The organism is Ilumatobacter sp., from assembly GCF_046290335.1.
Classification (GTDB): domain Bacteria; phylum Actinomycetota; class Acidimicrobiia; order Acidimicrobiales; family Ilumatobacteraceae; genus Ilumatobacter_A.
Genome location: NZ_JBKAGH010000001.1, coordinates 57,672 through 173,014 on the forward strand (window position 1 = coordinate 57,672; position 115,343 = coordinate 173,014).

Genomic DNA, 115,343 nt, shown 5'->3' on the forward strand with positions numbered 1-115,343 from the left:
TGAGGACCACGTCACGGTCGATGTCGCTCGGTCCACGGGCTTGTCCGGAGTCGGGATCGGCCAACGCGCCGTGCGCGGCGTCGCCAGAGTGGTCGCCGACGCGAACGAAGCATTCGATCGCGTCGAACCGGGTGACATCATCGTCACCCGCTTGACCGTGCCGACGTTCAACTCCGTCCTGGCGATGGCGGGCGGAGTCGTCACGCTCGGTGGAGGCCTGCTCAGCCACACCGCCGTGATCGCTCGGGAACTGGGGATACCCGCGATCGTGGGCGTCCCCGGCGCACTGACCGAGATCCCCGACGGTTCCGAGATCGAGATCGATCCGGTCGCGGGAACGGTGACCGTCGTCGGCGACGGCTGAGCGACGAGCCGGTCGTCGGCGTCAGTCTCGGGCGCTGGTTCGCCCGGCGAAGGCGATGAAGCGGTCGACGGCACTCGCTGCGTCGGTCGGACGTGCCGAGGCGAAACGACCCGGCGCGCGCAGCATTGCCTCCATCGGCTGCATCGACACGAGTGCGGCGGAGGCCGATGCTTCGTCGATGCCGTGGTCGATCCCGGTCGCGTCCGCGATGTCCCATGCGTGCGTGACGGCGTCGTTGGCCATGATCCCGACGGACGCGTCGAGTGACCTCCCCGAATGCGACGGTGTCGAGACCCCACACGATGTGGCCGACGACATGCTTGGTGGCCGGCGACATGCTTGGCCGTCCGCCCCCGCAACACGACTCCTGGTCCCACCCACCGGCGGGCACTCGCACGGCGTCGCTGCGCAACATGGACGCGCCCTTGACGAAGTTCTGCAGGTTCTCGCTCATCTCCGAAACGCAGACGTTCGTGTGTCGACGGTCGTCATGTCGTGTCGACCGGCGACCGTCACATGATCCGATTCCCTGGTTCCGCGTACCGAGCGGTAAGTTCGCAGCCATATGACGACGACTCCTGACGCACCGATCTCGCCCTGGGATGCCGAGCCGCGCTTCGAGAGTGTGCAGCAGGTTCGTGACGCTCTGCGTGACGTGCAGTACCTCGCCGACGACGGCATCGCTGGCATCGCGTATCTCGCCGACCGGTTGCAGAAGCCGATTCTCGTCGAAGGGCCCGCCGGGACGGGCAAGACGCAGCTCGCCAAGTCGATCGCCGAGATCACCGGAGCCAAGTTGATCCGCCTGCAGTGCTACGAGGGACTCGACGAGAGCAAAGCGCTCTACGAGTGGAACTACAAGAAGCAGCTGCTGCGCATCCAGACCGAGAAGGGAGCCGACGAGAGCTCCGAGGACTGGACCGACATCAAGAACGACATCTTCTCCGACGAGTTCTTGCTGACCCGACCATTGCTCGAGGCGATCACCTCTGACGAGCCGGTCGTACTGCTGATCGACGAGGTCGACCGAGTCGAAGTCGAGACCGAAGCGCTGTTGCTCGAGATCCTGTCGGATTACCAGGTGTCGATCCCCGAACTCGGCACGATCTCGGCCAAGCAGATCCCGCTGGTCTTCCTCACGTCGAACAACACGCGTGAACTGTCGGAGGCGCTCAAGCGTCGCTGTCTGTACCTGCACGTCGACTACCCGCAGCTCGAGCGCGAAAAGCAGATCGTGCTGGCCAAGACGCCCGGCATCTCCGAGAGCCTCGCCGACCAGGTGACGCGCATCGTGCGGTCGATCCGCCAACTCGATCTCAAGAAGTCGCCGAGCGTGTCCGAGACGCTCGACTGGGCTCGGACGCTGATGCTGCTCAACATCGACACGATCGACGAGCAGACGGCGAAGGACACGTTGAACATCCTGCTCAAGTACCAGACCGACATCGCCAAGGCCGCGAAGGAACTGTCGGTCGACGAGTGATCGTCGCAGCGCGGCGTCACCCTGCGCCGAGCCACCTCGAATCGAAAGGCCGATGACATGACCGACACTGCAGCACCACGCTCGTCAGGTGGCATGCTCGACCTGCTCAACGGGTTCGTCGTCGAACTCCGCAACGCCGGGCTTCCCGTGTCGTTGACGGAGAACCTCGACGCGATGCAGGCCGTGCAGCACATCCCACTCGAAGACCGAGAGGCGTTCAAGTACGCGCTCGGCGCGACGCTCATCAAGAACCACGCGCACTGGCGCAGTTTCGAGACGGTCTTCGAGGTCTACTTCTCACTCCGCGGACCCGAGTACCGCATCGCCGAAGGTGGCGACGACACCGACATCGACGAACTCTGGCGGGAGATGCAAGAGCTCCAGCAGCAGGGGGAAGGCAAGGGGCAAGGGGGCATGGACTCCCTGACGCCCGAAGAGATCGCCCAGATGCTGATGCAGGCATTGATGAACGGTGATCAGGGAATGATGCGCGCCATGGCGAAGCAGTCGGTACAACGCTTCGCCGGGATGGAGCCGGGCCGGCCGGTCGGCGGCACGTACTACCTGTACCGGACGCTGCGGAATCTCGATCTCGACAACATGCTCGAGAAGATGATGGAGGCGTCGCGCGAGCAGATGGACTCCGAGATGACGCCGCTCGAAGAGCGTCTCGAGAAAGAGGAGTACAGCGACCGCATCGAGAAGTTCAAGGGCGAGATCGAAGCCGAGATACGTCGGCGCCTGGTTGCCGATCGCGGCGCCGAGGCCATGGCGAAGACCCTCCGCAAGCCGTTGCCCGAGGACGTCGAGTTCATGCACGCGTCACGCGAGGAGATGGTGGCGCTCAAGAAGTCGCTCTATCCGCTCACCCGCAAGCTCGCTGCCCGGCTCGCCCGCAAGCGCCGCCACGGCCGCAAGGGCCCGCTCGACTTCCGCAGCACGGTGCGTCACTCGCTCAGCTATGGCGGCGTCCCGGCCGAGCCGAAGTTCAAGTACCCGCGTCCGTCGAAGCCCGAGTTGATCGTCGTTGCCGACATCTCCGGTTCGGTCGCTGCATTCGCTCGCTTCACGCTGATGTTGGTCTACGCGATCCAGAACCAGTTCAGCAAGGTCCGTTCGTTCGTCTTCATCGACGGCATCGACGAGGTGACGGACTACTTCCGGTCGACCGAGGACATCGCGGAGGCGATTCATCGCGTCAACACCGAAGCCGATGTGGTCTGGGTCGATGGTCACTCCGACTACGGCCATGCGTTCGAGGTGTTCTGGCAGCGCTACGGCAAGGACATCAACCCGAAGTCGACGGTGCTGCTGCTCGGTGACGCTCGCAACAACTATCACGCGAGCCAGAGCTGGGTCGTCAAGGAGATCCAGCAGAAAGCGCGTCACGTCTACTGGCTGAACCCAGAGCCGAAGAGCTACTGGAACACCGGCGATTCGATCGTGGGGGAGTACGGCACCTTCACCGACGGTGTCTACGAGTGTCGCAACCTCCGTCAACTCGAAGCGTTCGTCGACCTGCTCGCCTGAGCTCGGCTCAGGTGACGGGCGGGTGCATGCGCACCGCGTCGAGTGGCGCAACGCCGGACAGCACGGCGTCGACGGCAGCGAGTGCCGCGTCGATCGCCATCACGTTGGGCTCGATCAGCCCGTCGAGCAGGCTCGTGTCGAGTGCGACGCCCCCAAGGCTCAGTGAGGTGCGAACCCTGAATCCGCCGGTGTCGAGATCGACCTCGAACGCGCCCGTGAACATCTTCGCGTTGAGGCGCGTGGCGAGTTCGGCGACGTCCCCCAAACGGTCGTCGGCGATGTCGACTGGTGGGATCGAATAGGCGACGATCTGGCGGCTGCGCTCACGGGTGTGCAGCCACAGCGACCACTCGCCGTTGTCGCCACCGACCTCGGCTGACACCATGTCGGCGCCGGCGTGACGCGTGTATGGCACGTCGCGCTCCTCGAGATACGTCCGGATGGCGCCGAGCAGCGGCGGCCACGGTTCGAGCTGCGGATCGATGGGGGCGGTGCTCGTCTCGGTGATCTCCGGCTTCGGCAAGGTGACGGTTTCGGCATCGTTCCAGGTGGTCGAGAAGCCTTCGCGAAGTTCCCCCTGGCCGGCGAGATCAGCTGGGAGCGCGACCGGCTCCGTCACCGTCGTCGCGAACCAACTCTCGGTGGAGAACACCGGCGACGTCGGATCGAGCGCAGCGACTTCGGCGACCGAGTCGGCCGGGTCCATGCCGGCGATCGCAGTGATGACGTCGCGGACGAGTTCGTCGGCGAGACGCAGTTCGACCTCGACACCGTCGGTGCCCCCGACGTGTCCGGGGTGGCGAGTCTCGGGCATCAGGTTGAACAACTCGAGACCGTCGACGGTCGCCCACTGCTCGGAGGAGAGGCGCACCCGGATCGTGTAGCGGGACAACGCCGGCTCGGCGTCGATGACGCTGACCGGGAACGGTGCACCGATCGGTAGGTGCAGCGGAAGCTCGATCGGTTCGAACACGGCGTCGGCCTACTTGCCCAGGTACCAGGTCGTGATGGCACCGCCCTTGGAGGTGATGCTGAAGAACGTCTGCGTCCGCTTGAGTTCGACCTTGAGGATGTCGGGAAGCTTGATCTCGTTGGTCTTTTCGGTACCGACGGTGACTTCCCAATCGGAGCCGGAGATCTTGAAACCGATCGTGAGATTGGTCGAGGCCGGGATGTCGGTCTTCGGCGTGAACAGCTTCGGTGACATCTTGGCCAACCCGGTCAGCAACGCTTGTGTACCGGCCGTGTCGCTGTCGCCTTGCTTGGCGGCGGCCTCCTCGGCCTTGCGAACGATCTTCTCGGCAAGTTTCCAGACCGTCGCACCCAGGTCGAGTGCCGGTGGCATCGGCCCGGCGCCGTTCACGCTGACCTCGATGTCCTCCCACTCCGTGGTCTTGGTGATGCCGCTCGCCCCGCCGCCGATGGTGCGACCCGTGCGCGACACGCCGAGTTCGAGTGAAAAACCGAAGGCTGCGACCTTCCCACCGACGTTCCAGCCCATGACTTCGGAGCCCACGCGCTTCTGACGTTCGCCGGCGTTGAAGATCGAGTCGCTGCGCACGTTCTGTGCCCCGGCGCCACCCTTGCGTTCCATGAGCGACTGTTTGTCGACTCGCCGACCGGTGAATGCGCCGCCCGACAACTCACCGCTGACAGCGTCTTCGTCACCGAAGCTCGCACCGACGGCACCGGTCGCTCCGCTCTCGACGTAGGCATCGTCGGCGCCGTCTGCGCCTTCACCCCAGACCTGTTCTTCGAGCTGGCGAGACCAGGCTTCGGACCGAGCGAGGCCTGCCTTGCCGGTCGTGCCGCCCCACAGCATGCTGATCACTTCGGTCGGGGCAGAACCCTCGCGGCCGCGCCGGTAGAGCGCGTAGCTCATCAACGTGGCCGCCAGCGTTCCCGACTTGCCCTGCGCCTCGATGTAGCCGCCGAGACTCGCCGACAGCTCCGCGGCACCGGCGATCGAGCCTTTGACGCCGACCTTCACGTCCCCCCGCAACTTGACCGTGCCGCCGGTGTCCTTCTCGGCCGACCCGCCGATGCCGATGGTCACGTACACACCCGGCTGTACCGGGATCGATCCTTCGATCTCGAGCGACGCGGAGGATCCGGGCGCGCCCACGGTCATCTCGGCCAGCTCGCCGATCTTGCCGAACAGGCTCGTCGCGTCGTTGCAGTCGGGGTAGCGCTTGACGGCCTTCCGGTACTTCTTGTTGGTGGTGTCGATCGCGGCCCCGTCGAGTGCGTCGTCGCTCAGCGACGACGACAGCAGCGCGATCTCGGAATCGCAGAGTTGGATGAACGCTTGCAGCCCGCGCATGCGCTCGGCCTTCGGGTTCTGGGCGGTCGGCTGACGTTCGGATGCCGCTGGACCACCCTGAGCTTCGGCGTATGTCTCCTTGGCCTGATCGAGCGTCGCCAGCGTGAAGTTCGTCGAGTCCTCGTAGATCTCGCCACGATTCTTGATCCAGCGTTGTGCGACGTCCTGCATCGCCCGGATCTGGCTGACCGCGTTCGCGGCCTGCGCGGGATCCGACGAACTGAAGCCCTTGGCGATGAACTTCTCGTAGTCGGCGAGCAGGGACAAGATGACGTCTTGGGCCGTCGAGGCATTGGAGAACCCGAGGGTCGACGAGATGGCCGTGCGTTCCTTGAACGTCTTGGCGTCCCAGAGCTTCGCCTGCACGCGCTGCGCGGTGCCGGTCTGCTGCACGACGTGGGTGAGCTCGTGGGCGAGCAGGTGTTGGCCCGCCGTCGATCCGGGATCGTATGCGCCGGGCGCGAAGTGGACGTCGCTGCCGTGGGTGAACGCGTGGGCGCCGATCTCGGGAGCGAGTTGGCTGTTGGCGTGTACCTTCACCCCGCCGAAGTCGGCGCCCATCGCCGACTCGAATCGTCCGCGGGTCGACTCGTCGAGCGGCTGCCCGCCCCCGGACGCTCGCTGGATGCGCCCCTCGATCGACGGCTCGAGTTCGCCACCGGCGGCACCCGCCGCCGACGACGTACTGCTCGACCGCATCACGCGTGAGATCGACGTGGGAGCGGAGCCCGACGCGACGGTCGCGGCCTCGGCGTCACCAGCGTCCACTGGCGCCGCCCCGGCGAAGCGGCGCACGACCGCGTCGGCCACCAGGTCGGCTTCGCGTTCGTACGGGTCGTCGACCGGTCCGACGGCGAGTTTCGCCTGGGTGATGGCCCGTCCGATCGACGGCCGCGGCGGCGGGGTGAGTTCGTCCCGCGCTCGCTCGCCGAAGCCGGCGGCTTCTTCGTCCTCGTGATCCTGCGTCTTCCTGGCGACGCCGGCAACGTGTGCAACCATGACGACCCTCCCGTCTCGGTGCGTCGATCCTAGACGCAGTGACCGCGGGCCCGGGCGGATCGGCCAAGGATTCAAGAACACGTCCAGATCTGCCGACAACTGTTCGTACTCGAGAACCGAGTCGTCCCGAGCACCGCTGACGTCGCCGCCGAGCCAGCTTCGACGCAGCGCATCGAACACGCGAGGAGGTGGCCATGGATTGCTCAGAACCCCCGAACGGGGCCGGTCTCACCGACCGACCCGACGCGTTCGCTTTCATGCCGGCCGATGAGTGGCTGTCGTTCAACTGCGAGGTGTACGGCGTGATGACCGAACTCGACGAGCCCGGCACCACCTGTGGGCCCGGCTACGTGCGCTTCTCGAACGGTTCGAAGGTCGACCTGTTGTCGATCGCGCAGCAGTGTCACCTCGAAGCTCGCGAGGAATGGCGAGACATCATCATCGATCGCGTGCTGGACCAGTTCATTCGTCTGAGTGCGCTCGACGAGATCGAGCACGAGTCGTTCTCCATGTTCGATCTGCGCGTGCGTCTCGTCGCCGACGACCCGGTGGACCACGCCGTGTTCGGCGCGCTCGGCGCGAGGCCGTTCGCCAGTGGAATCACCCAACTGCTCACGGTCGATCAGACCGGGGGCATCCGGTCGGTTGCCGAGAAGGAGATCGACGACCTCGGCTGGGACGTCGAGGAAGCCTGGCAGAGCGCCTGGGCCCAGACCACGTCGCTCGAGCAGCCCGACGAGATCAACCTCATCGATGTCGGTGGCGCGGACGTCATCCACGTCTTCGGTGAACGTGTGTTCACGTCGAGCCTGATCGGCGTGTTGGAGGATCTGATCGGGCCGATCCTGCGCAACGGCGCGCTGGTGGCAGTACCGCACGGGCACAGCCTGATCGTCCACCCGATCGTCGACGACGCCGTGTTCGTCGCGCTCGAGGCGATGATTCCGATCACCCGGCGGATGTATCGGCTCGGGCCGGCGCCGGTGAGTCCGCATCTGTACTGGTTGTCGGACGGCGAACTCCACTGTGTACCGACCTACTTCGGACGCGACGGGATCGAGGCGTATCCGCCTCCCTCGTTGGACGCGGTGTTGTCGCGCCTGGCGTGATCAGCGGTCGTCGCGGTCCACGCCGGCGAGGAACGCTCGCACCTGCCCAGGTGTCCGGAGCCGATGAACGTCGGCGCGCGCCCAGAACGATCCGCCCGCGAACGTCTCGAACCGCTCGCAGAGTTTCGGCTGGCTCTGCCACGACCAGACGATCGGATTGCGTTCGGGATCTCTGCTCAGCAGGTCACGCCATCGTTCGCGGTTGCCGTTCCAGAGTTCTCGGCGCGTGAGCGCTCGAACGATGCTGCGGCGCGGAAGCGTCCGCCAGCGGGCAAGGTCGAGCCAGACGATCGTGTCGGCGCGTCCCTGGACCAGATCGGACACCGTCGGATAGTTCCCGGACACGACCCACGACGAGCACTGCGTAGCTGCGAGCACACGCTGGCGGAACTCGGCCGTGGGGGCCGGTGTCCAGCCCGGACCGTGGTACAGCGCGTCGAGGTCGATCGACTCGGCGTCGAGACGATCGGCGAGACGGCGAGCCAGGGTCGTCTTGCCGGTGCCGGACTGCCCGACGACGGCGATCCGTCTCACGAACGAACTCGAGAAATCGTCACGCTCACGCGTTGCGCTGGTAGTTCGGCGCCTCTTTGGTAACGGTGACGTCGTGCGGATGCGACTCGTCGCGTCCGGCGGTCGTGACGCGCATGAATCGGGCGCGGCGCAGCGCATCGAGTGTCGGCGCTCCCGCGTAGCCCATTCCGGAGCGGAGGCCTCCGACGAGTTGGTACAGCACGTCGCCGAGCGGTCCGGCGTAGGGCACACGCCCTTCGATGCCTTCCGGCACGAGTTTCTTGCTCGCGGCTCCGACGTCGGTGCGACCGCTGCTCGACTGCCCCGTGGCGTAGCGGTCGGCGCTGTCACCGGTCATCGCTCCCATCGAACCCATCCCGCGGTAGCTCTTGTACCGGCGGCCGTCCATCAACTCCATCTCCCCGGGCGATTCCTCGGTGCCGGCGAGCAGCGAGCCGATCATCACGGTCTGGGCACCGGCGGCGATCGCCTTGACGATGTCGCCGGAAAACGTGATGCCCCCGTCGGCCACGACGGGCACGCCGATCCGCTGGGCTCGCCGCGTGGTGTGCCAGATCGCCGAGAGTTGCGGCATGCCGGCGCCGGACACGACGCGGGTCGTGCAGATCGATCCGGCGCCGACGCCGACCTTGACGGCATCCGCTCCGGCGTGGGCCAAGGCCTCGACACCTTCCTCGGTGACGACGTTGCCGGCGGTGACGGCGAGTTCGGGCCACGACCCCTTGATCCGCTCGATCGCCTTGACGACGTTGGCCGAATGGCCGTGCGCGGTGTCGATCGAGACGGCGTCGACCGCCATCTCGACGAGCGCAGCGACGCGCGCTTCGAGGTCGTCACCGACGCCCACGGCCGCCGCACACACCAGTCGGCCCTTGCCGTCGCGCGTCGCGTTGGGGAAGTCGAGTCGCTTCTGGATGTCCTTCACCGTGATCAACCCGGCGAGGCGCCCGGCCGTGTCGACGAGCGGCAGCTTCTCGATCCGATGCCGCTGCAGGATGGTCTTGGCCTCGTCGAGCGAGGTGCCGACCTCGGCGGTGACGAGTGGGTCGGCAGTCATGAACTCGGTGACGGGCCGGTCGAAGTCGGCGCCCTCGCAGAACCGGATGTCACGGTTGGTGAGAATGCCGACGAGGCGACCGTCGACGTCGGTGATCGGCACCCCGGAGAACTTGAAGCGGTGCATCAGGGCTTCCGCTTCGTGGAGCAGCGCGGTCGGCGGCAGCGTGACCGGATCGGTGATCATGCCCGACTGCGATCGCTTCACCTTCTGGACCTCGGCCGCCTGATCAGCGATCGACATGTTGCGGTGGATGACCCCGATGCCGCCGTGGCGCGCCATCGCGATGGCCATGCGCGCTTCGGTGACCTTGTCCATCGCTGCCGACACCAGCGGGACCGCCAGTTCGATGTCTCGGGCAAACGTCGCGGAGGTGTCGACCGCGTCGGGCAGGGTCTCGGACCAACCGGGCACCACGACGACATCGTCGAAGGTCAAGGCCTCGAAGCGATCGAAGAGACCATCGTTCGGGTTCGGGTTCGGGTTCGGGTTCGGGTTCGGGCTGGAGCCGATGGTGTCGGGGCTGGTCATGGCATGTCCTTCGAGTGCAGACGGTCCGGCTGCGTGGGAGTCGGCTGGCGGGTACAGATCTGGGTGAGCGTGTCGACGAGGAGACGGTGTTCGGTGGCGTGCATCCGTGCCTCGAATGCCTCCAGTGTGCCAGAGGTGTCGATGGGGACGCGCGACGTGGCGAGCACCGGTCCGTCGTCGACGCCTTCGTCCGGCACGAGGTGGACCATCACGCCGCTCTCGGTGCGGTGGCCGGCGCAGGCTTCCTCCCACGCTCGTTCGATCGCGTGGGTTCCGGGGAGGTCGCCGGGCAGTGCCGGATGCAGGTTGACGACGCGGTCGGGGAACCGAGCGAGGAACGTCATCGTGAGCAGGCGCATCCATCCTGCGAGGATCACCCAGTCGGGGTCGTAGCCGGCGACCGCGTGAGCGAGTCGTTCGTCGTAGTCGTGGCGGGCTTCCCCGTCGCTCCGCTCGATCTCGACAGTGTCGACACCCGCTCGACGAGCCCGATCGAGCCCGTATGCGTCGGTGCGGTTGGACACGACCGCGACGACGTCACCGTGCAGCGCACCGGTAGCGGTGGCGTCGAGGATCGCTTGCAGATTCGATCCCGATCCCGAGACCAGCACGACGAGTCGCGACCGCTCCATGCGGAAATGCTACCGATGTGATTTGAGTCGGTCGCTGCGGTGAACAAACTGTCAGAGCAGCGTGACCCCACGGGTGCCGTCGACGAGCCGGCCGATCACCCAGGTGGTCTCGGGGATCGTGGTCCGGACCTCGTCGACGTCGTCGGGAGCACACACCACGACCATGCCGATGCCCATGTTGAGCGTGCGGTACAACTCGTCGGTCGACATCTGCGGTGTGAGCTCGCGCACGAGCCGGAACAGGGGAGGGACGGGCCACGAACCCAGTTCGATCTCTGCCCCGACGCCATCGGGCAGCACCCGTGGCAAGTTGTCCGGTAGCCCGCCGCCGGTGATCTGTGCGAGCGCCTTCACAGCGCCGCCGTCGAGCGCTGCGCGCAGCGGGTCGAGGTAGTTGCGATGTGGTTCGAGGAGCGCGTCGCCGAGCGGGCGGTCCATGCCGTCGGGTACGACGTCCATCGGAATCCAGTCGAACACCTTGCGCAACAGTGAGTACCCGTTGGTGTGGGGGCCCGATGATGCGACGCCGATGAGGACGTCACCGGCGGCGACGTCGTCGCGGGGGAGCAGCGTCGACTTCTCGGCGACACCGATCAGCGTGCCCGCGATGTCGAACGCTCCCGGCTGGTAGACCCCGGGCATCTCGGCCGTTTCGCCGCCGAGCACAGCGCAATTCGCTGCTCGACAGGCCTCGGCCATGCCGGTGACGATCTCGGCGACCATGTCGGCGTCGAGCACGCTGGCGGCGATGTAGTCGAGAAAGAAGAGCGGCCGGGCGTTCTGGACGAGAACGTCGCCGATGCAATGGTTGACGATGTCAGCACCGACGCCTCTGACGCGACCCAGTCGAGCCGCCAGCTCCACCTTCGTCCCGACGCCGTCGGTCGACGCGACGAGCACGGGATCGTCGAGCTCGGTGATCGCTTTCGCCGAGAACACGCCGCCGAAGCTTCCAACGCCGTGCAGTACGCCGCGTCCCGATCCGACGTCGTGAGTCGATTCGACGGCGGCCTTCATCTCGGCGACGGCACGGGCTCCTTCGTCGATGTCGACACCTGCCTGTGCGTACGAGCGGAACGAAGCGCCAGGTGCGCGCCAGGCGATGTCGCGCCGTACCTGCATGCCGGGGAACGAGATCGCGGCCATCCGCTCGTAGGCGACGCGTCGCGCGTCCGCGAGGTCGTGTCCGATGCCGGTGACGGCGAGGACACGGCCGCCTGCCGTGCGCCCATCACGGACTCCTGCGTCGAATCGGATGGCCGTGTCGTCGAGCGCGCCGGGATCCGCGATGGCGTCGCGGATCTCCACGCCGGTCTCGGGAGCCGTCGGGTAACCGGGAGCGGCGGCGACCACCGTCACCGCCGAGCGGGCGCGAATGGCCAGCGGGACGTCACCGATCGAGCCGCGGCATGCGGCGGCCGCGAGTTGCGCCAGATCGGTTTCGAGCAGCGGCAGGACGGTCTGTGCTTCCGGGTCGCCGAAACGGACGTTGTACTCGATCAGCCGCGGGCCATCGACCGTCGACATCAGCCCGGCGAAGATCACCCCGACGTACGGGGTGCCGGACGCTCGGAAGTGATCGAGCACGGGTTGCACGAACGTGGCCAACAGCGCCTCGGGGTCGTGCGGAACCGGGGCCGGAGCGTAGGCACCCATGCCGCCGGTGTTGGGGCCGGTGTCGCCCTCGCCGATGCGCTTGTGATCCTGCGCCAGCGGCAGGGCGATCGCCGTGGTGCCGTCGCACAGGGCGAGCAGCGAGTACTCCGGTCCGCTGATGCGTTCCTCGAGCACGAACGGCCCGGTCGACGCGGCGTGCAGGATCGCAGCACGCGTCTCGGCGTCGTCGATCGGCACCGCGACGCCCTTACCGCCGGCCAGCCCGTCGAGCTTGACCACGATCGGCCGATCGAGTTCGCTCCACCAGGCGATCGCGTCGTCGACGACCCGTTCGGCGCGGGCGGGGTCGAAGCGTGCATAGGCGGGCCCGGGGATGCGTAGCTCGGTGGCCAGATCGCGGGCGTAGCCCTTCGACGCTTCGAGACGAGCGAGTGCCGCCGTCGGCCCGAAGCAGGCGATGCCGCGACGAGCGCACTCGTCGGCCGTTCCTGCCACCAGTGCCACCTCCGGACCGGGGATGACGAGGTCGACGTCGCCGGGTCCGACATCGTCCAGTTCGTCGAGGACGCGGACGTCGTGACCGTGGCGGCGACACGCCCAGGCGATCGCCTGTTCACGGCCGCCGCTGCCGATGACGAGCACACGCATCGCTCAGCGCCCCGTCGTGGCGCAGCGATGATCAGGATGATCAGGGGACCGCGGGTTCGCCGTGAGCGCGACGATCACGACAGGACGCCTTCGAAGGCGAGCTTGGCTTGAGCGTCGCCGACCGCGATGGGATAGTCGCCGGTGAAACAGGCGTTGCAGTAGCCGTCGTCGGGCCCGGAGTCGCGGTCGGCGACGGCACGCATCATCCCGTCGAGCGAGAGGAATGCGAGGCTGTCGGCACCGATGTGGTGTTCCATCTCGGCGATCGACAGTCGGGCTGCGATCAGGTCGCCGTCGTGTCCCATGTCGACCCCGAAGTGACACGCGTGGGTGATCGGCGGGCACGTGATCCGCAGATGTACCTCGGCTGCCCCGGCATCGCGGACGAGCTTGACGAGCGGTCCGGCCGTGGTCCCGCGTACGAGGGAGTCGTCGATCATGATCACGCGCTTGCCTTCGAGGTTCTCGCTGAGCGCGTTGAACTTCAGCGCGACGCCGCGCTCGCGGATGTCTTGCGTGGGCTCGATGAAGGTTCGCCCGATGTAGCGATTCTTGATCAGTCCGTCGTTGAAGGGAAGCCCGCTTTGGGCGGCGAAGCCGATCGCCGCTGGAATCGAGGAGTCCGGGACGGGGATCACGACGTCGGCATCGACCAGCGACTCCTTGGCCAGTTCGACGCCGAGCCGCTGACGAACGTGATGCACGCTCTTCGCATCCCAGACCGAGTCGGGGCGCGAGAAGTACACGAACTCGAACGTGCACCGGGCGCCTTGGCGCTGCGGGGCCAGCACTTGTTGGCGGTCGAGTTCGGCACCGCGAAGCGTGACCATCTCGCCGGGCGCCACTTCCTCGATGTCGACACAGCCGAGCGTCGACAGAGCGCACGTCTCACTGGCGACCGCGTGGCCGCCGTGCGGCAGTCGGCCGACCGACAACGGGCGGAATCCCCACGGATCGCGCACAGCGATCACCTGATCGGCGGCCAGGATGACGAGAGAGAACGCCCCTTTCCAGGCCGGGAGGGTGCGCTCGATGCGTTCCTGCCAGGTCTGGCCGCCTGCTGCGGCGAGCATGAGGGTGAACACCTCGGTGTCGCTGGTCGCGGTCAATCCGAACCCTCGACTGAGCAACTCGTCGCGCAACGCGGTGGCATTGACGAGGTTGCCGTTGTGGGCGACCGACAGCGGCCCGTGCATCGTCTCGACCAGGAACGGTTGGATGTTCCGCTCGGCGTTCGAACCGGTCGTCGAGTACCGAGTGTGTCCGATCGCGTGGTAGCCGGTCAGCGGGGCCAACGCATCGGGCGTGAACACGGTGGCGACGAGGCCGGCCTCTTTGTGGACCCGCGCTCGTTTGCCGTCGGACACCGCGATGCCCGCGGCCTCCTGGCCGCGATGCTGCAGGGCGAACAGCCCGAAGAACGCGAGTTGGGCAACGCCTTCCCCATGCGGGGTGGAGAGCCCCAACACGCCGCATTCGTCGTGGGCGACGTCGTCGCCGGTCAGCGACGCAGTCCGAACCGGGATCGATCGGGTCAATCGAGTCATGAGATGGCTCCTGCAGGTTCGAGGTGGGCGAGCGCGCCGCGCACGCGGTCGCCGACGGGATAGGGCGCTGGTTCGAACGTCGTGCCGGTGAGACGTTCGAAGGCATCAACGTAGCGGGCCGTCGTGGCGGTCCAGACCTCGTCGGGCAGCGTCGGGATGTCACCATCGCCTCGGAAGTCGATCGCTGCGAGCGCTCGGCGCACGACCTCCTTGTCGAGGCTTTCGGGCTCCTGGCCGAGCGCATGCCGCTCGCCGTACGACTCGGCGACCCACCAGCGTGACGAGTCGGGCGTGTGCACCTCGTCGATCAGCAGCAACTCCCCGTCGTCGGCCACGCCGAACTCGTACTTCGTGTCGGCGAGGATCAGTCCGGCTCGCTCGCCGAGCTCGACGCCACGTCGAAACACGGCGAGCGCGGTCTCGTGAACACGTTCCCAGAGCGCGGCGTCGACATGACCGTCGTCGACGACCTGCGCGCAGGTGATCGGCACGTCGTGGTCGCCGTGCGAACCCTTGGTGGTCGGGGTGACGATCGGCTCGGCGAGGCGATCGTTCTTGCGGAGACCGTCGGGGAGTCGATGTCCGTACACGACTCGATCGCCGCGTTCGTAGGCCGTCCACAGGGCGGTGTCGGTCACGCCGGTGATGTGGCCGCGGACGACGACCTCGACGGTCAGAGGTGTGGCGGTGCGAGCGATGGTCACGTTCGGGTCGGGAATGGCCACGACGTGATTGGCGACGATGTCGGCGGTCTGCTCGAACCACCACGCCGAGAGCTGGTTCAGCACCTGGCCTTTGTACGGGACCCCGGCGAGGACACGGTCGAAGGCGGACAGCCGATCGGTCGTGATGAACGCCCGACGGCCGAAATGTTCGCCGCCCAGCGAGTAAGAGATCCGAACCTTGCCGTCGCGTCGGTCGCTGAGCGGCAGATCGATGTCGGTGAACGGTGTCGTCATCGCGGTGTCGTTCTCATACGGGTCAGCTCGTGCGGGCGTGTTCGACGCCGTTGCTGAAGACTCGGAGCCCGAGGTGGGCGGGTCCGCCTCCGCCGCGACGATGATGAGGATGTTGACGCGCCACGATGTGGTTCTCGGGGTGTGGCATCAAGCCGAGCACCAGGCCGGACGCGTCGCTCACTCCGGCGATGTCGTCGACCGAACCGTTGGGATTCGTGCTGCGATAGCGAAGAGCTATCTGGCCGGCGGTGTCGAGCGACGCCGGATCGGGATGGACGTAGCGACCCTCGCCATGGGCGATGGGGCAGTGGATCGGAGCATCGAGGCCTGCCGTCCACACGCTGTTCGACCGAGGAGCCGTATCGAGCACGACCCACCGGCAGTCGAAGCGCCCCTGCGCGTTGTGGCCGAGCGCGCCCGGGAGCAGCCCGGTGCGCGTCAGCACCTGGAAGCCGTTGCAGATGCCGATCAGCGGCCGACCGTCGTCGATGAAGGTCCGCAGACGATCGCCGAGCCCGATCGTGAGATCGAGCGCCAGCATGCGACCGGCGCCGAGCGAGTCCGCGTAGCTGAAACCGCCGGCCACGACGGCAAGGCGTGCCTCGTCGAGGTAACGCGGCGTCTCGATCAATTCGCTCGCCAGCACGATGCGGACCTTTGCGCCTGCGAGCTCGAGTGCCTCCGCGACGTCGCGATCGCGGTTGGTGCCCGGACCAGCGATGACGAGAGCAGGAACCGGAGTCACAGCTGACCTCCCGAGTCGAGCGCGGCCGAGTCGAGCGCGGCCGAGTTGAGCGCGGCCGAGTTGAGCGCGGCCGAGTTGAAGGCGTCGGCGAGGTCGCCGACCGAGAGGGGTTCGACGCCGGGCAACGTGAGGAGCCCGCCGAGCGAGACTTCGCCGAGCCGCAGCACGTCGTCGTCCATCGCTCGCATGAAGGCCGGCAGGTGTTTGGGTTGCACTTCGACCAGCAGGCGTCCCATCGACTCGGCGAACAAGGCGGTTGCGAGATCGTCGTGGGGGAGCCGGTCGATGGTCACGCCGAGGCGACCGCCGATGCACATCTCGGCGATGGCGACGGCGAGACCCCCTTCGCTGAGGTCGTGGCACGACTCGACGAGACCGGCGCTGATCGCTGCGTGGAGATGGCGGTAGTGCGTCGGAGCATCAGGATCGGGAGCAGGAGCGACGCCCACTTCGTCGGGCTGGCCGAGAACGAGGTCGAGGTGCGACCCGGCGAACTCGGTCTCGGTCGACCCGATCAGCAGCACAGCGTTGCCGGCCTCCTTGAGATCGGGTGTGACGCAACGATCGGCGTCGGGAACATGCCCGACCGCGGTGATCACCAACGTCGGCGGCACCGCGTGCCGCTCGCCGTCACGGCCGATGTACTCGTTGTTCAGCGAGTCCTTGCCGGACACGAACGGCGCGGCGAACGTGAACGCCGCAGCGCAGCAGCCGTCGACTGCTGCCGCGAGCTCGCCCATCGTCGTCGGCCGTCGCGGGTCGCCCCACGAAAAGTTGTCGAGCAGCGCGACGCGGTCGGGGTCGGCTCCGACGGCGACCACGTTGCGCATCGCCTCGTCGACGGCAGCGAACGCCATCGCTTCGGGGTCGTGCAGGCCGTACCACGGGTTGACGCCGATGCCGATGGCGATGCCGTGCGTATCGGACGGCCGGGCGAGCACCACGCCGTCGGCATGGCCGTCACCCGCTGCGCCGACCAGCGGTCGCACGACCGTCGACCCGAGGATTTCGTGGTCGTAGCGGTGGATCGTCGCCGCCTTCGAGGCGATGTTCGGATGGCGCAGGAGGGCGAGGATCGTCTCGGCGGGGTCCTCGACCTGGCGGCCCACGATCCGTGTGCGGTTGGGGGTCGGCATCGTCGCCGGGAGCGTGCGCTGCGGGCGACCGTCGTGCAAGAACTCGGTGTCGAGCTGGGCGACGACCTGCCCGCCGGAACGAACCGTGAGCACGCCGTCACCGGTGAACGATCCGACGTCGGCCCATCCGACCCCGACGCGCTCGCAACGGTGGGCGATCGCGCTCACGGCCCTCGGTGCGACCGAGATGACCATGCGCTCCTGGGCTTCGGAGAGCCAGACCTCCCACGGCTCGAGGCCGGGATACTTGCGGGGAACCGTGTCGAGGTCGACCTCCGCGCCGACGCCCTCGGCCATCTCGCCGATCGCCGACGACAGGCCACCTGCGCCGCAGTCGGTGATCGCCGAGTACAGGTCTTCGGCGCCGATCAGTGCATCGATCACCAGCTTCTCGACGATCGGGTCGCCGATCTGAACGCTCGCTCCGGCCACCTCTCCCGTCGTCGCGTTCATCGTGGCCGACGAGAAGGTGGCGCCTCGGATCCCGTCGCGCCCCGTTGCTCCGCCGATGACGATGATCCGATCGCCTGGGTTCGGTCCGTCGTGCAGCGGCCGGGTCGGAGCGGTGCCGATGCAGCCAGCGAAGACCAGCGGGTTGGTCGTGTACGCCGGGTCGTAGAGGATCGCGCCGGCGACCGTGGGCAGTCCGATCTTGTTGCCGTAGTCGGCCACGCCGTCGATCACCCCGTCGCGGATCCGGCGTGGATGGAGCGCCCCGGGTGGCAGGTCGGCCATGGACAGATCGGCCGGTCCGAAGCACAAGATGTCGGTGACCGCGATCGGTCGGTGGGCGATGCCCAGCACGTCGCGAATCACGCCGCCGACGCCGGTGTTGGCCCCACCGAACGGTTCGACCGCCGACGGATGATTGTGCGTCTCGGCTTTCAAGGCGATGGTCGTGCCCTTCGAGAACTCGACGACACCGGCGTTGCCGACGAACGCCGAGACGACGAACGGGGCGTCGATCGACTCGGTGCAGTCACGGAGCTGTGCGAGTAGTGGCGTCCGCTCGACGGTCGCTCCGTCCTCATCGGCCAGCAGCAACGCTCGGAACGACTTGTGTGCGCAGTGTTCGCTCCACGTCTGCGCCAGCGTCTCGAGTTCGACGTCGGTGGGATCCCGGCCGATCGCCTCGAAATGGTCGCGGATCACCTCGAGTTCGGCCGGGTCGAGCGAGAGCGCTCGTTCGTCGTTGACTCGCGACAGCCCGTCGCCGTCGAGACCGCGGACGCGGACGACAGCTGCGTGCAGTGTGCTCGCCGTGCCGTCTGGTCGGCTCGGGGTCAGCGGCTCGTTCGACCATCGTTCGATGATCGGGTTGGCGAGCAACCGCTGGACGATCGTCTCGACGGCGTGCGGGTCGGCGTCGTCGTCGAACTCGACTCGTGTGCCGGATGCGGCGTGCTCGACGGGAATCGACAGCTGCTGGGCCGCGTGGCGTACGGCGTCGGCACCGCTGTCGGTGACGCCGGGTTGCAGCAAGATCTCGACGCCTCGGCCGGCGGGGATCTCCCAGGTACCGACCTGGAGCAGTGGATCGACCAGGATGCCATGCAACGCTCGTCGTGCATCGGCATCGAGGTGGCCCTCGACGTGTACGACGTCGGCGATGTGAACGTCGCCGACCGAATCGAGACCGAGCGCCGCAACGCCGTCGACGACGGTTCGGCCGCGTGGGTCTGGGTCGATGGAGCGGATGGTCAGGCGATGCCGTTCGGACACCGCCGCGACCCTACGGAACGCGCGGGCCAACGGCCAGCTTTTGAATGAATTGTCACGACCGATCGTGGTCGTCGCCCGGTCAGAGACCGAGTTCGATCAGCGCAGCTGCCGTCATCGGCCCGATCTGCTCCGACGCCGGGTACTCCGGAATCCACGCATCACCGCTGGTCTCGAGCACGGTGATCGTCTCGGCACCCAACATGGGCAGACCGTGACTGCGCCGGATCAACCCATCGCGATCGATCCACACTTCGACCTCGATCGTGGTCCCCGATGCGGTCGGGCCAGCACCCGGCTCGGTGGCCGTACCAGCGGCTGGAGTGCCGGCTGGAGTGCCGGCGACCGCTCCCGTCGCAGGGTCGGTGCCGCCCTCGTCGAGGGTGATGCCGTCGAGTGGGCCGAGCGTCGGCATGGGCGAGTTGCGTTCGTCGAGGATGGCGGGATCGAGCGTGAGCACGAGGTGGCGCGTGCTGACGCCGTTGATGTCGGCGACGGTTGCCTCGTCGATCGAGACGCGAGTGCGCACCTCTCGCGGGATCACGTCGTCGGCACGTCTGATCCAGTCGCTCAACTCCAACTGGTCATCGAGTGGAAATGCTCCGCGTTGGATCTGGTACCAGATCGCCGAGTCGGTGCGGCGTACGACGGCGTCATCGAGAAACGTCATGATCTCCAGATCCGGTTCATCGTGGCGGTCGATCGTGACCTGGGACACCAGCGTCTCGAAGTCGACGGTCACGGTGTACGAGGCGTCGGGATCGGTGTACAGGCCATCGACGACGAAGGTTGCGGTTCGAATCGGAGCGGGTTCGCCCCGAGTCACGGGAAAGGCGAGCGGCGCCGCGGGCTCCTCGGGAGACTGGTCGGTGACGTACTGGTCGTAGAGCTCCGGACCATGGACCGCGCCGGCGTAGCCCAGGCCGCCCAGCATCGACACCACGATGACCGTTCGCAGAACTCGTCCTCGGCGAGCAGGCCGTCGCTTCGGCTCGGTCGCAGTCGTGGCGTCGAACACGAACAGCGGGTTCGTCTGGGCCGACGTCGCCGGTGGCCGCGTCGCGGGTGCAGCGGTCATGGGCGGAAGGTTCGGACCGGAGAACTCGAGTGGCTGCATCGACGGGTCTGGCGCCAAGATGGCGGCAGGCCCGCGCTGGATCCCGCTCGGTTGCGCAGGCGTCGACGAAGCGGGCTCGGAGTCGGGCACCGGGACCGACGGCGGCGCTGGCACGTCGATGTGGATGGGCGTGAACGAGGAGGACAGGACGTCCGGATCGTTCGATCGGGTGGCCACCGCTTCGGTGGAAGGATTATCGGAGCTGTTCGTCGTCGGCGGTGCCATCGGCACGGTCGCCGACGTCGCCACAGGCGAGGGCCAGGCGGGAGGTGCGAAGGCGCCGCCTGGGGTCGGTGTGCCTGCATCGATCGCGTCGAAATCGACAGCGCCCCGATGCGCAGCGCCCTGATGCGTTGCGCTCTCGTTCATGGTGTCGACCTGGTTCGACATACATGAGGTCTTCGGTCGGGTCAGACGAGATCTTGAGGAATCGGCGGCACGCCGCGGCCCTCGAACCGCCGTCGCCCTACGCTTCGGCCCGATGAGTGAGCGGCGAGCGACCCGATTGATCTTCGTTCGGCACGGAGAGTCGGTGGTGACGGTCAACCGTGTGATCGGCGGCCGTCGGACGTGTTCTGGGCTGAGTGAACTCGGCCGGCTGCAGACCGCGCGGCTGCGTGACCGGCTCGCCGATGCGGATCTCGCGGTCGACGTGCTGCTGTCCAGCGATTTCCCACGCGCGATCGAAACCGCCGAGATCCTGCAGCCCGCGCTCGGCGTCGCAGTCGCGGCCAAGCGGTTCGATCGTCTCGTCGGTTTCGGCGAGCATGACCCCGGCCCCGACATCGACGGGATGACGTTCGACGAGTACGTCGAGCGGTTCGGCACGCCCGACTGGGTCGGTGACCCGCACGCCGAGGTCTTTCCCGGAGGAGAGACCGTCGCCCAGTTCCACGATCGCGTGGGTGGGGCGCTCGACGAACTCCTCGACGTGCACCGCGGGCGGACGGTCGTCGTCGCGTGCCATGGAGGCGTCGTCGACGCGGTGTTCCGGCGTCTCCTCGACCAGCCGATCACCGGAGGGTTCGAGTTGCACACGCTCAACACGTCGCTCACCGAGTTCGAGAGTCTTCCTCGCGGACGCTGGCGCCTTGCCCGCTACAACGACGCTGCTCACCTCGATGGTCTGCCCTCGGCCACGACCCGAGTCTGACGGGCGACGTACGCTGGTCTCATGATCAGCTTGCAGGGCCGGACGGCCGTCGTGATCGGCGGCCACAGCGGATTCGGGGAGGCGATCAGCCGAACGTTCGCAACGCAGGGAGCGCGCGTCGTCATCGGCGGGCGTCGCGCCGACGCCGTCGACGCAGTCGCCTCGGACATCGGTGGGATCGGAGTCGAGTGCGACATCACCGACGACGAGCAGATCCAAGCGATCGTCCGTCGTTCGATCGACGAGACCGGCCGACTCGACGCCTTCGTCAACTGCGCCGGATTCGAACAGTCGACGTTGCTCGCCGACCTCACCCCGGAAAAACTCGACGCGATGCACGACGTGCAGATCCGAGGCGCGCTGTTGTGCATGCGCCACGCGGGTAACGCCATGCGCCGACTCGGCGCAGGCGGGTCGTTCGTCTCGATCAGTTCGCTCACCGCGCAGAACCCGGCCCGCGGTCTGGCGGCCTACGCCAGCGCAAAGGCCGGACTCGAGTACGCCACCAAGATCGCGGCGGTCGAGTACGGCGACGCCGCAATTCGCTTCAACTGCGTGGCTGCATCGCTGATCGAGACACCGATGACCGCTCGCCACTTCTCGTCCGGCCCGGCGATCCAAGCACTGACCGAGATGACGCCGCTCGGTCGGATGGGATCGCCGCAAGACATTGCCAACGCCGCGCTCTTCTTGTGCTCGGAGCTGGGTTCGTACGTGACCGGGCAGACGCTGTGCGTCGACGGTGGGGCCTCGCTCACGATGCTGCCGTCACCGCAGATGTACGCCGACGTCGCCCGGCGGTGGTCCGAAGCGCAACCCGATTCGTGAGCGGTGCGCCGTGACTTGCTTGGAGCGACCGTCAGCTTCGCTGAGCGTCTGGCAACTCCGATGACGTCGCCGGTCGCCGGTCAGCGCTGGGTCGTCGTCGGCGCCGGATCCGGGGGGTGCGTCGTCGCCCGGCGGCTCGTCGATGCCGGGGCCAGCGTGGTCTTGGTCGAGAGTGGCCCGGATCTCGCCCCGGGAGCGGTGCCCGCTGGCATCAGTGGCGACGACTGTTTCGCGGCGATGACACCGGACCGGGTGCACGGAGATCTGCTCGCGACTCGCGTCGCCGGCGGAGCGAGCACCGTGTATCTGCGCGGCCGTGGCGTCGGTGGTTCGAGTGCCGTCAACGCGATGGTCGGTCTGCATTGCGATCGCGAGCTCTACGCGGCTTGGAACTGGCCGGAGCTCGCGGACTTCGAATCGCGGGTGCTCGTTCCGACAGCTGAGGCCGACGACGCCGAACTCGGGCCGGTCGACCGTGCGTTGATGGCCGCTTCATCCGACGCCACCAAGGTCGCGCTCACGCGTCGTGACGGCCGACGGGTCACCTCCGCCGAGGCGTACCTGTGGCCGATACTCGGCTCGGACCGGTTCGAACTTCGCTGCGACACCGTCGTCGATCGGCTCGAACTGCTCGACGACCGAGTGGTCACCGGCGCCCGGCTGGCCGACGGCCAGGTGATCGAGGCGGATCGAGTGGCGCTCTGTGCAGGGGCGATCCACACGCCGACGATCCTGCTGAGGTCCTCGTCGTGCCCGTCGCTCACCGGCTTCGGGCTTGCGGATCACGCTGCTGCAGCGATCTCGCTGCTGCTCGCCGAACCCGGCGCCGAGATGGGCCTGGCGGTGGCGACGGTCGTCGATCGTGATCCGATCCAGATCCTCCCGATGAACCATCTCGGCACGGACCGTCGAGGACTCGGGCTGCTGATGGTGTCGTTGATGCGCCCTCACTCGGCCTCTGGCCGGGTTCGTCTCGCGTCGAACGACCCGCTCGACGCGCCGATCGTCGAGTTCGACCTGCTCAGCGACCAGCGCGACGTCGCCATCCTCCGAGAGGGCGTACGTCAGGCGCTGCGCCTCCTCGCCAGCGCTCCGATGCACGACATCGTCCGAGAGGCGTTCATCGACGACGTTGGGACGACGGTTGCAGCGCTCGACACCGACGCAGACATCGACGATTGGCTCCGCCGCCGCGGCGCTGACTACGTCCATGCGTCGGGGACGTGCGCCGCTGGCAGTGTCGTCGATGCGAACGGCGCGGTGATCGGGCTGTCCGGCGTGACGATCGCGGATGCGTCGGTGTTCCCCTCGATCCCGAACGTCAACACACATCTGCCGACGATGGCCGTGGCCGAGATGCTCGTCGACCGTTGGATCCGGTCGAACGATGGCTGAGTTCGCCGACGTCGTCGTGATGGGGGACGGGCCCGCCGGATCTGCCCTCGCCGCGCGACTGATGTCGTGCGGGGTCGATGTCGTGTTGATCGGTGGCGACGACGACTGGTTCGCAACGTACGGCACCTGGGCGGACGATGTCGAGGCAGTGCCGTGGCTCGACGCCCAGCGACTGTGGCTCCACCGGGCCGAGTCCGTCGAGGTCGACGTCGGCGGACGACGGCGCGTGGAACGTCCCTATGGCGTGATCGACAACGAGCAACTCCGAGTTCAACTGCGCCACGATCTCCGTCCGGGCGTCGAGCACCGAGTGGAACGCGTGGTCGACGTGCGTACCGGGTCGTCGCGGCACGAGGTCGTCACGAGCGCCGGTGTCACGTGGTCGTGCCGTGTGCTGATCGATGCGACCGGCTGGCCTGGTCATGTCAATCGATCCGACCGGCTGCGCTCGATCTCGGACGTTGCGCGGCAGACGGCGTTCGGCGTGGTCGTGGAGGAGCCGCCCGCCGGGCCGCTCGGCAGCGTCACTCTGATGGATTTCAGCACGCCGAGCATGGACCTCGACGACGCTCTCGGCACGATTGCGACGTTCGCGTACGCGTTGCCGGTGCACGACGGCTGGTTGGTCGAAGAGACGGTGCTGGCCGCGCATCCGCCGGTCGACCCCGAACGTCTGGCTGCTCGCCTGGCGGCTCGTCTCGGTCTGAGCGAGGCTGCGTTACGGTCATCGGCCCGTCGCGTCGAGTCCGTCGACATCGCGATGGGCGGACCATTGCCCGACCGGAGCAACTCGATCGTCGGCTACGGCGCCGCGGCGTCGATGATCCATCCGGCGACGGGCTATTCCATCGCCACATCGCTGACTCACGCCGACCGGGTGGCGGCAGCGATCGCGGAGCAGGTCTCGGATTCCGCAGGAGTGGTCGATGTTCCGGCCATCTGGGAGGCGATCTGGCCGAGGTCGTCGCTGCAGACGAGAGTGCTGCACGACTACGGCCTCGACGTGCTGCTCGAACTCGACCCCGACGACGTGCGGTCGTTCTTCGCGGCCTTCTTCGACCTACCCGTCGAGCGTTGGGCGGCCTACCTGCGTATCGACACGCCGCCGTCCGCGACGGCCTCGATCATGCTGTCGATGTTCCGAGCAGCACCTTGGCGGCTCCGCCGACGCCTCGTCAGCCAGAACCCACTGGCGTTTGTCCGGCTGGTGCGTTCGTAGCGCTCGAGTGCGCCTCGTCGCCGGTGCCGGTGCCGGTGCTGGTGTCGGTGCTGGTGTCGGCGGCACGACGACGAGTCGAGATCGACCGGCGAACGGCGAGCAGCCATCCGATAGCGACACACAACGCGAACACGAACCACTGGATCGCGTACGACAGATGAGGTCCGCTGGTGAGTTCGGGTCGGGCGATGGGTTCGGGGTCGCCGGCGCCGACGGCTGGTTCACTGCGAACGAGTTGGACGTAGACGGGTGCGACCTCGCCGGGGAACTGCTGCGCGAGGAGTGGAAGGTCGACTCGTCGGATCTCGGTCAGTGGACCGTCGACCTCGTCGGTCAACTGACCCAACGACCGGTTCTCGGAGGCGCGGACGAGGCCGACGACCGCGACCGGAGTCGTCGGCGGGGGTGACACCTCGAAACCGAGCGGCACGAACCCACGGTTGACGATCACGGTCGTCGCCGAAGTTTCGGTGTCGGGTGCGGACTCGGTGTCGGTCTCGGGTGCCGTCTCGGTGTCGGCAGCGAGCACGAGCCCCGCCAGCACGTTGTCACCGGCGCGGCCGCGCTGCGACTGGTTGAACTCCACGACCTGGTCGGCGAGAAACGTCCCGACCAGCGAGACGGGCAGCCACTCTGCGGTCTCGGGTGTGAGCTCGCCGCGCTCGAGATCGTCGAGCACGTCACCGATCGGCAGTGGTGCGCGTTCGGAGCGTTCGATGACCTCGCTGTTGAATGCCCGGCGTTCGTCGAGGCGATCGAGTTGCCAGATCCCGAGATTGATCATGGCGACGATCGCGCCCACGACGACGAGGTGGAAGAGCAGCCAGATCGGTCGGAGCAGGAACCGGTACATCTCGACCATGACGGTATCGGCCCTCGACGGCTACCGTCCGGCAGGTGGGGCCTGACGACATTACGACCGACTGGATTTCGAGCGTGCTCGGCGAGGACATCGCGACGCTTCGGCACGAGCGAATCGGTGACGGTCTGGTCGGACTGAATCTGCGAGTTCACCTCGACCCGGCGGTGACCGGCAGCTCCGTGCCTTCGTCGGTCGTGATGAAGCTGCCGTCGCTCGATCCGACGAGCCGAGCGACGGGCATCGCACTGCGCAACTACGAGCGCGAGGTCAAGTTCTACGACCACATCGCTGCAACGGTCGATATTCGTGTGCCGCATTGTTGGCACGCCGACTGGGACGCAGAGACGGGCGACTTCGTCCTCGTGCTCGAAGACATGGCGCCAGCCCGGCAGGGCGATCAGATCGCCGGGTGCAGCGTCGACACCGCGTTCGATGCCGTCCGCGAACTGGCGAAGCTGCACGGTCCACGGTGGGACGACCCGACGCTGTTCGACCACGAGTTCCTGCAGCGCCGGTCGGGGCAGGACGACGTCGATCAGATCAGCGGGCTGTGGAACATGTTCTTCCCGGGCTTTCAGGCCGTGTACGCCAAATATCTGAGCCCCGAGGCGGAGGCGTTGGTCGAGGCGTTCGGCCCTCAGCTCGGCACGTGGATGGACGGGCGCACCGGAGCGATGACCGTGACGCACGGCGACTACCGACTCGACAACCTGCTGTTCGCCACACCCGATGGCGGCCCGCCCGTGACGGCAGTCGACTGGCAGACACCGGGCCATGGTCCGCCGATCGCCGACCTCGCCTATTTCTGCGGTGCAGGGCTCTTGCCAGACGAGCGCCGCCTCGCCGAGCGCGACCTCGTCGACGCGTACGTCGACGCACTCGTCGCTCAGGGTGTCGAGGTCGAGCGGTCGTGGGTCTGGGAGCACTACTGCCGCGATGCATTCGCCGGCGTCGTCATGGCCGTCGTTGCGAGCCAGGTCGTCGGCGGCAGCGAGCGGAGCGAAGCGATGTTCGCAGCGATGGCGACACGGCATCTGCAACACGCGCTCGACGTGGGCGCGTTCGATCTGCTCAGCTGAGCACATGGAGCTTCCCGACTTCCACATCCCACACGCCGAGAAGATCGAATGGATGATCGAGACGAATGGGTGGGCACTCGAGCCCGTGCCCGCCGATCCGGAGGCCACACCTCCGACACCGGCGTACGCCTACTCGATCGGACTCCCCGATGCGGTCGACTTCCCCGACGTGGCCGTGTTCGGGTTGACGCCGGTGGCATCGAACGGGTTGGTCGGGCTCGTCGCCGATGCCTGTCGTGGCGGGACCGACATCCCGCTCGGCGTGGAACTCGTCGGCCTGCTCGACAACGACCTTCGCTGCGTGTTCGCGCCGATCGACCTCGATCGTTGGGGCGCCTGGTTCGCTACCGCGACCGCGTGGTACCGGGGTGACCTGAAGCCGATGGTGCAGTTGCTCTATCCGGACCGCAACGGATTCCTCCCGTACGAGACGGGTTTCGAACAGCGGCTCGTCCACGCCCAGCCGGTCATCGGCACGCTCTGATCACGCCGGCGTCGACACGTCCGCCCGGTCGATCTTGGCCTGGAGGTATGGGGAGAAGTGTCCGTCGTAGTGCGAGCGCACGACCGGATCCATCCAGTCCTCGGCGGTGACCTTGCCGCGACAGCGTGCGCTGCCGCACTCGCACTCGAACTCGTCGTACGGCACCGAATCGGTCGTGGCGTAGTCGTAGGTGATCTGGGCGCCACTCGCCAGGTCTCTGGCAGCGACGAGCGTGACCGCATCGACGAGCACCCCGGTCGGATCGCAGGAATGGTTGACCCGCTCGTCGATGTCGCCGACCTGTCCGACCAGGAAGACGTCGTCATCCACTTGGAGTGCGTGACGTTGGCGTTCCTCGGTCAAGAGCCGGAAGTGGGGCCCCGGTGTCGGCTCGCCTCCGAACACCACGATCGGGTGGCCTGCGGCGACCGGTTCCGCGAGGAACAGCCCGATGCCGATCTCGTCGAGTTCACGCAGTTCGTGTGACACGAGGATGCGACTGGACGACTGAGACGATCGCGATGGCTGAGCTGGCTGAGATGGCTGAGCTGGCCGAGATGGCCGAGATGGCCTAGATGGCATGGTCACGTTGTGGCATGGTGCGTCCGTTCCGACCGAGGCGACCCGGTCTTCTTCGACTGTCATTCGCGCCCGCTGATGACCCCAAAACCCCTGGGGAGTCTGGAGCATCGGCGCGAAGCTGTCGACAGCGACGAGAGATTGTGACCGTTTCGTCATCTACACAGCGACGTCCAGCACTCTTGGTGGTCGTTTGCCTACAGCGCGAAGCGCCTGCGCCCGGCTCGAGTCGGGAGATGCCCGCCCGCTCGACGTCGGTCCGACACGAAGACATCAGACCGAAGACATCAGACCGAAGACATCAGACCGAAGACATCAGCGAGGTGGGGAATCCAACGCGCCCGCCGCAACACAGAGTCGGCGCTGACGACTGGTACCGTTCCGGGGTCCTCGTGTCGGCGGCGGTTCGCTCGCAGGCCCGGCGACAACCCTGCTGCCATGAGTTCTGCGCCTCCACTTCCTGCCACCGGTGCCTGGCGGCCCGGCGATCACCCCGGGCAGCGCCAGTTCTTCACGTTCGCGACCGATCGGCGGTTCGCGCTCGACTCGGGGGCGACGCTCAGCGACGTCGTGGTGGCGTACGAGACATGGGGGCGACTCAACGCCGACGGTGCGAATGCGATCCTGTTGTGTCACGCATGGACCGGCGACTCTCATGCCGCAGGGCCTGCCGGCCGCGGTCACCTCGAGCCCGGCTGGTGGGATGCGATGGTCGGCCCGGGCAAACCGATCGACACCGATCGGTACTTCGTGGTGTGCGCCAACGTGCTCGGCGGGTGTCAAGGCTCCACCGGGCCGTCCTCCCCACACCCGCTCGATGGTCGTCCGTACGGCTCGCGTTTCCCCGTGGTGACGATTCGCGACATGGTGCGAGCCCAGGCGCGCCTCGCGGAGCATCTCGCCGTGCCGAAGTGGCTGTCGGTGATCGGCGGCTCGATGGGCGGGATGCAAGCGCTCGAATGGGCGGTCATGTATCCGCGGCGTGTCCGTTCGCTGGTGGCTGTCGCGACGTGTATGCAGGCGACCGCACAGCAGATCGCGTGGGGTGCGATCGGCCGTCGAGCAATCCGTCTCGACGAACGTTGGCGTGGCGGCGACTACTACCAAGCCGAGCCGGGTGACGGACCCTCCGAAGGCCTTGCCATCGCCCGAATGGTCGCTCAGGTCACGTTCCGCTCCGACAACGTGTTCACCGATCGCTTCGGCCGCGAGATCGCCGGGCGTGCCGACGGGAACGGCACGCTCGGCATGTGGCAGCAATTCGAGGTCGAGCGGTACCTCGAGCATCACGGCAACAAGATCGCTCGCCGTTTCGACGCCAACAGTTATCTCGCGATCGGCAAGGCAATGGATCTGCACGACGTCGCGCGAGGGCGCGGCAGCCTCGAACGGGCGATGTCTCGTGTGCAGATGCCGACGATGGCGGTCGGGATCTGGAGCGACATGCTGTATCCGTCGTATCAGCAGCGCCAATTGCACGAGGTCCTGGCGGCGAACGACGTGCCCAGCGAATACATCGAGATCGACTCCCCGCACGGTCACGACGCTTTTCTCATCAACGGCGATCAGATCGCTGGTGCACTCGAACGGTTCATCGGCGACGTGAGCAAGTCCTCGACCTGACGGTGCCTGAGGGGCTCGAGGCAGAGATCTGGCGCCGCGCTGCGATGCCGTTGATCGGGCGCACCATCGAGCGCATTCGAGTCGACGAGCGAGTGGCGCCGCCAGAGATCGAATGCCGACTCGTCGGCGCTCGGATCGTCGGGGTGAGCCGGATCGGCAAGGTGGTCTTGTTCGACCTCGCCGACGCGGTCGAGACCGAGACGTTGGGACTGCACTTCGGGATGACCGGACGACTCATCATCGACGGTGTCGCTCCGATCGAGCGGCTCGAGTACGCCTCGGCTGCGGATCGCCCGAAGTGGGACCGTCTTCGGATCTGGACCGAGACGAGCGTCGACGGAGCCAGCGAACCGGTCGCGTTGCGGCTCAACGATCCGCGTCGGCTCGGGCGGGTGTCGCTCGATCCGGACTTCTCGGCGATGGGGCCCGACGCGCTGACGTTGCGCCGCAACGAACTCGCGGGGCGATTGCGGGGCCGCCGCCTCGCTGTCAAATCGGCGCTGCTCGATCAGACCATCGTCGCTGGACTGGGCAACCTGTGTGCTGACGAGGTGCTGCTGTGGGCGGGTGTCGCTCCGGCGAGGCCGGTCGACGAGTTGACGGGAGCGGACGTGACCGCCCTCGCCCAGGCGTGCCGTGAGCAGCTTCCCGCAATGTTGCGACGAGGCGGAAGTACCGCCGGGCGTCTCGACCCCGAGCGTCGAACTGCGCCCGGGCGGTGTCCGTTCGACGGCGCCCCGCTCGTTCGCTCGACGATCGGCGGCCGGACGGCAGTGTGGTGTCCACAGCATCAACGATGAGTTCGACCGTGCGGTGTATCGCGCTGCAACGGTGCGGTTTGTTGGCAGACTCCTTGACCAGTGTCCGTCAAGCTCTTCGATCTCGCCAGCGTGGCCGTCGCTCGACAGAGCGACGAGATCGGTGACCCCACGGCGACTCGAACCGTCTACATCGTCACGATCGTGCTGGTGCTCATCGGGGTAGCGCTCGTGGCTCTCGCCGTGTGGTTGTTTCGAGCGACGCGACCCGATCCGCAGTTGTTGGCGCCGCTCGAGCAGATGGAACGCCGCGGCTGGAGGCGCCTCGGGCCGCAAGATCGCCGGCGGGCGCTCGACGAGGTGCGCCCGCCGGGTGCTGCGCCGATCGAACTGGCACCTCGGCAGCCGGACGTCTTCGAAGAATTCGGTCACGTGCGCGCCGTGACCGGCTTCGCCGATCTCACCGACGCGGCTCACACGGCGCGACGGGTGCCGAGCGATCCGCTGGTCATCGACACGGTGCTCGCGGATCCGGAGCTGTTGGCGCCGCCGACGCCGAATCAGGCAGCCGAGTCGATCGGGCCCGTCCCGCCGATGCCGCCCATGCACCGCGAGGAACACGTCGACGACGCAACTGCCCGAGCTGCTCCAGTCGAAGCAGTCGAGTCAGTCGAAGCAGTCGAGTCGGTCGAAGCGTCCGAGGCGGCGGAGATGGCGGAGGCAGTCGAGTCCGAGCCAACACCACCGGCGCTGGCGAACGAGTGGGCGCCGCTCGATCTGGCGATGCCTCCTGATGCCGACGATGTTGCCCATCGCGCTCGTGAAGACCGTGCGCTCGACGATCACGTCGATCAAGAACCGGACCGTGATGAACCGGACCGTGATGAACCGGACCGTGATGAACCGGAGCGTGATGAACTGGACCGTGATGAACTGGACCGTGATGAACTGGAGCGTGGCGGCGAGCCGTTGATGCCCGGCGAGGGCCTGCTCAGGCGGCGTCCCGACGCTCGCTGAAGAGCCCCGGTCGGTTGCCGGTGCGCTCGAGGGAAATCAGATGTCGGAGGTTGTCCGCTCCGAGTGGAGCGGCGCTAAACTCGTGCTTCCTCGACCTCCAGGATTCCTGAGGGTCGATGCATGCGGATGTGGCTCAGTTGGTAGAGCGTCACCTTGCCAAGGTGAAGGTCGCCGGTTCGATCCCGGTCATCCGCTCCAGTCCGGCAGGGGCTCAGTTCGAGCCCCTGCCGTTTCTTTTTTCGCCGCGCTACGGTCGTCCTCGGCAGTTTCACCTTCCGGGACACCGACCGAGCCGGGCAAGCCGTTGGCGCCTCGCAACGTGTTTGGGGCATCAGGTGCCCGCCTCACCGGAGAACTTCACGTACAATCACCGCTCCGCCCTCGATCAGCGTGTGAGCGCCCGAAAGGACCCCATATGTCAGCGAACTCGGTTCTGCATCACCGAAACGTCGGAGTCCTCACGGTGGCGGCCGTGGAGGCGCCGGAGATCGTCACGTCCGAATGGATCGACGAACAGCTCGCGCCAACGTACGAACGAGTCGGATTGTCAGCCGGGACGCTGGAACAATTGGCAGGCATCAAGGCGCGCCGATGGTGGCCCGAGGGCGTGTCGTTCGAAGAAGCGGCATCGCTCGCCGGGCGCCGAGCAATCGATGAGTCGGGTATCGACCCGTCGAAGATCGGGATGTTGATCTCGACCTCGGTGTCGAAGCATCATCTCGAGCCGTCGGTCGCGTGTGCAGTACACCATCGCCTCGATCTCGCGCCGAGCTGTCTCAATTTCGACGTGGGCAACGCCTGCCTCGGCTTCATCAACGGCATGCAGATCGCCGCAGCAGCGATCGACGCCGGGGCCATCGACTACGCGCTGGTCGTCGACGGAGAGGGCAGCCGTCAGACACAGCAGGCGACGATCGCTCGGCTGCAGCAGTCTGATGTGAGCGCCGACGACGTGTTCGCCGAGTTCGCATCGCTCACGATCGGGTCGGGTGCTGCGGCAGCGATCATCTGCCGCAGTGACCAGCACCCCGAATCCCACCGCCTCGTCGGAGGCATCGCTCGGTCGGGTACGCAGCACCACGAACTCTGTGTCGGCGACCTCGAGCGGATGCGCACCGACACCAATGGCCTGCTGCACGCCGGTCTCGATCTGGCCGAGGCCGCCTGGAAGCACAGCGGTCACGACTTCGACTGGGAAGTCGGCATGGACTGGTACGTGGTGCATCAGGTGAGTCAGCGTCACACGCAACTGCTGTGTGAGCGGCTCGGCATCGATCCCGACCGCTGCCCGCGCACGTTCCCCGACTTCGGCAACGTCGGCCCGGCAGCGATTCCGATCACACTTGCTTCGGTGCAGGATCAGATCGAAGTCGGCCAGCGCGTGTTGTGCATGGGCATCGGTTCGGGGCTCAACACGAGCTTCACCGAAATCGTCTGGTGACGACGCTCCCCGACGCGTCGAAGTGGCGTGCCTGGGGCATCGAGCCGGCGTGGTCGACAACCCTTCACGTAGCGAGCTCCGACGGCGTGACCCATCGCTGGCATGTGCTCGACACCGGGGCCCCAGAGCACGGTGCCGCGCAATCGACCATCGTCTGTGTCCACGGCAACCCCACGTGGGCGTACGCCTGGGCGACGCTGCTGACGAAGTTCGCGCCGTCCCACCGAGTGATCGCGATCGATCAGCTCGGAATGGGGTTCAGCGAGCGCACGTCGCTACGGAGATATGCCACCAGGGTCGCCGACCTCGACGACGTGATCGGTGCGCTCGACATCGATACGTCGATCCCGCTGATCCTCGCAGCGCACGACTGGGGCGGCGCCATCGCGATGGGCTGGTCGGTCGACCATGCCGACCGGCTTGCCGGTCTCGTGCTCTGCAATACCGGCATTGCGGTGCCGGATGGGCGGGCGGCCCCGGGCATCATTCGCTTGGCGGCATCGGGGCCGTTGCGCGATCTCGTGTGTCGGCGTACGTCGATCTTCGTCGACGGCACCGCGCGGCTGTCGGGATCCCGGCTTTCCTCTAGGCAGCGAGCAGCGTTTCGTGCGCCGTATCGACGAGCTGCTGATCGTCGAGCGATCGCCGACTTCGTCGGTGACATTCCGTTGCGCAAGCCCCATCCGAGCGCTGCGGCACTCGACGACGTAGCTCAGCGTCTTGGCGCGATCACCGCTCCGGTGCTGTTGGCATGGGGCGCGAGCGACCCGGTCTTCGACGACGACTTCGCGGCCGATCTCGCCGACCGCTTCGTCAACGTCACCCAGCAGCGCTTCGCCGGGGCCAATCACCTCGTGATGGCCGAGGCCGACGTCGCTGGAGCGGTCGACGCGTGGCTCGTGGACGTGCTCGACGGCCGGCCAGGACAGGAGGCGTCGGCGACCTCACCCGACGGCGATGGTGACGGCGATGGTGGCGGCGATGGTGGCGGTGATGGTGGCGGTGATGGCGACCGAGCCCCGCTGTGGTCCGCAGTGCACGATCGTGGCGCAGCAACGCCGTCGGCGACGGCGTTGGTCGACGGTGCGACCGGTGACTCGATCACGTTCGCCTCGCTTGCCGCTCGCGTCGAGGGGATGGCCCGGGTGCTGCATCTGCGCGGGCTGCGCCCGGGCGATCGAGTCGCGATGTTGACCCCACCGGGTATCGACCTGATTGCTGCCGTGTACGCCGTCTGGCGAGCGGGAGGCGTCACGGTGGTTGCCGATCGCGGCCTCGGCCTGTCGGGCCTGGGAGCGGCCGTGAGGTCGGCGCGCCCCTCGTGGATCATCGGCCCTCGCCAGGCTCGGATCGCTGCGGGCATCCTGCGGTGGGCGCCGCGTTCGACAGCAATCGACATCGACGACTTGGTGGCGTCCGCATCGCACGACCCCGAGTCGCAGGCCACCCGAACGCTCGACGTGCCGGCTGCAGCTGATCTGGCCGCGATCCTCTTCACGAGCGGTGCGACCGGCCCGGCGAAAGGCGTGCGCTACACGCACGGGCAACTCGAGGGGCAGCGCGAGGCATTACGTCGGGCGTATCGCATCACCGACGAGGATCGACTCGTCGCCGCCTTCGCTCCCTTCGCGCTGTACGGGCCGGCGCTGGGCATCCCCACCGGGCTGCCCGACTGCGATGTCACCGCCCCTGGTTCGCTCACCGCGAGCGCGCTCGATGGGGCGTGCGCGTCGCTCGGTGCCACGATGGTCTTCGCCTCACCAGCCGCGCTCGCCAACGTCGTGGCGACGGCGGGATCGGCCTCGCTGCCGGCGATGGCGCGGCTCAGGCTGCTGATGAGCGCCGGTGCGCCGGTACCAGCAGAAACCCTCGATGCCGTGTCGAGACTGGCGCCGGAGGCGTCGCTTCGGACGCCGTACGGGATGACCGAAGCGCTGCCGGTGGCCGACATCGACCTCGACACGATCCGCGATGCCGATGTCGCTCGTCCGGTCGCGGGCGTGTGCGTGGGGCACCCTGTCGATGGTGCAGAAGTACGCATCGCTCGGCTCGGCTTCGACGCCCTCGTCGGAGTGCCGGACGAGGTGCCCAGTGGGACGACCGGCGAGATTCTCGTGCGAGCGAGTTGGGTGTCTGCGGGATACCTCGGGCTCGCAGCGACCGAGCGCCATGCTCGACCCGGCGATCGATGGCACCGCAGTGGGGATGTCGGGCACATCGACGAGGCGGGGCGGCTCTGGGTCGAAGGCCGTGCGGTCCACGTCATCGATGCGTCTGGCGGACCCATCACGTCCGTCCCGATCGAGCGTTGCATCGAACGAAGTGGCATCGCCGGCGTGACGCCCGGTCGTGTCGCGGCGGTCGGGGTCGGCCCCGCGGGCATCCAGCAGTTGGTCGTCGCTGTCGAAAGTTCGGCGCACGACCCGGGTCTTGCGCCGACCTCGTTGGCCGAATCGATCCGGGGCTGTGTCGCCCACCCCGTCGCTGCGGTGCTCGTGGCCGATCGACTGCCCGTCGACATTCGGCACAATGCGAAGATCGATCGTCAGGCTGTTGCGGCATGGGCCGCGCAGGTGTTGTCGGGCAACCGCGTGCGGAAGCGGTTCGGTCGATGAACGTACTGGTCACCGGCGGTTCGAGTCTGATCGGCAGTGGTCTGACGGCGGCGCTGGCGGAGCGCGGTGACGATGTGCGGACGTTCCAGCGGACCCCACCGACATCGGTACACGACCGTGTCGAACACGTCGCTGGTGACGTCACCGATCCCGATGCGCTGGCAGCGGCCGTCGACGGCTGCGATGCGGTCGTGCACCTGGCCGCAAAGGTGGGGATCGTCGGCACGCGAGCCGAGTTTCACGCGATCAACGTGGCGGGTACCGCCAATGTGATCGCCGCCGCCGTCGGCGCTGGGGTCAGCCGCTTCGTTCACGTGTCATCGCCCTCGGTGGCGCACGGCGGTGACTCGATCGTCGGTGGTGCAGCCGAGCCAGCGATCTTCGATCACGGCACCGCGTGGTATCCGGCAACCAAGGCGTTGGCGGAGAAGATCGCACTCGAGGCCGCTTCTCCCACGCTCGGGGTCGTCGTGATTCGCCCGCACCTGGTGTGGGGCCCAGGTGACACCCAACTCGTGGGCCGCATCGTCGATCGCGCCCGCACCGGCCGGCTCGCGCTGGTTGGCGGGGGCACTGCGTTGGTCGATACGACCTACATCGACAACGCGGTGAGCGCGCTTGCCGCAGCGCTCGATGCGGTGGCGCCTGCTGCGCAGTGTTCGGGTCGGGCCTACGTCGTCGCGAACGGGGAGCCTCGACCCATTCGCGAGTTGATCGAAGGAATCTGTGCGGCGGCTGGCGTCGACGCCGAGCCCAGAGTGGTGCCCCTCGGCGTCGCCAAGGTGGCCGGTTCGGTCATCGAGCGCGTCTGGCCGACACTCGGAAAAGACGAGGAGCCGCCGTTGACGCGGTTCCTCGCCGAGCAGCTCGGAACTGCGCACTGGTTCGACCAACGATCGGTCCGAGATGACCTCGATTGGGCACCCTCGGTGACGATCGACGAGGGGCTTCGCCGACTTGCGGCGTGGTTCGGTGAGCAACGTCGGACCGACGACGGCTGATCCTCGAGGCGCCGGGGACGCGTTCTTGGCGATAGGGTCACCCCTCTGGCGACGTGGCCGAGTGGCTTAGGCAACGGCCTGCAAAGCCGTGTACATGGGTTCGATTCCCATCGTCGCCTCCAGCGCCCCTGAGCAGGTCTCACCCCTGCTCAGGGGTGTTCGCTTTTTCGAGCTGGATCCTTCATGTCACGCCACACCTGGCGATGAAACGACAGGTAGCCCGAGTAGTGCAGCTCAGTGTGGGGTCGGAGCACGTCATCCGCTGGTCGAAGCCACCACCACGAGGCGTTCGGGAAGACGTGATGAGCAAGGTGGTAGTTCCCGTCCAACGTGATCCAGCGGTACACGGCGTTGGTCTCCACCGATCCGGTCGAAACGATCATCGGAGCATCGGCGGCTGCTCCGTAATGCTCGGAGAGGGCGAAGAACGTGTACGGGCCGGCAAGAAAGAGACCCATCGGAACGAGCCACCACAAGAGCAATTCCTTCGACGAGTCGGTGGCGATTGCTCCCACCACGAGAGCCGTCCAGAGAACGAAGGGCACGAGACCCCATCGGCGAACGTACCGATCGAGCGAAGCCGTCCGCACGTAGGCCGGTGGTCGGCCGATCATCGTCGAGATGGCCGCAGCGCTCAATTGCATCGCGAACGTCAGACCTCCGAGCAGATTGCCCAGAATGTACGAGCCGTGCGCTGGCAGAGTCACCGGCCCGACTCGCATCGGTCGAGTGATCATTTCATCGTAGAAGTCCTCGGGGTCGGACGGATCGCCTGATCGGCGCGTGAGCGCATGATGGGCGAGGTGAAAGCACCGGTACACGGGAGCGTGAAAACCCTCGAGCGCACCGGTCACCGTTGCGACCACGTCGTTGCCGAATCGATTGCGGAAGAGGCTGCGGTGAACTCCTTCGTGGTGGATCGCATCGATACGCATCATGCAGGCCACCAGGCCGACCCATGCAAGGATCCACCCCCACCAGGTACCCACGAACTCGCCAACAGCAATGAAGGCTCCGTACCAACACGCGGTCTCGATCAGCATCAGCACCGCTCGAAGCGGGCGTCTGGTCGCGACGGCATTTCGAGAACCCCAGTCTCGAATCTCCGTGGGCACGGCAAACCGGGGGAGTGTGGTGTCGGTGGCCACCGACGGTGCGAGGGCGGTGCCTCCGGCCTCGGCTGCTGTGGTCATCCGACGATGGTAGATCCCGTGCGCTCGAAAGTCGACGGCGACCCGCTTCAGTTCTGGTCGTTGTTGCGGCGAAGCGAGAGGGGGCCGCCGATGGTGCTGGCGAACTCGGGCCAGGCGGCCAGGCTCTCGAGCGCGGCGATCGTCGACCGCATGGCTTCGGCGGGTACCGGATGTGAGATCAGGAAGCCCTGGGCGCTGCCACACCCGAGTGAGCGCAGCATCTTGAGCTGTTCGACGGTCTCGACGCCCTCGGCCACGATGTCGAGGTGCATCGATTCGCCGAGCCCGATGATCGTCTTGATCAGAGACTGGTTGTGCGCAGAGTCGGTGAGACCGTTGACGAAGGCTCGGTCGATCTTGATGCGCTGAATCGGGAGCTGCTGCAGCAACGACAGCGACGAGTACCCGGTTCCGAAGTCGTCGAGTGCGATGCGGACGCCCATGTCGCGAATTCGTCGCAGCGTCGACTTCGCGAGCTCGGGGTTGTCGATCATCATGCTCTCGGTGACTTCCAGCCACAGCAGGTGCGGGTCGACACCGGAGCGTTGCAGCGCCTCCTCGACGATGCTCGGGAAGTTCGGATCCTCCAGCTGCCGGGGCGAGACGTTGACGGACACGGTGGTGCCTCGGGTGACGATGCCGTCGATGGTCCAGGTCCGCAGTTGTGAGAGGGCCTCCAACAGTGCCCAGCTCCCGATCGGAGCGATCAAGCCGGTCTCCTCGGCGACTGGGATGAACTCCGCCGGCGACACCATCGTGCCATCGTCCTTGAACCACCGGATGAGCGCTTCGAATCCGAGGACCCGCCCGCTGCGGACCTCGACGATCGGCTGGTGGAAGAGACGGAACTCACGTCGGTCGAGCGCTCCGTGGAGTTCGGTCTCGACGCGCATCCGCAACGAGACCCGGTCTTGCATCGATTGGTCGTAGAGCGCCAGGCAGTTGCGGCCGGCGTCCTTGGCCCGATACATCGCGATGTCGGCCCACCGGAAGAGTTCCTCGGTGGGCATCGGCCGGTGAATCGGCATCGAGGCGACGCCGACGCAGGCGCTGATGAACAACACGCCATCGTTGATCGTCAAGGGCTCGGAGAAGACCGAGTGGAGGAGTTCGGCGTGGGACAACGCCTCGCCCGGGGATCCCGCCGTCGGATCGAGCACGAGGAACTCGTCGCCCGAGGTGCGTGCCACGGACGCTCCGATCGTCGTGGCTGCGAGCTGGAGGCGATGTGCGATCACCCGGATCACTTCGTTGCCCGCCTGGTGCCCGAGTGAGTCGTTGATATTCTTGAACCGGTCGAGATCGAACAGGAAGAACGACGGTTGTGCATCGGTCCGCCACACGTCGTTGATCAGATGATCGGTCTGTTCGATCATCGCAGCCTTGTTCGGTAGGCCGGTCACGTCGTCGGTGAGTGCCATCTCGATGAGCCGGTCTTGGGAGTGCAGGGCGGTACGCGTCGACTGGAACAGGCGGGCACCCACCAGGAGCAGCAGGCACAGCGCCGACACTCCGCGAACGATCCGGTCGGCCGGGTTCGCGACCGGAATGGCCGTCAACAAGCTGATCGGGATCACCAGAGCGACCACGGTCGCGATCACCCGTCCCGGTAGACGGAGTCGACGCGTCCCGGTGGTGGGATTGATGAACTCACGAGCGCTCGGGTGGACCATTGCCGCTGCGCTCACGACGAAGACGGCGAGGTAGAGCAGATCGGCGGCGGTGAAGGCCCAGACGCCGAGCCCGCGTGTTTCCTCCAGCGCGTAGACGATGTCACCGAGCACATTGAGGTACAGGCCGACCACTGCGAGTCGAGTCGCACGACCCGGTCGACTCGAACCAAGCAGCAGAAGCGTTGCCAATGCAATCAACGGCATGCTCAACGGCAAGTACATCGCATTCAGGATCAGGCCGATATCCGAGTGCTCGGAGCTGCCGAGGAAGGGTTGGATGAACACCATCCATGCGATCATCCACCCGCCGAGTGCGATGATGATGCCGTCGAAAATGTCGCCAGACGACAGCAGTCCGCGACGCTGCCGCACCAACAGCGTGATCAGTGCAATCAAGATGGCGTTGGCCGGAATGTCGACGGCAGCCGAGACGGCCAATTTGCTACCCGGACCCACGAATGCCACCAGGACCGAGGAGAGCAGGTAGAGAGCTCCGATTGCAGCGATCGCGAAGATCACACCGCTACTGAATCTGAACGCGCACCTCGCGACGAAGGCAGCTGCGATCAGCATCGACATCGAGGCGCCCAGGAGGACCGTCCTCCAGTCGGAGAACAACACGAAGCACAGCGCAAGAACTGCACCGACGCCGAGCGCGGCATGCGACAGGTTCGCAAGGGTGCGATTGTCGAGCCGTACTCGGCAGATGTCGGTCATGCCATGGTTCCAGGAGCGCTAGTGTGACGATGAGTGGTCGAGTCGTGACGCCGGGCGCCAACAGTCTCATGTATCGGTCAAGGAGTCGTAGTTCCGTAGGATTTTCTTCGGTACCAGGGTTTCCTCACCGAGCGTCGGGGGTGAACGCGTTGCGTGTTCGACCGGGGACCTGAGGAGCGACATGTACGTCACGCAGCACAACACGATCACCGACCGCACCGTCACCGACGCGCTGTGGGACCTCTACAACGTGGCCTACGAACGCATCGCGGCCGCCGACATCACCAGGGAGACCTTGTACCGACACGAGTTCGACGAGGTGATGGCTGATTCGACGTATCGAACGACGGTGGTGCGAAACGACGCCGGCGTCCCGATAGCGATGGTCGTCATCGCCACCGACATCTCCGTCACGAGGTACCTCAGCGTGCCGTACTTCCAACGCACGTATCCCGATCGTCTCGCTGCCGGCAAGATTCACTACATCATGTGGGTGGTGGTGCACCCCGACCATCAGGCGACTCGGACCATCTTCGAAATGGCCCGTCGATCACTCGAATCCGAGGCGGCCGACGGCACGTTGCTGGTGTTCGACCTGCCGGAGTCGAACCAGCCCGCAGAAGTGGGCCGTGGGGCGGAGTTCTTCTTTCGGATCGCGAAGACGATCGCGCCTGCAGAGTTGGAGTCGTTCGGCGTGTCGAGGTATTACGCTATCGACTTCGCACCGACGGTGGAGTCCGAGGAATCGGCTGAACAGTCGGAGCGCATCGCTACCTGATCGCCCGCAACCTGCTGCATGCCCGCCGCCACCACCACGACCGTCGTCGTTCCCGGAACTCATCTCACCACGGCGCTTATCGGTCCGCGTGACCAGTACCTCCGGCGGATCGAGCGCGAGTTCCCTCAGGTCCTGATCACGGCGCGGGGCAACGAGATCCGTGTCGAAGGCGACGACACGGCCAAGGTCACCTCGGTCGCACGGTTGTTCGAAGAGCTCGTCAAACTGCTCCAGACCGGCCAGGCCCTCGACGACCCCACGCTGGATCGGATCTTCGCCATGATCCGTGCCGACGAAAAGCCCAGCGAGATCCTGAGCCATCAGATCCTCAAGGGGGCGAAGGGTCGGCTGATCAAGCCCAAGACGGCGGGACAGAAGCGCTACGTCGACGCAATCGCCAAGAACGTCATCACGTTCGGCATCGGACCAGCCGGCACCGGAAAGTCCTGGCTCGCCGTCGCGATGGCCGTGCAGGCCTTGCAGTCCAAGCAGGTGCAGCGCATCATCTTGACGCGGCCGGCGGTGGAGGCGGGGGAGCGACTCGGGTTTCTACCCGGCGACCTCATGGCCAAGATCGACCCCTATCTGCGTCCGCTGTACGACGCGCTCTACGACATGCTCGATCCGGATGCGATCGCTCGGTTGCTCGAGAAGCAGGTCGTCGAGATCGCTCCGCTCGCGTTCATGCGAGGCCGTACCCTCAACAACAGCTTCATCATCCTCGACGAAGCGCAGAACACCACCCCCGAGCAGATGAAGATGTTCTTGACCCGAATCGGTTTCGGATCCCGCGTGGTGGTGACGGGCGACGCGACGCAGGTCGATGTGCCGACCGGAAAGAGCGGGCTGGCAGGCCTGCAGCGCACGCTCGACGGCATCGATGATCTCGCGTTCGTGCAGCTCAGCGGGTCGGACGTCGTGCGTCACAAGATCGTCGCCGACATCGTGGCCGCGTACGAACGCGCCGGTGAGCGGCGTGCCGACGCGTGACGGCTGCGTCGGTCGTCGTGGAAGACGCTCGGAGCGATGACGATTCGCCGGGCGTCGAGATCGACCCCGTTCGTTGGCAACGACTCGCGGCGGCTTGCCTCGGCACAGAGCGAGCCGTCGGAGAGCTCACGCTGACGTTCATCGACGAGGTGGAGATCGCCGAACTCAACCTCGAACACATGGGGATCGACGGCGCCACCGACGTCTTGTCGTTTCCGATGGACGACACACCGATCGCTGGCGTGCCGACGCTGCTCGGTGACATCGTGATCAGCCCGGCGGTCGCCGAGCGCCAGTTCGCCGATCACGCTGGGACCCTCGACGACGAACTCGCGTTGCTGGTCGTCCACGGCGTGCTGCACGTGCTCGGCCACGACCATGCCGAGGTCGACGAAGCGGCCACGATGCGCTCCCGCGAGCTCGCTCTGCTCGAGGCGCACCATTGGGCAGGACCCGCACCGTCTGGATTTCGACACCTCCACGCCGACTGACAGCGAGATGAGCGAGATGGTGGAGTCGGCGCCGCCACCGCGGGTGCTGGCGGGATGCCGATGAGTCTCTACAGTCGCCGCATGGAGATTTCACTCGACGGCAAAGTCGCACTCGTCACCGGCGCGTCGCGCGGTATCGGCAAGGCCATCGCCGCCTCGCTCGCCGCTTCCGGCGCCAAGGTGATGATCAACAGTCGCAAGCAGGAGTCGCTCGAAGCGGCGCGAGCCGAGATGACCGGCGAGGTCGAGATCTTCGCCGCGAATGCCGGCGACGCCGACGCGGGGGAGCGCGCCGTGCTCGCGACGATCGAACGCTTCGGCCAGCTCGACATTCTCGTCAACAATGCGGCGACGAACCCGTACTACGGCCGCACGCTCGACGTCGACGATGCGCGCTACCAGAAGACGTTCCAGGTGAATCTCGACGCGCCGGTTCGGTGGACCCAGGCTGCGTGGAAGTACGCGTTCGAGCAGCATCCGGGCACGGTCATCAACGTCGCGTCCGTGGGTGGTCTCCGGGTGGAGGGCGTCGGCCTCGGCGTCTACAACGTCACCAAGGCGGCGTTGATCCACCTCACGCGTCAATTGGCACTCGAACTCGGTCCGACTCGTGTCGTCGGCATCGCGCCCGGGCTCGTCGACACCGACTTCGCTGCACTGCTCGTCGAGAACTTCGGCGACTCCCTGGCGGAGCGGATGCCGCTGCAGCGTCTCGGCGATCCTCAAGACATCGCCAACCTCGCAGTGTTCCTCGCGAGCGACCTGGCGAGTTGGATGACGGGTGAGACGTACGTGATCGATGGCGGCGCCGGGGTGCTCGGCTCAGGCTGAGGCGTCGGCGATCGGACCTCGTCGGAGTTTGCCGAGGTTCGTTCGGGGCAGGTCACTGGCAAGGGTGATCCGACGCGGCGCCATGAATGCCGGGTGGCGTTGCTTCACGTGGTCGCGAAGCGATTGCAATGTCGGAGGCGTCGGGCCCGCCGGCACCACCACGGCGTCCACGATCTGGCCCCATTCCGGGTCGTCCACACCGCGAACCATCACGTCGTGAACGAGCCGATGATCGGCGAGTGCCGCCTCCACGGCTTCGGGCCAGACGTTCTCGCCGCCGGTGATGATCATGTCGCCCCGTCGGCCGACGACATGGAGACGCCCGTCGGGAAGCCAGCGTCCGACGTCGCCGGTAGCGAGCCAGCCATCGGCCGATTTCGGATCGCTCCCGTCGCGGTAGCTCCGCAGCAGCATCGGCCCGCGGATCTCGATGTCGCCGTCGACGTCGCGTCGATGTCTCGCGTCCGTGATCCGGATCTCGACGTTGTCGAGTGGGACGCCGTCGTACACCACACCGCTGCCGGTTTCGGTCATGCCGTACGTCGTGATCGAGTTCGCCGGCCGGTCGTCGGGCGGGCGCGCTCCGCCGAGGAGGATCGCTCGGAAGCGAGTCGGATCGATCCGCTGGAGCGCGGTCGCAACGAGCGAGACGAGGGTTGCTTCCGACGCCATCACCCGATCCGGATCGAAGGCCGCAAGCACGGTGAGTTTCGCGCCGGTGTGCAGCGCCCTCGTCACGACCGACAACCCTCCGACGTGAGCGAGGGGGAGACACGCCAACCAGTGGTCGTCGGGCCTGACCCCGATGCGTCGGCTCGTTGCTTCGGCCGAAGCGGCAACGGCGTCGTGGGTGAGCACCACACCCTTCGGGGCGCCGGTCGATCCGCTCGTGGCAACGACGAGCGCGTCACCCGGCTCGACCTCGTCACCGACGCGCAGCGATCGCCGCAACTCATCGCGCGCTGCTTTCGGGAGTCGCTGGTCGATGGGTACCGCAGCATCGCCGGCGTCCCAGATCCTTCGGAGTTCCGCAACGAAGTCGGGACCTGCAGGCTGGTCGATCGCGATCAACCGAGCCACGAATCACCACGTGATGGTTGCCAGACCGGGTCCACGGCTCCATCATGGCGCATACATGAATCGATGGATCATCGGGGCGCGACCTCGCACGTTGCCAGCCGCGGTGGTCCCGGTCGCGATCGGAGCCGGCGCAGCGCTCGACGTGACCGTGGGCGGCGTGGATCTGACCGTCGTCTGGTGGCGCGTCGCCCTCGCGCTGCTGGTCAGTCTCGCGTTGCAGATCGGCGTGAACTACGCCAACGACTACAGCGACGGAGTGCGGGGTACCGATGACATCCGCGTCGGTCCGCAGCGCCTCGTCGCGAGCGGTCTGGCATCGGCCGTCTCGGTCAAGCGCGCTGCGTTCATCGCCTTCGGCGTCGCAGCCGTGGCCGGCTTGGCGATCGCCGTGTCGACGTCGCTGTGGCTCCTCGCGGTGGGTGTTGCCGCGATCGCTGCCGGGTGGTTCTACACCGGTGGCCCGAAGCCGTACGGCTATCTCGGGCTCGGAGAGGTGTTCGTCTTCGTGTTCTTCGGGCTCGTGGCCACCGCTGGCACCACGTTCGTCGCGATCGAGCGGATCACGCCGTTGTCCATTGCGTTGGGTGCGGCAGCAGGCTCGTTGGCGTGTGCGTTGCTGGTGATCAACAACCTTCGTGACATTCCGACCGATCGTGATGTCGGCAAACGCACCCTCGCCGTCCGCTTCGGGGATCGGCGGACTCGCTGGTTCTACGTGGCGCTGGTCGTCGCGGCGTTCGTCTTGGTCGGTGTCGCTGCGCTCGACCGTCCGACGGTGCTCCTCGGGTTGGCAGTGGTGCCGCTGGCGATATCGCCCTCGCGAATCGTGCTCAGCGGCGTGGTCGGACCCCACCTGATCGCTGTGCTCGCCGGAACCGGGCGCCTGCAGTTGGCGTTCGGCGCCGCCGTCACGCTGGGCCTCGCGCTCTGACCCGTAGCGGTTTGGGTCAGACACAAACCGTTACGCATCGGCATGGGGGAGGAAGGCGCAGATCGCGTCGGCGGTTCGTTCGGGCTGTTCGAGGTGCACGCTGTGGCCTGCCTCGGCGATGACCGCCATCGTTGCATCGGGGATCGAAGCGGTCAGTCGCCTTCCGAGTTCGGTGAACTTCGGATCGAGTTCGCCGACGAGGACGAGCGTCGGACATCTCACCTCGCCGAGCCGATCCCACAGCGGGGTCTGCGTGCCGGTGCCGGTCGTTCGCAGACTCGCCGCGAGCCCCGCTGCGGTGTTGCGGAGTCGATCGGAGCGCATCGCCGTCTCGTCGTCAAGGCCGGTGAACAGCGGATTGCGGAGCCAGGCATCGATGAACACGTCGACACCGCGTCGTTCGATCTCGTCGGCCAGTTGCTCATCGGTACGTCGCCGCTCCGCTCGCTCGTCATCGCTGTCGATGCCTGCAGTCGCGCCGATCAGAACAAGGCGCCGGACGGCCGCTGGATGAGCAAGAGCGGCATGGAGGGCCACGCGGCCACCCATCGAGTAGCCGACATACGTGCCAGCGTTCCCGCGGTCGACGAGATGATCGGCGGCACCCCAGAGGTCGCCGCTGAGATCGGAGGCATCGCCATGCCCGGGAAGGTCGACAGCGACCGAGACGAGTTCAGGTCGCCGCTCGATCATCAACGCGGTGAGTCGTTCCCAGCTGCGGTGGGTCTGCGTGAAGCCATGCGCGAGCACGACGCGCTCGACCGGTCGTGGCCCGTCAGGGCGGGTCACGTCGTCGCTGCGTCGTCGAGGGCTTTGGCCGCCATCTTCTCGATGACCTTGGCGAAGGTCGCCGGGTCCTGTGCTCCGGGTACGGCCCACGCATCGTTGAACACGTATGTCGGTACGGCGGTGATCCCGTGCTCGCGAGCTTCGTCGAGTTCGCCAGCCACCTCGGCGATGCCTGCGTCGGAGTCGAGGAACGCGACGACGAGGTCGCGATCGACACCGAGGTCAGCAACGGCGTCGGCGAGCGCATCGGGACTTCCGACGTGGACGCCATCCATGAAATAGGCCTGCAGGAGGCGCTCCTTCATCCGTTCCTGCGGAATCGGAGAGTCGGGCTGACCACTCCACCAGATCAACCGATGAGCGAGCAACGTGTTGGCGCGCTGAGCACGGTCCATGCGGAATTCGAGCCCGTCAGCGGCCGCTGTTGCCGTGACGTGGCCGATGATCTCCTCGGCCTTCTCCGGGCCCCCGAACTTCTTCGCATACGCATCGAACACCGGTCCGGCGACGCCGGGAGCGGCGCGTGGATCGAGTTGATACGGCTTGAACGACACCTCGATGTCGACGCCGAGGTCGCCGTGCTGCGTCGCCAATGCAAGTCCAGCCTCGAAGCGGCGCTTGCCGATGTAGCACCACGGGCACACCACGTCGGAGAAGATCTCCACCTTGACCACCGGACGCTCGGCTGCGGATGTCGTGCTCGTTGTCATGATCTCCACAGTAGAGCCGTATCGTCGTTTGGTGATGGTCGACCGCTCGCCCATAACCGATGCGACCCTCGACGCGGCGGCACCGCACGACGTGCAAGCGACGTTCTGTGCGACCCTTGTCGACGAGTGGCTGCGTCGCGGTGTGCGACACGCGGTCGTCGCGCCCGGTTCCCGTTCGACGCCCTTGGCACTCGCCCTGGCCGCTCGCTCGGAGATGACCGTGCACGTGGTTCACGACGAACGCGTGGCAGGGTTCGTTGCGCTCGGCATCGCAACGGCGTCACCAGTTGCGCGAGACGACAGCAGTATCGGGTCGGTCGTTCCGGCACTCCTCGTCTGCACAAGCGGCACCGCGGCGGCGAACTTCTTGCCGGCCGTCGTCGAAGCCGGCTTGTCAGGGGTGCCGATGATCGTGCTCACCGCCGACCGGCCTGACGAACTGCGCGGCGTCGGCGCTCCCCAGACCATCGACCAGATCGACCTGTACGGGTCGCACGTGCGCTGGTTCGCCGATCCGGGGGTGCCCGACGCTGAGGGTGCCGGCGGGTGGCGCTCACTCGCGGCAACTGCGGTGGCGGCTGCGAGCGACGGACCGGTTCAGCTCAATCTGGCCTTCCGGGAGCCGCTCGTCGGAACGGCGCTCGATCTCCCGACGCCAGACAGCGACCTGGTGGTCGCTGCCTCGTCGACGAGCGTCGTCGTCGACCCGATCCCCGTCGGGTTCGGCCGTCCTCGCGGCGTGATTCTCTTCGGCGGTGCGAGCGGCGTCGATCCGAATTCGGTGGCCGAACTCCAACGGCTGACGTCGTGGCCGATCATCGCCGACCCGATGTCACGCGCCCGTCACCTCGAAGGGGTGATCACCAGCGCCGATGCGATCCTTCGCCATGAGGGATTCGCCGCCGACCACGTGCCCGACGTGATCGTTCGCGTCGGCCGGCCGTCGTCGTCCAAGGTGCTCGCTCAGTGGTCAGCGCGCCCGGGGATCACCGTGATCCAGGTCGGAGGCCCCGGCCGGATCGATCCCGACCACAACGTCGCAGCGGTGTGCTCGATCGATGCGTTGCTCGACGCTGGACCGCCCGGAGCAACGCGAACCGCGTGGGCGAGTAGTTGGGTCGAAGCCGACCGTCGAGCCGACGAGGCGTTGCGACAGGTTTTCGCGGTCGACGACTCGTTGTCCGAGCCTCGGGTCGCTCGGCTGTTGGCCGACCACCTCCCCGACGGCGCGTCGGTCACCGTGTCGTCGTCGATGCCCGTTCGAGACTTCGAGTGGTACGGCGGGTTGCGAGCGAGCGCTCATTCGAACCGGGGCGCCAACGGCATCGACGGGGTGACGTCTACGGCGCTCGGACGCGCACTGGCCAGAACCTCCGCGAACGGCGTAGGCGCACCGGAGTTCGTGCTGATCGGCGATCTCGCGTTCGTCCACGACAGCAACGCGCTCGTGGCCTTGCGACGGCGCGGCGTCGATCTGCGCATCGTCGTGGTCGACAATGATGGCGGGGGCATCTTCTCGTTCCTTCCCCAGGCGTCGCTGCTGTCACACGAGCGATTCGAGCAACTGTTCGGAACGCCTCTCGGTACCGACGTGCTGGCCCTCTCGGCGGCGCATGGTCTCGAGGTTGCCACCGCAAGGACAGCGACCGAGTTCGTCGCTCAACTCGCTCGAGCCGGCCCGTGGGTGATGCGCGTGTCGTCGGATCGGCAACGAAATGTCGAGGTGCATGCTCGTTTGCACGACGCGGTTCGCCGCGCGCTCGGCTGATCGTCAGGGGCGCACGATGGCGCCGAGCATCGCTTGGAACTTCGCCTGCGTCTCGGCGAGTTCGGACAGGGGCTCGGATTCGGCGACGATGCCGCCTCCGGCCACCAGACGCGCCGACGTGCGATCGTCGCTGAACTCGGCGCAGCGGATCGCCACGGCCCAGGTGCCGTCACCGTTTGCGTCGACCCAACCGACCGCGCCGCCGTAACGACCACGGGTGAACCCTTCCACTCGTGCGATGAGCGCCAGTGCTTCGGCGCGCGGGTGCCCACCGAGGGCTGGGGTCGGACACAGCGCCCGAACGAGTTCGACGACGGATGGCCCAGGCTGCGACAGCATGCCTTCCATTCGTGTCCCCAGGTGCTGCACGTTGGCGACGGTCACGATCGACGGCTCGGGTTCCCAGTCGAGGTAACTGGCCCAGGGCAGGAGCCGGTCGTGTACGTCGTCGATGACCACGCGATGTTCGATCTGGTTCTTCGCGCTGGCCTGGAGCTCGGCCGCGAGTCGAGCGTCGTTGTCGACGTCGCCGGTCCTGGCGGTGGTACCCGCCAGTGGGTGCGATCGTACGACCGGTCCGTCGACGTCGACGAGCAGCTCGGGCGAGGCGCCGATGAACCCGTCGATCGAGTACCGATAGCTCGATCCGAACGACGCCTTGAGCCGCCGCAGCACAGCGTGCACGTCGATCTCCCGATCAGCTCGCACCTCGATCGGCCTGGCGATGACGGCCTTGGTCAACGTGCCCGAACGAACGGCGTCTCGGGCAGCGGTCACCGCGGCGAGGTAGTGCGCTTCGTCCACGAGCGGTCGAATCGACCAGTTGGCGGCCGAGGGTTCAGGCTCCGGCGGGGGAGTGAGGGCGGCCTCGACGTCGGCATCGTCGATCGCCGTCACCCAGACTCGGTCACCTCGTTTGCCGACCGTGACGGCAGGAATGATGAGCTCTGCTGGAGACTCGGGGAGGAACGGGATGCAGCCGAGTGCGAGTGGGGCAGCGTCGGCGACCGTCGAGTCATGATCGATGGAGCGCAAGACGGCGACAGCCCGATCGGCCTCGACCCGCTGGGCAACCCCGACCGCAGCGACGCCACTGCCGTCCCGGACGAAGAGGTGTCCGTGACCAGCGACGATGTCGTTGAGGTCGGGGATGGTGTCGGTGAAGTCCGACAGCGGACGGGTGATGGCTCGCACGCCGCTCAGTCTCGAGTTCCGACCATCAACTGGGTCAAGCCCGCGGTCAGTTGCTGATGCGAGGCGTCGGCGAAACCGGATCGGCGCAGCATCGCCACCATCTCGTCGGGTTCGGGCAGGTAGGCGACGCTCTTGGGGAGGTAGCTGTAGGCGGCACCGTCGGACAGGAGCGCGCCGATTTTCGGCACGACCTTGCCGAAGTAGATGTTGTTCCCGAATCGCACGAGGCGGTTGGGCGGTGTGCTCACGTCGAGGAGTGCAATGCGCCCTCCCGGTCGTACCACTCTCGCCAGTTCGACGAAGAACGTGTTCAGATCCATCAGGTTCCGAAGTGCGAAGCCGCAGGTCACGCCGTCGACGCAGCGGTCGGGGACCGGGAGGCGCAAGATGTCGGCCTGGACGAGCGGGACACCGGAACGGTCAGCAGCCAACATGCCGTAGCTGAGGTCCATCGAGATCGGGTGCAGTCCAGCGTTCGACAGGTCGACGCAGAGGTCACCCGTACCGCTGGCGAGGTCCAAGACCACGCTGCCCGCTGGAAGGGCCAGCTGCTTGATGGCCTTCTTGCGCCACCGCACGTCGAGGCGGAACGAGATGATCCGGTTCAGCCGGTCGTACTTCGGCGCGATCGCATCGAACATGTCGCGAACGGCAGCGACCTTCTCGTCGCCTTGCGGCAACTCGTCGGTGTCCCACCGCTTGGCGGTTGCGGAGGTGTCGGAGGAAGCCACGCCGTCAGGATAGGTCTCGGTGCCTGGCACCGTGACCTCCTGCCCGGCGTGTGTCAGCTGCTACTGGTCCCCGTGCCGGGTTCCGGGTCGATGAGACCTGCCGCCTTGCGGTCGACCTGTTCGATCTCGGCGCGCGCTTGAGCGAGCGCTTGAAGTCGGATGTCAGCCGCCGAGACCGCCTCCTGCAGGAGCTCTTTGGTGTCGGCCACCGTCACGCCCGTCACCATGTCGGCGATCGTGGACTCGAGTTCGACGACGTTGGCCTCGAGCGCGTCGATCGCTGCGGTGCGATGCGACACGGGCAGCGCTGCGGCGGCGACGAGTCGTTCGTCGATGGCCAACGCTTCGGCCTCGATCGACTTCATCTGTTCGCTGAGACCCAGCTCGACGAAGCGCGGATTCTGGTGCGCTCCTTTGACTGCATCGCCGAGCCGACGATGCAGCTTGGCCTCCCGGCTATGGGCGCCAGCCCAACTCGCTGGAGCCTTCGACGTCACGCCCGGAACGATCTGGTTCTGCTCGGCGAACTCCTTCTTGGAGCGCACGGCCAAGGCGACGCCGAAGCCGACGACGGCAGCGACCGTCGCGATCAACAGGATCGTGATCAGCACTAGCCGCCTCCTCCGCTGGCGGACACCGCGATGGCGATCGCGGCGATGATCACCAACGCCACCACGATCGCGATGGCGATCTTGACCTTGCTGTACGGACGTGCGCCGTGCACTTCGCCGGTGACTCCATTGATGTACACCTGGAACGGGCGGCCGTCGTAGATCACCGTGAGCAGCCACAGCGGCAACAGCATGTGTTTGTAGGTCATCTTCTGCCAGTTGACGTTCATCGACGAGATGCGCTGCTGATCGCCGCCGATGTCGCGGCGGATCGTGGAGCGGATGTCGTCTTCCATGATGGACGTCGCCTCTTTGAGGCACACTTCGACGTCGTTGTCGTACGTTCGAGCCAGGTGACCCGCCGCGTACTCGGCCGAATAAGGCTTGGCCTGTTCGGTCGGCCACGGCTCGAGCTTGTCGATGCGCTTCTTCTCGAACCCCGTGTTCGCCAGGATCGGGATGTCGTCGAACGAGTTGCCCACGGCACCGCTCACGAAGTGCCAGGTCGTATACGTCTCGGTGCGTCGATTGTCGCCGCTGCCCACGGTTCGAGTGCGGGTGATGCCTCGCTGGCCGGTGTAGTTGGTGTGCGTGTCGGCGTCATAGGTGAAGTAGGCCATGTACACGCTCTGGAACGATCCGGTGCGGTTGTAGGTCTTGAACTCCGACGGTGCGAACCAACGACCATTGATCCACTTGTCGATCAACTCGTCGGCGGACTTGCGGTCGACGGAAAAGGGCAGCACCGCGTCGACCGGAAGCCGCTCGGGCGCATCATGGACGTCGTCGCGTTGGATCGGCGTCGCGCAATACGGACACTTGTTCGCGGTGAGGCTGCCGGTGAAGGTGGTGTGCCCGCCGCAGTTCTGGCACACGATCTCCTTCTCGGCGTCGAGAAAGTTCGCGGTCTTCGTCATGGTGCCAGCCCGGACGAGCGCGAGCGCCTCACGAAGATCTCGCTCGCGTACCTCGCCGTTGACCTCGACCAACTCGTGCGTGTTCCCGCAGTGCTGACATTTCAGCAACTGCGTCGGAATGTCGAAATGCAGTTCACCACCGCACGCCTCGCACGGGTAGGTCTTGGACGACTCGGTCGAATGGCGCATCGCACGGGACGCATTCGACAATGCGGCTCCGGGATCGTACGACTCGCCTGACGCATCGTCGGACGGTGGAGCGTCCAGGGGGCCGGGGTCGGGAATCGGCGGGGGACCGGCCGCGCCGGACGCGGTCGGCTCATCGCCGGGCAGTGGGGGCACGGACGGCATCGGTACGGCCTCCTTACCCTTCGTCGCCGTTCGGCGGCGTCGGCGGAACCGGGGGCGGCGTCGGGCTCGTGGGGGGCATCGGCGGGGGAGCAGCGAACAGCGCCTGCAGTTCGGGGACGGTCTGCGCCGGAGCCCAGCCGGGCATGCCGTCCGCCCACACGAGCGTCTGTCCCGTGACCTGGCCTCCCTGGATCCCCTGCTGCATCTGGGCCATGTTGTACGGGCCGCCGGGGTTGCCGCCATGATCGACGTGGAAGAGGCGCTGACCAGGCAACGGCGGTGGTCCGGCCGGAGCAGCTGGTGCTGCTGGTGCGGCCTGTTGGGGTTGCCCGCCCATGCCCATTCCGCCCATCTGGTTGGCCATCTGCCCCGCCATCGCGACGCCCATGCCCATTTGCATCATGTCGCCCATGACGGAGCCACCCTCGTTCTGGGCGGCGGCGAGCATCGCGTCAGCGGCCTGCGCCTGCTGGTATTTGTTGAGGTCGACGTTCTCGACGAAGCCGGAGGCCTCGACACCTTTGGCGACGCCCTTCGTCATGGCCTGGGTGATCTCGTCGGGCAACGAGATGTTCATCGTGATGTCGGGAATCGCCAGACCGAATTCGTCGTCGACGCGTTCTTGGACGAACTCGCGCAGTTTCCCCGACAATTCGACCTGGCGACCCTGGAGGTCGATCGCCCCGAGTCCGGTGGCGAGGACCATGTCGGAGAACGCCATCGAGATGACCCGGCGGAGCAGTTCGGTGACCTCTTCGGCTTCGACGGCGGAGTCGGTACCGATGACCTCACGAAGGAAGATGGCGGTGTCTTCGACCTTCACGACGCACAGCCCGTTGGCCCGCACCTGCACCATCTTGAAGTCCGGGTCCCGGACGGTGACGGGCTGGGGCGTTCCCCAACGGATGTCGGTGACCGGCCGAGTGTTGATGAAATAGACCTCGGAGCGGAACGGGCTGTCGAAGCCGTGCTTCCAACCTTGCAGCGTCGACAGCAACGGCAGGTTCTCCGACTTCAACTCGTAGTGGCCGGGATCGAACTGATCGGCCAGGGCGCCTCGGTACACGAAGACGGCCTTCTGGCCCTCACGAACGATCAGTTGCGCCCCGTTCTTGATCTCGTTCTGATACCTCGGAAACCGCCAGGCGAGTGTCGAGCGGGAGTCGTCGATCCACTCGATGATGTCGACGAGTTCGCCTTTGAGTTTGTCGAAGAGTCCCATGTGGGGCTGCCTTTCTCCCGTGAGGTTCGGGGGGTCCGATGCCGGAGAGACCCTAGATCACTCCTGCGCATCGATGTCAGCAATTGCGACGCATGAACGTGCCGATTCGCGGCGATCTGCGCGTGATCAGCGCTCGGCGATGGACACGGCCCAGCGGTAGTCGGCTTTGCCGCTCGGGCTGCGCACGATCTCGTCGACGCGAACGATCGCCTTGGGCAGCTTGTAACGCGCGATGTGGCGTTCGGCCTCGCTGAGCAGGTCGTCGTCGCTCACCTCGAAGCCCTCACGGATCCGCACGACCGCCACGACTTCTTTGCCCCAGCGTTCGCTGGGACGACCGGCCACGATGCAGTCGTACACGCCGGGGTGCGCCATCAGCGCAGACTCGACCTCTTCGGCGAAGATCTTCTCGCCACCGGAGTTGATCGTGACCGAGTCGCGTCCGTGGAGTTCGACGATGCCGTCGCCGGTCGGCCCGCCTGGCAGCAGACGTGCACGGTCGCCCGGGACGGCGTATCGGACCCCATCGATGGTCGGATAGGTCCGAGCGGTCTTTGGCTCGTCCCCGAGGTAGCCCAGCGCCAACCGCCCGGTCTTCGCCAGCCAGCCCAGACCGTCGTGGCCGGGCTCGAGGACGGCGTCGAGTTCCTCCGACAGCACGACGTTGCCCTCGCTGAGATCAAACGTGCCGGTGGACGCGCCGGCGGCCGTCGATACGTGCGACACCTGCCCGCCGGCCTCCGACGAACCGAGGCCGTCGATGACCATCAGCGTCGGATGATGCTGGAGGAATTCTCGCTTCAGCGGCGCCGACAGCGCAGCGCCGCCCGACAGCAGAATCGCCAACGAGGACAGGTCGTAGTCACCGCGGTCGAGTTCGTCGAGGAGTGGTCGGGCGAACGCATCACCGACGATCAGCAGGAACGTGATCTTCTCGCGCTCGATCAAGGACCAGATGTCGACCGGGTCGAGACGCTCCGGAACCGATTGAACGAAGACGGTGCCGCCGCCGAGCCACGTGCGAAAGCTCACCCAGTGGCCAGCGCCGTGCATGAACGGAGGAGCAAGCAGCGAGCGGAGTCCGGTGTTCGCCTCGGCCAAGAACTCCTCGATCGACGCGGCGGTCTTCGAGCCGCCGAAGCACTCGCGCATGGCGTCGCCGTTGCGCCACATGACACCTTTGGGCATCCCGGTGGTCCCGCCGGTGTACAGCATGTAGAGATCGTCAGGGCTCCACTCCACCTTCGGCCGTTCCGGCGACGCAGCGCTGAGTGCGTCCTCGTACCAGACAGCGCCAGGTAGGAGTGGGTTGCCGCTGTCGTCGGGGACTTGCAGGATCACACGGAGATCAGGGAGATCGGGAAGCACCTCCGCGAGCGTCGGAGCGAACGCCGAATGCACGACCACCGCACGCGCTGCTGCGTCGGTGAACAGGTAGCGCAGCTCCTCGGCGACGTAGCGATAGTTCACGTTGAACGACGCAACCCTGGCTTTGAGGGCTCCGAGCATCGTCTCGAGGTACTCGTTGCCGTTGTGGAGATAGATCGCGAGATGGTCCTGCCCCGACTCGTGCCCGGCGAGCTCGGAGCGTTCGGTGTGACAGCCGAGCCCTTCGCCGAGCAGGTGGTTGGCGAGACGCCGAGTTCGGTCGGTCACGTCCGCCCACGTCAGACGACGGTCCCGGAAGACGAGGCACTCTTCGTCGGGGCGCGAGGCGGCGATGGCCTCGTGGACCTCGGCGAGGGAGATGTCGGGCACGTCGAGGTCGGTCATGAGGAGGCCCGTTCGGTTTCGATCACTCGTAGTAGCGGAAGATGACTTCGGCCACGCAGGACGGCTTGGCGGCGCCTTCGACTTCGAAGACGAACTCCATCGTCACCTGGGCGCCGCCGGCCACGTCTTCGACGCTCTGCAACGTTGCACCGAGGCGAAGCTTGGAGCCGACGGGCACCGGCGACGGGAACCGGACCTTGCCAGCGCCGTAGTTGACGCCCATCGAGATCCCGGTCACGGCGAAGATCTGTGGCGACAGCATCGGGCCGAGCGACAGCGTGAGGTAGCCATGGGCGATCGGTCCGCCGAACGGGCCGGCGGTGGCTCGCTCGACGTCGATGTGGATCCACTGATGGTCACCCGTCGCGTCGGCAAACGTGTTGACCTGCTCCTGGGTGATCTCGGTGTACGGCGAGTACCCGAGGTGCTCTCCGACGAGTGCTTTGAGCCCGGCGATTCCTTCGATCATGCGCGTCATGCACGAGATGTTGACAGACTGCAACCGTGACCGACGAAACGCAGCGCTCCGACGAGGAAACGGATCATCGATCCGGGTTCGTCACCTTCGTCGGAAGACCCAACGTCGGCAAGTCGTCGCTGGTGAACTCGATCTGCGGCCAGAAGATCAGCATCGTCAGCGACAAGCCCCAGACCACTCGTCACCGCATCATGGGCGTCTTGACCCGTCCGGGAAGCCAGTTGGTCTTCGTCGACACGCCAGGTCTGCACAAACCGGTCACGGCGCTCGGCGAACGCGTCAACGCCACCGCGCTCGGCAGCGTGGAGGACGTCGACGTCACCGCGCTCGTGCTCGACGCGACGATGCCCTTCGGCAAGGGCGATCGGTGGGTCGCAGAGAAGCTCGACATGGCCAACTCGATCGTCGTGGTGAACAAGACCGACGTGGCGAAACCGCAGCAGGTCCTCGCGATGCTGACCGCTGCGTCGGCACTCGGTGCGCTCGAGTACTTCCCGGTGTCGGCCAAGACCGGCGAGGGCGTCGGACCGCTCGTCGATTATCTGGCCGATCGACTTCCGAACGGTCCGAAGTTCTTTCCCGACGACGAGGTGAGCGATCTTCCCGAGGAGCGCTGGGTCGCGGAACTGGTCCGCGAGCAGCTCCTGGCGGTGACCCGCGACGAGTTGCCGTACTCGATCGCCACGCAGGTCGTCGAGTGGGAGTGGCCACGCATCCGCGTCGACATCATCGTGGAGCGTGACAGCCAGAAGGGCATGGTGATCGGCAAGGGCGGATCCGTGCTCAAGCAAGTCGGTGAACGCGCCCGTCGCCAGATGCCCGACGGGGTGTATCTCGAACTGCGGGTCAAGGTCGACAAGGACTGGCAGCGTCGAGCGGATCGCGTCGAACGCCTCGGCTACTGAGCTGCCGGCACGCTGATCATTCCGGCACCGTTGTCTCGCTGGTCTCGCTGGTCTCCGGGTCGGTCTCGCTGGTCTCCGGGTCGGGCGTCGTGTCGAGCGCGGTGGTCGCCGTGGTCGTCGGAATGGGCTCAGGGATCACGGCGTCGGCGATCAGTGGGAAGTAGTCGTCGAAGCTCACGAGCCGTTTGAAGAAGTTGCCAGGAGTCGGCACCAGATTCTCCTCACCGTCGAAGGTGAACAACACCTGGCCGGCTCGCGTTCGGTTGTCGGTGAGCGTGAGGACGATCTGTGCGATGGCGTCGAGCTGATCGCGCTCGCGTATCCGGTCGTAGGCGCTCGCATCGAGATCGACCGTGGCGACACCGTCCTGCACGACGACCTGGCCGATCAGGCCGGGCACGATGGCCGACTCCAACAACGGTGAGGCGGCCTCGTCGGGGCCGGTTTCGAGCAGGTCGACGAGTTCGTTGCGGGTGAAGCCGGCTCGGATCGGCTTGGCGACAGGGATGAGGTCACCACGCGACAGGAAGTACACGTTGACCTGTTCGGGAAGCGGCGCCGGAACCGTCGAGGTCTCGGCAGGCGCGTCGTTGGGCAACGTCGTCGCAGGGGGGAGTGTCGTGGTGGTCGTCGTGGTCGAGGTGGTGGTCGTCGATGGGTCGGCGAGATTGAACGGGATCTCGGCATCGGGGATGCCTTCGAGCGTGGCGTCGCCGGCCGGGACGCCGCAGGCTGCGATCGTGCTGATCGACAGCGCTGCGAGGACACTGATGAGGACGATTCTCTGACTCATGCATCGTCTCCTTGTGTGGGCTGATGAACCGGGAGCTCGACGACGAAGCGAGCGCCACCCATCGCCCGGTCTTCGACCCAGGTCGCTCCGCCGAGCGCGTCGGCATGTTGCGCGACGAGTGCGAGGCCGAGGCCGGTGCCGATGCGATGGCGCGCGGCGCTCCCGCGGGCGAATCGTTCGAAGATGCGGTCGCGTTCGCTGCGCGCCACTCCCGGCCCGCCGTCTTCGACGGCGATCTGCACGAGACCCGGCCGAGGTGTCGTGAGTTCGATGCGGACCACGCCGCCGCCATGGTGTTCGGCGTTCTCGATCAAGTTGCCGAGGATTCGCTCGAACCGAATTCGGTCGACGTCGATCTGCTGGGGAGTGTCGGGAGCGATCTCGATCGCCACATGGGAGGCGCCGAAGCGGGCTGCCACGCGCCGGGTGAGATCGGAGAGTTCCGAGGTCTCGATGTTCAGATCGGTGGCGCCGGCGTCGAGGCGTGACAGCTCCAAGAGGTCGATGACCATGCTGTCGAATCGCCGAACCTGACTGACGACGATGTCGAGTGCCTGCTGGGTGCGTTCGGGGATGTCTTCTCGGCGAGCCGCCAGGACTTCCACGGCGGCGGTGAGTGCGGTGATCGGTGAACGAAGCTCGTGACTGACATCGGAGGCGAAGCGCGCCTCGCGTTCGATACGAGCCTGTACGGCGTCGGCCATACCGTTGAACGAGCCGGCGAGACGGTCGAGATCCGGGTCGGATTCGCTCTCGAGGCGAGTGTCGAGACCGCCCGATGCGATCTCTTCGGCGGCGTCGGCGACGCGGCTGAGGGGGCGAAGGAGTCGTCGGCTCGTCGAGAATCCGAACAGGGTCGCGAGGATGAGGGTTCCGACGCCACCGAGTCCGAGCGCGGTGATGAGCGCGGTGAGGGTGGTGTCGGTCGTCGCAGCGGGAAACGCCTCGAAATAGCCGGTGTCGTGTCGATTGATGTACACGCCGACGGCGACGTAGGGCTCGCCGTCGATCTCGGCGAACTGGCGCGCCGAGCCGCCAGCGAGCACGGTCGAGACCAACGAGTTCGGAAAGGCGTCGATGCCGAAGTTCGGATCGGTTCGGGTCTCGAGCGCGTCGACGGCTGACGAACCGAGCACGGCGAAGCCGCCGGGCTCGGTCTGTAGCTCGTCACGGAAGAAGACGCCGATCTGCGCGTCGCCACCGTCGAGCGCGGTCGTGGCATCTTCGTCGAGTTGCGCAGCGACGTCGTTGGCGTGCGTGAAGGCCTGGGTCTCGGCGGAGTTCGTTCGGTCGTCGAGCAAGTTGTTACGAGCGAAGCCGTAGGTCACGCCGATCAACAGCGTGCCCGCGAAGAGTGCGATGAGCGCGAAGAACAGCGTGACCCGAGTGCGGAGTCGAAGGGAGCGCTCACGTGTCACGAGCAGAGTGTGGCAGGGTGATCGGGCGAAGGGGGAACACTCGACGAGCGGAGCTCGGAGTTCCTGACGTCGTTCCTCGCTGCCGGTGAGGCACCAGGGGGAGGGAGGCACCTCACCGGGGCAGCGTGAACAGTTCCAATACTGGGGGTGCTCTGTGACAGCCGCACACCGACACTGTGCGATTTTCGTAACAAAGTGCTGGCACCGGAGGATCCGCTCGTCGCTGGCTGAGCTGGTGCGATGTCAACGTCGGAGCGCGAACTCTCGACCAGAGGTCCAGCCCAGCGTGACGACGAGGAGATCGCCGCCGCGATCGGGTCCGTCCAGCGGGTCCGTCTATCAGGTCCCTCCATCGGGTCCATCTTCGGTGTCGCCAGGGCTCGTTCGCTACGGTGCGAGGCATGGAGTCGCTGTTGTTCATCGAAGACGACGACGGCATTCGTCTGGCCCTGACGCTCGCTCTCGAGGACGAGGGCTACTCGGTCCGTGAAGCGGCGAACGGTAGCGATGGGCTGACAGCCTTCGCGCAGGGTGGCATCGACCTGGTACTGCTCGACTTGCGGCTGCCAGACATGTCGGGCTTCGAAGTGTGTCGCTCGCTGCGTTCGACGAGCATCGTGCCGATCATCATCATCACCGCGCAGACCGACACCGTCGACATGGTGGCCGGGCTCGAAGCCGGCGCCGACGACTACGTCACCAAGCCGGTGGTACCCAAAGAACTTGCTGCTCGCATTCGGTCGTTGCTGCGGCGCGTGCACCTGCAAGATGCGCCCAAACCGGCGAGCGCGTCGCGTTTCGGCGACGTCGAGCTTCGACGCGAGCAGGGCATCGTGCTCAAAGACGGCGCCGAGGTCAACCTCACCAAGACCGAGTTTCGGTTGCTCTGCGAATTCGCCGACCACGCGGGCGCGGTGCTGTCGCGCGACCAGCTGCTCGAGCGAGTTTGGGGATACGAGTACCTGGGCGATTCGCGGCTGGTCGACGCACACGTTCGACGCCTGCGGCTCAAGATCGAGGACCACCCGGACGATCCGAAGCTGATCGTGACGGCCCGCGGCATCGGCTACCGCCTGATCGTGTGATCTGACGGCGCCGATGCCGAGTGTGTGATCGCCGGCGAGTCAGCGCGCGTAGAGCGCCTCGATCTCGTCGGCGAACTTCGCGTAGATGCCGCGCCGCTTCAGCTTCGAGGTCGGCGTGAGCAGCTCGGAGTCGGGAAGCCACTCGTCTCCGAGGACCGTCACCTTCTTGACCGCTTCCGCGTTGTTGAACTCCGACATCGCCTCGACGACGCCTGCGTTGATCTCTGCGACCACGTCGGGATTGGTCGCCAGGGCCGCGACCGATGCGTCGTCCCCGGTGAGTCCGTGAGCCGCGGCCCATGATGCTGCAGCGTCCGGGTCGAGCACGACCAACGCCGAGATGAACGGCTTCTGATCACCGATGGCGCAGCACTGGCCGACGAGCGGAATCATCTTCAGGGCCGCTTCGAGGTTGGCGGGGCTGACGTTCTTGCCGCCCGCGGTGATGATGAGTTCCTTCTTGCGGTCGACGATGCGCAGGTACCCGTCGTCGTCGAGTTCGCCGATGTCGCCGGTGTGCACCCAGCCGTCGTCGTCGATCGTTTCGGCGGTCTTGTCGGGCAGGCCGAGGTAGCCGCTGAACATGTTGCCGCCACGGGCGAGTACCTCGCCGTCCTCGGCGATCTTCATCTCCACGCCGGTCGCGGCGGTGCCCACACATCCGGGCTTCGGCTTGGCAGCCCAACTCAACACGGCCGTGGTCTCCGACATGCCGTAGCCCTCGGTCAACGGAACGCCGATGGTGCGGAACCACTCGAGGATCTCGGGCGGGATCGGGGCCGCACCGGTGATGCAGATCTCGGTCTGGTCGAGTCCGAGGAGCCCCTTGACCGGCTTGAACGCGACCTCGTCGAGGAAGTTCCACGTGGCGATCTCGTCGTCGGTCGCGGTGCCCCAGGTCATCTTCTCGGCGATCGGCGCGGCCGCGGCGATCGCTTCCCCGAAGGCTTTGGCCTTCTCGGGGTCGGCGCTGACGGCGGCGTTCACGGCGTTGTACATCTTCTCCCAGACGCGTGGCACGCCGATGAACATGTTGGGCCGCACTTCGCCCGTGTACATGGTGAGCTGCGACGTGTCGGGACAGCACGCGACCTCGGTACCGAAATCGAGGTTGTAGTAGTGGCCGAGCAACCGCTCCATCACGTGGGCCATCGGCAGGTACGAGACGTGGCGCTTGCCGGCGAAGGAGTCGATGTCGGTCTGAGTGCGCATGGACTCACCGACCGACTCGAGCGTCCACACCACGTTGCCGTGCGTGAGCATGACGCCCTTGGGTGGGCCGGTCGTGCCGGAGGTGTAGATGATGGTGGCGAGGTCGTCGAGCGACGCGTTGTCGGCCTCGGCCTCGAGATCGAGCGGTTCGAACGCCGCGAGATCGGCGAAGCGGACGACGTCGTCGCCGACGCTGTCATCGGGATCGATGATCACGACGTGCTCGACCGAGGGGATCGCCGAACGAACGGTCTCGAAGCGATCGAGGAATGTCGGGTTCTCGAAGACCGCGACCTTGGCGCCACAATCGTTGGTCAGGTACTCGATCTGTTCCGGAGCGGAGGAGTTGTAGATCGAGACCGGCGTGGCCCCGAGGAACAGCACGGCCAGATCGAGGGGGTGGAACTCCGGGCGGTTCGCGATCATCATCACGACGCGATCGCCAGGGCCCACACCGAGGTCACGGAGTCCAGCGGCGAGACGAGCGGCGGTGTCGGCGAGGTCGTCGAACGTGGACGTCTGCCACCCTCCAGCGGAATCACGCCAGCGCAGCGCAGTGAGCGATCCGTTGGCCGCGACATTGCGCAGGAACCGTTTGGGGATGTTGTCGCCGACGATGCGGTCGTGGATGTCCTGACTGGTGGTCTCGGTAGCGGTCATGGTGACAATTGTCGCATGTCCCGCGTGATTTCGGACACGCTCCGCCCCGAAAGCCCGCTCAGGCGTTCGGATTCCAGGCCGGCAAACGCTTCTCCCGGAACGCAGCCATCCCCTCGGCAGCGTCGGGGCTGTTGAACATCTCGGTGGACAACTTCGTCATGCGACGAAACGCTTCGTCGCGTTCCAGCGTCGGCACCAACTGCAAGATCCGTTTGGTCTCGGCGACCGCTCGAGGAGCACCAGCACGGATCCCCTCGAGCAGGCGGGCAACCGTCTGCGAGACGTCGTCGGTGACGTGGGTGACGAGGCCGATGTCGAGCGCAGTCTTCGCATCGAAGGATTCACCGGTGTACAGCGCAGCAGCGAGTCGTGACGCGGGCACCCGACGCAGGATCGGGACCGAGATCATGGCGATCGCCACACCGATCCGGACCTCGGTCAACGCGAAGTCGACGCGTTCGTTGACCACGATGAGATCGCAGGATGCCATCAGGCCGATCCCCCCAGCGCGAACCGCGCCGTCGACGGCGGCGATGGTCGGGCGAGGCGTGTCCATCAGGCGCGCCATGATGTTCGGGAACGGAACCGAGTCGGATTCGTCGCTGCCTTGCGCTCGTTCTTTCAGATCCGCCCCGGCACAGAAGGCTGGTCCCTCGTGGCGCAGCACGATCGCTCGAGCGTCGGCGGCTTCGGCCTCGTCGATGCAGTGCGACAACTCGCGAACGAGTTGGCGCGACAAGGCGTTTCGGTTGTGGGGTGAGTCCAGGGTGATCGTGGCGATGCCGTCGTCGATCGAGATCGACACGAGTGGTGTCTCGGAACCGGTGGTCGATGATCCAGTGTTCATGCCCGCGACCGTATCGACCGGGGTGGGTTCGTACGGGATCGCGGTGAGAGCGGCATCGATGCCGTCGGGTGTTCTGACGAGGTCGCGACTTGGCATCTACACTCGGCCAACGTGACTGACATCAGCAACGAGTTTCCGGCCGGCGTTCTCACCGGCGACGACCTCAATCGAGTGTTCGCACTCGCGAAGGCCAATCGGTTCGCCCTGCCGGCTGCCAATTGCATCGGCACGAACTCGATGAACGCGGTGATGGAGACCGCTGGCAAGGTGAACAGTCCGGTGATCATCCAGTTCTCGACCAGCGGCTCGGCGTTCGTAGCTGGCAAGAACGTGCCGGTGGACGGCGATCGGGCGTCGATTCTCGGCTCGGTCGCGGGCGCCAAGCACGTGCAGACGATGGCGGAGGCGTACGGCGCCCGTGTCATCCTCCACACCGACCATTGCCCGAAGAAGAAGCTCGGATGGATCTCCGGACTCCTCGACGAAGGCGAGCAGCACTTCGAAGCGACCGGTCAGCCGCTGTTCAGCTCGCACATGCTCGATCTGTCGGAGGAGCCGATGGAGGAGAACCTCGACATCTGCGTCGACTTCCTGAAGCGCATGGCGCCGATGGGGATGACCCTCGAGATCGAGCTCGGCATCACTGGTGGCGAAGAGGACGGCGTCGACAACTCCGACGCCGACCCGGCCGATCTCTACTCCAAGCCAGAGGAGGTCGCCTACGCCTATGAGCGGCTGATGGAGGTCAGCCCGAACTTCACGATCGCGGCCGCCTTCGGCAACGTGCACGGGGTGTACAAGCCGGGCAACGTGAAGCTCACTCCGACGATCCTGCGCGACGCACAGGCGCACATCGCGGAGAAGTTCGGGACCGACTCCGATCTCCCCGTGAACTTCGTGTTTCACGGCGGCTCGGGCTCGACGCCGGACGAGATCGCCGAAGCGATCAGCTACGGCGTGATCAAGATGAACATCGACACCGATCTCCAGTGGGCGTTCTGGGACGGTGTTCGCGGCTACGAAGCCGGCAAGCACGACTATCTCCAGGGCCAGCTCGGCAACCCCGAGGGTCCCGACTCGCCGAACAAGAAGCACTACGACCCTCGGGTGTGGCTCCGCGCCGGCGAGGTCAGCTTCGTCGAGCGCCTGGAGCAGGCCTTCGCCGAACTGAACAACATCGGCACACTCGCCTGAGCACCCGTAACGGTTTGTGTCTGGAGCGTCAGCGGATAGGGCGGTAGTTGGTGTTGCGGTGGTCGATGAGTCGTGCGGTGATGAGGAACACGGTTGCGAGGCAGAGGGCGGCGTGGCGGTGTGTTGCTCGGCGGTCGGTGTTGCGTTGGATTTGGCCGTAGTTGGTGAACCAGGAGTGGGTGCGTTCAGCGACCCAGCGGCGCCCGAATCCGACGAGTTGGATGCGGCCCTGACCTGGCTGGTTTCGTGGGATCACGTTCACGTCGCCGATCGTGTAGTCGGCGAGTCTGTCGGGGAGTGATTTGTAGCCGAATCCTCGGTCGAGGTGCAGGGTGCCGATCCGTGCGGTGACGGGATGTGCGGTGATCGCGTTGAGGGTGGGTTGCAACAGTCGGTAGTCCTGGCGGTTTGCGCCGTCGATGACCCAGCCGATCGGGATGCCGTCGGCGTCGACGCCGGCGCACCACTTCCAGCCCAGACGACCGTGGGTTTTCGGGCCTGCAGCGGTTCCTTCACCCCCGCACGGGGCAAAGTGTTCGCTGCCGTCGATGGTGACATGGGTCGGGTCCAGACCGATGATTCGGTCGTACGCGGCCAGTGCTTGCTCGAGCAGTTGATCGAACACCCCGGCGTCGATCCACTCGTCGCGACGGGACCGCAGGGTGGTGTCGGACACGGTGTAGCCCATCAAGAACTCGACGGTCTCCCACGATGCGCCCGTCACGAGACGAATCAACAGACCCCGCAAACAGACCAGGTCGTCGATACGGGGCCGATGACAACCCAACGGATGTTCGGGCCGGTCCGGGAGCAAGCCTCGGATCGTTTCGAACACCGCATCGTGGACTTCAGAATCGAGCGCGCGCATCATATGGGTGACCTCCCCGGTCGGTTAGTTGGGTCGCACTCGGTATGAAAACCGAGCCAACCCACCGACCGGTGGATGGTCACCTATCCGCGCGACCTCCTGACACAAACCGTTACGCCTGGGGTCAGGCGAGCAGTTGGTCGAGGTAGCGGTGGAAGGTCTGGCCGCCGCCTTCGTTGCGACCGAACAGGAACTGCGACTTGGCGCCGGTCTCGATGTTCTGACCGATTCGGATCCCGGTGAAGTAGTCCTCGTCGCGCACGACGTGGTCGTAGAACGCTGCGGTCTTCTTCGCGAGTTCGCGGAGTTCGTCGTCAGGTTCGGTGTCGGTGAGGAAGTTCTGGATCGTGATCGACGTGTCGGGCGTCGGGCCGGGAAACAGTTGTGACACCATCAGCCCGCGGTTGCCGACCGGGAATCCGGCGATCGACACGTGCGGGAAGATCGTCCAGACACCGCCGTCGATGAGCTCGAGATCGATCTCGTCGTCGGGGACGTCCTTGAACTTCAGCAGGCTTTCACTGAACGCTGTCATCCGTTGATGCGGACCCCACGCGTCGTAGATCGGTCGGCTCGAGAAGTCGGGCCCGAAGGTGTCTCGGTGCAGAAACGGGATGTGGTAGAAGTCGAGGTAGCCGTCGTATGCGAGCTTCCAGTTCGGACCCGGGATCTGTTGGTTGCCGAGCGAGTACCAGCGGTCGCCGAAGTCGAAGTGATCGAGCATCTCGGCGTAGCCGCCGAGGTGGGCATCGATATCCATCTCGGCGCCTGGCGTGAGGACGACCCACAGCAGCCCGCAGCGCTCGGCGGTCGGCAGTGGTGTCAGCCCGAGACAGCTCGTGTCGACCTCGCCGAAGTCCTGTCGGTTGGTCACCCCGACCAGCGTTCCCTCGTTGTCGTAGTTCCAGTTGTGGTACGGACAGGCGAAACGGCGAGTGGAGCCGGTGCCCTCGTCGACCAACTGGGCGCCTCGATGTGAGCACATGTTGACGAACGAACGGACCTGCCCGTCGACGCCGCGGGTGATGATGACCTTGACGCCGACGACGTCCATCGCCTTGTAGTCGCCAGGATTCGGGATCTCGATCGAGAAGCCGAGCATCAACGGTGTGCGTTTGAACACGATGTCGACTTCGCGCGCCCAGCGCTCCTGATCCTGATAGCGGGAGACGGGGATCGTCATCGTGTCGTCGACGAGCGGAATCGTGCCCTGTTCGACGTGTTCGATCGTCCGTCGTGCTTGAGCGATCAACTGCGTGCGTGCCGAGTCCGAGGTCATGTCGGCGACGTTATTCGCCGGGGGTCTCCGCAATCGTGCGCAAGAACGTCTCGACCTCGTCGCGGTGGCGGGTCCGCTTCATCGGGGGGAGTGCCTTCACGATGTCCCAGCGATACTTCGCCGTGCCGAGACGAGGGTCGAGCACCGCGACCACGCCGCGATCGGTGGTCGATCGAATGAGCCGCCCGGCGGCTTGGGCCAACATCATCGACGCTCGCGGGATGTCGATCTCGCTGAACGCGTTGCGACCGAGCAGGTCGCGGCGAGCGGAGAGCAACGGGTCGTCCGGGCGTGGGAAGGGGATCCGGTCGATGACGACGAGCGACAGCGTGGAGCCGGGAACGTCGACGCCTTGGAACAACCCGGCGGTCGCGAACAGGCAGGTGGCGTCGTCGTCAGCGAAGGCCTTGACGAGGGCCGGCTTCGGCAGGTCGCGTTGGGTCAGGATCGGGAGATCGAGCCGTTCGCGCATCGCCTCTGCGGCTTCGTCCATCGCCCGGTAGCTGGTGAACAGCGCGAGGGTCCGCCCACCTGCGGCTCGGATCATCGCTTCGAGTTCGTCGTTGGCCTTGGCCCGGAAGTCGGGTGCGTTCGGGTTCGGGAGGTGGATCGCGCAGTACAGCAGTGAGTTGTTGGCGTAGTCGAACGGGCTACCGACGTCGGCGATCTCGAGGCCGTCGAGTTCGATGCCGAGGCGGGAGGGGAGCGACGTCGGAATGGTCGCACTGGTCAGGATCGCCGTTCGCCGAGTCCAGACGCCTTCGTGCATGGTGGGGCCGACGTCGAGCGGAGCGATCTCCAGCCGAGGAGCATCGCGTGATCCCGAGACGAAAGCGACGTAGCCCTCTCGGCCTTCGATCGCGACGTCGAGTTGCTGGATCGAGCGCCCGGTCATCGTCTGTGCTCGCAGCTTGCGTTGCTTGGCGTCCTCGTTGGACGTGTCGATCGCGGCGATTGCGTCGTTGGCGGCGCCGAGTTTGAGGCGGGCGTCGACGAGCGGTTCCTGGATCGAATCCGGCAGCGGGGTGCTCAGTCGCTCGCCGATGTGATCACTCAAGACGTCGCGCAGACCCTCGCCGAGTTCGGCGACCGATCCGACCAATTGCGGGTCGTCGATGATCCGACGAATCGTCGCAGACAAGGCCACGAAACGACCCGGTGAGATCTGGACACCGACGGTGTCGCTCATGATGTCTTCGAGGACGTGCGCCTCGTCGAAGACCACGACGTCGTGGTCGGGCAGGATCGCTCCGTCGGCTGCGACGTCGAGGCCGTAGAGATGCGTGTTGACGACGGTGACGTCGGCGACTTGGGCCCGGTGCCGTGCGTTCTCGGCGAAGCACGAGCCGCCCATCGGACATCGTTCGGCACCGGGACATTCGTCGCTGCCGACACTGACGGAGCGCCAGGCGTTGTCGGAGGGCGTCCAGTCGAGTTCGGATTGGTCGCCGGTGGTGGAGTCGGCCGCCCACTCGGCGATCTTCTTGATCTCGGCCTTCGTCACCACGGCCATCGAGTCGAGTTCGAGTTGTGACTGATCGGGATCGGCGACTTCCCGAAGGCGCTGCAGACACACGTAGTTGCTGCGCCCCTTCAGCACCGCCCAGTCGAAATCCACACCCAGGTGGTCAGCGAGGAACGGGAGGTCCTTCGTCGCGAGTTGATCCTGGAGCGCCTTCGTCGCGGTGGCGACGACGATGGAAGAGCCCGATGCGAGCGCCGGTACCAGGTACGCCAACGTCTTGCCCGTTCCCGTTCCCGCCTGCACGACCAAGTGGCGTTTGGATTCGATCGCGTCACGGACGAGCGCAGCCATCCGGTGCTGCCCGTCACGATCTTCGCTGTGGTCGAGTGCCGAGGTGACCGCGACCAACTCCGGGACGCGCGCACGAATCGGAGCGTTGGCGTCTTCGGTCACGAGTCGGTGACCAACCGGAGTGCGGCGTCGAGTTCGACAGCATCGAAATCAGGCCACGGAGCGTCGGTGAAGTAGATCGATGCGCCAGCCGCCTGCCAGAGCAGGAAGTTCGAGACTCGACGTTCTCCACTCGTGCGGACCAGCACGTCGACCGGTGGGAGATCGGGCAGGTAGAGGTGGCGGGAGATCGAGTCGACGGTGACGCCGTCGGGATCGAGTCGTGCCTGTTGGACGGCGGCCACGAGTTCGGAGCGGCCGCCGTAGTCGAACGCGACCGTCAGGGTCATGCCGGTGTTCGACGCTGTGTCGTTGATCGCCTTACGGATGGCGCGCTGGACGTAGCGGGGGGTCTTTGCTTCGCTCGAATCGAAGGGACGACCGATCCACTGGATCCGGACGCCGAGTTCGTTCAGTTCGGCGACTCGGCCGAACAGCTTCTCGTGCAGGCCGAGGATGTGGCGTACCTCGGGGCGAGGTCGGCGCCAATTCTCCGTGGAGAACCCGAAGACGGTGAGATAGTCGATCCCTCGTGCGACGGCGACGCGAACGAGCCGGGCAAGGTTCTCTTCGCCTTCGGTGTGGCCTTCGGTCCGAGGCAGCCCGCGGGCGCCAGCCCATCGGCCGTTGCCGTCCATGATGCACGCGACGTGGAGAAGGCCGTCGTGACGGGACATCGAGGGTTCGGCGGACACGAACCTGCACGCTACTCGTCGAGGTGCGCACCAGATCGGCCATCGTCACCGGAATGGCGGGCCCACGTGACGGCATGGAGGGTACCGCAGCGAACGTCATGGCATGATGTGTCGATGGTGTCGTCTTCGATCACCCGGCCGCTTCCGGAGGCTGTTCCGTCAGCCGATCCGACGCGCCAGTTCCTGCGCCACGTGATGGTGGTGGGTGGCACCCTCGGCGATTGGGACGATCTCGGTGTGAAGCGGTGGGACGAGCGGGTCACCGAGTTGGGTGCGGTGGCCGCGAACGCCGGAGCGACCTTCTTGACGCTGCGCGCGTTCGAGCCGGGCGTTCGACCGAGCGACAGCGAGCGCTGGGAGCGTCAGGTGAGCTCCTGCCACGTGATCATCGACCCCTGCGGTGACGGTCGGGAACGATTCGCGCAAGCCATGGCGGCGCTCCCCGACGACGAGCCGGTGAACGAAGCGACCGTGTCCGAGATGTTGTACGCACCCGCCGACTGCGAGCCGGACCTCATCGTGGTGCTCGGCGCGTCGACGCGTCTTCCGCCGTCGATCGTCTGGGAGCTCGCGTACGGCGAGCTGGTGTTTCGGCCGATGGCGTGGAGCGAGTTGTCGACCGAGCACCTCGTCGAGGCGATTGCCGACTTCGCCCAACGCGAGCGTCGTTTCGGTGGTGTCGACGATGCTCGCCACACCGACGAATCCGTCGGCTGACCGCATGGCATACCTCGGCGACACCGCTGCCAGGAGCGAACGAGTGGGTCGCCGATGAGCGGTTTGTACCGAGACGTGGGCGTGGTGCTGCGGACGTACAAGCTCGGCGAGTCGGACCGGATCGTGGTGATCCACACGCTCGAGCACGGCAAGGTGCGAGCGGTCGCGAAAGGGATCCGCAAGACCCGGTCGAAGTTCGGGGCTCGTCTGGAGCCGATGAGTCACGTGCGTCTGCTGTTGTACCAGGGTCGCCAACTCGACATCGTGAGCCAGGCCGAAGCGGTCGAGCCGTTGTCGCCGATGTTGTCGTCGCTCGACCGGGCGTCACAGGGACTCGCTGCTCTCGAAGCCGTCGATCAACTCTCGATCGAACGCGAACCGAATCCGACGCTGTACAAGATGTTGGTCGGTGTGCTGCGCACGATCGCGGAGAAGCCGTCACCGCTCAACGTGCCGGCCTTCTACTGGAAGCTGCTGGCACGCGAAGGGTTCTCCCCGCAGTTGCACCGCTGCATCCGCTGCGGCGAGGGAGAGCCTGGCACCGCGCTCGTTGCCTTCGACCTCAACGAAGGCGGTGTGCTGTGCCGATCGTGCCGATCCGGCCAGGCGATCAGCGCTGACGCATTGATCCTGTTGCGCGACATTCTCGGTGGGCGTCTCGTGGAGGCCTTGGCCCAGGAAGCGTCTCCGGCGACCCACGAGGTGGCCTCGCTCGCGACGAAAGCGCTGGAGTACCAGATCGAACGCCGGCTCAAGGCTGCGGCGATGTTCGAGTCGCACTGAATCGTCGCCGTTTCGCATCGCTGGCGCGCCTCACCGGAAGATGACGTTTTCGGGTCGACGCTCGGCTTCGGGAACCGTTGCGCCGCTGTGGGCGTCGAACGCCGATGAAGCACCGCAACGTGAGCAAGCAAGTGGCCGCTCTGGTGGCCTTGGGGGTCGCCATCACCGCCTGTGGGGGTGATGACGATTCGAGTGCGGAGAACGACCGCAGCTCGGAAGAGGAGACGACCGACGACGGCCTCTTCGGTGATGCCGGTGATGCCGGTGATGCCGGTGATGTCGGGGGAGGTGATGCCGAGGGGGACCTGGTCGGGCCCGCGCCGGTCGACGCGGAGGAACCGGCCAGTGAACCAGCCGAGGAACCGGCGCAGGAACCGGCCAGTGATCGACCGGACGATGCGGCCGACGATGCGGCCGACGATGCGGCATCGACCGAGTCGGGTGACGCACGTGACGGTGACGGCGGTCTCTTCGGGGAGGAAGAGACCGACGATGCCGAAGGCCGCTTCGACGACAATCGTTTCGCGGACTACGGGTACCGCGAGTTCATCGACACCGAGGTCGACCCGCTGTCGACCTTCGCACTCGACGTCGACACCGGTTCGTATTCGATCGCTCGACGGTGGCTCGACGAAGGTGCCTTGCCTCCGATCGAGTCGGTTCGGCCCGAGGAGTACATCAACGCGTTCGACTACTCCTATCGGGTACCGCGATCCGGGCTCGAGGTGTCGGTCGACGGTGGCCCGTCGCCGTTCGATCCCGACAACCTGCTGGTGCGGGTCGGCGTACAAGCCGAGGTCGTCGGCGACGACGAGCGAGGCGATGCAGCCCTGACCTTCGTGATCGACACGTCGGGATCGATGGACCGAGACGACCGGCTCGGACTCGTCAAGGATTCGTTGTCGATCCTGGTCGACGAACTCCGCGACGACGACACCGTCGCGATCGTCACGTACAGCGACACCTCGGGGATCGTGCTCGAGCCGACGCCTGCGTCGGAGCGGCGGACGATCCTCGGCGCCATCGACCGCCTGGGCCCAGGTGGCTCGACCGACCTCGAGGCCGGTCTCCGGGAGGGTTACGAACTCGCACGGGAGGCCTTCGACCCCGACGGCATCAACCGTGTGATCCTGGCATCCGACGGCGTGGCCAATGCCGGGGTCACCGATCCGGGACAGCTCGCGGCCATGATCCGCGACGACGCCGACAACGGGATCGACCTGGTGACGGTCGGGTTCGGGATGGGCAACTTCAACGACGAGACGATGGAACAGCTCGCGAACCAGGGCGACGGGTTCTACGCCTACGTCGACACCGACGACGAAGCGGAGCGGCTGTTCGAGAACGAGTTGACGTCGACGCTCGTCACCGTCGCGAAGGACGCCAAGATCCAGGTCGAGTTCGATCCGGACGTCGTACGGGCCTACCGCCTGATCGGGTTCGAGAACCGCGGTGTTCGCGACAGCGATTTTCGCAATGATGACGTCGATGCAGGCGAACTCGGTGCCGATCATCAGGTGACGGCGATGTACGAGATCGAACTGCAGCGGGGCATCGAGCTCGACGATCGCGAGCAACTCGGCGAGGTCTTCCTGCGCTGGGAGAGCCCGAAGTCGCGTGAGGTGGACGAGATCGACGAAGACATCGACCTGCGTGACATCGAACCCGCCTGGTCGAACACGCCGCTCGACTTCCAGCTCGCCACCGTGGTCGCGACCTTTGCCGAGAAGTTGCGTGACAACCCGTTCGCCGACGACGTCGACCTCGACTCGTTGGTCGAAGAAGCATGGCGATTGGCCGACGACTACTCGGAACAGGGCTCGGACAATCGCGATGGCGACGCCGACCAGGTCGAGGCACTCGCCGAGCTGATCGATCGCGCTGCTGCCTTGAGCTGAGCCGCAGCGAGTACCGGGACACGGAAAGTGGCCGGGCCATCGGCGGGTGACGGGCGTAGCCTGTCGGCCCTATGGCCGCAACAGATCTCGAACAGATCGTCTCCCTCTGCAAGCGCCGCGGGTTCGTGTACCAATCCGCCGAGATCTACGGCGGGTTCCGCTCGACGTACGACTACGGGCCGCTCGGCTCGTTGTTGCTGCGCAATGTGAAAGAGGCGTGGGTGCGCTCGATGGTGCAACAGCGCGACGACGTCGTGTTGATCGATGCGGCCATCCTCAGCCCACCGCAGGTGTGGCAGGCGTCTGGACATCTGGCGAATTTCTCCGACCCACTGGTCGACTGCACGGACTGCAAGACGCGGCATCGGCTCGACAAGCTGGACGACCCGGACACCTGCCCCAACTGTGGAAAGACGGGCACGTTCACCGAGGCTCGCGAGTTCAACCTGATGTTCAAGACCCAGGCAGGCCCGGTCGAGGGCACGGGCGCCGATGCGTACCTGCGTCCCGAGACGGCGCAAGGCATGTTCACGAACTTCGGTCAGGTGCTGCAGACCTCGCGAAAGAAGCCTCCGTTCGGCATCGCGCAGGTCGGCAAGTCGTTCCGTAACGAGATCACGCCGCAGAACTGGATCTTCCGCACCCGCGAGTTCGAGCAGATGGAGCTCGAGTTCTTCGTGCCGCCCGAGGAGTCGGCGCAGTGGTACGAGTACTGGTGCAACGAGCGGCTGAACTGGTACATCGAGCACGGCATTCCGGCCGACATGTTGATGTTGCGCCCGCATGACGACGACGAGTTGTCGCACTATTCGGCAGGCACGTCCGACGTCGAGTTCAAGTTTCCGTGGGGCTTCGACGAGCTCGAAGGCATCGCACAGCGCACCGACTACGACCTCAAGGCCCACTCGGCGGTGTCGGGTGAGCGGCTCGACTATTTCGATCCGCAGACGAACGAACGCTACGTGCCCTATGTGATCGAGCCGGCCGCCGGGGCGACCCGCACGATGGCGGCGTTCCTCCTCGCCGCCTACGACGAAGACGAGATCAACGGCGAGACCCGCACGGTGCTGCGTTTGCATCCGCGGCTCGCTCCGTACAAGATCGCCGTGTTGCCGTTGAGCAAGAAGGACACGCTCACGCCGCTCGCGCACGAGGTCCGCAAGCTGCTCGCCGATCGGTACATGGTCGACTACGACGAAACGCAGAACATCGGCAAGCGCTACCGACGCCAAGACGAGATCGGCACGCCGCTGGCCGTCACGGTCGACTTCGATTCGCTCGACGATCAAGCCGTCACCGTGCGAGATCGTGACACGACCGAGCAGGTCCGCGTTCCGATCTCCGACCTCCTCAGCACCGTCGGCCAACGTCTCGGCTTCTGAACGACAGAGTGGGTCAGACCCACTCTGTCGCCACAATGACGGCGTGGCCGTGACGTACCTCGACAAGATTCTCGCCCGTCATCGAGAGATGGCGGAGGCCGACGCTCGTCCGCTCGACCCGCTGGTCGACCAGGCGATGGCGATGGCGCCAGCTCGCGGGTTTCGTCGCGCGCTCGCCGGGCGTGATCGTCTGGCCGTCATCGCCGAGATCAAGCGTCGCTCGCCGTCGAAGGGCGATCTGAACATCGGCCTCGATCCGGCTGTGTGGGCCCGACAGTACGAAGCAGGCGGAGCGTCGTGTCTGTCGGTGCTCACCGACGTCGAAGGATTCGGAGGCTCCGTCGACGACCTACAGGCTGCCCGCGGTTCGTGTTCGCTCCCGGTGATCCGCAAGGACTTCACGGTGTGCGAACACGATGTCGTCGACGCTCGGTTGATGGGGGCCGACTGCGTGCTGCTGATCGCCGCCGCGCTCGACCCGAGCGAGCTCGCTCGGTTCCACCGTCTGGCGGTCGACATCGGACTCGACGTGCTCGTCGAGATCCACGACGAGCACGAACTCGATCACGCACTCGCTGCCGATGCGACGCTGATCGGCGTGAATCAACGCGATCTCGTGACGTTTCAGGTCGATCATGCTCGCGCCGTGCGCATGGCTGGCGTGATTCCCGACCACGCGGTCAAGGTCGCCGAATCCGGGGTCCGCGGATCCGACGACGCCCGGATGCTGCACGATGCCGGCTATCACGCGGTTCTGGTCGGCGAGACGCTCGTGACGAGCGGCGATCCGATCGCAGCGATCGGTGACCTGATCGGTTGATCGGCCCCGGGCTCGATTCAGCCCTGGTCGTTTCGGGCGGCTCCCGAGCGTCGTCGTTTCGCGTCGGCGACCAGCAGCCGCTGGTACAGCCCCGCTGGCAGCCGGGACACGAGATCGAACACTTTCGCGTCCGGTCCGATGAGCGCGCGTCGACGATTGCGCTCGACGGCCTTCAGGATCTGACGAGCGGCCTTCTCCGGCGTGCTGCGAGCGAGCTTGTCGAACTCGTTCACGAACTCGGCGGCGGAACTCCCGGCGATGATCATGCTCTCGTCGGTACGGGCGTTGCGCGCGATGCTGGTCCGGATACCCCCGGGGTGGATGGTCGTGGCCGACACGCCGGCCCCCTCGATCTCGAGCTCCATCCGAAGCGCATCGGTGAACCCACGCACTGCGAACTTCGACGCGTTGTAGGCCGACTGCGTGGGGATGCTGACGAGGCCGAACACGCTCGAGATATTGACCACGTGCCCGTCACCAGAATGCCGCAGATGCGGCAGAAACGCCTGGGTGCCGTGCACGACACCCCAGAAGTTGATGTTCATCAGCCACTCGAAATCGTCGATCGATTGCGCGGCTGCAGCGGCTCCGAGACCGACACCGGCGTTGTTGATCACGAGATCGACGCCGCCGTGTTGCTCGACGACATCGTCAGCCCACGCGAACACGGCGTCGCGGTCAGCCACGTCGACCCGGGCGGGAGATACGCGAACGCCCGGCCTCTCGCAGCGCGCGACCGTCTCGGCGAGCCCGGCCTCATCGACGTCGCTGAGCGACAGATGCGCACCGCGTTCGGCGAGCGCGAGTGCGAGTGCCTGCCCGATACCCGAGCCGGCACCGGTGACGGCGGCGACTCGCCCGCTGAAGTGCTTCACGAGCGCCGCGGTTCGGGGGCGAGTTGCGGTGAAATCGTCGACGGTGAGGTGGTCGACGCTGAGATTCTCGAGGTTCCGGTCATGTCAGTCGCGGTAGCGCTCGATGCCCTCGACGATTCGCTCGTTGAGGGTTTCCAAGAACTGGACGCGCGCCCACTTCTTGTGTTCGCCGGAGATGAGGTTCCACGGTGCGAACTCGTGGTCGGTCTTGGCGAACATGTCCTCGATCGCCTCGACGTAGCGCGGCCACTTGTCGCGGTTGCGCCAGTCTTCGTCGTTGAGTTTCCACTGTCGCAGTGGGTCGGCGGCACGGTTCTCGAAGCGTCGAAGCTGTTCCTCCTGGCTCACCTGCATCCACATCTTGACGAGGATCACGCCCTCGAGAACGAGCGACCGCTCGAACTGCACGATCTCGTCGTAGGCGCGCGTCCACTGTTCCTCGGTAGCGAACCCCTCGACGCGCTCGACGAGCAAGCGTCCATACCAACTCCGGTCGAACAGGCACATCCCGCCGAGTCCCGGCACCTTGGTCCAGAATCGCCAGAGGAAGTGGTGGCGCTTCTCGCGTTCGTCGGGCTTCGAGTAGGAGTAGACCGAGAAGTGACGGGGGTCGAGCACTTCGACCGTACGTCGGATGGCGCCACCCTTTCCGCCAGCATCGACACCTTCGACCACGACGAGGAGGCCGGGTCCGATCTTGCCGCCGTTGGTCTGGCCGCCGAGGCCGAGACGGAGCTCGAGGAAACGTGCCTGCGCTGCTGCGAGCCGCTTCTCGTACTCGTCGCGATCGAGGCGAAGGGTGAGATCGATGTCGTCCAGTCGTCCCATGCGCCCGAGACCCTACCGATCGTCACTCGCGGCGAGCCAATACACGAGCGACCCCGAGCCGGTCGGGTACCGTACGACGCACCATGTTCGTCAAGATCTGCGGCATCACCAACGAAGACGATGCGCTCTTGGCGGTCGCCATGGGCGCCGACGCCGTCGGGTTCATCTTCGCTCCATCGCCACGTCAGATCTCGGCGCAGCAGGCCTATGACATCACCCGTCGACTCCCGCCGGAGATTCTCACCGTCGGTGTGTTCCGCAACGAACTTCCCGCACGCGTGATCGAGATCGGACACAAGGCCGGCGTGAAAGGCGTGCAATTGCACGGTCACGAGACCGCCGAGCAGTGTCGCGAGATCGCCGGACACTTCCGCTGGACGATCAAGGCGTTTGCCGCCGGTGACGAGAACCTGCCACGGGCCGATCGGTACGGCACCGACATGATCCTGATGGATGCTCCCGAGCCGGGTTCGGGAAAGGTGTTCGATTGGAACCTCGCCGGCGATGCCCCGTCGCAGCTGAAACTGATCCTGGCCGGCGGGCTGCACGCTGACAACGTCACGGCGGCGATCACCGAAGTCGAGCCATGGGGCGTCGACGTGTCGAGCGGCGTGGAGAAGTCACCTGGAAAGAAGGACCCGGTCGCGGTCATGCGCTTCATCGAAAACGCCAAGTCTGCCGCCCCGGAGCAGTACCGCGGCGACGACGATGGTCCGTACAACTGGGACTTCGAGTAGGGCGTCTCCGATTACCGTTGCGCACCCGTCTGCGGTGATCGCTACATTGCGAAGGAGATGAACCCTCCTCCAGCTCCCTCTGCCAGCCTGTCAGCCGCGCCGGATCCGACTGGTCGCTTCGGCGAATTCGGGGGACGGTTCGTCCCCGAGACGCTCGTTCCGGCCTGCCAGGAACTGGAAGCATCCTTCGCTGACGCCTGGGCAGACCCCATGTTTCGAGCCGAGTTGACCGACGTGCACGAGAAGTACTCAGGGCGTCCGTCGATCATGACCGAGTGTCACAACCTCGGCGCTCGACTCGGCATCCGGCTGATCCTGAAGCGCGAAGATCTCAACCACACCGGCTCGCACAAGATCAACAACGTCATCGGACAGGCGCTGCTGGCCAAACGTATGGGCAAGCATCGCATCGTCGCCGACACGGGCGCAGGTCAGCATGGCGTCGCGAGCGCCACCGCAGCAGCGTTGATGGGCCTCGAGTGCAAGGTGTACATGGGCGCCGTCGACGTCGAACGTCAAGCGCTGAACGTGTTCCGCATGAAGCTGCTCGGGGCCGAGGTCGAATCGGTCGAGTCGGGGAGCCGAACGCTGAAAGACGCCGTCAACGAAGCGATGCGCCACTGGGTCGCCAACGTGTCCGACACGCACTTCTGCCTGGGATCGGTCGTGGGTCCGCATCCCTATCCCTACATGGTGCGCCAGTTCCAATCCATCATCGGCGACGAAGCGCACGCCCAGATCCAGGAGATGACCGGCGAGATGCCCGACGTGGTCGTGGCGTGTGTCGGCGGCGGTTCGAACGCGATGGGGATCTTCTCGGGCTTCGTCGACGAGGCAGCGACTCGGCTCGTTGGTGTCGAGCCAGCGGGTGGAGCTGCAGTTGGCCGTGGTACCCCCGGCGTCGTCCACGGGTCGCGCAGTTACCTGATGCAAGACGAGGTCGGCCAAGTCGAGGAGGCGGTCTCGATCTCGGCCGGGCTCGACTACCCGGGTGTCGGGCCGGAGCACTCCCATCTGGCGTCGATCGGCCGGGCGGAGTACCCCAGCGTCACCGACGACGAGGTCATCGCTGGTTTTCGGCTGCTGTCGGAAACCGAGGGCATCATCCCAGCGCTGGAGTGTGCGCATGCGGTGGCGTGGATCTCGCGGGAGGCGCCGAATCTGCAGGGGCAGACGGTGCTGATGAACCTGTCGGGTCGTGGCGACAAGGACGTGGCCCAGATGATGGACATCCTCGCCGACGAGTTCGGCGGGACGGGCGCCTGATGGGCCGCATCGAGTCGGAGTTCCGAGCCAAGCGCGCCGAGGGGCGCAAGCTGCTGGTCCCGTACATCACGGGCGGTTACCCGGGGTGGCAGGAGGCGATCCGCGCCTGCGCGGCCAACGGCGCCGACGCGATCGAGATCGGGATTCCCTTCTCCGATCCGGTCATGGACGGACCTGTGATCCAGCAGGCGTCACAGGCAGCGCTGGAGGCAGGCGTGACCCCGACGTCGATTCTCCATGAGGTGCCCGATCTCGATGTCGACATCCCGCTCGCGGTCATGACGTACTACAACCTCGTGCACCATCCGGGCCCCGAGCGTTTCGCCGCCGAACTCGCTCGAGCGGGAATCTCGGGCGCGATCCTGCCCGATCTCCCACTGGAGGAAGCCGGTCCGTGGTGCGAGGCGGCCGACGCTCACGGCATCGAGACGATCATGCTCGCCGCGCCGACGGCGCCCGACGAGCGCTTGCCATTGGTCGCCGCCCGAGCCCGGGGTTTTCTGTACTCGGTCGGTCTCCTCGGGGTGACGGGTGAGCGATCGTCGCTTGCCGAGACCGCCACCGATCTCGCCGCACGACTCAAGGCGGTGACCGACACACCCGTGCTCGTCGGCGTCGGTGTCTCCAACGCGGAGCAGGCGTATCAGGCGACCCGAGTGGCCGACGGAGTGATCCAAGGCGCCAGCATGGTTCGACGTCTCATGCAGTTCGGGCCCGACGCCGTCGGTGACTACGTCGCTGAGGTGCGCTCGGCTCTCGACGCACCATGACTCGCCGGGTGACGCCTTCCACACCGGAGGCGCTGCTCAGATCGACTGGACGGCGAAGGCCGGGATCAGCGCGCCGACCGCGCCGCCGCGACGAGCCGTAGCCAGCCGTTCGTCGGAAGACGACCGTCGAGGGTCGACCCGTGCGAGAACGTGCACCGCAACGCCGTGTTCGACTGCTGCATCGTGAAACGCCTCACCCTCGTGGGTGACGGTGGCTTCGCCCGCCGACGTGTCGGCATCGAGGTGTAGGCGCAGGGCGAAACGGTCGATCACGATGGCTGCAGACGTCGGGCTGTCGGCCAACGACTCGAGGTTCAGGTCGGCGGCGGGACGCAGCCAGGGGCGCAACACGGCGACCTCCGCAGAAAGGTCATCGTGCCAGGCACCATGACCTTTCGTGGAGGGTGGCGCCGGATCCCAGTCGATCACGTCGATCGAGATGATGAGGTGGGCCCGCGCTCCAGCGGGCCCGACGACGACTTCGGTGCGATGTGACTCGCGTCGGCGCCGAGCCACGGGACGGTCAGCCGCCGGACTTCTGGCGGATGATGTTGAGCGCCGACCCGGCCTTGAACCACTCGACCTGCTCGGGGCTGAAGGTGTGCTTCGCCTCGAAGTCGACGATCGAACCATCCGGCTTGACGATCTGGCAGCGGACCGGCTGGCCGGGCACGGGTGGGAGCCCGACCACGTTGATCCGGTCGTCTTCGTCGATCTTGTCGTAGTCGGCAGGATCGGCGAAGGTGAGCGGGATCATGCCCTGCTTCTTGAGGTTCGTCTCGTGGATGCGGGCGAAGCTGCGGGCGATCGCCACGATGCCCTTGCGGAAGCGCGGTTCCATCGCCGCGTGCTCGCGGCTCGAACCCTCGCCCATGTTCTCGTCGCCGATCACGACCCACGGCTGCCCAGCGGCGTGATACGCCTCGGCGATGTCGGGGAAGGTCTGGGTCGCGCCGGTGAGCTGGTTCTTGCCGTAGCCGACCTCGTAGTCCATGCCGTCGGCCTGGGAGAAGGCGTTGACGGCACCGAGGTACAGGTTGCCCGAGATGTTCTCGAGGTGCCCGCGGTACTTGAGCCACGGTCCCGCCATGGAGATGTGGTCGGTGGTGAACTTGCCCTGCGCCTTGACCAGGACCGGGAGGCCCATGATGTCGTTGCCGTCCCACGGCTCGAACGGTTCGAGCAGTTGGAGGCGGTCGGAGGTCGGCGACACGATGACCTCGATGTCGTCGCCGCCATCGGCCGGGGGAGCGGTGAACGTGTCTTCGCCCGGATCGAATCCGGCGGACGGCAGCACCTCGCCCACCGGTGCGTCGAGCAGGATCTCGGTGCCGTCGGGGGCCGTGATCGTGTCGACGGTCGGGTCGAAGTCGAGTCGACCCGACAGTGCGATCGCGAGCACGGTGTCGGGGGAGGTGACGAAGCTGAGCGTGTTGGCGGAGCCGTCGTTGCGCTTCGGGAAGTTGCGGTTGAACGAGTTGACGATCGTGTTCGGCTGACCGGTCACCGACGCCGGACGCGACCACTGCCCGATGCACGGACCGCACGCGTTGGCGAGGACGGTGGCGCCGATCGCCTCGAGGTCGGCGAGCAGACCGTCACGTTCGATCGTCGCGCGCACCTGCTCGGAGCCGGGCGTGATCAAGAGTTCGGTCTTCGCCGTGATCCCCGAAGCGGCGGCCTGCCGGGCGATCGAGGCGACGCGGGTGATGTCCTCGTAGGACGAGTTGGTGCACGAGCCGATCAGGCACGCGGACGGCTCCAGCGGCCATCCGTGTTCGCGAGCGGCCGCACCGATGCCGGCCGCACCGACGAGGTGGGCGCGGTCGGGGGAGTGGGGGCCGTTGATCTGCGGCTTGAGGGTGCTGAGGTCGATCTCGAGCAGCTGGTCGTACAGCGCCCCGTCGTCGGGACGGAGGTGCTCGGCGACCTGGTCGGCCGCGTCGGCGATCGCTTCGCGGCCCGTCGACTTCAGGTACATCGCCATGTTCAGGTCGTACGGGAACGTCGAGGTCGTCGCCCCGATCTCGGCACCCATGTTGCAGATCGTGCCCTTCCCGGTCGCCGAGATCGTCTCGGCGCCAGGGCCGTGGTATTCGACGATGGCGCCGGTGCCACCCTTCACCGTGAGCTGGCGCGCGACTTCGAGGATCACGTCTTTCGGACTGGACCATCCGCTGAGTTCGCCGGTGAGGCGGACACCGATCACCTTCGGCCACTTGACGTTGAACGGGAAGCCGGTCATGACGTCGACCGCATCGGCGCCACCGACGCCGATCGCGATCATGCCGAGGCCACCTGCGTTGGGCGTGTGGCTGTCGGTGCCGATCATCATGCCGCCCGGAAAGGCGTAGTTCTCGAGCACGACCTGGTGGATGATGCCCGAGCCGGGGCCCCAGAAGCCGAGGCCGTAGCGGGCCGACACGGACTTGAGGAAGTCGTACACCTCTGCGTTGGTGTCGATCGCCACGCCCAAGTCGATGGCAGCGCCGACTTTCGCCTGGATGAGGTGGTCGCAGTGCACGGTCGACGGCACCGCCGCTTCATCGAGCCCGGCCGTCATGAACTGCAACAAGGCCATCTGCGCGGTGGCATCCTGCATCGCCACGCGGTCGGGGTGGAAGTCGGCGTAGCTCTCGCCGCGTTCCATCTCCTGGGTCGCCGGATCGACCAGGTGGTTGATGAGGATCTTCTCGGTCAGGGTGAGCGGCCGTCCGAGGCGTTCTCGCCCGAGCTGGACCCGTTCGGCCAGGGTTCCGTAGACGGATTCGACGAGTTCGATCGGGGTGGTCGCAGACGCTTGCATGTAGACAACTATAATACAAGTTCATGCTCGACCCAATTACTCTCCGCACCGTGGGCGGTTCCAGACCACACGGCTCACTCGGAGACGTGTACGCGGTCGCGTTCGGGGCAGTGGTCGCTCTCGGGGCGGCGGTCGCTCTCGCGGTCGGGGACGCGGCGGGTCCGACGATCGTCAGGCGTCGCGAGTGAGGCGAATCCGCTATCAGGAGATCGCCGACGAGTTGCGACTGCGCCTTCGTGACGCACCCGTCGGCTCGGTGCTGCCCTCCGAGGCGGAGATGTCGAAAGAGTTCGACGCCTCACGCGTCACGATCCGTCGAGCGCTCGAACTCGTTCGTGAAGATGGTCTGATCGCTGCTCGTCAAGGCTTCGGTTGGTACATCGCAGGGGAGCCCGTGCGTCAGTCACTGGAGTCGCTGGGCACCATCGAGCGACAGATCGAGCAGGGCGGATGGGCATCGGAGCGAAAGATCGAGGAGTTCGCGTTCGAACGTCCGCCCGATCGTGTTCGACGACTGCTCGGGGTCGAGCAGGTGCTGCGCGTGAAGCGTGTCAACCTCGCCGACGGCGAGCCGTTCGCGGTGGTCACCGTCTGGTGCCCGGCCGATCTCGGCGCGAATCTCTCGCGACGCGACGTCGAACGGCGTCCCTTCTACGAACTTCTCGATGTCGAACTCCGCGGCGCGACCCAGACCATCGGCGCAGATGCTGCGGGGCCTGACGACGCGGCGCTGCTGAACATTCCGATCGGTGCGCCGCTGCTGCGCTGCCAGCGCGTGACGACCGACCGTGACGGCCACCCCGTGCTGGTCAGCGAGCATCTCTTCCCGGCGCATCGCACCGAGTTCGTGGTCGAACTACCCCAAGCGGAACCGTCGATGACGCCGAGCGGGCTGCGCATCGTCGAGTGACTCGCCGGGCGACAGGCGGACCCACTCGGTCGCTCAGTTGGCGGGGGAGATCGACACCGGGATCGCGGATTGCACGGCCATGCCGGTGATCGGATCGAAACCGACGTCGGTGGAGACCAACCGATTCGTCGGCGCGCCGTGGAGGCGAACGTCGGCGGGGTCGGTGGAGGCCCTTCCCCATGAGTGCGCCATCGAGACGACGCCACGGCGGAGGTCGGGCGACGCTGCGACGACGCCGTCGATCGTGCCGTGCGGCGAGGTGATGGTGACGATGTCACCCGGCGCCACACCGAGCAGGTCGAGGTCGTCGGGATGTAGATGGGCATCGTTGGTCGTGCCGACCGCAGCCAGCTTGGGAAGTTCGGTGCCGAGCGAGTTGAGGACGTGCTTGAGTCGTCGACTCACGAGCCGGAAAGGAAAGGCACTCCCACTCGTCTCGTCGTGGTCGACGAACTCGCGCTCGACATCGGCGAGTTCGGCGGCGACGTCGGCCGGTGCAACGGCGAACCGCGCGACGGAAGTGGGGTCACCCTCGACGACCGTGATGCGACGGTCGTCGCGAATCGTCGCACCGTCGGCACGGATCTGGGCCATCGGGACGCGAGCGTTGCCGTACACGAGGTCGAGAATCGCGTCGTCGTCGACGTGCTCGTCGAGCGCCCCGTCGGACATCGGGATCGGTCCGCCGGGCAGCTCGATCGGGGTCCCGTTGCGGGCCGCGATGCCTGCGAACACCTCCCACTCCGTGATCAGGTCGTCGGTGACCTCGAGCACGGCCGGCGTGTAGTTGATGTACGGCGCCGGGAATCGCCGATCCATGATGTGGGGAACGTCGGCGCGTTCGAGTTCGAGACGCGGTGCGATCACGTAGTCGGCCATCTCCGCGGTGGGTGTCATGCGGTGATCGATCACGACGAGCAGGTCGAGGTGACGCAGTGCCTCCTCGGTCTTGTGCTGATCGGGAAACGCCACGATCGGATTACCGCCCGACACGATCAACGCTCGCACCTGCCCGTCGCCGGGTAACAAGATCTCGTCGGCGAGCCGGCTGGTCAGCATCTCGCCGCCCGGCGCGCCGAACAACCCCGCCACACGGTGCGCTGGGCCGGGGGAGGGTGAACTCGGTGCGAGCACCTGCGCTCGGCGCGTGTCGCCGGGACCGAGGAACGCTCCGCTCTCCAAGGTGTCGCCGGGGCGGTTCACGCGTCCGCAGATCACGTTGAGGGTCAGGGCGAGATGCTCGGTGAGCATCGAGTGCGGCGCCATGTTCGGCCCGGTTCCGGTTCCCGCTGCCCCACGCGGTCCTGCCGCGAAGAGCCGAGCGGCTGCGGCGACGTCGTCGGCGTCGACGCCGCATCGCTGCGCGACATGGTCGAGCGTGAACGGCTCGACGCTCACCCGCAAGGTGTCGAGTTGGTCGACGTGTCGCGTGCAGAAGTCGTCGTCGTGGAGCCCTTCGTCGAGGATCACCCGGATCAGACCGGCGAGGAGCGCTGGGTCTTCTCCTGGTCGCACGGGAAGATGGATGTCGGCGGCCGCGGCGAGTTCGGTGCGGCGCGGGTCGATCACGATCAGGGTCAGGCCGCGTTCCTTCGCTCGGCGCAGCGACACGAAGGGGTTGGTGCCCTGCAGACCGCCGGCCGGGCCGTACGACGACACGAGCGGGTTGTAGCCGACCGCGAGCGAGACGTCGGCGTCGCTGAAGTTGTGCCAGCCCGCTTCCCACGATCCGAGGCGCAAGGCGGCCGCCCGGTGCGCTGGCTGGTCGATGGTCACCGACGTGTAGAACGACGGCGACTCGAAGCCGCGATGCCACGCCTGCGCGACTGCGGCCGACGTCGAGTTCTGGAACGCTCCCGTACCGGTATAGCTGGCGACGGCCCGAGGTCCGTACCGCTCGACGATCTCGCGGATCTTCTCGGCGATCTCGTCCAGGGCATGCGCCGACGAGACCTGTTCGAACTCGCCGGAGTCGCCGCGCCGAAGCGTCGAGCGGAGCCGATCCGGGTGGTGATGCTGGTCGGGGAGTTGGCGACCCTTGATGCACGCGTAGCCCTCGAACAGCGGATCGTCCCGGTCGCCTCGAGCAGCGACGACGCGCGTGCCGTCTTCGATGTCGACGAGCATGGCGCACGCTGCGTGGCAGATTCGACAGAACGTGGAGCGTGTCACCGTCGTGCCCGGTGAGTCGCTGTTCCCAGCGATGTCGGGCGGGATCGTCGGCGGGGCGGAGGCCATGTGATCGATGCTCGCAGAACGGCGTGGCGGTATCGCACCCGAAGCGACTCCGGTTCATCGGGCACAGCCCTGCGCCCGCCGGCGGACATCGACGTAACATCCGCGAGATGGGAATCGCGCAGATGTGGCAGACGTTTCGGTCGGTGGCGCAGTTCGACTCGTTCGAGTTCGACCGCACCAGGCGTCGACTCAAGCGTGTCGCATCCGTCGACGACCTGCGACGACTCGCGAAGCGCAACCTGCCGGCCGGCGTGTTCGACTACATCGACGGGGGAGCGGAGGACGAACGCTCGCTGGCGTCGAGTTCGTCCGATTTCGCCGACATCGAGTTTCGTCCGCGGGTCCTGCGTGACGTGTCCGACCTCGACACCACGACCACGATCTTCGGAAAGCGGGCGTCGATGCCGGTCATCTTGTCGCCGACCGGCTTCACCCGCATCGCCCATTCCCACGGGGAGTTGGCCGTGACGCGGGCGGCGGCGCGTGCAGGGATCCCCTGGTCGCTGTCGACGATGGGTACTCGCTCGATCGAGGAGTGCGCTGCCGCGAATCCCGACGGTGAGAAGTGGTTCCAGATCTACACCTGGAAGGATCGCGGTCTGGTCGAAGAGTTGGTCGGTCGCGCCCGGGCAGCCGGGTACGGAGCGGTGTGGCTCACGGTCGACACCGCGGTGCTCGGTCGCCGCGAACGAGACGTGCGCCGCGGGATGACCCTGCCTCCGAAGCTTGGTCCGAGAACGCTCGTCGACGGGGCGCTCCATCCGGCATGGACCTGGGATTTCCTGCGCGCCGAGCCGATCACCTTCGCGAACATCGTCGGACGGCACGAAGAAGACGGCTCGACGGCGATCTCGCTCGCAGATCACGTCGCTCGCCAGTTCGATCAGGCGCTCTCGTGGGACGACATCGAGTGGCTCCGCAGCTTCTGGGACGGACCGATCGTGCTCAAAGGGATCCAGACCGTCGCCGACGCAAAGCAGGCTGTTGCATCTGGCGTCACCGGCATCGCGTTGTCGAACCACGGCGGACGGCAACTGGACGACGCGCCGAGCCCCGTGTCGTTGATCGAACCGGTCCGCCAGGAGATCGGCGATCAAGCGACGCTGATCTGCGACGGTGGCATTCGACGTGGAAGCGACATCGTGAAGGCGCTTGCCTTGGGCGCCGATGCGGTCTCGCTCGGACGGCCGTACTTCCTGGCGCTCGGCGCAGGTGGCGAGGCCGGCGTCGACTGGCTGCTCGACTTCTTGCGCACCGGCCTGGAACGCACGATGGCCCTGACCGGTTGCCGGTCGCTCGACGAGATCGATCGTGATCTCGTCGCCTGGAAACGCTGAAGATCGGGGCGCGCTCGCGGCCGAATTCAGCTGCCGGGCACCTCGATGACGGGTGCGGTGTCGAGGGTCTCGACCACCGAGAACGACGCGAACCCGCCGATCGTGGGTGTTTCGATCTGGGCGCCGATGACGCGTTCGCCGAGGGGGTCGAGCGTGATGGTCACGACGAGGGTCGTCGGCTCGACCGTCGACGGTTCGATGAGTCCCCAGGGGCGTAGCCACTCGGCTCGAGCTTCGGGGTCGGCAGCATGGAAGGCCTCGTCGTCGACGATGAAGAAGTAGGTCGGTCCGCTGCCGCCGTCCTTGAGTCCGCTGTTGACGAGGAACGGGGCGGTGGCGTCCGGGATCACGCCCTCGATGTCGGGGAGTCCACCGAGGCCGATCACCGGAGTGTCGCCGAAGGGATCCTCAGCGAGTTCGAACCACTCGTCGCTGTCGGCGACCGATCCGTAGAAGGTGCCGTCGATCATGCGGAAGCTGATGCCATCGCTGGCGTCGACGGCGAAGTTCTCCGTGGTCAGGTCGACGATGATGTCGAGATCTTGGCCGGACGGATCGGCCCACGTGAAACGGTAGCCCTGCAGGTCGTCGGTCGGGTTGGCGTTCTCGTCGAGGCCGAGTTCGGCGAGGATCTCGCGTTCGTCGGATCGGTCGTTCATGTCGTCGACGACCGCTTGCGCGTCGTCGAGGATCTGTCCTGCGGCCGTCATCGAGTCCGATGCCTGGGCATCGAGTGCTGCCGGGCCGAGCGGCGCGTCACCTCTGCTCGCGTCGGGCTCGTCGCCATTGCCGCCACGGAACATCAAGAAGGTGGCGAGGCCGACGATGGCCACAGCGAACGCAACGAGGAGCCAGCCGATGGGGAGACGCGTACCGCGTGACCTGGGTGTGGCTACACCGTCGCTGTCCTCGGCGTGGTCGTGTACCCCGGCAACGGTCGTCAGACCGCCAGGCAGACTCGACGGCAGACTGGACGGGGGGCTCGGCGGCGGCAGTGCGGGCGACGGTTCGGATGGCGCAGTGAGCGGGCGGCCGGGCGGTGCTGCTGGTGGCGGGAGCCTCGGTGCGTCGAAGGCGGAGTATTCGGTGGACACATCTCGTCATCGGCCCACATTGACGAAACCTTGAGACGACGCAACGCCGAGACGGAACTCGTCACGGTCACGCCGTGGCGACACGGCGACGCCGCTGGACTTGCGGTGGCAGCGAGTCAGCGGACGGGTCAACTCACCATGTGTCCCAGTGCGTCACCGTCTCGAGCGGGAGTCGCTGGGCCAGCCTGAAGTCGGTACCGAGCGTGTGGGCGATGGGGAAGAGCCCGGCCTGGGTGACCGAGTCGTGTGGAATGCCGAGCAATTCCGCTGCCTCGGCATCGCCGCCGTCCATCAGGTGGATCGTGGTCCACGCCGATCCCATGCCGCGCTCACGCAACGCGAGCATGAAGCTCCACACCGCCGGGAGCAGCGATCCCCACGCTGAGGCTGCGTAGAACGTCGGAACCCGGTCGAGTTGGCCTTCGATGCAGGGGATCAGCATCAGCGGTGCGCGATGAAAGTTCTCGACGAGGTGCACTGCGGATGCGGTGACCTTGTCCTTCTGGTCGTGACGCGGGTCACCGGGCTGGTACTCGTTGGAGGCGGCCATCCCGGCGTACTTCTGGAAGTTGCGGGCATAGATGTCGGCGAGTGCCTGCTTCTTGGCCGGATCTTCCACCATCACGAAGTGCCAGCCCTGCTTGTTGGAGCCGGTCGGTGCCTGGAGGGCGATCTCGAGGCAGCGCTCGACCTCGGCACGGTCGACCGGCCGGTCGAAGTCGAGGCGCTTGCGGACCGATCGGGTGGTGGTGAGGACGTCGTCAGCGGACAGACCGAGTTGCATGGCGTGAGCTTGTCATCTCGCCGGAAGCGAGAACGAAGGGGTCGGTGCGCGAAACTCACATCCATGTCAGATCGAGTCACCGTTTCCATCTCCGACGGCATCGCCGAGGTACGTCTCAGCCGCCCGGACAAGCGCAATGCCCTCGACAACGCCATGTTCTCGGCGATCGCCGAGGCCGGCGAGCGGCTCAAGACCGAGCCGGGGGTGCGCGTCGTCGTGCTGCACGGCGAAGGCCCGTCGTTCTGCGCCGGACTCGACTTCTCGTCGATGCAGGCGCTGGCCAACTCGGGTGACGGTGCCGTCCAGGACGCAGCCTCGCGCAGCGACGGCAATCCCGGCCAGATGGCCGACGGCAGGATCACCCACCTCGGACAGCAGGTGTGCTGGGTATGGCAGGAGGTGCCCGTGCCGGTCATCGCCGCCGTTCACGGACACGCGCTCGGGGGAGGCATCCAGATCGCCCTCGGGGCCGACATTCGCATCGTGCACCCCGACACCAAGATGTCGGTCCGCGAAGTGCACTGGGGTCTGGTGCCCGACATGACCGGCACGTTCATGCTCTCCAAGCTCACGCGTCCCGACATCGCCCGCGAGCTGACGTACACGGCGCGCATCTTCAGCGGCCGCGACGCGGCGGAGATGGGCCTCGTGACCAAGCTCTCGGAGCAGCCCTACGACGAAGCGATGGCGATGGCCCGAGACATCGCCGGACGCAGCCCCGGTGCGGTCCGTGGGGCCAAGGCACTGTTCAATGGCCTCGACCACCAGGGTGCGGCGGAGGCATTCGATGCCGAGCGTCGCGTGATCGGCGAGCAGATCGGCTCGCCGAACCAAATGGAAGCCGTGATGTCCGGTTTCGAAAACCGTCCGCCGGTCTTTGCCGACTGAGGCCAGACTGCATCAATGCTGATCGAACGGATCCGAGACGACCTCAACGCTGCGACGAAGCGCCGAGATGCGCTCGTACAGCGCACGCTGCGCTCGGTGATCGCCGCAGTGCAGGAGGCGCAGGTGTCCGGAGCCGAGGCGACGCAACTCGACGACTCGGGAGTCGAAGCCGTGATCAAGTCGCAGGTCAAGCGACGTATCGACGCCGCCGAGGCGTTCGACGCAGGCGGACGCGACGATCGTGCCGCCGACGAGCGAGCCGAGCTGGCGATCCTCGAGACGTACCTACCGGCAGCGCTGAGCGCCGACGAACTCACCGAGATCGTCGATCGTGTCGTGGCCGCAGGCGGATTCTCGGCGCCCTCCGACATGGGCCCGGCGATGAAGGCGGTCAACGCCGAAGTCGCCGGGCGAGCCGACGGCCGCACCGTCGCCGACCTCGTCAAGTCCCGGCTCAGCTGAAGCGAACCAGGTTCCACGAAGTCCTCCCAGGTCATCGTGCCTGGCACGATGACCTGGGATCACGAGAGAACGAACTGTCATCGCGTCAGGGAGGCCCCTAGACTGCCGTCTGCGCTCGAGACAGTGTCGTTGCGAGCATCCTCAACGTCGAGGTTCCACCGCAGTGGTCAGTGTCGACCATCGGTGATGTCGAGTCTTTTCACGTCGGGCGTTGCCCGCCTCTTCCCCAGGATGTGTCATGCACCAGCCGCGTCACCACGCTCCCGGCCAGACCGGACTGTACGACCCTCGTCACGAACACGACTCGTGCGGTGTGTCGTTCGTTGCGAATCTCAAGGGTGTGCGCTCCAACGAGTTGGTGCAAACCGGTCTCAAGGCGCTGACGAACCTGGAACACCGCGGGGCAACCGGCGCCGAGCCCGACACCGGTGACGGCGCTGGCATCTTGATCCAGGTGCCCGATGCGTTGTACCGGGCGGTGACCGACTTCGAGCTGCCAGACGCTGGGGCATACGCGACCGGCATCGCCTTCCTCCCAGCTGACCCGGAGGCGGCCGCCAAAGCGCAGGCTGCGATCGACGCCACCGTCGAAGAAGTCGGTCTCAGCGTGCTCGGCTGGCGCGATCTGCCGGTCGACCCGTCGTGTCTCGGCGCGACTGCTCGTGCTGCGATGCCGCTGTTCAAGCAGCTGTTCGTGACCGATCCGAGCGGAACCACCGGGATCGACCTCGATCGCAAGGCGTTCGTCGCTCGCAAACGTAGCCGCCGCGAGCTCGTCGGCGAGCTCGACACCTACTTTGCATCATTGTCCGCTCGCACCATCGTCTACAAGGGGATGCTGACGACACCACAGCTCAGCGAGTTCTTCCCCGATCTCACCGACTCGCGCATCGAGTCGGCGCTGCTGCTCGTGCATTCTCGTTTCTCGACGAACACCTTCCCGTCCTGGCCGCTCGCGCACCCGTACCGCTTCGTCGCGCACAACGGCGAGATCAACACGGTGCAGGGCAACCAGAACTGGATGCGGGCTCGCGAGGCCATGTTGCGCAGCGACCTGCTGCCAGGCATCGACCGCGCTTTCCCGATCTGTACGCCGGGCTCGTCTGACACCGCCCGGTTCGACGAAGTGCTCGAATTGCTGCATCTCGGTGGATATCCGATCCATCACGCGGTGATGATGATGATCCCGTCCGCGTGGGAGAACGACACCACGATGTCGCCGGAGCTGCGTGACTTCTTCCGGTTCCACTCGGCGATGATGGAGCCGTGGGACGGACCGGCCAGCGTCACGTTCACCGACGGCGACGTGATCGGCGCGACCCTCGACCGCAACGGGCTGCGTCCGAGCCGCTACTGGGTGACCGACGACGATCTCGTCGTGATGGCGTCGGAAGTCGGCGTGATCGACATCGATCCGGCCAAGGTCATCGCCAAGGGACGCCTGCAGCCGGGCAAGATGTTCCTGATCGACACGAACGAGGGTCGCATCGTCGACGACGAGGAGATCAAGGCGGCGCTGGCGGCCGAGCACCCCTACGGTGAATGGCTCGAGCGCGGCGTCGTCAGCTTGTCCGACCTGCCGGACCGCGAGCACGTCGTGTTCAGCCACGACAGCGTGCTGCGCCGTCAGCAGCTGTTCGGCTACACGCACGAGGAGCTGAAGATCCTGATCGCGCCGATGGCGAGCCAGGGCCAGGAGGCTTTGGGGTCGATGGGCACCGACACGCCGCTCGCCGTCCTGTCGGATCGACCCCGCCTCGTGTTCGACTACTTCAAGCAACTGTTCGCGCAGGTGACGAACCCGCCACTCGACGCGATCCGCGAAGAGGTCGTCACCTCGGTGTCGTCGACCGTCGGTCCCGAAGCCAATCTGCTGGCTCCTGGGCCAGACAGCTGCCGACAGCTCGCGTTGCCGTACCCGATCATCGACAACGACCAGTTGGCGAAGATCATCCACATCAACGATGACGGTGAGCATCCCGAACTCGCAGCCAAGGTGATCTCCGGGTTGTACCGAGTCGACGACGGCGGCCCCGGTCTCGCGGCCGCACTCGACCGGGTGTGCCAAGAAGCGTCGGACGCCATCGAGAACGGTGCGCGCATGCTGGTGCTGTCGGATCGCAACGCCGACACCGTCGACGCACCCATCCCGTCGCTCCTGCTCACCTCGGCGGTACACCACCACCTCGTGCGCACCAAACAGCGCACGATGACCGGGCTCGTCGTGGAATCAGGTGACGCACGCGAAGTCCACCACATGGCGCTGCTGATCGGGTACGGCGCGGGTGCGATCAACCCGTACCTCGCGTTCGAGTCGATCGAAGATCTCATCGCCGAGGGAATGCACGGCATGGGCGGTCTCGATCCACAGTCGGCGATCGCCAACTACATCAAGGCGTGCAACAAGGGCGTCGTCAAGGTGATGTCGAAGATGGGCGTGTCGACCGTGGCGTCGTACACCGGTGCACAGATCTTCGAAGCGATCGGCCTCGGTCACGAACTCGTCGACCGGCACTTCACGGGCACCATTTCCCAACTCGGGGGCATCGGCATCGACGAACTGGCCCGAGAAGTCGGTGCCCGCCACGCGATGGCGAACCCGAAGCGTCCCGAGGAGCGGGCGCACCGCAAGCTCGAACTCGGCGGTGAGTATCAATGGCGCCGGGAGGGTGAACACCACCTGTTCAACCCCGAAACGGTGTACAAGCTGCAGCACTCGACCCGCTCGGGTCGCTATGACCTGTTCAAGGAGTACACGGCCTCGGTCGACGACCAGTCGAAGCGGCTGATGACCCTGCGCGGTCTGTTCGAGTTCCGGGAAGCATCCGGTCGGTCCAGCATTCCGATCGACGACGTCGAGCCGGTCAGCGAGATCGTCAAACGCTTCTCGACCGGCGCGATGAGCTACGGCTCGATCTCGGCCGAAGCTCACGAGACGCTGGCGATCGCGATGAACCGTCTCGGCGCCAAGTCGAACACCGGTGAGGGCGGTGAGGACGCTGAGCGACTCTACGACCCGGCGCGTCGCTCATCCATCAAGCAAGTGGCTTCGGGCCGCTTCGGTGTGACGTCGGAGTACCTGACCAACGCCGACGACATCCAGATCAAGATGGCGCAGGGAGCCAAGCCGGGCGAAGGCGGTCAGCTGCCCGGTCACAAGGTGTATCCGTGGATCGCGAAGACCCGGCACTCGACGCCGGGCGTGGGCCTCATCAGCCCCCCGCCGCACCACGACATCTACTCGATCGAGGATCTCAAGCAGTTGATCCACGATCTGAAGAATGCCAACCCGGCGGCGAGGGTCCACGTGAAGCTGGTGGCCGAGTCGGGCGTCGGCACGGTCGCTGCAGGCGTGTCGAAGGCGAAGGCCGATGTCGTGCTGATCTCGGGCCACGACGGCGGAACGGGCGCGAGCCCGTTGACGTCGTTGAAGCATGCCGGCGGCCCGTGGGAACTCGGTCTCGCCGAGACGCAGCAGACGCTGATGCTCAACGGGCTCCGTGACCGCATCGTGGTGCAAACCGACGGTCAGATGAAGACCGGTCGGGACGTCGTGATCGCTGCACTGCTCGGTGCCGAGGAGTACGGCTTCGCCACGGCTCCGCTGGTCGTGTCGGGGTGCATCATGATGCGCGTGTGCCACCTCGACACGTGCCCGGTGGGCATCGCCACGCAGAACCCGCTGCTACGCGATCGATTCTCGGGCAAGGCCGACTTCGTCGTGAACTTCATGCAGTTCGTTGCCGAAGAGGTGCGCGAGCTCATGGCCGAACTCGGATTCCGGACGATGGAGGAGATGATCGGCCACGTGGAGTGCCTCGACACTCGCGCGGCGATCGACCACTGGAAGGCGTCGGGACTCGACATCAGCCCGATCCTCGCCGTCCCACAGAACCCGTACGGCCAGACGATGCATCAGAGCGTCGGGCAGGACCACGAACTCGATGCGGCGCTCGACCAGCAGCTGATCGAGTTGGCACAGACGGCGATCGATGACGCGCACCCTGTCGCGATCGATCTGCCGATCCGCAACATCAACCGAACCGTCGGCGCCTTGCTCGGTCACGAGGTGACCAAGAAGTGGAAGGGTGCGGGGCTGCCCGACGGCACGATCGACATCACGCTCACCGGCTCAGCCGGGCAGAGCTTTGGAGCGTTCGTACCCAACGGCATCCAGATGCGTCTGGTGGGCGATGCGAACGACTACCTCGGCAAGGGGCTGTCGGGCGGACGGCTGATCGTCCATCCCGATCCGTCGGCCACCTTTGCCGCCGAGCATCAGGTGATCGCCGGCAACGTCATCGCTTATGGGGCGACGAGCGGCGAAATCTTCCTGCGTGGCATCGTCGGCGAACGGTTCTGCGTGCGTAACTCGGGTGCCCTCGTGGTCAGCGAGGGGATCGGCGATCACGGATGCGAGTACATGACCGGCGGACGGGTGGTGATCCTCGGCGAGACGGGTCGCAACTTCGGCGCAGGGATGTCGGGCGGGATCGCCTACGTCTACGACCACTTCGACAACTTCGGCGAGCGGGTCAACTACGACATGGTGGCGCTGGAAGAACTCACCGACGTGGACCGGGAGTTCTTGCACGATTCGATCGAGCGTCATGGCGAGTTGACCGGTTCGTCGGTGGCCTCGGCGATCCTGGCGTCGTGGCCGGTCGAGGTCAGCAAGTTCCGCAAGGTCATGCCGACCGACTACAAGCGAGTGCTCACGGTGATCGAGGAATCGAGCGCGGCGGGACTCGACGAAGAAGCAACCGTGGAACGCATCATGGAAGCGGCCCGAGCGTGAACCGTTCGACGGTCGACGTGCGTGGCGAAAGGGGCCGGGTGTTGGGATCCGGCTGTGGGTTCAGGGCGCCGAGGGAAGCGCCAGCGACGAGGCTGCCATCGATTCCGACCCCGCTGTCGGTGCTGATGCGTGGCGAAAGGAATCGATAATCGTTATGGGCAAGCCAACTGGGTTCTTGGAGTGGGGTCGTGCGACTCCGCAGATGCGGCCGGTTCCGGTCCGCCTCCGCGACTGGAACGAGGTGTACGAGCCCTTCGACGCGGAGGAACTCAATCATCAGGCCGGCCGTTGCATGGACTGCGGTATTCCGTTCTGCAACAACGGGTGCCCGCTCGGGAACCTGATTCCCGACTGGAACGATCTCGTCTTTCGCGACCAGTGGCGCGATGCGATCGAGCGCCTGCACGCGACGAACAACTTCCCCGAGTTCACGGGTCGGTTGTGTCCGGCGCCGTGCGAATCGGCGTGTGTGCTCGGCATCAACCAGGACCCGGTCGCGATCAAACAGGTCGAAGTCGAGATCATCGACCGAGCGTTCGAAGAGGGTTGGGTCACGCCGCACATTCCGAGCGTGCGCACCGGTAAACGGATCGCGGTCATCGGCTCCGGCCCGGCTGGCCTCGCTGCAGCTCAGCAGCTCACTCGCGCCGGCCACGACGTCGTGGTCCTCGAGCGCGCTGACCGGATCGGCGGCCTGCTGCGCTACGGCATCCCCGAGTTCAAGATGGAGAAGCGACACATCGACCGGCGACTCGAGCAGATGCGAGCGGAAGGCACCGAGTTCCGGGTCAACGCGGCGGTCGGCGAGACGGTCGACATCGAGGTCCTCACGGCGTCGCACGATGCGGTCGTGTTGGCGTGTGGCGCGACGCAGTGGCGCGACCTGCCGATCCCTGGCCGCGAGCTCGCTGGTATCCATCAGGCGATGGAGTACCTGCCGGAATCGAACCGGGTGCTGATGGGAGATCAGGAGCGTTCGCCGATCGACGTCAATGGCAAGCACGTGGTCATCATCGGCGGCGGCGACACCGGTGCCGACTGCCTTGGCACCTCGCACCGTCAGGGTGCTGCGTCGGTGACACAACTCGAGATCATGCCGATGCCGCCGGAGCAGCGCGCTGCCGAGCGCAACCCGTGGCCGCAGTTCGCCATGGTCTACAAGGTCACCTCGGCACACGAGGAAGGCGGCGAGCGGATCTACAGCGTGAACACCGAGTCGTTCGTCGGTGACGACGCCGGCAACGTGCGGGCGCTGCGTATCCACGAGGTCGAGATGATCGACGGGCGGTTCACGAAGATCGAAGGTACCGATCGGGAGCTTCGCGCTGACTTCGTGTTCCTCGCGCTCGGTTTCGTCGGACCGGAGAAGGGCTCGTGGCTCGACGAACTGAACCTCGACTACGACGAGCGCGGCAACGTCGCTCGCGACGACAACTACATGACCAATCATCCCGGTGTGTTCGTGGCCGGTGACATGGGTCGTGGGCAGAGTCTGATCGTGTGGGCGATCGCCGAGGGTCGCGCTGCGGCCGCGGGCGTCGACGAGTACCTGATGGGCGAGACCCGCCTGCCGGTGCCGATCCCGCCGACGGCTCGTCCCCTCATGTGAACCGCCTCATGATCGGTGCAGTCGAGGGGTGCGACGAGCGATCGAGATCGACGTCGAGTGACACCGCAGACGGTGGTCGTGCCTCTACTGTGGCGCCAATGGGTGTGAAGAATTCTCGTCGTCTCGTCGTGGTTGCCTGGCCGTTCGTGATGGCCGGGGTGTTGCTCGGAGCTTGCGGCGGAAGTGAGGCGAGCGAAGCCAGCCGCAGCACGTTCAACCTGGGCTCGACGGCGTTCGTCACGCGGCCGCCCGAGACCACCACGACGACGATCCCGGGCGCAGTGATCGAAGATGGACGGGTGATCGGCGAGCAGGACTACACGGTCCAGGCGGGTGACTTCCCACTTGGTGTCGCCAATCGTTTCGACATCACCGTCGAAGACCTCGGGGCGTACAACGGTTGGCCGACGTGCGGTTCGCTGTCGTGCCCGGAGTTCCCGGGGCCGGGTACCCCGATCAAGATTCCACCGGGAGCCGCCGACCTCGGCGCAACGGCGATCACCGCACCGCCCGGCGTCGAGGTCGTCACCGGTGGCGAAGCGGAACAGCCGGTCGGAGAGACGATCCCTCCGGCGGGCGACAACTGCCAACCGGGCTCGTACACGATCGAGGAAGGTGACTTCGAGGGGCGCGTCGCCGAGAAGTTCGACGTCACCGTGGAGGCCTTGCGAGCGGCCAACGCCGGGACCGCCGACTACAACGTGTTCTACGTCGGGCTGCAGATCGTCATCCCGGCGAAGTCCGACTGCTGACGACCGGGGACAGCTAGATCTGGTCGAACACGAAGTTGATCTGCTTGACGGTCTCCATCGTCGCGCTCGACGCCGCCGAGTAGCGGTGACCGGGGTACAGGATCGTGTCATTCGGCACCTCGGCGAGGCGCTGGAGGCTCTGCATCATCTGCTGCGGGTTCGAGCCCGGCAGATCGGTCCGCCCGCACCCTTCGAGGAACAGGGTGTCACCGGCGACGAGTCGACCGTCGACGAGGAAGCACTGACTTCCCGGGGTGTGTCCGGGCGTGTGCAGCAGGGTGATGTCGATCTCGCCGACGCGCACGATGTCGCCCGAGGCGTGCGTGACCAGGTGCTGATCGCCGACGTGGGTGGTCTTGCGCACCCACTCCGATTCGTCGGCCTGGATGTGGATCGGGCAGTCGACACGGTCGAGCAGCGCCGCGATGCCTTCGATCGTGTGGCCCATCATCGAACCGCCGACGTGATCCGGGTGATAGTGGGTGGCCAACACGCCGGTCACGGTCATGTCGTCGGCGGCGACGGCATCGACGAGGTCACCGACGGCGTAGGCCGGGTCGACGAGCACGCACTCGCCGGTCACCCGATCGCCGATCGCATAGACGAAGTTCACCATCTGCTGGGCCAGCGGGTCGCCGACGGCGAAATCCTTCCCGCTCAACAGTTGGCGGAAGTACAACCGGTCATCGCTCATGTGGCCAGTGTGGCAGTTCGGAATACGATCGAGCCATGCCAGACAGCGCGATCGATGCCCCGCCCGATTCGAACGTCATCCGGTACGGGGTGATCGGCACCGGCATGATGGGTGTCGAACACATCCAGAACATCCTGGCGCTCGACGACGCCGTGGTCACCGCGGTCGCGGATCCGCACCCGCAATCGATCGAGTGGGCACGCGAGACGATCCGTACCGGCAATGGTGCCGGCACCGACGTGGCCACGTTCGACGATCACGTCGCGTTGCTCGACTCGGACCTGTGCGATGCGGTCGTCATCGCCTCGCCGAACTTCACGCACCATCAGATCCTCCTCGACGCCATCGAGCGACCGGTCCATCTCCTGGTGGAGAAGCCGCTGTGCACCGAACTGCTCCACTGCCGCGAGGTCGTGGAGGCGGCGGAACTCGCTGCGCACGACCGCGTGATCTGGATGGGGCTCGAATACCGCTACATGCCCCCGGTCAGGCGGTTGATGACCGAGATCGAAGCGGGGACGGTCGGCGACGTGAAGATGGTCGCGATCCGCGAGCATCGCTTCCCGTTCCTCCCCAAGGTCGACAACTGGAACCGGTTCAGCGAGAACACCGGCGGCACGCTCGTCGAGAAGTGCTGCCACTTCTTCGACCTGATGATCGAGGCAACGAAGAGCGCGCCCGTGCGAGTGATGGCGTCGGGAGCGCAAGACGTCAACCACTTGGATGAACGCTACGACGGCCGCACGCCAGACATCCTCGACAACGCCTACGTCATCGTCGAGTTCGCCAATGGCGCCCGCGGCATGCTGGATCTGTGCATGTTCGCCGAGGCGAGCAAGAACGAGCGAGAGATCGCCGTCACGGGGCCGCTCGGCAAGCTCGAGGCTCTCGACACGGAAAGCGTCGTGCGGATCGGGCGTCGCACCGACGACATCGTCAGCGGCATCAACGTGATCACCGAGGAACGGGTGACCGACACCGACATCAAGCACATGGGCCTGCACCACGGCGCGAGCTACCTGGAGCACGCCGACTTCGCCGCGGCCATCCGGGCGGGGCGGCCCGCTGCGGTCACGCTGCGCGACGGGCTGTGGTCGGCGGCGATCGGCTTCGCTGCACACCGTTCGATCGAGACGGGCCTGCCGATCTCGATGACCGATCTCGTCGAACTCGACGGTCTCGAGTTCGGCTCGGGCGTCGACGTGGCGTCATGACCGCTGGAGTTCACACCGGGCGACTCGAACGTCTCGAGGTCGGCCAGTTGATCGTGTTCGGCGGTGACCGTGTCACGACGGTGCCGGCCGAGCTCGCCTCCGCGTTCGAGCCGGGTGACCGCCTGATCGTGGTGCAGTCGACCGGCGATCTGCTGCACGTGCCGGCGGTCGAGTACGACACCGTCACCGCTGCGGTCGACGGTGCGCTCGACGGGTTCGCTCGCCTCGCGGCGTGCTCCGACGAGCAGATCACGGCGTTCTTCGAGGCGTTCGGCGACCGACTCGCCGACGACACCGTGTTCGCCCAGATCTCGGCGGCGAACGACATCGATGTCGCCGATGCCCGAGAGCGCGGTCGCTCGACCACCCGGTTGGAGCTCACGGCGAAGATGCGTGCCGACATGATCACCGGGTTGCGCGAGTGGGCGGCGGCCGCCCCGATGCGCGACGCCGTGGTCGAGACCGTCACCCACACCGGATGGTCGCTGGAGGCGCGTCGTGCGCCGCTCGGCGTCGTCGGGTTCGTGTTCGAGGGGCGGCCGAACGTGTTCGCTGACGCGTGCGGTGTGGTCCGCAGCGGCAACGCCGTCGTGTTCCGGATCGGCTCCGACGCGCTGGGGACCGCTCGCTCGATCGTCGAGCACGCGCTGCAGCCTGCGTTGGCGGCCGCCGGGCTGCCGGACAACGTGGTCCAACTCGTCGATTCGGCGAGTCGAGCTGCCGGACACGCGCTCTTCAGCGACGGTCGACTGGCGCTCGCCGTCGCCCGCGGCTCGGGCGCCGCCGTGGCCCAACTGGGCGCCGTCGCCGCGCAGGCGGGAATTCCGGTCAGCCTGCACGGCACGGGCGGCGCGTGGCTGGTCGCAGGGGAGCGCGCCGACCCCGACGTCGTGCGGCGTGCCGTTCGAGCCTCGCTGGACCGCAAGGTGTGCAACACCCTCAACGTCGTCGCCGTGCCCGCTGCCGTGGCCGAGTCGGTCGTACCTGCGGTGCTCGCCGGGTTGGACGACGCTGCATCGGCGCGCCGCACGCACGCTCGGCTGCACGTCGTCGTCGGCAGCGAGGGGGCGGTGGATCCCGCGCGCTTCGAACGTCAGGTCGAGATCGAGCGTGCCGAAGGCACCTCGGTCGAGGCGTCGGCGTCGAGCCTGCCGATCGACGGACTCGCGACCGAGTGGGAGTGGGAGAACTCACCCGAGATGACGCTGGTGATCGTCGACGACGTCGACGCGGCCGTCGAGTTGTGTGATCGCTACAGCCCGCACTTCGTCGCGTCGCTGATCAGCGACGACCCGGCGGAGCACGAGCGCTTCTACGCGTCGGTCGATGCACCGTTCGTCGGCAACGGCTTCACCCGTTGGGTCGACGGCCAGTACGCGCTCGACAAACCCGAGCTCGGGCTGTCGAACTGGGAAGGTGGCCGCATGCTCGGTCGCGGCGGTGTGCTCTCGGGCGACAGCATCCACACGATCCGCTACCGCGCGATCGTCACCGACCACGACACCGCTCGCTGACCGGATTCAGGAGCGCCGCGTCGCTACCGTTTGCGTCGTGCCCCGTCGTCGATCGCTTCTCGTCGGGACGTTCACCGTCGGGATGATCACCGCTTGTGCAGGCGGCGGCCCGCCGGTTGCGGTGGAACAGGCCGACCGCACGGCCGCGCCGGTCGACACCACCACCAACAACAACAACACCAACACCAGTACCGAGTCGACGAGCACGACGAGCAGCACGCTTGCCGTCGAGGTGGACGACGAGAGCGAGACGAGTGCCGACGAGCCGAGCCTGAGCGTCGGTGACCCGCTGTTTCCGGAACTCGGCTCGCTCGACGTCGACGTCGTGTCGTACGACCTGCGCCTCGATGTCGAGCCCGGCGCTCCGACGGTGTCCGGTGAGGTCGACGTGACGGTGACGCTCCGGCCGGGTCTCACCGTCCTGCCACTCGACGCCGTCGGCCTCGACATCGACCGTGTGGCGATCGACGAGGTCGTCACCACCTCGACATCGACCGAGTCCGAACTGCTCATCGACCTGCCCGCCAGCGTCGACGCGTCGTCGGGCGGGCCCACGACCGTGACGGCGTCGATCGACTACACCTTCCGAACCGGGGGACGTACCTCGGCCGTCGGACTGCCGTCGGGATGGATCACCTCGCCCGCTGGCTCCTACGTGCTCAACGAGCCCGATGGAGCGAGAACCTGGTTGCCGAGCAACGACCATCCGTCCGACAAGGCGACCTGGCGTTTCGAGGTCGTCGTGCCCGAGGGCGTGGTGGTGTCGGCCAACGGTGAACTGGTCGAACGACCAGACGCGGCCAGCAGCGGGGCGTGGGTCTGGGTCGCCGACGACCCGATGCCGACCTATCTGGTGCAGATGATCGTCGGCGACTACGAGATCGTCGAGTCGCCGCCGGCGACGAGCGTCGACGGAAGCGAGATCCCGCTCACGCACGTCGTGCCATCAGGAGATCGTGCCTCGTTCGACGCCGCGATCGACGGCATCGACGAACAGCTTCGGTTCTTCGAGGAACTGTTCGGTCCGTACCCGCTCGACCGGTACGGGCTCGCGTTCGTGACGGATCTCTCGGGACTGGCCATGGAGACCCACGGGCGTTCGATGTTCGGTGCGGGCGATTTCGACTCCGGGCGGGTCGGCTTTCTCCAGGAACTACTCCTCGCACACGAACTCGCCCACCAATGGTTCGGCAACGCGGTGAGCCCGCAAGCGTGGGACGACATCTGGCTCAACGAGGCGTTCACCACCTACGCGCAGTGGCTGTGGCTCGACCACGTCGACCTGCAGCCGCTCGATGTCCACGCACGCGCCATGCTCGATCTGCGCCAACGGACCACCGAATCGACCGGCGAGCCGACGGTCGAGAACATGTTCGGCTTCGAGCGCTACGACGGCGGGGCGACGGTCGTGCACGCCCTTCGCCTGACCATCGGTGATGATCGATTCTTCGAGGTGCTACGGCGCTGGGTGAGCGACTTCGGCGGGACCTCGCAGAGCACCGAGAGCCTGATCGGCCTCGTAGAGGCGGTTGCCGATGAGGATCTCGACGAGTTCTTCGACGACTGGTTGTACGCCGGAGCCCTTCCCGACTCGTACCCTGCCAGCTGATGTCCGACCGCTACCCTCCCGACCTGCCCGCACCGCAGTCGTCGGTCGCGTCGTGGCCGCCGCCCGACCCGTCGCACCATCTCGTCGGTGCGAGCGTCACCGCGTCGCGCCAGCCCCAGTTCGCTCCGAAACGACCTCCGCACCCGACGTTGCCCTGGCAGGCCGGCGGCGGCGCGATCGCTGTGCTGGTGGTGTCGCTGGTCGGCTCGAAGTTCATCCTCGATCTGCTGATCGATTTCGAATGGCCGATCGTCCTCTACGTCGCGATCCTCGGCGTCTTGGGCTATGGCCCGTCGTTGCTGTGGTGGCGATTTTCGACCTCGCGATGGGGGAGCGGGCGACCGATCGACGACGTCGGTGCTCGACCGAAATGGTCCGATCTCGGGTGGGGGCCCGTGATCTGGCTGGCGGCGATCGGCGTGCAGGTCGTCGCCGTTGCGTTCGTGTTGCGCCTCGACATTCCGCTGTCGAACAACACCGACGGGATCGACGAGCTGCGCGCCGACCGGAGCTACGTGATCGCGTTGGTCATCAGCGCGGTGATCGCCGCACCACTCGTCGAAGAGATCGTCTTTCGTGGCCTCGTCATGCGCAGCATGCTCAGCAAGCTGCCGACGACTCTCGCGATCGTCGCGCAGGGAGTGCTGTTCGGTGTCGCCCATGTCGATCCGGTCCGAGGCGTCGGCAACGTCGGGTTGGCGATCGTGCTGTCGGGTGTCGGCATCGTGCTGGGCGGCTTCGCCTACCTGCTTCGGCGCATCGGCCCGGCGATCGTGGCCCACGCCATCTTCAACGGGGTGGTGATGGTGCTCGTGCTGTCCGGACTCGCCGATCAGATCCGCGAGGACGGCCCGGACGTGTTCGACGACGGTGCCACAGGCAGTTCCGTGGTCGTGGCGCAGTCCAGTTGACGACCGCTACACGCCGTGCGTGCGCAGTTCGCAGTTGTCGATCAGTCGGACGTCGCCGAACCAGACAGCGGTGGCGATCCGAAGCGGGCCGACGGCGTGCTCATCGTCATCGGTGATCTCCTGCAGGGTCTGCGCGTCGAAGATGGTCGTGTACTCGTGGCGGGCGAGCGGTTCGGCCTCCACCACGCTGCGGGCCGCCGCCACGATCTCGCTCGGCGCAGCACCGCGGTTCGCCGCAGTAGTCGCGGCGTCGAGCGAGTGCGGCACGACGATGGCCCGCGCTCGCTGGGTCTCGTTGAGGCGAAGGTTGCGGCTCGACTGAGCGAGACCATCGGCATCTCGCACGATCGGATGGCCCACGATGTCGATACCCAGGTCGAGGTCCGCGGCCATCTGTCGAATGATCGCGAGCTGCTGGAAGTCCTTCTGGCCGAAGATCGCCACGTCGGGTCGAACGGCGCCGAACAGCTTCGCCACCACCGTGACGACCCCCTCGAAGTGACCGGGTCGCATCGCGCCTTCCATCACGTCGGCGAGCAGACCGGGAACGACACGGGTCTGGAAACCGGGCGGGTACATCGCGGCCGCAGTGGGTGCGTAGACAGCGGCAACGCCGGCTTGACGACACGACTCCACATCGGCGTCGATCGGCCGGGGATAGCTGTCGAAGTCGGCCGACTCGTTGAACTGCAGCGGGTTGACGAAGATCGACACGACCACACGGTCACTGCGTCGAGCGGCATCGGCGGCGAGGGCGAGGTGGCCGGTGTGCAGCGCCCCCATCGTGGGCACGAACCCGATCGTGAGGCCCGCGTCGCGTTGGCGGCCTGACCAGGCGCGCATTTCGTCAGGGGTCGTCAGCGTGTGCATCGTGCAGGGAGTCCTCGTACAGCTGGTGGGGGCCGGATGGGTAACGGTCATCGCGGAGTCGCGGTCGACTCGTCAAGCGATCATCGCAGACGGACACAGCGATGACCATGACGGCACGTCCCCGACCGGCGTCGCCGCCACCACCGCATGCGTGCAGGCCGCGGCGAACACGTGCGCCGCAGCGTCGAGGAGTGGATTGAGCGCACCGATGCGGTGTGGATGGCTGGGCAGCCGTCGAGTGCCGGTGGCGAGGGTGAACACCGTGTCACCGTCGGTCATCGAGTGAGCCGGTCGAATCGCACGCGCCATGCCGTCGTGTGCGACCGATGCGACCTTCGACGCTTCGGCTTTGTCGAGCGCGGCGTCGGTGACGATCACACCGATGGTGGTGTTGAGCGCCGGTGCTCGACCGAGCGTGGCCGCTTCGCGTGCGGCGCGGCGCTCGGCCGCGGACGGGCGCCGAAGACGAAGTCCGCTCGGCTCCCAGGGGAGCCCGGTCGACGGGTCGATCGCCGAGCCGTTGGAATTGACGACGGCGATGGCTGCGACGGTGACCTCGGTACCGATGCCGTCGTCGAAGAGTTCACCCGGCAGCGCGACACGACGGCTCGCGGTGCCCACCCCACCTTGGAGGCCGCCCGAACGCGCGCCGGTACCCGCGCCGACCGAGCCCCACGCGCTCGGCGTGCGTCCGGTGAGCGCGGCCCGCGCCGCTCGTCGGCCGAAGTCAGCGTCGGGGCGGTTCGCGAATCGGCCGCCCCGGCCGAGGTCGAAGATGACGGCCGTGGGGACGACCGGAACGACACCTGTCCCGATCGGGAAGCCGAGGCCATCGGCTTCCAGTTCCGCCATCACCCCGTCGGCCGCAGCGAGCCCATAGGCGCTCCCGCCGGTCAGGCAGACAGCGTGGACGCGCTGGACCAGGTTCTCCGGACGCAGCGCGTCGGTCTCTCGCGTACCTGGCCCGCCACCGCGCACGTCGACGCCGGGCACTGCACCGGAGCGACAGACGATCACCGACGTGCCGGTCTGCCATCCACGACCGACTCGTCGATGATGGCCGACGCCGATGCCGTCGACGTCGAGCACGCTGCCGAAGGGAGTGTCCACGATCCGATCATGGCCGATGGCACACGACGTTTCCCGCACCGCGCTCACACGGGCCGTTCCGAGCGACCGGTCAGCGTGTTCGTCGTTCCCAGATCGCCCGCAGTTCCGGCTCGGGATCGTCGACCAGGTCGGCGGCTCCGCCGATGATCCGTGTCGATCGAAGTCCGTCGTCGAACGGGGCCCAACCCGGATCACCGGTGCGGGCGAACGCGATGAGTGCGTCCGCGAACTGATCGGCGACCCGAGACAGATACCCGCTGTCGCCGGCACCGATGAACGTCGACGCTCCTGGCCGATCGAGGTTGTGGAAGGCGAAGGGGATGTCGAGCCCGTGACACGCGCCCAAGATGCCGCCGAATGCACTCGACGCGACATGGAACTCGTACGCCCATGTCGGCGCCGCCGCCTGGGACCGCTTCGCGGCGAGCCGTTGCACGGGCCACCGGAACACCTCGTCGGTCTGCATCGCCGACACCAGTTGGCTGTTGGTGCTCCCGGGTCGGTGAGATCGATACCGCTCGATCGCGTCGACGTGGTTGTCGAAGCGCTGTTCGAACTCGCGCTCGACGTCGCGCTCGCCCCAGCTCCGCCGCGCGGTGTCGAACGCCGTGAAGAGCAACATCTCGTCGCGGTTCGTGCCGACGACGAGCGGCTTCGGTGAGCGACTCGCCGTTGGCAGGATCGGCGCCGGGAACGTGGGCGTCCCCTCGGTGGGCGCGAAGTTCTTCAGCCCGGCCGTCGTCGCCGACATCTTCGACTGTGCTATCAGGATCGCATCGAGGTCGGCCGAGCGGACGGCGGCCGGCGAGGACGCTCCGAGCAACGCGAGATAGTCGTCGAGGAGTTGTTCAGCCTCTGCGACCGTGCGGAGCTGGAGCAGCGACGGGCTCATCGACCAGACGCGCTGGAAGAGGTGTTCCGCATCCGGCGCGCCGAGCAGGGACACGACGGCGGACCCGCCCGCCGACTCGCCGAAGATCGTCACGTTGTCGGCGTCACCACCGAACGCCTCGACGTGTCGCTGCACCCACCGCAACGCGGCGATCATGTCGAGCGAGCCCAAGCTCGACTCGCCGTGAAAACCGAGGGCGCCGAGTCGGTAGTTGATCGTGACGACCACGACGTCGCCTCGAGCAGCCAGCGCGTTGCCGTCGTACCAGGGCATGGCCCCGGACCCGGTGACGTACGCACCGCCGTGCACCCAGAAGAGCACCGGGCGGCGACCATCGTCGCATGCCGGCGTGACCACGTTGAGATGGAGGCAGTCTTCGTCGATCGGTAGCGCGTCACCGCCCAGGAGTTGATCGAGCGCTCCTGGAACCTGGGGCGCTTGTGCACCGAACCGGCGAGCGTCGACTCGGTCGCTCTCGACCGTGTCGATCGGCGCCTCGAGGCGGTGTGCTCGAGCGAATCGGATGCCGCGGAACTCGCGTGTCGCTCCGCGGTCGATGCCCAGATGCCGGCCTTCGGCGCACTTCGCCGTCGCCGGTTGCGCGTGGTCATGCTCGCCCGTCATCGCCGCGACGGTAGCGGGAGCCCGACCGCACCCGTGGCGTTCAGCCCTGACCGCGGTTCGGTCGGCGGCGGCATGGCTCGTCTAGCCTGCCGACGTGCTCGAACGAGATCCGGTTCCCGACACGTTGGCTCGACGAGCCCTCACCGGCGTCAAGCGGGCATCGGGCGAACTGGTCCATCGAGGGTGGGAGCTCGCGATCGAACTCGGTGCGATCGGCCCCGACACGCGTCGTGGCCGCCGGTTCGGTGCTTTCGGTACGAACAGCGTGATCTGCTTTCCGCCGAACACGATCTTCAACGAGCAGTACATCCACATCGGGGCGGGGACGATGTTCGGCCCGCACGCGACGCTGTCTGCCGGCATGGTGCCCGGACAACAGATGGTGTCCGATCCGGTGGTCTCGGTCGGCGACCGATGCTTGTTCGGCAAGGGGAGCGGCATCGTCGGGCATCTGCGCATCGAGATCGGCGACGACGTCTGGACCGGCCATCACGTGTACATCACCGACCAGAACCACGGCTACGACGACCTGGCACTACCGATCTCGCGTCAGGTCATGCCGGAGCGCCCGGTGTCGATCGGCGACGGATCGTGGCTCGGCCACGGCACGGTCGTGCTCCCGGGCGCGCAGATCGGCAGGCACGTGGTGGTCGGTGCGAACAGCGTGGTCACCGGTGAGTTGCCAGACAACTGCGTGGCGGCGGGGGTCCCAGCCCGAGTCATCAAGCGCCTGACGTAGACCCCGCCAGATGGGTGCGCTGGGCGACCGAACCGTTCAGTTCAGCACGCCGTTGCGGGGCGGTCTGCAGCTCGGCATGCCGTTGTCGGCGGCGAAGGTCTCGATGCGTTCGGTGATCGGCACATTACGCACCGCGGTCTCCGTGAAGGGGCCGTCGATGCCCTGGCGGAGTCGATCGGCGTAGGCATAGCGGTCATCGAGCAGCGTTCGGTAGTCGGCGATCCAATCGGGCACGATCGCCTGGCCCTTCGCATCGCTGGGCCGGACAGCTTCGACCTCGTCGAGCATTCGCGACATCATGTCGGTCGACTGCACGACGAGGTCGGCGCGCACGTCGAGATCCGCCGAGCGTTGGAGGTCGAGCAAGCGCACCTCGAGGCGCACTGGTTCGCAGATCTGCTCCGCACGAGCGCCCCACGATTCGTCGTCGATCTTGTTGACCGCGGTCTTGTCGGCAAAGAACAGGGCCCAGGTCCAGAACGTCACGAACAATGCGAGACCGATCGGGAACAGCACGCGAAAAGGCGTGATGCCCGTGACCCGGGGTTCGTGCTCCTCGGCGCCGATACCGGGTTGCACGGGGGTGTCGATCTCGTCACGTGTCACCACAACCTCAGACGATATGGCATGGACGCGCTGGTAGAAACGCAGGCGATGCGTTTCGCCAGACTCCGAACGAACTGGCTGCTGATCCGGTCGATGTTCATGCTGCACCCGCGGCTGTTCGTCCTCGCCTTCGCCGGAGCAGCGGTGTTCGCCGTGGGCACCGTCGCGTCCAGCTTCGCGATCAAGTGGGTCATCGACGAGGTGATCCTGCCGCGCTTCGACGAGGGCGACGTGGGCACGTCGACCGTCGTCGCCGGCCTGGCCCTGATCATCGGGATCGGCCTGGTCAGAGCGGTGGGCGTGGTCATCCGTCGGTCGGCCGCCTCGGCGGGGATGTGGAGAGTCGCGGAGACGTACACGAACCAGGTGTTGGAGCGGCTCGTCCGTCAACCGGTGAGCTGGCATCGACGTCGGGCCGACGGAGATCTCGTCGCTCGCGCTGGCGTCGACACCGAAACGACGGTGAGCGTGATCGCCCCGATTCCGTTCGCAGCGAGCACGGTCTTGATGATCGTGATCTCGACGATCTGGATGTTCGTCACCGACATTCCACTCGGGGTCGTCGCGATCGTGGTGTTCCCGCTCGTGATCATCGCCAACGTGGTGTATGAGCGTTCCGTCAGCGTGCACTACTCCACTGCCCAGCGCCAGCTCGGCGAGTTCTCCGCTGCGGTCCACGAGAGCTTCGAAGGCGTGCAGCTCATCAAGTCCTACGGAGCCGAGGCCCGTGAGACCAGGCGTCTCGCCGACTTGGCAGATGAGGTCCGGGCGACGCGGGTCGGGGCGATCCGGATGCGGACCTGGTTCGAAGCGCTACAGGACATCATCCCGGCGGTCACCAACATCGTGTTGGTCGTGATCGGTGCGGTGCGGGTGCAGTCCGGTGACGTCACGGTTGGCGAGTTCACGAGCGTCATCTTCTTGTTCACCTTGCTGGTGTTGCCGCTCCGGCTGATCGGTTACGCGCTGTCTGAGCTGCCGCGGTCGATGGCGGCGTGGCTGCGCATCCAGGAGGTCACCAACGAAGACATCGAGCCGGATCCGGCCGGATCGGTTCAGCGGGCGCCGGACGGCTTCGGCGTCGTCTTCGACGGCGTCACGTTCGCGCACACGCCCGAATCCGGCCCGGCGCTGCGTGGAGTCGACCTGGCGATTCCCATCGGCACGGTCACCGCGTTCGTGGGGCCGACCGGTTCCGGCAAGTCGACCCTCGCCGAGCTCGCGCTCGGCCTCGTCGGCCCGACGAGTGGCACGGTGCGACTGGCACCCGGAACGCGGGCGATCGTGTTCCAGGAAGCTTTCCTGCTCGCCGGTACCGTGCGCGACAACATTCGCCTCGGCCAGGACGTCGACGACGACGAGATCTGGGCGGCTCTGCACATGGCGGTGGCGGACGAGTTCGTGCGGTCGTTACCCAACGGCCTCGACACCGTGGTCGGCGAGCGCGGGGTCAGTCTGAGCGGCGGGCAACGTCAGCGCGTCGCACTCGCGCGAGCGCTCGTTCGCCGTCCGAGCCTGCTGATCCTCGACGACACGACCTCGGCGCTCGACCCCGCAACCGAGGCAACGGCGCTCGACCGTCTCCGGAGCGGTCTGTCGGACGCGACCGTGCTCGTCATCGCATCTCGCCCGTCGACGATCGCACTCGCCGACGACGTCGTCTTCATGGAGGCCGGTCGGATGGGGGCGCACGGGACACACCACGAACTGCTCGCGGCATCGCCTCGCTATCGCGAACTCGTCGAGGCGTTCGAGACCGATCGGTCGGCGGTCGAGTCGGGGAGGACCTCATGAGCACGACGACCGACGAGATGGCGGTCGATTGCCAGCAGGACGGTCCTGACGGCGCCGACGCTTCGTTGACGTCATCGGGCTCGACTCGACGAGCGTTCAGGACCGACGACGCCCCGACGGCGACGCAGACGATCCTGCGCGGTCTGCGCGAAGCGCCGGTGTTGCGACACGGGCTGTGGATCACGTTCGTCCTCGCGGCGATCGGGGCGGCCGGGCGCGTCGTCGTGCCCATCCTGATCCAGCAGGCGATCGACAACGGCATCGTCGGGCGAGACGAGGTCCGCGTCGACCTCGTCGTGCGGTTGGCGATCATCGGCACCGTTGCCGTGCTCATCTCCGGCCTCGCGCTACGACAGGCGGCACTGCGGTTGGGCGATCGGAGCGAGCGGGCGCTGTACGACTTCAGAGAACGGCTCATCGGCCACATCCACCAGTTGAGCCTTGCCGATCACAGCGAGGAGCGGCGCGGCGGTCTGGTCGCCCGGGTCACGAGCGACATCGAGACGATGGCGCAGTTCTTCCAGTGGGGTGGGATGTCGTGGATGCGCAGTACCACGCTGATGGTGATCGTCGCGGTCGTGATGGTCGTGTACGACTGGCAGCTGGCGCTCGTTGCGTTCGCCGTGTCGCTGCCCCTCGCGTTCGTGTTGCGCGCCGTGCAGAAGCGGCTCGTCGTCGCCCACGGTATAGCTCGCGAACGCAACGGCGAGATGCTCGGCGCGCTGGCCGAGGTGGTGTCGGGAGCGTCGACGATTCGCGCCTACGGCGCTGGCGAACAGGTCAGCACGACGGTGCGCGACGCCACGCGCAGCAAGGCGCGGGCCCAGGTCAAGGCCGCACTGATCGGCGCCTTCCTCTTTCCGTCGGGCGAGGTCTTCTCGGTCTTCACGGTCGCATCGGTCGTGGGCGTCAGCGTCTGGCGAGGACCGGACGGCGGATTGACGGCGGGTGCCGTGGTCGGCTTCATCTTCCTCACGTATCGATTCCTCGAACCGATCGCCGAGTTCACCGAGATCATCGACCAGACACAGACAGCGGTCGCTGGCCTGCGTCGCATCCTCACCGTGCTCGACATGCCCGTCGGGCCGGTCGAGACGGCATCTCCGACGCTCTTGCCGGCTGGCCCGATGCAGATCGACATCAAGCACGTCACCTTCTCGTATCCGCGACGTCACGACGATGTTGCACCGGCGGGCGATGTGTCCGACCGCAACGACGTGCCGGTGCTTCGCGACATCGTGGTGACGATCCCCGCCGGTCAACAGGTCGCGATGGTCGGAGAAACCGGCTCCGGCAAGACGACGCTCGGCAAGCTGATCGCCCGCTTCACCGACCCGCAACACGGTTCGATCGAGCTCGGCGGTGTCGATCTGCGCGCCACGAGCCGCAGCGACCTGCGTTCGCGGTTGATCGTCGTGGCGCAGGAACCGTTCTTGTTCGACGACACGATCGCTGCAAACGTCGCGTTCGCCCGCGAGGGCAGCGAGCGCCATTCCGTCGAGCGCGTGGTCGCCGAGTTGGGCGTCGACGAGTGGGTCGCGTCGCTCGATCGTGGCCTCGACACGCGTGTCGGCGAACGCGGCGAGCAGCTCTCGGCCGGGGAGCGTCAGCTCGTCGCATTGCTGCGAGCCGGCCTGGCCGACCCGGACGTCTTGATCCTCGACGAGGCCACGTCGAGCGTCGACGCCCTCACCGAGGTGACGATCGCGCGCGCCCTGGACCGGTTGGCGTCGAGCCGAACCACGATCGCGATCGCCCACCGACTCTCGACCGCCGCCCGCGCTGATCGCGTGCTGGTGTTGGCCGACGGGGTGCTGGTGGAGGACGGCCCCCACGTCGACTTGGTCGCAGCGAACGGCACGTACGCACGTCTCTACGAATCGTGGGTGTCGGCGACTGCCGTCTGAGGCTCGGCGTGCTCCGAGCCGACGATCGGTATCGCCGTTTCGTACTGTCGCGGGCATGCAGGAGCCGCGCCACGTCGCCATCGTCACCGGTGCAGCCTCGGGTATCGGCCGTGCCACCGCCGAACTCTTCGCCGAGCGTGGCCACGGTGTCATCGCAGCCGACATCGTCGATCCCACGTGGTGCGACGGGACAGACGTGGTGCCGCTTCGCGCCGACGCATCGTCCGATGACGACAATGCGGACATGGTCACAGCAGCGCTCGAACACTTCGGTCGCCTCGACGCATCGATCCTCAACGCGGGCATCACCGGCCGTGCCACCTTCGAAGACGACGATGCCCTGCACCGCCTCGACACGCTGTACGCCGTGAACCTCCGTGGGGTTGCGCTCGGCATCCGTCATGCGGCACCGGTGATACGAGCAACCGCAGGGAGCGGAGCGATCGTCGCGACCGCCTCCACCTCGGGTCTGGGCGGCGACGCCGGTAACTTCGCCTACAACGCGACCAAGGCCGGGGTGATCAATCTGGTGCGCGCCGCAGCGATCGACTACGGCGCCAGTGGCATCCGGATCAACGCGGTGGCACCGGGCCCCGTCGAGACCGGCATGACCGCTCGGCTGCAGCAGGCTCCTGAACTCCATGACGCGATGCGACGTCGAATCGTGCTGCAGCGTTGGGGGCAGCCGCGCGAACTCGCCGAGGCCTTCTGGTTCCTTGCGTCGCCGGCGGCGTCGTTCATCACCGGCGTGACCCTTGCCGTCGACGGCGGTCTGTCGTCGACGGCGGGCCATTTCGACCTTCCACAGACAGGACCACCAACATGACCGAAACCGACACCACAACGACCGGGGCCAGCGAGTCGTCGGGCAACATCAAGAACTACGAAGACGTCACCGTCTACGGGCTCGACGCCGACACCGAAGACCAACTGATCGCCGAGCAGAAGGAACTGAGCTTTTGCTGGGTGACCAAGGACGGCTCGCCGATGGGCGTGATCATGAGCTATCTGCGCGACGACGACGGGGTCTTCTGGATGACAGCGTCCGGTCAACGCAAGCGTGTGCCCGCGATCCGTCGCGACGGCCGCGTCGTGATGGTCATCTCGTCTCCCGGCACCTCGATGGGCCCCGGCAAGACGGTGACGTACAAGGGACACGCCACCGTGCTCGACGACGAAGCGACCAAGGCGTGGTTCTACCCGGCGTTGGCAGAGCGTTTGTACGGCGGCCGCGGCGAGGAGCGCGTGCAGGAGTTCGCCAACATGTTGAACTCGCCGCGCCGCATCGTCATTCGCGTCGATCCTGGTTTGCGGGTGGGATACGACGGCGCAAAGATGGCCGCAGCGACGGCGAAGGCCCGTGCCGAAGGTGACCTGAGCTGGGACGACTGAGCTGGGATAACGGGTCAGTTGAGATCGAGACCGAGGGGGAGAGGGCCTCGAACGTCGCCGACCACACAGTCGACGGCGTCGAGCGGCAGTGAGCGGCTGACCTCGAAGCCGACGGTGTCGCCGGGCGAAACGTCGTCGAGCGCAACGCTCGCTCGTCGCTGCACATTGTCGGTGCCGGCTCGGGCGAATCCGACGTCGAAGGTGTAGCTGCGCTCCTCGTCGTCGAGATTGGTGACCCGGCCTGCGGCGGTCCAGGTCGAGGCTTCGACGACACATCGGTCGAGCACCAGATCGAACGGGCCGGGATTCTCATACGCCTCGATCGCATAGCTGAATGCGATCGTGAGAAAGAACCCGCCGATCGCCCCGACGACGCCGAGTCCGCCGGTGATCAACCCGGCGATCGCCGGTCCGCGTCCCGACCCGGTCGACTTCGATCGCCGAAGGCCGCGGGTGGCGAACACGATGGCGAGGACGGCGGCGATCGCGCCGACCACGAACAGGTAGGGCAACCACGACGTACACAGTGCCACGATGCCGAAGACGAGCGCGGCGACCGCTGGCCGATTGCGGTCCGGCGCAGGATCGGGCAACGACGCGTGGTCACCGGGGCCCGTCACCACTGCAACGGTCCCGACGCTGGTCGATTCCGGATCGACGTGATGATCGACGTGATGATCCACGTAACGGTCGCCGTCGGTCGACACGTCGGCCGTCCAGGCCTCGCCGTTGTGATAGCGAAGGTCGAAACGGCCGGTCGGATCGGGGTACCAATCTGGTCGGTACGCGGCCATCGACCGAACGGTATCGTCCTGCCACATGGAGATCGTGCTCATCCGTCACGGACAACCGGAATGGGTCAGAGATGCGAAGAACGTCGAGAATCCTCCGCTGACCGATCTCGGCCGGGTCCAGGCCGAACGGATGGCGACGGCGCTGGCCAAGGAGGAGTTCGACGAGGTGTTCGCCTCTCCGTTGCTCCGAGCTCGGCAAACGGCGGAGCCCTTGTTCGACGCGCTCGGGCGTACCGAAGCCATCGCCGAGTGGCTGGAAGAGATCCGCGACCCGGCATGGCATGGAACTCCCGCCGAGAAGGCCCAGGCCGCCTACGACGAGTTGCGGACACGGCCAGCCGTCGAGCGCTGGAACGGCCTCGACGACGGCGAATCGATCCGTGACTTCACCGAACGAATCCATGCGGGCGCCACGGAGTTCTTCGGCGAGCGCGGTGTGCGACGGTCGGTGTCGGATCTGCCGGTCTGGCAGATCGACGATCCGGGCCGGCGCATTGCCCTGGTGGCTCACGCCGGCACCAATTCGACGACGGTGGCACACCTGCTCGGGCTGCCGCCGACGCCGTGGGAGTGGGATCGATTCGTGCTTGGCCACACGTCGATCACCCGACTCGAGGCGCTGCCTCTCGGCGACGGCTACACCTTCAGCCTCACGAAGTTGAGCGACGTCGAACACCTCGACGCCGACCAACGCACCCGCTGAGGTCTACCGTCGGTGCCATGACACGCACCGACATCGATCCCGACCGTCTGAAGATGTTCTCCTTCGGGCTGTTCACCCAGCTCAGCGGCGCCGTGACGGCTGGCATGATCCATCTCGGTGATCGGCTCGGACTGTTCACGGCGTTGGCGGGTTTCGACGAGCCTGCGACCACACAGCAACTGGCCGATGCGACCGGCTATGACGAACGGTGGGTTCGTGAGTGGGCGTACAACCAGGCGGCTGCGAAGATCATCGACGTCGACACGACCGTCGAGCCGGAACGATTTTCACTGTCGCCCGAGGCCGTCGCGGTGCTCGCCGACGCCGACCACGTCGCCTACGGAATGGGGATGTTCCATCGATTCCCGCAGACGATGGGAGCGCTCGACGAGATGCCCGAGAGCTTCCGCTCGGGCCTCGGCCACGATTACGACGCCCACGGATGCGAGGGGGCGATCGGGATCGAGAAGAGCTTCGAACCGTGGAATCGTCATCACCTCATCCCGACGGTGCTCCCAGCGGTCGACGGACTCGTCGAACGGCTCACCGCCGGGGCGCACGTGATCGACATCGGTTGCGGCGCAGGTGGAGCGGTGCTCATGATGGCCGAGGCGTTCCCGGCGAGCACCTTTGTCGGCTACGACATCTCCGAGCGCGCGCTGGAGCGCGCCAACGAGCGCCTGGCCGAATCCGGTCTCACGAACGCCCGCTTCGTCGACCCGCGAGTGGAGCCGATGCCGAGTGACGGCTCGTGCGACTTCGTGACGACGTTCGACTGCATCCACGACATGACCCGCCCGCAAGAGATGATGGAGGCCATTCGCTCGGCGATCACCGACGACGGCGTCTGGTTGCTCGTCGACATCAAGGGCCGCGACAACTTCGCGCAGAACGTCGAGAAGAACCCTGTCGCCGCGCTGATGTACGGCATCAGCGTGCTGTCGTGCATGAGTTCGGCACTGTCGGAGCCGGGCGGGGCCGGGCTCGGCACGCTCGGCCTGCCGGCGTCGAAGGCCGAGGAGATGGCGCGTACCGCCGGCTTCTCACGGTTCGAGAAGCTCGACATCGATCACAGCGTCAACGCGTTCTACAAGATCGAGGTCTGACCCACGACCAGTAGGTCATCGTGCCAGGCACGATGACCTATTCGAAGTGTTTGATCTCGAGGGCCCGGGACGCGTACTTCCAGCCGTCGCTCGTCTTCACGTACTCGTCGTGGTACACCGCGATGAGGCCGCCCATCACTCCGTCTGCTCGCTTGAACGTCTCCTGCGCGATGACACGACCGGTGCCGGTCGTGGCGCCCTCGACGACGTCGAACACCGAGTGGGGAGCCGTCTGGACGACCCACTCGAACCGCTCCATCGCCTCGAGCCAGTAGGCGACGATCGCCTCTTTGCCGACGATCGGATCGCCGCGCAGCTGCCACGTCGCGTCGTCGGCCCACGTCGCGCTCCACGTGTCGACGTCTTTTCGGATCACGCCGTCGCAGTACTGCGCGGCGAGTTGGGCGAGTTCGAAATGGTCCTGCTGCGAAACGGTCATGCACGCATTGTTACGGTCGTAGTCCATGGGATCAGAGTTGGACTGCACGCTCGAGGACGTCAAGGCGTTCGCGACCGAATTGAGCCCGTGGGCCCACCTGGCGACGGTGGGTGCCGACGGCAAGCCCGACGTCGTCCCGGTGCACCCGTGCTGGGAGGGTGACGTGCTCTGGGCGATGGTGGGTGCCGAGTCGGTCAAGGCTCGCAACGTGGCGGCGAATCCCGACGTCGCGTTGCACTGGCAAGTGACCGAGAACGGCGACGGCGTCGAAGTGTGGGGAACCGCGGCGCTGTTCGACGACATCGAGACGAAGCGACGTCTGTGGTCGGGGGTGTTCGACTACGACCTCAATGCGTTCGCTCCCGGAGGACCCGACGCCTCCCCGGATACCGCCTTCCTGGCGGTCACGGTCGAACGAGCACTGGTCCTGAAGCAGTACGGCATGGGCGGCCTGCTCCGCTGGAGCGC

Annotated in this window: 101 protein-coding genes and 2 tRNA genes (2 of these 103 cut by a window edge); 55 read left to right on the forward strand and 48 right to left on the reverse strand. The window is 66.4% G+C overall.

Annotated features, from left to right (window positions below; all coding sequences use genetic code 11):
* Positions 1 to 364 carry the 3' portion of a PEP-utilizing enzyme gene (locus ACE37B_RS00220; RefSeq protein ID WP_409921273.1) on the forward strand. The gene continues 1,337 nt to the left of window position 1, outside the view, so only the last 364 of its 1,701 coding nucleotides appear in the window; its start codon lies beyond the left edge, outside the window; its stop codon occupies positions 362 to 364.
* A gap of 21 nt (positions 365 to 385) precedes the next feature.
* Here ACE37B_RS00220 and ACE37B_RS00225 read toward each other — a convergent pair whose 3' ends face one another.
* Positions 386 to 607, reverse strand: a complete 222-nt coding sequence (locus ACE37B_RS00225; RefSeq protein ID WP_409921274.1) for a hypothetical protein — start codon at positions 605 to 607, stop codon at positions 386 to 388.
* Positions 608 to 929: 322 nt separating this feature from the next.
* Between ACE37B_RS00225 and ACE37B_RS00230 the strand changes: the two genes are divergently transcribed.
* Positions 930 to 1,847 carry an AAA family ATPase gene (locus ACE37B_RS00230; protein ID WP_409921275.1) on the forward strand — a complete coding sequence of 306 codons (918 nt, stop codon included), beginning with the start codon at positions 930 to 932 and terminating at the stop codon, positions 1,845 to 1,847.
* Between the two features lie 57 nt (positions 1,848 to 1,904).
* Positions 1,905 to 3,377: a VWA domain-containing protein gene (locus tag ACE37B_RS00235; protein WP_409921276.1), complete on the forward strand. Its 1,473-nt coding sequence runs from the start codon at positions 1,905 to 1,907 to the stop codon at positions 3,375 to 3,377.
* A 7-nt stretch (positions 3,378 to 3,384) separates the two neighbouring features.
* Here ACE37B_RS00235 and ACE37B_RS00240 read toward each other — a convergent pair whose 3' ends face one another.
* On the reverse strand, positions 3,385 to 4,350 hold the full coding sequence (locus ACE37B_RS00240; RefSeq protein ID WP_409921277.1) for a YbjN domain-containing protein: 966 nt from the start codon (positions 4,348 to 4,350) through the stop codon (positions 3,385 to 3,387).
* Positions 4,351 to 4,359: 9 nt separating this feature from the next.
* A complete protein-coding gene (locus ACE37B_RS00245) occupies positions 4,360 to 6,699 on the reverse strand; it encodes a DUF4157 domain-containing protein (RefSeq protein WP_409921278.1) in 2,340 nt (779 codons plus the stop codon).
* Positions 6,700 to 6,893: 194 nt separating this feature from the next.
* Between ACE37B_RS00245 and ACE37B_RS00250 the strand changes: the two genes are divergently transcribed.
* A complete protein-coding gene (locus ACE37B_RS00250) occupies positions 6,894 to 7,808 on the forward strand; it encodes a hypothetical protein (protein WP_409921279.1) in 915 nt (304 codons plus the stop codon).
* Here the strand turns inward: ACE37B_RS00250 and ACE37B_RS00255 are convergent, their stop codons facing one another.
* The 9 genes from ACE37B_RS00255 to ACE37B_RS00295 all read right to left on the reverse strand — a co-directional run bounded on the left by ACE37B_RS00255 (position 7,809) and on the right by ACE37B_RS00295 (position 20,011).
* Positions 7,809 to 8,342 carry an adenylate kinase gene (locus ACE37B_RS00255; protein ID WP_409921280.1) on the reverse strand — a complete coding sequence of 178 codons (534 nt, stop codon included), beginning with the start codon at positions 8,340 to 8,342 and terminating at the stop codon, positions 7,809 to 7,811.
* Positions 8,343 to 8,367: 25 nt separating this feature from the next.
* Positions 8,368 to 9,930 carry an IMP dehydrogenase gene (guaB, locus tag ACE37B_RS00260; protein ID WP_409921281.1) on the reverse strand — a complete coding sequence of 521 codons (1,563 nt, stop codon included), beginning with the start codon at positions 9,928 to 9,930 and terminating at the stop codon, positions 8,368 to 8,370.
* Positions 9,927 to 10,562, reverse strand: a complete 636-nt coding sequence (gene purN, locus ACE37B_RS00265) for a phosphoribosylglycinamide formyltransferase (RefSeq protein WP_409921282.1) — start codon at positions 10,560 to 10,562, stop codon at positions 9,927 to 9,929. The genes guaB and purN overlap by 4 nt, the downstream gene beginning before the upstream one ends.
* Before the next feature lie 51 nt (positions 10,563 to 10,613).
* Positions 10,614 to 12,827, reverse strand: a complete 2,214-nt coding sequence (gene purD / locus ACE37B_RS00270; protein ID WP_409921283.1) for a phosphoribosylamine--glycine ligase — start codon at positions 12,825 to 12,827, stop codon at positions 10,614 to 10,616.
* Positions 12,828 to 12,901: 74 nt separating this feature from the next.
* A complete protein-coding gene (purF, locus tag ACE37B_RS00275) occupies positions 12,902 to 14,332 on the reverse strand; it encodes an amidophosphoribosyltransferase (RefSeq protein ID WP_409922865.1) in 1,431 nt (476 codons plus the stop codon).
* Between the two features lie 38 nt (positions 14,333 to 14,370).
* Positions 14,371 to 15,333, reverse strand: coding sequence for a phosphoribosylaminoimidazolesuccinocarboxamide synthase (locus ACE37B_RS00280; RefSeq protein ID WP_409921284.1), 963 nt, complete (start codon positions 15,331 to 15,333; stop codon positions 14,371 to 14,373).
* A 22-nt stretch (positions 15,334 to 15,355) separates the two neighbouring features.
* The gene (locus ACE37B_RS00285) at positions 15,356 to 16,078 is read right to left on the reverse strand and encodes a phosphoribosylformylglycinamidine synthase subunit PurQ (RefSeq protein WP_409921285.1); all 723 of its coding nucleotides are present in this window, start codon (positions 16,076 to 16,078) and stop codon (positions 15,356 to 15,358) included.
* On the reverse strand, positions 16,075 to 18,936 hold the full coding sequence (gene purL, locus ACE37B_RS00290; protein ID WP_409921286.1) for a phosphoribosylformylglycinamidine synthase subunit PurL: 2,862 nt from the start codon (positions 18,934 to 18,936) through the stop codon (positions 16,075 to 16,077). The genes ACE37B_RS00285 and purL overlap by 4 nt, the downstream gene beginning before the upstream one ends.
* 79 nt (positions 18,937 to 19,015) lie before the next feature.
* Entirely contained in the window at positions 19,016 to 20,011 is a 996-nt protein-coding gene (locus ACE37B_RS00295) for a hypothetical protein (protein WP_409921287.1), read from the reverse strand.
* On the opposite strand from ACE37B_RS00295, the gene ACE37B_RS00300 reads away from it, so the two are divergent.
* The 5 genes from ACE37B_RS00300 to ACE37B_RS00320 all read left to right on the forward strand — a co-directional run bounded on the left by ACE37B_RS00300 (position 20,010) and on the right by ACE37B_RS00320 (position 24,645).
* Positions 20,010 to 20,399, forward strand: coding sequence for a hypothetical protein (locus ACE37B_RS00300; protein ID WP_409921288.1), 390 nt, complete (start codon positions 20,010 to 20,012; stop codon positions 20,397 to 20,399). The two genes, ACE37B_RS00295 and ACE37B_RS00300, sit on opposite strands and share 2 nt — an antisense overlap.
* A 132-nt stretch (positions 20,400 to 20,531) precedes the next feature.
* Positions 20,532 to 21,203 carry a histidine phosphatase family protein gene (locus tag ACE37B_RS00305; protein WP_409921289.1) on the forward strand — a complete coding sequence of 224 codons (672 nt, stop codon included), beginning with the start codon at positions 20,532 to 20,534 and terminating at the stop codon, positions 21,201 to 21,203.
* A 21-nt stretch (positions 21,204 to 21,224) separates the two neighbouring features.
* Positions 21,225 to 22,031, forward strand: a complete 807-nt coding sequence (locus ACE37B_RS00310; RefSeq protein WP_409921290.1) for an SDR family NAD(P)-dependent oxidoreductase — start codon at positions 21,225 to 21,227, stop codon at positions 22,029 to 22,031.
* Between the two features lie 60 nt (positions 22,032 to 22,091).
* Positions 22,092 to 23,426, forward strand: coding sequence for a GMC family oxidoreductase (locus tag ACE37B_RS00315; RefSeq protein ID WP_409921291.1), 1,335 nt, complete (start codon positions 22,092 to 22,094; stop codon positions 23,424 to 23,426).
* Complete coding sequence (locus tag ACE37B_RS00320) at positions 23,419 to 24,645, forward strand: lycopene cyclase family protein (RefSeq protein WP_409921292.1); 1,227 nt, start codon at positions 23,419 to 23,421, stop codon at positions 24,643 to 24,645. The genes ACE37B_RS00315 and ACE37B_RS00320 overlap by 8 nt, the downstream gene beginning before the upstream one ends.
* On the opposite strand, the gene ACE37B_RS00325 is transcribed toward ACE37B_RS00320, so the two are convergent.
* Positions 24,602 to 25,507: an SURF1 family protein gene (locus ACE37B_RS00325; RefSeq protein ID WP_409921293.1), complete on the reverse strand. Its 906-nt coding sequence runs from the start codon at positions 25,505 to 25,507 to the stop codon at positions 24,602 to 24,604. The genes ACE37B_RS00320 and ACE37B_RS00325 overlap by 44 nt on opposite strands.
* Positions 25,508 to 25,542: 35 nt before the next feature.
* Between ACE37B_RS00325 and ACE37B_RS00330 the strand changes: the two genes are divergently transcribed.
* A complete protein-coding gene (locus tag ACE37B_RS00330) occupies positions 25,543 to 26,586 on the forward strand; it encodes a phosphotransferase family protein (RefSeq protein WP_409921294.1) in 1,044 nt (347 codons plus the stop codon).
* A 4-nt stretch (positions 26,587 to 26,590) separates the two neighbouring features.
* Positions 26,591 to 27,070 (forward strand): DUF4262 domain-containing protein, encoded by a 480-nt coding sequence (locus tag ACE37B_RS00335; RefSeq protein WP_409921295.1) that lies wholly within the window; start codon positions 26,591 to 26,593, stop codon positions 27,068 to 27,070.
* Here ACE37B_RS00335 and ACE37B_RS00340 read toward each other — a convergent pair whose 3' ends face one another.
* A complete protein-coding gene (locus ACE37B_RS00340) occupies positions 27,071 to 27,559 on the reverse strand; it encodes an SET domain-containing protein-lysine N-methyltransferase (RefSeq protein WP_409921296.1) in 489 nt (162 codons plus the stop codon). It lies immediately after the preceding gene.
* A 528-nt stretch (positions 27,560 to 28,087) separates the two neighbouring features.
* Between ACE37B_RS00340 and ACE37B_RS00345 the strand changes: the two genes are divergently transcribed.
* The 8 genes from ACE37B_RS00345 (at position 28,088) to ACE37B_RS00380 (ending at position 36,226) form a co-directional block, all read left to right on the forward strand.
* Complete coding sequence (locus tag ACE37B_RS00345) at positions 28,088 to 29,272, forward strand: homoserine O-acetyltransferase (protein WP_409921297.1); 1,185 nt, start codon at positions 28,088 to 28,090, stop codon at positions 29,270 to 29,272.
* A gap of 2 nt (positions 29,273 to 29,274) precedes the next feature.
* Entirely contained in the window at positions 29,275 to 30,072 is a 798-nt protein-coding gene (locus tag ACE37B_RS00350; protein ID WP_409921298.1) for a DNA-formamidopyrimidine glycosylase family protein, read from the forward strand.
* Positions 30,073 to 30,132: 60 nt separating this feature from the next.
* Complete coding sequence (locus ACE37B_RS00355; protein WP_409921299.1) at positions 30,133 to 31,047, forward strand: hypothetical protein; 915 nt, start codon at positions 30,133 to 30,135, stop codon at positions 31,045 to 31,047.
* Between the two features lie 122 nt (positions 31,048 to 31,169).
* Positions 31,170 to 31,245 (forward strand) — tRNA-Gly (locus ACE37B_RS00360).
* Between the two features lie 217 nt (positions 31,246 to 31,462).
* Positions 31,463 to 32,488, forward strand: a complete 1,026-nt coding sequence (locus tag ACE37B_RS00365) for a 3-oxoacyl-ACP synthase III (protein WP_409921300.1) — start codon at positions 31,463 to 31,465, stop codon at positions 32,486 to 32,488.
* Positions 32,485 to 35,103, forward strand: a complete 2,619-nt coding sequence (locus ACE37B_RS00370) for an alpha/beta fold hydrolase (protein ID WP_409921301.1) — start codon at positions 32,485 to 32,487, stop codon at positions 35,101 to 35,103. The genes ACE37B_RS00365 and ACE37B_RS00370 overlap by 4 nt, the downstream gene beginning before the upstream one ends.
* Positions 35,100 to 36,104 carry an NAD-dependent epimerase/dehydratase family protein gene (locus tag ACE37B_RS00375; RefSeq protein ID WP_409921302.1) on the forward strand — a complete coding sequence of 335 codons (1,005 nt, stop codon included), beginning with the start codon at positions 35,100 to 35,102 and terminating at the stop codon, positions 36,102 to 36,104. The genes ACE37B_RS00370 and ACE37B_RS00375 overlap by 4 nt, the downstream gene beginning before the upstream one ends.
* A 47-nt stretch (positions 36,105 to 36,151) precedes the next feature.
* Positions 36,152 to 36,226, forward strand: a tRNA-Cys gene (locus ACE37B_RS00380).
* A 27-nt stretch (positions 36,227 to 36,253) separates the two neighbouring features.
* Here the strand turns inward: ACE37B_RS00380 and ACE37B_RS00385 are convergent.
* Together ACE37B_RS00385 and ACE37B_RS00390 are read right to left on the reverse strand one after the other, a co-directional pair.
* Positions 36,254 to 37,297: a fatty acid desaturase family protein gene (locus ACE37B_RS00385; protein ID WP_409921303.1), complete on the reverse strand. Its 1,044-nt coding sequence runs from the start codon at positions 37,295 to 37,297 to the stop codon at positions 36,254 to 36,256.
* A gap of 47 nt (positions 37,298 to 37,344) precedes the next feature.
* Positions 37,345 to 39,687 carry a putative bifunctional diguanylate cyclase/phosphodiesterase gene (locus ACE37B_RS00390; protein ID WP_409921304.1) on the reverse strand — a complete coding sequence of 781 codons (2,343 nt, stop codon included), beginning with the start codon at positions 39,685 to 39,687 and terminating at the stop codon, positions 37,345 to 37,347.
* 181 nt (positions 39,688 to 39,868) lie between these two features.
* Between ACE37B_RS00390 and ACE37B_RS00395 the strand changes: the two genes are divergently transcribed.
* From ACE37B_RS00395 to ACE37B_RS00410, 4 genes are all read left to right on the forward strand, one after another.
* Positions 39,869 to 40,465, forward strand: coding sequence for a hypothetical protein (locus ACE37B_RS00395; RefSeq protein WP_409921305.1), 597 nt, complete (start codon positions 39,869 to 39,871; stop codon positions 40,463 to 40,465).
* 18 nt (positions 40,466 to 40,483) lie between these two features.
* A complete protein-coding gene (locus ACE37B_RS00400; RefSeq protein ID WP_409921306.1) occupies positions 40,484 to 41,455 on the forward strand; it encodes a PhoH family protein in 972 nt (323 codons plus the stop codon).
* Positions 41,452 to 41,946, forward strand: a complete 495-nt coding sequence (ybeY, locus tag ACE37B_RS00405) for an rRNA maturation RNase YbeY (RefSeq protein WP_409921307.1) — start codon at positions 41,452 to 41,454, stop codon at positions 41,944 to 41,946. Before ACE37B_RS00400 ends, ybeY begins: the two co-directional genes overlap by 4 nt.
* Positions 41,947 to 42,027: 81 nt before the next feature.
* Positions 42,028 to 42,777, forward strand: coding sequence for an SDR family oxidoreductase (locus ACE37B_RS00410; RefSeq protein WP_409921308.1), 750 nt, complete (start codon positions 42,028 to 42,030; stop codon positions 42,775 to 42,777).
* Here ACE37B_RS00410 and ACE37B_RS00415 read toward each other — a convergent pair.
* A complete protein-coding gene (locus ACE37B_RS00415; RefSeq protein WP_409921309.1) occupies positions 42,769 to 43,857 on the reverse strand; it encodes a class I adenylate-forming enzyme family protein in 1,089 nt (362 codons plus the stop codon). The two genes, ACE37B_RS00410 and ACE37B_RS00415, sit on opposite strands and share 9 nt — an antisense overlap.
* A gap of 55 nt (positions 43,858 to 43,912) precedes the next feature.
* Here ACE37B_RS00415 and ACE37B_RS00420 point away from each other — a divergent pair, with 55 nt between their 5' ends.
* Positions 43,913 to 44,788: a 1,4-dihydroxy-2-naphthoate polyprenyltransferase gene (locus ACE37B_RS00420; protein ID WP_409921310.1), complete on the forward strand. Its 876-nt coding sequence runs from the start codon at positions 43,913 to 43,915 to the stop codon at positions 44,786 to 44,788.
* 30 nt (positions 44,789 to 44,818) lie between these two features.
* On the opposite strand, the gene ACE37B_RS00425 is transcribed toward ACE37B_RS00420, so the two are convergent.
* Both ACE37B_RS00425 and ACE37B_RS00430 read right to left on the reverse strand, forming a co-directional pair.
* Positions 44,819 to 45,577, reverse strand: a complete 759-nt coding sequence (locus tag ACE37B_RS00425) for an alpha/beta fold hydrolase (RefSeq protein WP_409921311.1) — start codon at positions 45,575 to 45,577, stop codon at positions 44,819 to 44,821.
* Positions 45,574 to 46,287, reverse strand: a complete 714-nt coding sequence (locus tag ACE37B_RS00430; protein ID WP_409921312.1) for a DsbA family oxidoreductase — start codon at positions 46,285 to 46,287, stop codon at positions 45,574 to 45,576. Before ACE37B_RS00430 ends, ACE37B_RS00425 begins: the two co-directional genes overlap by 4 nt.
* Before the next feature lie 34 nt (positions 46,288 to 46,321).
* On the opposite strand from ACE37B_RS00430, the gene menD reads away from it, so the two are divergent.
* Positions 46,322 to 48,055 (forward strand): 2-succinyl-5-enolpyruvyl-6-hydroxy-3-cyclohexene-1-carboxylic-acid synthase, encoded by a 1,734-nt coding sequence (gene menD / locus ACE37B_RS00435; protein ID WP_409921313.1) that lies wholly within the window; start codon positions 46,322 to 46,324, stop codon positions 48,053 to 48,055.
* Positions 48,056 to 48,058: 3 nt separating this feature from the next.
* Here menD and ACE37B_RS00440 read toward each other — a convergent pair whose 3' ends face one another.
* The 7 genes from ACE37B_RS00440 to ACE37B_RS00470 all read right to left on the reverse strand — a co-directional run bounded on the left by ACE37B_RS00440 (position 48,059) and on the right by ACE37B_RS00470 (position 55,332).
* On the reverse strand, positions 48,059 to 49,249 hold the full coding sequence (locus ACE37B_RS00440; protein WP_409921314.1) for an isochorismate synthase MenF: 1,191 nt from the start codon (positions 49,247 to 49,249) through the stop codon (positions 48,059 to 48,061).
* 5 nt (positions 49,250 to 49,254) lie between these two features.
* Positions 49,255 to 49,980 carry a ubiquinone/menaquinone biosynthesis methyltransferase gene (locus ACE37B_RS00445; RefSeq protein ID WP_409921315.1) on the reverse strand — a complete coding sequence of 242 codons (726 nt, stop codon included), beginning with the start codon at positions 49,978 to 49,980 and terminating at the stop codon, positions 49,255 to 49,257.
* A gap of 53 nt (positions 49,981 to 50,033) precedes the next feature.
* The gene (locus ACE37B_RS00450; protein ID WP_409921316.1) at positions 50,034 to 50,591 is read right to left on the reverse strand and encodes a hypothetical protein; all 558 of its coding nucleotides are present in this window, start codon (positions 50,589 to 50,591) and stop codon (positions 50,034 to 50,036) included.
* Positions 50,591 to 51,859: a hypothetical protein gene (locus ACE37B_RS00455; protein WP_409921317.1), complete on the reverse strand. Its 1,269-nt coding sequence runs from the start codon at positions 51,857 to 51,859 to the stop codon at positions 50,591 to 50,593. Before ACE37B_RS00455 ends, ACE37B_RS00450 begins: the two co-directional genes overlap by 1 nt.
* 13 nt (positions 51,860 to 51,872) lie before the next feature.
* Positions 51,873 to 53,081, reverse strand: coding sequence for an SPFH domain-containing protein (locus ACE37B_RS00460; protein ID WP_409921318.1), 1,209 nt, complete (start codon positions 53,079 to 53,081; stop codon positions 51,873 to 51,875).
* 126 nt (positions 53,082 to 53,207) lie between these two features.
* Positions 53,208 to 54,854, reverse strand: a complete 1,647-nt coding sequence (locus tag ACE37B_RS00465) for an acyl-CoA synthetase (RefSeq protein ID WP_409921319.1) — start codon at positions 54,852 to 54,854, stop codon at positions 53,208 to 53,210.
* Positions 54,855 to 54,876: 22 nt separating this feature from the next.
* Complete coding sequence (locus ACE37B_RS00470; RefSeq protein WP_409921320.1) at positions 54,877 to 55,332, reverse strand: MaoC family dehydratase; 456 nt, start codon at positions 55,330 to 55,332, stop codon at positions 54,877 to 54,879.
* Positions 55,333 to 55,358: 26 nt separating this feature from the next.
* On the opposite strand from ACE37B_RS00470, the gene era reads away from it, so the two are divergent.
* A complete protein-coding gene (gene era / locus ACE37B_RS00475; protein ID WP_409921321.1) occupies positions 55,359 to 56,237 on the forward strand; it encodes a GTPase Era in 879 nt (292 codons plus the stop codon).
* 16 nt (positions 56,238 to 56,253) lie between these two features.
* Here era and ACE37B_RS00480 read toward each other — a convergent pair whose 3' ends face one another.
* Together ACE37B_RS00480 and ACE37B_RS00485 are read right to left on the reverse strand one after the other, a co-directional pair.
* Positions 56,254 to 57,030 carry a GerMN domain-containing protein gene (locus tag ACE37B_RS00480; RefSeq protein ID WP_409921322.1) on the reverse strand — a complete coding sequence of 259 codons (777 nt, stop codon included), beginning with the start codon at positions 57,028 to 57,030 and terminating at the stop codon, positions 56,254 to 56,256.
* Positions 57,027 to 58,448 (reverse strand): ATP-binding protein, encoded by a 1,422-nt coding sequence (locus tag ACE37B_RS00485; protein ID WP_409921323.1) that lies wholly within the window; start codon positions 58,446 to 58,448, stop codon positions 57,027 to 57,029. Before ACE37B_RS00485 ends, ACE37B_RS00480 begins: the two co-directional genes overlap by 4 nt.
* A gap of 401 nt (positions 58,449 to 58,849) precedes the next feature.
* Here ACE37B_RS00485 and ACE37B_RS00490 point away from each other — a divergent pair, with 401 nt between their 5' ends.
* Complete coding sequence (locus tag ACE37B_RS00490; RefSeq protein ID WP_409921324.1) at positions 58,850 to 59,533, forward strand: response regulator; 684 nt, start codon at positions 58,850 to 58,852, stop codon at positions 59,531 to 59,533.
* Between the two features lie 39 nt (positions 59,534 to 59,572).
* Here ACE37B_RS00490 and ACE37B_RS00495 read toward each other — a convergent pair whose 3' ends face one another.
* Together ACE37B_RS00495 and ACE37B_RS00500 are read right to left on the reverse strand one after the other, a co-directional pair.
* On the reverse strand, positions 59,573 to 61,405 hold the full coding sequence (locus ACE37B_RS00495; RefSeq protein WP_409921325.1) for an AMP-dependent synthetase/ligase: 1,833 nt from the start codon (positions 61,403 to 61,405) through the stop codon (positions 59,573 to 59,575).
* A gap of 58 nt (positions 61,406 to 61,463) precedes the next feature.
* A complete protein-coding gene (locus ACE37B_RS00500) occupies positions 61,464 to 62,252 on the reverse strand; it encodes an enoyl-CoA hydratase-related protein (RefSeq protein ID WP_409921326.1) in 789 nt (262 codons plus the stop codon).
* Between the two features lie 111 nt (positions 62,253 to 62,363).
* Here ACE37B_RS00500 and fbaA point away from each other — a divergent pair, with 111 nt between their 5' ends.
* Positions 62,364 to 63,446, forward strand: a complete 1,083-nt coding sequence (gene fbaA, locus ACE37B_RS00505; protein ID WP_409921327.1) for a class II fructose-bisphosphate aldolase — start codon at positions 62,364 to 62,366, stop codon at positions 63,444 to 63,446.
* A gap of 28 nt (positions 63,447 to 63,474) precedes the next feature.
* On the opposite strand, the gene ACE37B_RS00510 is transcribed toward fbaA, so the two are convergent.
* The 4 genes from ACE37B_RS00510 to uppS form a co-directional block, all read right to left on the reverse strand.
* Entirely contained in the window at positions 63,475 to 64,317 is an 843-nt protein-coding gene (locus tag ACE37B_RS00510; RefSeq protein WP_409921328.1) for an IS5 family transposase, read from the reverse strand.
* Between the two features lie 121 nt (positions 64,318 to 64,438).
* On the reverse strand, positions 64,439 to 65,593 hold the full coding sequence (locus ACE37B_RS00515; RefSeq protein ID WP_409921329.1) for an aromatic ring-hydroxylating oxygenase subunit alpha: 1,155 nt from the start codon (positions 65,591 to 65,593) through the stop codon (positions 64,439 to 64,441).
* Between the two features lie 10 nt (positions 65,594 to 65,603).
* On the reverse strand, positions 65,604 to 67,511 hold the full coding sequence (locus ACE37B_RS00520; RefSeq protein WP_409921330.1) for an ATP-dependent DNA helicase: 1,908 nt from the start codon (positions 67,509 to 67,511) through the stop codon (positions 65,604 to 65,606).
* Entirely contained in the window at positions 67,508 to 68,203 is a 696-nt protein-coding gene (uppS, locus tag ACE37B_RS00525) for a polyprenyl diphosphate synthase (RefSeq protein WP_409921331.1), read from the reverse strand. The genes ACE37B_RS00520 and uppS overlap by 4 nt, the downstream gene beginning before the upstream one ends.
* Before the next feature lie 114 nt (positions 68,204 to 68,317).
* Here uppS and ACE37B_RS00530 point away from each other — a divergent pair, with 114 nt between their 5' ends.
* The 5 genes from ACE37B_RS00530 to ACE37B_RS00550 all read left to right on the forward strand — a co-directional run bounded on the left by ACE37B_RS00530 (position 68,318) and on the right by ACE37B_RS00550 (position 73,803).
* Positions 68,318 to 68,920, forward strand: a complete 603-nt coding sequence (locus tag ACE37B_RS00530) for an undecaprenyl diphosphate synthase family protein (RefSeq protein ID WP_409921332.1) — start codon at positions 68,318 to 68,320, stop codon at positions 68,918 to 68,920.
* A 54-nt stretch (positions 68,921 to 68,974) separates the two neighbouring features.
* The gene (recO, locus tag ACE37B_RS00535; protein WP_409921333.1) at positions 68,975 to 69,703 is read left to right on the forward strand and encodes a DNA repair protein RecO; all 729 of its coding nucleotides are present in this window, start codon (positions 68,975 to 68,977) and stop codon (positions 69,701 to 69,703) included.
* Between the two features lie 119 nt (positions 69,704 to 69,822).
* Positions 69,823 to 71,601, forward strand: coding sequence for a von Willebrand factor type A domain-containing protein (locus ACE37B_RS00540; RefSeq protein WP_409921334.1), 1,779 nt, complete (start codon positions 69,823 to 69,825; stop codon positions 71,599 to 71,601).
* 71 nt (positions 71,602 to 71,672) lie between these two features.
* Complete coding sequence (locus tag ACE37B_RS00545; RefSeq protein WP_409921335.1) at positions 71,673 to 72,983, forward strand: glycine--tRNA ligase; 1,311 nt, start codon at positions 71,673 to 71,675, stop codon at positions 72,981 to 72,983.
* A gap of 43 nt (positions 72,984 to 73,026) precedes the next feature.
* Positions 73,027 to 73,803, forward strand: coding sequence for an indole-3-glycerol phosphate synthase TrpC (locus ACE37B_RS00550; protein WP_409921336.1), 777 nt, complete (start codon positions 73,027 to 73,029; stop codon positions 73,801 to 73,803).
* A gap of 17 nt (positions 73,804 to 73,820) precedes the next feature.
* On the opposite strand, the gene ACE37B_RS00555 is transcribed toward ACE37B_RS00550, so the two are convergent.
* Together ACE37B_RS00555 and ACE37B_RS00560 are read right to left on the reverse strand one after the other, a co-directional pair.
* Positions 73,821 to 74,678 carry an SDR family NAD(P)-dependent oxidoreductase gene (locus ACE37B_RS00555; RefSeq protein WP_409921337.1) on the reverse strand — a complete coding sequence of 286 codons (858 nt, stop codon included), beginning with the start codon at positions 74,676 to 74,678 and terminating at the stop codon, positions 73,821 to 73,823.
* A gap of 84 nt (positions 74,679 to 74,762) precedes the next feature.
* Positions 74,763 to 75,506 carry a polyphosphate kinase 2 family protein gene (locus ACE37B_RS00560; RefSeq protein ID WP_409921338.1) on the reverse strand — a complete coding sequence of 248 codons (744 nt, stop codon included), beginning with the start codon at positions 75,504 to 75,506 and terminating at the stop codon, positions 74,763 to 74,765.
* An 83-nt stretch (positions 75,507 to 75,589) separates the two neighbouring features.
* Here ACE37B_RS00560 and ACE37B_RS00565 point away from each other — a divergent pair, with 83 nt between their 5' ends.
* The 3 genes from ACE37B_RS00565 to trpA are packed head-to-tail and all read left to right on the forward strand — an operon-like array spanning position 75,590 to position 78,279.
* Positions 75,590 to 76,243, forward strand: a complete 654-nt coding sequence (locus ACE37B_RS00565) for a phosphoribosylanthranilate isomerase (RefSeq protein ID WP_409921339.1) — start codon at positions 75,590 to 75,592, stop codon at positions 76,241 to 76,243.
* Between the two features lie 57 nt (positions 76,244 to 76,300).
* On the forward strand, positions 76,301 to 77,509 hold the full coding sequence (gene trpB, locus ACE37B_RS00570) for a tryptophan synthase subunit beta (RefSeq protein WP_409921340.1): 1,209 nt from the start codon (positions 76,301 to 76,303) through the stop codon (positions 77,507 to 77,509).
* Positions 77,509 to 78,279 (forward strand): tryptophan synthase subunit alpha, encoded by a 771-nt coding sequence (gene trpA / locus ACE37B_RS00575; RefSeq protein WP_409921341.1) that lies wholly within the window; start codon positions 77,509 to 77,511, stop codon positions 78,277 to 78,279. The genes trpB and trpA overlap by 1 nt, the downstream gene beginning before the upstream one ends.
* 36 nt (positions 78,280 to 78,315) lie before the next feature.
* On the opposite strand, the gene ACE37B_RS00580 is transcribed toward trpA, so the two are convergent.
* Together ACE37B_RS00580 and ACE37B_RS00585 are read right to left on the reverse strand one after the other, a co-directional pair.
* Positions 78,316 to 78,795 (reverse strand): hypothetical protein, encoded by a 480-nt coding sequence (locus tag ACE37B_RS00580; RefSeq protein WP_409921342.1) that lies wholly within the window; start codon positions 78,793 to 78,795, stop codon positions 78,316 to 78,318.
* A 7-nt stretch (positions 78,796 to 78,802) separates the two neighbouring features.
* A complete protein-coding gene (locus ACE37B_RS00585) occupies positions 78,803 to 81,085 on the reverse strand; it encodes an aconitate hydratase (protein WP_409921343.1) in 2,283 nt (760 codons plus the stop codon).
* Between the two features lie 184 nt (positions 81,086 to 81,269).
* On the opposite strand from ACE37B_RS00585, the gene ACE37B_RS00590 reads away from it, so the two are divergent.
* Positions 81,270 to 81,995 carry a GntR family transcriptional regulator gene (locus ACE37B_RS00590; RefSeq protein WP_409921344.1) on the forward strand — a complete coding sequence of 242 codons (726 nt, stop codon included), beginning with the start codon at positions 81,270 to 81,272 and terminating at the stop codon, positions 81,993 to 81,995.
* 33 nt (positions 81,996 to 82,028) lie between these two features.
* Here the strand turns inward: ACE37B_RS00590 and ACE37B_RS00595 are convergent, their stop codons facing one another.
* Positions 82,029 to 84,233, reverse strand: coding sequence for a molybdopterin-dependent oxidoreductase (locus ACE37B_RS00595; RefSeq protein ID WP_409921345.1), 2,205 nt, complete (start codon positions 84,231 to 84,233; stop codon positions 82,029 to 82,031).
* Positions 84,234 to 84,340: 107 nt separating this feature from the next.
* Here ACE37B_RS00595 and ACE37B_RS00600 point away from each other — a divergent pair, with 107 nt between their 5' ends.
* On the forward strand, positions 84,341 to 85,570 hold the full coding sequence (locus tag ACE37B_RS00600; protein ID WP_409921346.1) for an alpha-hydroxy acid oxidase: 1,230 nt from the start codon (positions 84,341 to 84,343) through the stop codon (positions 85,568 to 85,570).
* 26 nt (positions 85,571 to 85,596) lie between these two features.
* Here ACE37B_RS00600 and ACE37B_RS00605 read toward each other — a convergent pair whose 3' ends face one another.
* Both ACE37B_RS00605 and ACE37B_RS00610 read right to left on the reverse strand, forming a co-directional pair.
* Positions 85,597 to 86,403 (reverse strand): hypothetical protein, encoded by an 807-nt coding sequence (locus ACE37B_RS00605; RefSeq protein ID WP_409921347.1) that lies wholly within the window; start codon positions 86,401 to 86,403, stop codon positions 85,597 to 85,599.
* Between the two features lie 394 nt (positions 86,404 to 86,797).
* Positions 86,798 to 87,448 carry a nitroreductase family protein gene (locus ACE37B_RS00610; RefSeq protein WP_409921348.1) on the reverse strand — a complete coding sequence of 217 codons (651 nt, stop codon included), beginning with the start codon at positions 87,446 to 87,448 and terminating at the stop codon, positions 86,798 to 86,800.
* Positions 87,449 to 87,511: 63 nt separating this feature from the next.
* On the opposite strand from ACE37B_RS00610, the gene ACE37B_RS00615 reads away from it, so the two are divergent.
* The 5 genes from ACE37B_RS00615 (at position 87,512) to ACE37B_RS00635 (ending at position 95,957) form a co-directional block, all read left to right on the forward strand.
* Complete coding sequence (locus ACE37B_RS00615) at positions 87,512 to 88,336, forward strand: crotonase/enoyl-CoA hydratase family protein (protein WP_409921349.1); 825 nt, start codon at positions 87,512 to 87,514, stop codon at positions 88,334 to 88,336.
* 15 nt (positions 88,337 to 88,351) lie between these two features.
* A complete protein-coding gene (locus tag ACE37B_RS00620; protein ID WP_409921350.1) occupies positions 88,352 to 88,798 on the forward strand; it encodes a GatB/YqeY domain-containing protein in 447 nt (148 codons plus the stop codon).
* Between the two features lie 238 nt (positions 88,799 to 89,036).
* Positions 89,037 to 93,596: a glutamate synthase large subunit gene (gene gltB / locus ACE37B_RS00625; protein ID WP_409921351.1), complete on the forward strand. Its 4,560-nt coding sequence runs from the start codon at positions 89,037 to 89,039 to the stop codon at positions 93,594 to 93,596.
* Positions 93,597 to 93,750: 154 nt separating this feature from the next.
* Positions 93,751 to 95,205: a glutamate synthase subunit beta gene (locus ACE37B_RS00630; RefSeq protein ID WP_409921352.1), complete on the forward strand. Its 1,455-nt coding sequence runs from the start codon at positions 93,751 to 93,753 to the stop codon at positions 95,203 to 95,205.
* Positions 95,206 to 95,303: 98 nt separating this feature from the next.
* Complete coding sequence (locus ACE37B_RS00635) at positions 95,304 to 95,957, forward strand: LysM peptidoglycan-binding domain-containing protein (RefSeq protein WP_409921353.1); 654 nt, start codon at positions 95,304 to 95,306, stop codon at positions 95,955 to 95,957.
* A gap of 13 nt (positions 95,958 to 95,970) precedes the next feature.
* On the opposite strand, the gene ACE37B_RS00640 is transcribed toward ACE37B_RS00635, so the two are convergent.
* Complete coding sequence (locus ACE37B_RS00640; RefSeq protein WP_409921354.1) at positions 95,971 to 96,651, reverse strand: MBL fold metallo-hydrolase; 681 nt, start codon at positions 96,649 to 96,651, stop codon at positions 95,971 to 95,973.
* A gap of 35 nt (positions 96,652 to 96,686) precedes the next feature.
* Between ACE37B_RS00640 and ACE37B_RS00645 the strand changes: the two genes are divergently transcribed.
* The 4 genes from ACE37B_RS00645 to ACE37B_RS00660 are packed head-to-tail and all read left to right on the forward strand — an operon-like array spanning position 96,687 to position 101,899.
* Complete coding sequence (locus ACE37B_RS00645; protein WP_409921355.1) at positions 96,687 to 97,865, forward strand: Gfo/Idh/MocA family protein; 1,179 nt, start codon at positions 96,687 to 96,689, stop codon at positions 97,863 to 97,865.
* Positions 97,862 to 99,379, forward strand: a complete 1,518-nt coding sequence (locus ACE37B_RS00650) for an aldehyde dehydrogenase family protein (RefSeq protein WP_409921356.1) — start codon at positions 97,862 to 97,864, stop codon at positions 99,377 to 99,379. Before ACE37B_RS00645 ends, ACE37B_RS00650 begins: the two co-directional genes overlap by 4 nt.
* Before the next feature lie 37 nt (positions 99,380 to 99,416).
* Positions 99,417 to 100,988: a M1 family metallopeptidase gene (locus ACE37B_RS00655; protein WP_409921357.1), complete on the forward strand. Its 1,572-nt coding sequence runs from the start codon at positions 99,417 to 99,419 to the stop codon at positions 100,986 to 100,988.
* Entirely contained in the window at positions 100,988 to 101,899 is a 912-nt protein-coding gene (locus ACE37B_RS00660; protein ID WP_409921358.1) for a CPBP family intramembrane glutamic endopeptidase, read from the forward strand. The genes ACE37B_RS00655 and ACE37B_RS00660 overlap by 1 nt, the downstream gene beginning before the upstream one ends.
* A 6-nt stretch (positions 101,900 to 101,905) precedes the next feature.
* Here ACE37B_RS00660 and panC read toward each other — a convergent pair whose 3' ends face one another.
* The 3 genes from panC to ACE37B_RS00675 all read right to left on the reverse strand — a co-directional run bounded on the left by panC (position 101,906) and on the right by ACE37B_RS00675 (position 105,395).
* Positions 101,906 to 102,769, reverse strand: coding sequence for a pantoate--beta-alanine ligase (panC, locus tag ACE37B_RS00665; protein ID WP_409921359.1), 864 nt, complete (start codon positions 102,767 to 102,769; stop codon positions 101,906 to 101,908).
* Positions 102,770 to 102,841: 72 nt separating this feature from the next.
* Positions 102,842 to 103,879, reverse strand: coding sequence for a P1 family peptidase (locus tag ACE37B_RS00670; protein WP_409921360.1), 1,038 nt, complete (start codon positions 103,877 to 103,879; stop codon positions 102,842 to 102,844).
* A 70-nt stretch (positions 103,880 to 103,949) separates the two neighbouring features.
* Complete coding sequence (locus ACE37B_RS00675; protein ID WP_409921361.1) at positions 103,950 to 105,395, reverse strand: carboxylesterase/lipase family protein; 1,446 nt, start codon at positions 105,393 to 105,395, stop codon at positions 103,950 to 103,952.
* Between the two features lie 94 nt (positions 105,396 to 105,489).
* Between ACE37B_RS00675 and ACE37B_RS00680 the strand changes: the two genes are divergently transcribed.
* The gene (locus ACE37B_RS00680) at positions 105,490 to 106,134 is read left to right on the forward strand and encodes an acyltransferase (protein ID WP_409921362.1); all 645 of its coding nucleotides are present in this window, start codon (positions 105,490 to 105,492) and stop codon (positions 106,132 to 106,134) included.
* Between the two features lie 36 nt (positions 106,135 to 106,170).
* On the opposite strand, the gene ACE37B_RS00685 is transcribed toward ACE37B_RS00680, so the two are convergent.
* The gene (locus ACE37B_RS00685) at positions 106,171 to 106,740 is read right to left on the reverse strand and encodes a hypothetical protein (RefSeq protein WP_409921363.1); all 570 of its coding nucleotides are present in this window, start codon (positions 106,738 to 106,740) and stop codon (positions 106,171 to 106,173) included.
* Between the two features lie 21 nt (positions 106,741 to 106,761).
* On the opposite strand from ACE37B_RS00685, the gene ACE37B_RS00690 reads away from it, so the two are divergent.
* Genes ACE37B_RS00690 through ACE37B_RS00705 form a run of 4 tightly spaced genes read left to right on the forward strand, consistent with a single transcriptional unit; the run spans position 106,762 to position 111,833 of the window.
* A complete protein-coding gene (locus ACE37B_RS00690) occupies positions 106,762 to 108,534 on the forward strand; it encodes an ABC transporter ATP-binding protein (protein ID WP_409921364.1) in 1,773 nt (590 codons plus the stop codon).
* Positions 108,531 to 110,441 carry an ABC transporter ATP-binding protein gene (locus tag ACE37B_RS00695; RefSeq protein ID WP_409921365.1) on the forward strand — a complete coding sequence of 637 codons (1,911 nt, stop codon included), beginning with the start codon at positions 108,531 to 108,533 and terminating at the stop codon, positions 110,439 to 110,441. The genes ACE37B_RS00690 and ACE37B_RS00695 overlap by 4 nt, the downstream gene beginning before the upstream one ends.
* Positions 110,442 to 110,496: 55 nt before the next feature.
* Positions 110,497 to 111,267, forward strand: a complete 771-nt coding sequence (locus ACE37B_RS00700) for an SDR family NAD(P)-dependent oxidoreductase (protein ID WP_409921366.1) — start codon at positions 110,497 to 110,499, stop codon at positions 111,265 to 111,267.
* Complete coding sequence (locus ACE37B_RS00705) at positions 111,264 to 111,833, forward strand: pyridoxamine 5'-phosphate oxidase family protein (protein ID WP_409921367.1); 570 nt, start codon at positions 111,264 to 111,266, stop codon at positions 111,831 to 111,833. Before ACE37B_RS00700 ends, ACE37B_RS00705 begins: the two co-directional genes overlap by 4 nt.
* A gap of 14 nt (positions 111,834 to 111,847) precedes the next feature.
* On the opposite strand, the gene ACE37B_RS00710 is transcribed toward ACE37B_RS00705, so the two are convergent.
* Positions 111,848 to 112,627 (reverse strand): DUF2510 domain-containing protein, encoded by a 780-nt coding sequence (locus ACE37B_RS00710; RefSeq protein WP_409921368.1) that lies wholly within the window; start codon positions 112,625 to 112,627, stop codon positions 111,848 to 111,850.
* A 25-nt stretch (positions 112,628 to 112,652) separates the two neighbouring features.
* Between ACE37B_RS00710 and ACE37B_RS00715 the strand changes: the two genes are divergently transcribed.
* Positions 112,653 to 113,330 carry a histidine phosphatase family protein gene (locus tag ACE37B_RS00715; protein ID WP_409921369.1) on the forward strand — a complete coding sequence of 226 codons (678 nt, stop codon included), beginning with the start codon at positions 112,653 to 112,655 and terminating at the stop codon, positions 113,328 to 113,330.
* A gap of 17 nt (positions 113,331 to 113,347) precedes the next feature.
* Positions 113,348 to 114,436 carry a class I SAM-dependent methyltransferase gene (locus ACE37B_RS00720; protein ID WP_409921370.1) on the forward strand — a complete coding sequence of 363 codons (1,089 nt, stop codon included), beginning with the start codon at positions 113,348 to 113,350 and terminating at the stop codon, positions 114,434 to 114,436.
* A gap of 37 nt (positions 114,437 to 114,473) precedes the next feature.
* On the opposite strand, the gene ACE37B_RS00725 is transcribed toward ACE37B_RS00720, so the two are convergent.
* Complete coding sequence (locus tag ACE37B_RS00725) at positions 114,474 to 114,875, reverse strand: nuclear transport factor 2 family protein (RefSeq protein WP_409921371.1); 402 nt, start codon at positions 114,873 to 114,875, stop codon at positions 114,474 to 114,476.
* Between the two features lie 25 nt (positions 114,876 to 114,900).
* On the opposite strand from ACE37B_RS00725, the gene ACE37B_RS00730 reads away from it, so the two are divergent.
* Positions 114,901 to 115,343, forward strand: the 5' portion of a protein-coding gene (locus ACE37B_RS00730; RefSeq protein WP_409921372.1) for a pyridoxamine 5'-phosphate oxidase family protein. Its footprint extends 4 nt past the window's final position; only the first 443 of its 447 coding nucleotides appear in the window; the start codon lies at positions 114,901 to 114,903; its stop codon lies beyond the right edge, outside the window.

Excerpts from the sequence above, each read along its gene's own strand:
- ACE37B_RS00225 (WP_409921274.1), bottom strand. The coding sequence starts at position 607 with ATGGCCAACGACGCCGTCACGCACGCATGGGACATCGCGGACGCGACC.
- ACE37B_RS00230 (WP_409921275.1), top strand. The coding sequence starts at position 930 with ATGACGACGACTCCTGACGCACCGATCTCGCCCTGGGATGCCGAGCCG.
- ACE37B_RS00235 (WP_409921276.1), top strand. The coding sequence starts at position 1,905 with ATGACCGACACTGCAGCACCACGCTCGTCAGGTGGCATGCTCGACCTG.
- ACE37B_RS00245 (WP_409921278.1), bottom strand. The coding sequence starts at position 6,699 with ATGGTTGCACACGTTGCCGGCGTCGCCAGGAAGACGCAGGATCACGAG.
- ACE37B_RS00250 (WP_409921279.1), top strand. The coding sequence starts at position 6,894 with ATGGATTGCTCAGAACCCCCGAACGGGGCCGGTCTCACCGACCGACCC.
- guaB (WP_409921281.1), bottom strand. The coding sequence starts at position 9,930 with ATGACCAGCCCCGACACCATCGGCTCCAGCCCGAACCCGAACCCGAAC.
- purN (WP_409921282.1), bottom strand. The coding sequence starts at position 10,562 with ATGGAGCGGTCGCGACTCGTCGTGCTGGTCTCGGGATCGGGATCGAAT.
- purD (WP_409921283.1), bottom strand. The coding sequence starts at position 12,827 with ATGCGTGTGCTCGTCATCGGCAGCGGCGGCCGTGAACAGGCGATCGCC.
- ACE37B_RS00280 (WP_409921284.1), bottom strand. The coding sequence starts at position 15,333 with ATGACGACACCGTTCACCGACATCGATCTGCCGCTCAGCGACCGACGC.
- ACE37B_RS00300 (WP_409921288.1), top strand. The coding sequence starts at position 20,010 with ATGGGCGGAAGGTTCGGACCGGAGAACTCGAGTGGCTGCATCGACGGG.
- ACE37B_RS00295 (WP_409921287.1), bottom strand. The coding sequence starts at position 20,011 with ATGACCGCTGCACCCGCGACGCGGCCACCGGCGACGTCGGCCCAGACG.
- ACE37B_RS00305 (WP_409921289.1), top strand. The coding sequence starts at position 20,532 with ATGAGTGAGCGGCGAGCGACCCGATTGATCTTCGTTCGGCACGGAGAG.
- ACE37B_RS00310 (WP_409921290.1), top strand. The coding sequence starts at position 21,225 with ATGATCAGCTTGCAGGGCCGGACGGCCGTCGTGATCGGCGGCCACAGC.
- ACE37B_RS00315 (WP_409921291.1), top strand. The coding sequence starts at position 22,092 with ATGACGTCGCCGGTCGCCGGTCAGCGCTGGGTCGTCGTCGGCGCCGGA.
- ACE37B_RS00320 (WP_409921292.1), top strand. The coding sequence starts at position 23,419 with ATGGCTGAGTTCGCCGACGTCGTCGTGATGGGGGACGGGCCCGCCGGA.
- ACE37B_RS00325 (WP_409921293.1), bottom strand. The coding sequence starts at position 25,507 with ATGGTCGAGATGTACCGGTTCCTGCTCCGACCGATCTGGCTGCTCTTC.
- ACE37B_RS00335 (WP_409921295.1), top strand. The coding sequence starts at position 26,591 with ATGGAGCTTCCCGACTTCCACATCCCACACGCCGAGAAGATCGAATGG.
- ACE37B_RS00345 (WP_409921297.1), top strand. The coding sequence starts at position 28,088 with ATGAGTTCTGCGCCTCCACTTCCTGCCACCGGTGCCTGGCGGCCCGGC.
- ACE37B_RS00365 (WP_409921300.1), top strand. The coding sequence starts at position 31,463 with ATGTCAGCGAACTCGGTTCTGCATCACCGAAACGTCGGAGTCCTCACG.
- ACE37B_RS00375 (WP_409921302.1), top strand. The coding sequence starts at position 35,100 with ATGAACGTACTGGTCACCGGCGGTTCGAGTCTGATCGGCAGTGGTCTG.
- ACE37B_RS00385 (WP_409921303.1), bottom strand. The coding sequence starts at position 37,297 with ATGACCACAGCAGCCGAGGCCGGAGGCACCGCCCTCGCACCGTCGGTG.
- ACE37B_RS00390 (WP_409921304.1), bottom strand. The coding sequence starts at position 39,687 with ATGACCGACATCTGCCGAGTACGGCTCGACAATCGCACCCTTGCGAAC.
- ACE37B_RS00395 (WP_409921305.1), top strand. The coding sequence starts at position 39,869 with ATGTACGTCACGCAGCACAACACGATCACCGACCGCACCGTCACCGAC.
- ACE37B_RS00400 (WP_409921306.1), top strand. The coding sequence starts at position 40,484 with ATGCCCGCCGCCACCACCACGACCGTCGTCGTTCCCGGAACTCATCTC.
- ACE37B_RS00410 (WP_409921308.1), top strand. The coding sequence starts at position 42,028 with ATGGAGATTTCACTCGACGGCAAAGTCGCACTCGTCACCGGCGCGTCG.
- ACE37B_RS00420 (WP_409921310.1), top strand. The coding sequence starts at position 43,913 with ATGAATCGATGGATCATCGGGGCGCGACCTCGCACGTTGCCAGCCGCG.
- ACE37B_RS00430 (WP_409921312.1), bottom strand. The coding sequence starts at position 46,287 with ATGACAACGAGCACGACATCCGCAGCCGAGCGTCCGGTGGTCAAGGTG.
- menD (WP_409921313.1), top strand. The coding sequence starts at position 46,322 with ATGGTCGACCGCTCGCCCATAACCGATGCGACCCTCGACGCGGCGGCA.
- ACE37B_RS00455 (WP_409921317.1), bottom strand. The coding sequence starts at position 51,859 with ATGCCGTCCGTGCCCCCACTGCCCGGCGATGAGCCGACCGCGTCCGGC.
- ACE37B_RS00460 (WP_409921318.1), bottom strand. The coding sequence starts at position 53,081 with ATGGGACTCTTCGACAAACTCAAAGGCGAACTCGTCGACATCATCGAG.
- ACE37B_RS00465 (WP_409921319.1), bottom strand. The coding sequence starts at position 54,854 with ATGACCGACCTCGACGTGCCCGACATCTCCCTCGCCGAGGTCCACGAG.
- ACE37B_RS00470 (WP_409921320.1), bottom strand. The coding sequence starts at position 55,332 with ATGACGCGCATGATCGAAGGAATCGCCGGGCTCAAAGCACTCGTCGGA.
- ACE37B_RS00480 (WP_409921322.1), bottom strand. The coding sequence starts at position 57,030 with ATGAGTCAGAGAATCGTCCTCATCAGTGTCCTCGCAGCGCTGTCGATC.
- ACE37B_RS00490 (WP_409921324.1), top strand. The coding sequence starts at position 58,850 with ATGGAGTCGCTGTTGTTCATCGAAGACGACGACGGCATTCGTCTGGCC.
- ACE37B_RS00495 (WP_409921325.1), bottom strand. The coding sequence starts at position 61,405 with ATGACCGCTACCGAGACCACCAGTCAGGACATCCACGACCGCATCGTC.
- ACE37B_RS00500 (WP_409921326.1), bottom strand. The coding sequence starts at position 62,252 with ATGAACACTGGATCATCGACCACCGGTTCCGAGACACCACTCGTGTCG.
- ACE37B_RS00510 (WP_409921328.1), bottom strand. The coding sequence starts at position 64,317 with ATGATGCGCGCGCTCGATTCTGAAGTCCACGATGCGGTGTTCGAAACG.
- ACE37B_RS00515 (WP_409921329.1), bottom strand. The coding sequence starts at position 65,593 with ATGACCTCGGACTCGGCACGCACGCAGTTGATCGCTCAAGCACGACGG.
- ACE37B_RS00530 (WP_409921332.1), top strand. The coding sequence starts at position 68,318 with ATGGTGTCGTCTTCGATCACCCGGCCGCTTCCGGAGGCTGTTCCGTCA.
- recO (WP_409921333.1), top strand. The coding sequence starts at position 68,975 with ATGAGCGGTTTGTACCGAGACGTGGGCGTGGTGCTGCGGACGTACAAG.
- ACE37B_RS00545 (WP_409921335.1), top strand. The coding sequence starts at position 71,673 with ATGGCCGCAACAGATCTCGAACAGATCGTCTCCCTCTGCAAGCGCCGC.
- ACE37B_RS00560 (WP_409921338.1), bottom strand. The coding sequence starts at position 75,506 with ATGGGACGACTGGACGACATCGATCTCACCCTTCGCCTCGATCGCGAC.
- ACE37B_RS00565 (WP_409921339.1), top strand. The coding sequence starts at position 75,590 with ATGTTCGTCAAGATCTGCGGCATCACCAACGAAGACGATGCGCTCTTG.
- trpB (WP_409921340.1), top strand. The coding sequence starts at position 76,301 with ATGAACCCTCCTCCAGCTCCCTCTGCCAGCCTGTCAGCCGCGCCGGAT.
- trpA (WP_409921341.1), top strand. The coding sequence starts at position 77,509 with ATGGGCCGCATCGAGTCGGAGTTCCGAGCCAAGCGCGCCGAGGGGCGC.
- ACE37B_RS00585 (WP_409921343.1), bottom strand. The coding sequence starts at position 81,085 with ATGCAAGCGTCTGCGACCACCCCGATCGAACTCGTCGAATCCGTCTAC.
- ACE37B_RS00595 (WP_409921345.1), bottom strand. The coding sequence starts at position 84,233 with ATGGCCTCCGCCCCGCCGACGATCCCGCCCGACATCGCTGGGAACAGC.
- ACE37B_RS00600 (WP_409921346.1), top strand. The coding sequence starts at position 84,341 with ATGGGAATCGCGCAGATGTGGCAGACGTTTCGGTCGGTGGCGCAGTTC.
- ACE37B_RS00610 (WP_409921348.1), bottom strand. The coding sequence starts at position 87,448 with ATGCAACTCGGTCTGTCCGCTGACGACGTCCTCACCACCACCCGATCG.
- ACE37B_RS00615 (WP_409921349.1), top strand. The coding sequence starts at position 87,512 with ATGTCAGATCGAGTCACCGTTTCCATCTCCGACGGCATCGCCGAGGTA.
- ACE37B_RS00620 (WP_409921350.1), top strand. The coding sequence starts at position 88,352 with ATGCTGATCGAACGGATCCGAGACGACCTCAACGCTGCGACGAAGCGC.
- gltB (WP_409921351.1), top strand. The coding sequence starts at position 89,037 with ATGCACCAGCCGCGTCACCACGCTCCCGGCCAGACCGGACTGTACGAC.
- ACE37B_RS00630 (WP_409921352.1), top strand. The coding sequence starts at position 93,751 with ATGGGCAAGCCAACTGGGTTCTTGGAGTGGGGTCGTGCGACTCCGCAG.
- ACE37B_RS00635 (WP_409921353.1), top strand. The coding sequence starts at position 95,304 with ATGGGTGTGAAGAATTCTCGTCGTCTCGTCGTGGTTGCCTGGCCGTTC.
- ACE37B_RS00640 (WP_409921354.1), bottom strand. The coding sequence starts at position 96,651 with ATGAGCGATGACCGGTTGTACTTCCGCCAACTGTTGAGCGGGAAGGAT.
- ACE37B_RS00645 (WP_409921355.1), top strand. The coding sequence starts at position 96,687 with ATGCCAGACAGCGCGATCGATGCCCCGCCCGATTCGAACGTCATCCGG.
- ACE37B_RS00650 (WP_409921356.1), top strand. The coding sequence starts at position 97,862 with ATGACCGCTGGAGTTCACACCGGGCGACTCGAACGTCTCGAGGTCGGC.
- ACE37B_RS00660 (WP_409921358.1), top strand. The coding sequence starts at position 100,988 with ATGTCCGACCGCTACCCTCCCGACCTGCCCGCACCGCAGTCGTCGGTC.
- panC (WP_409921359.1), bottom strand. The coding sequence starts at position 102,769 with ATGCACACGCTGACGACCCCTGACGAAATGCGCGCCTGGTCAGGCCGC.
- ACE37B_RS00675 (WP_409921361.1), bottom strand. The coding sequence starts at position 105,395 with ATGACGGGCGAGCATGACCACGCGCAACCGGCGACGGCGAAGTGCGCC.
- ACE37B_RS00690 (WP_409921364.1), top strand. The coding sequence starts at position 106,762 with ATGGACGCGCTGGTAGAAACGCAGGCGATGCGTTTCGCCAGACTCCGA.
- ACE37B_RS00695 (WP_409921365.1), top strand. The coding sequence starts at position 108,531 with ATGAGCACGACGACCGACGAGATGGCGGTCGATTGCCAGCAGGACGGT.
- ACE37B_RS00700 (WP_409921366.1), top strand. The coding sequence starts at position 110,497 with ATGCAGGAGCCGCGCCACGTCGCCATCGTCACCGGTGCAGCCTCGGGT.
- ACE37B_RS00705 (WP_409921367.1), top strand. The coding sequence starts at position 111,264 with ATGACCGAAACCGACACCACAACGACCGGGGCCAGCGAGTCGTCGGGC.
- ACE37B_RS00710 (WP_409921368.1), bottom strand. The coding sequence starts at position 112,627 with ATGGCCGCGTACCGACCAGATTGGTACCCCGATCCGACCGGCCGTTTC.
- ACE37B_RS00715 (WP_409921369.1), top strand. The coding sequence starts at position 112,653 with ATGGAGATCGTGCTCATCCGTCACGGACAACCGGAATGGGTCAGAGAT.
- ACE37B_RS00720 (WP_409921370.1), top strand. The coding sequence starts at position 113,348 with ATGACACGCACCGACATCGATCCCGACCGTCTGAAGATGTTCTCCTTC.
- ACE37B_RS00725 (WP_409921371.1), bottom strand. The coding sequence starts at position 114,875 with ATGACCGTTTCGCAGCAGGACCATTTCGAACTCGCCCAACTCGCCGCG.